The organism is Pseudovibrio sp. WM33, from assembly GCF_001623165.1.
Classification (GTDB): domain Bacteria; phylum Pseudomonadota; class Alphaproteobacteria; order Rhizobiales; family Stappiaceae; genus Pseudovibrio.
On sequence record NZ_LMCK01000139.1, the window covers coordinates 8,154 to 123,496 of the forward strand.

Annotated in this window: 99 protein-coding genes and 1 pseudogene (1 of these 100 only partly in view); 38 read left to right on the top strand and 62 right to left on the bottom strand. The window is 51.8% G+C overall.

Features of this window, described 5'->3' with window-relative positions:
- Positions 1-779 (bottom strand): calcium-binding protein (locus tag PsWM33_RS23760; protein WP_275078575.1); only part of this gene is annotated, 779 nt, incomplete at its 3' end.
- Positions 780-1,194: 415 nt separating this feature from the next.
- Here PsWM33_RS23760 and PsWM33_RS23765 point away from each other — a divergent pair.
- Positions 1,195-1,440 (top strand): hypothetical protein, encoded by a 246-nt coding sequence (locus PsWM33_RS23765; protein ID WP_063296341.1) that lies wholly within the window; start codon positions 1,195-1,197, stop codon positions 1,438-1,440.
- A 101-nt stretch (positions 1,441-1,541) separates the two neighbouring features.
- Here the strand turns inward: PsWM33_RS23765 and PsWM33_RS23770 are convergent, their stop codons facing one another.
- Positions 1,542-1,898 carry a winged helix-turn-helix transcriptional regulator gene (locus PsWM33_RS23770; RefSeq protein ID WP_063296340.1) on the bottom strand — a complete coding sequence of 119 codons (357 nt, stop codon included), beginning with the start codon at positions 1,896-1,898 and terminating at the stop codon, positions 1,542-1,544.
- 213 nt (positions 1,899-2,111) lie between these two features.
- On the opposite strand from PsWM33_RS23770, the gene PsWM33_RS23775 reads away from it, so the two are divergent.
- From PsWM33_RS23775 to PsWM33_RS23795, 5 genes are all read left to right on the top strand, one after another.
- Positions 2,112-2,396 (top strand): putative quinol monooxygenase, encoded by a 285-nt coding sequence (locus tag PsWM33_RS23775; protein WP_057465947.1) that lies wholly within the window; start codon positions 2,112-2,114, stop codon positions 2,394-2,396.
- A gap of 427 nt (positions 2,397-2,823) precedes the next feature.
- Positions 2,824-3,294, top strand: a complete 471-nt coding sequence (locus PsWM33_RS23780) for a cupin domain-containing protein (protein ID WP_082827131.1) — start codon at positions 2,824-2,826, stop codon at positions 3,292-3,294.
- Positions 3,295-3,305: 11 nt separating this feature from the next.
- Positions 3,306-4,793, top strand: a complete 1,488-nt coding sequence (locus tag PsWM33_RS23785) for a flavin-containing monooxygenase (RefSeq protein ID WP_063301946.1) — start codon at positions 3,306-3,308, stop codon at positions 4,791-4,793.
- A gap of 302 nt (positions 4,794-5,095) precedes the next feature.
- Entirely contained in the window at positions 5,096-6,586 is a 1,491-nt protein-coding gene (locus PsWM33_RS23790) for a hypothetical protein (RefSeq protein WP_063301864.1), read from the top strand.
- Positions 6,587-6,783: 197 nt separating this feature from the next.
- Positions 6,784-7,020, top strand: a complete 237-nt coding sequence (locus tag PsWM33_RS23795) for a hypothetical protein (RefSeq protein ID WP_057465945.1) — start codon at positions 6,784-6,786, stop codon at positions 7,018-7,020.
- Between the two features lie 68 nt (positions 7,021-7,088).
- Here PsWM33_RS23795 and PsWM33_RS23800 read toward each other — a convergent pair whose 3' ends face one another.
- Complete coding sequence (locus PsWM33_RS23800) at positions 7,089-7,967, bottom strand: DMT family transporter (protein WP_063301865.1); 879 nt, start codon at positions 7,965-7,967, stop codon at positions 7,089-7,091.
- A 146-nt stretch (positions 7,968-8,113) separates the two neighbouring features.
- On the opposite strand from PsWM33_RS23800, the gene PsWM33_RS23805 reads away from it, so the two are divergent.
- A complete protein-coding gene (locus tag PsWM33_RS23805; RefSeq protein WP_063301866.1) occupies positions 8,114-8,614 on the top strand; it encodes a MarR family winged helix-turn-helix transcriptional regulator in 501 nt (166 codons plus the stop codon).
- A gap of 221 nt (positions 8,615-8,835) precedes the next feature.
- Here PsWM33_RS23805 and PsWM33_RS23810 read toward each other — a convergent pair whose 3' ends face one another.
- A complete protein-coding gene (locus tag PsWM33_RS23810) occupies positions 8,836-9,939 on the bottom strand; it encodes a zinc ABC transporter substrate-binding protein (protein WP_063301867.1) in 1,104 nt (367 codons plus the stop codon).
- Between the two features lie 249 nt (positions 9,940-10,188).
- Here PsWM33_RS23810 and PsWM33_RS23815 point away from each other — a divergent pair, with 249 nt between their 5' ends.
- Positions 10,189-10,668, top strand: coding sequence for an Lrp/AsnC family transcriptional regulator (locus PsWM33_RS23815; protein WP_057465942.1), 480 nt, complete (start codon positions 10,189-10,191; stop codon positions 10,666-10,668).
- A gap of 243 nt (positions 10,669-10,911) precedes the next feature.
- A complete protein-coding gene (locus PsWM33_RS23820; RefSeq protein ID WP_063301868.1) occupies positions 10,912-12,033 on the top strand; it encodes a saccharopine dehydrogenase family protein in 1,122 nt (373 codons plus the stop codon).
- 97 nt (positions 12,034-12,130) lie between these two features.
- Here the strand turns inward: PsWM33_RS23820 and cydC are convergent, their stop codons facing one another.
- Both cydC and cydD read right to left on the bottom strand, forming a co-directional pair.
- Positions 12,131-13,870 carry a thiol reductant ABC exporter subunit CydC gene (gene cydC / locus PsWM33_RS23825; RefSeq protein WP_063301869.1) on the bottom strand — a complete coding sequence of 580 codons (1,740 nt, stop codon included), beginning with the start codon at positions 13,868-13,870 and terminating at the stop codon, positions 12,131-12,133.
- Positions 13,867-15,672, bottom strand: a complete 1,806-nt coding sequence (cydD, locus tag PsWM33_RS23830; RefSeq protein ID WP_063301870.1) for a thiol reductant ABC exporter subunit CydD — start codon at positions 15,670-15,672, stop codon at positions 13,867-13,869. The genes cydC and cydD overlap by 4 nt, the downstream gene beginning before the upstream one ends.
- A 451-nt stretch (positions 15,673-16,123) precedes the next feature.
- On the opposite strand from cydD, the gene PsWM33_RS23835 reads away from it, so the two are divergent.
- Positions 16,124-16,624: a hypothetical protein gene (locus tag PsWM33_RS23835; RefSeq protein ID WP_208980737.1), complete on the top strand. Its 501-nt coding sequence runs from the start codon at positions 16,124-16,126 to the stop codon at positions 16,622-16,624.
- A gap of 45 nt (positions 16,625-16,669) precedes the next feature.
- On the opposite strand, the gene PsWM33_RS23840 is transcribed toward PsWM33_RS23835, so the two are convergent.
- A complete protein-coding gene (locus PsWM33_RS23840) occupies positions 16,670-18,169 on the bottom strand; it encodes a CoA-acylating methylmalonate-semialdehyde dehydrogenase (RefSeq protein ID WP_057465938.1) in 1,500 nt (499 codons plus the stop codon).
- A gap of 190 nt (positions 18,170-18,359) precedes the next feature.
- Here PsWM33_RS23840 and PsWM33_RS23845 point away from each other — a divergent pair, with 190 nt between their 5' ends.
- Both PsWM33_RS23845 and PsWM33_RS23850 read left to right on the top strand, forming a co-directional pair.
- On the top strand, positions 18,360-19,250 hold the full coding sequence (locus PsWM33_RS23845; RefSeq protein WP_063301871.1) for a LysR family transcriptional regulator: 891 nt from the start codon (positions 18,360-18,362) through the stop codon (positions 19,248-19,250).
- A gap of 112 nt (positions 19,251-19,362) precedes the next feature.
- Complete coding sequence (locus tag PsWM33_RS23850; RefSeq protein ID WP_063301872.1) at positions 19,363-20,202, top strand: hypothetical protein; 840 nt, start codon at positions 19,363-19,365, stop codon at positions 20,200-20,202.
- 86 nt (positions 20,203-20,288) lie between these two features.
- Here the strand turns inward: PsWM33_RS23850 and PsWM33_RS23855 are convergent, their stop codons facing one another.
- Complete coding sequence (locus PsWM33_RS23855; protein ID WP_063301873.1) at positions 20,289-21,800, bottom strand: phosphomannomutase/phosphoglucomutase; 1,512 nt, start codon at positions 21,798-21,800, stop codon at positions 20,289-20,291.
- A 109-nt stretch (positions 21,801-21,909) separates the two neighbouring features.
- Positions 21,910-23,313, bottom strand: coding sequence for a mannose-1-phosphate guanylyltransferase/mannose-6-phosphate isomerase (locus PsWM33_RS23860; protein WP_063301874.1), 1,404 nt, complete (start codon positions 23,311-23,313; stop codon positions 21,910-21,912).
- A gap of 236 nt (positions 23,314-23,549) precedes the next feature.
- Between PsWM33_RS23860 and PsWM33_RS23865 the strand changes: the two genes are divergently transcribed.
- The 13 genes from PsWM33_RS23865 to PsWM33_RS23925 all read left to right on the top strand — a co-directional run bounded on the left by PsWM33_RS23865 (position 23,550) and on the right by PsWM33_RS23925 (position 40,041).
- Complete coding sequence (locus PsWM33_RS23865) at positions 23,550-24,863, top strand: acetylornithine deacetylase/succinyl-diaminopimelate desuccinylase family protein (protein ID WP_063301875.1); 1,314 nt, start codon at positions 23,550-23,552, stop codon at positions 24,861-24,863.
- A gap of 20 nt (positions 24,864-24,883) precedes the next feature.
- Positions 24,884-26,395, top strand: coding sequence for an ABC transporter substrate-binding protein (locus tag PsWM33_RS23870; protein ID WP_063301876.1), 1,512 nt, complete (start codon positions 24,884-24,886; stop codon positions 26,393-26,395).
- 197 nt (positions 26,396-26,592) lie between these two features.
- Positions 26,593-27,540: an ABC transporter permease gene (locus tag PsWM33_RS23875; RefSeq protein WP_063301877.1), complete on the top strand. Its 948-nt coding sequence runs from the start codon at positions 26,593-26,595 to the stop codon at positions 27,538-27,540.
- On the top strand, positions 27,537-28,421 hold the full coding sequence (locus PsWM33_RS23880; protein ID WP_063301878.1) for an ABC transporter permease: 885 nt from the start codon (positions 27,537-27,539) through the stop codon (positions 28,419-28,421). Before PsWM33_RS23875 ends, PsWM33_RS23880 begins: the two co-directional genes overlap by 4 nt.
- On the top strand, positions 28,418-30,055 hold the full coding sequence (locus PsWM33_RS23885) for an ABC transporter ATP-binding protein (RefSeq protein ID WP_063301879.1): 1,638 nt from the start codon (positions 28,418-28,420) through the stop codon (positions 30,053-30,055). Before PsWM33_RS23880 ends, PsWM33_RS23885 begins: the two co-directional genes overlap by 4 nt.
- 72 nt (positions 30,056-30,127) lie before the next feature.
- The gene (locus tag PsWM33_RS23890) at positions 30,128-30,826 is read left to right on the top strand and encodes a class II aldolase/adducin family protein (protein ID WP_063301880.1); all 699 of its coding nucleotides are present in this window, start codon (positions 30,128-30,130) and stop codon (positions 30,824-30,826) included.
- Between the two features lie 67 nt (positions 30,827-30,893).
- Positions 30,894-31,826 carry an ROK family protein gene (locus PsWM33_RS23895; RefSeq protein ID WP_063301881.1) on the top strand — a complete coding sequence of 311 codons (933 nt, stop codon included), beginning with the start codon at positions 30,894-30,896 and terminating at the stop codon, positions 31,824-31,826.
- Positions 31,827-31,898: 72 nt separating this feature from the next.
- Positions 31,899-33,053: an acetylornithine deacetylase gene (gene argE / locus PsWM33_RS23900; protein WP_063301882.1), complete on the top strand. Its 1,155-nt coding sequence runs from the start codon at positions 31,899-31,901 to the stop codon at positions 33,051-33,053.
- Positions 33,054-33,435: 382 nt separating this feature from the next.
- Positions 33,436-34,503: a glycosyltransferase family 87 protein gene (locus PsWM33_RS23905; RefSeq protein ID WP_193778463.1), complete on the top strand. Its 1,068-nt coding sequence runs from the start codon at positions 33,436-33,438 to the stop codon at positions 34,501-34,503.
- A gap of 327 nt (positions 34,504-34,830) precedes the next feature.
- Positions 34,831-36,993 carry an anthranilate synthase gene (locus tag PsWM33_RS23910; RefSeq protein WP_063301884.1) on the top strand — a complete coding sequence of 721 codons (2,163 nt, stop codon included), beginning with the start codon at positions 34,831-34,833 and terminating at the stop codon, positions 36,991-36,993.
- 404 nt (positions 36,994-37,397) lie between these two features.
- Complete coding sequence (locus PsWM33_RS23915; protein ID WP_063301885.1) at positions 37,398-38,417, top strand: ABC transporter substrate-binding protein; 1,020 nt, start codon at positions 37,398-37,400, stop codon at positions 38,415-38,417.
- Positions 38,418-38,480: 63 nt separating this feature from the next.
- A complete protein-coding gene (locus PsWM33_RS23920; protein ID WP_063301947.1) occupies positions 38,481-39,248 on the top strand; it encodes an ABC transporter ATP-binding protein in 768 nt (255 codons plus the stop codon).
- Entirely contained in the window at positions 39,241-40,041 is an 801-nt protein-coding gene (locus PsWM33_RS23925) for an ABC transporter permease (protein WP_063301886.1), read from the top strand. Before PsWM33_RS23920 ends, PsWM33_RS23925 begins: the two co-directional genes overlap by 8 nt.
- A 42-nt stretch (positions 40,042-40,083) precedes the next feature.
- On the opposite strand, the gene PsWM33_RS23930 is transcribed toward PsWM33_RS23925, so the two are convergent.
- Together PsWM33_RS23930 and PsWM33_RS23935 are read right to left on the bottom strand one after the other, a co-directional pair.
- Entirely contained in the window at positions 40,084-40,545 is a 462-nt protein-coding gene (locus PsWM33_RS23930) for an SRPBCC family protein (protein WP_063296316.1), read from the bottom strand.
- A complete protein-coding gene (locus tag PsWM33_RS23935; protein WP_063296315.1) occupies positions 40,517-40,855 on the bottom strand; it encodes an ArsR/SmtB family transcription factor in 339 nt (112 codons plus the stop codon). Before PsWM33_RS23935 ends, PsWM33_RS23930 begins: the two co-directional genes overlap by 29 nt.
- A 238-nt stretch (positions 40,856-41,093) precedes the next feature.
- On the opposite strand from PsWM33_RS23935, the gene PsWM33_RS23940 reads away from it, so the two are divergent.
- On the top strand, positions 41,094-41,744 hold the full coding sequence (locus PsWM33_RS23940; protein ID WP_063296314.1) for a peroxiredoxin: 651 nt from the start codon (positions 41,094-41,096) through the stop codon (positions 41,742-41,744).
- A gap of 83 nt (positions 41,745-41,827) precedes the next feature.
- Here PsWM33_RS23940 and ilvD read toward each other — a convergent pair whose 3' ends face one another.
- The 8 genes from ilvD to PsWM33_RS23980 form a co-directional block, all read right to left on the bottom strand.
- Positions 41,828-43,675, bottom strand: a complete 1,848-nt coding sequence (gene ilvD / locus PsWM33_RS23945) for a dihydroxy-acid dehydratase (protein ID WP_063301887.1) — start codon at positions 43,673-43,675, stop codon at positions 41,828-41,830.
- Positions 43,676-43,866: 191 nt separating this feature from the next.
- Entirely contained in the window at positions 43,867-45,168 is a 1,302-nt protein-coding gene (locus PsWM33_RS23950; protein ID WP_063301888.1) for an NAD(P)/FAD-dependent oxidoreductase, read from the bottom strand.
- Between the two features lie 18 nt (positions 45,169-45,186).
- Entirely contained in the window at positions 45,187-46,527 is a 1,341-nt protein-coding gene (locus tag PsWM33_RS23955) for an NAD(P)/FAD-dependent oxidoreductase (protein WP_063301889.1), read from the bottom strand.
- Positions 46,528-46,711: 184 nt separating this feature from the next.
- Positions 46,712-47,479 (bottom strand): SDR family NAD(P)-dependent oxidoreductase, encoded by a 768-nt coding sequence (locus PsWM33_RS23960; RefSeq protein WP_063301890.1) that lies wholly within the window; start codon positions 47,477-47,479, stop codon positions 46,712-46,714.
- Positions 47,480-47,590: 111 nt separating this feature from the next.
- The gene (locus PsWM33_RS23965; protein ID WP_063301891.1) at positions 47,591-49,060 is read right to left on the bottom strand and encodes an adenylate/guanylate cyclase domain-containing protein; all 1,470 of its coding nucleotides are present in this window, start codon (positions 49,058-49,060) and stop codon (positions 47,591-47,593) included.
- A gap of 86 nt (positions 49,061-49,146) precedes the next feature.
- Entirely contained in the window at positions 49,147-49,968 is an 822-nt protein-coding gene (locus tag PsWM33_RS23970) for an MBL fold metallo-hydrolase (RefSeq protein WP_063301892.1), read from the bottom strand.
- 13 nt (positions 49,969-49,981) lie between these two features.
- Entirely contained in the window at positions 49,982-50,422 is a 441-nt protein-coding gene (locus PsWM33_RS23975; RefSeq protein ID WP_193757786.1) for a cyclic nucleotide-binding domain-containing protein, read from the bottom strand.
- A gap of 100 nt (positions 50,423-50,522) precedes the next feature.
- Positions 50,523-53,114, bottom strand: coding sequence for an ABC transporter ATP-binding protein/permease (locus PsWM33_RS23980; protein ID WP_063301893.1), 2,592 nt, complete (start codon positions 53,112-53,114; stop codon positions 50,523-50,525).
- A 252-nt stretch (positions 53,115-53,366) separates the two neighbouring features.
- Between PsWM33_RS23980 and PsWM33_RS23985 the strand changes: the two genes are divergently transcribed.
- Genes PsWM33_RS23985 through PsWM33_RS24005 form a run of 5 tightly spaced genes read left to right on the top strand, consistent with a single transcriptional unit; the run spans position 53,367 to position 59,019 of the window.
- Positions 53,367-54,608 carry a glycosyltransferase family protein gene (locus PsWM33_RS23985; protein ID WP_063296309.1) on the top strand — a complete coding sequence of 414 codons (1,242 nt, stop codon included), beginning with the start codon at positions 53,367-53,369 and terminating at the stop codon, positions 54,606-54,608.
- Positions 54,609-54,610: 2 nt separating this feature from the next.
- Positions 54,611-55,849: a glycosyltransferase family 4 protein gene (locus PsWM33_RS23990; RefSeq protein WP_063296308.1), complete on the top strand. Its 1,239-nt coding sequence runs from the start codon at positions 54,611-54,613 to the stop codon at positions 55,847-55,849.
- A complete protein-coding gene (locus PsWM33_RS23995; protein ID WP_063301894.1) occupies positions 55,849-56,979 on the top strand; it encodes a glycosyltransferase family 4 protein in 1,131 nt (376 codons plus the stop codon). Before PsWM33_RS23990 ends, PsWM33_RS23995 begins: the two co-directional genes overlap by 1 nt.
- On the top strand, positions 56,979-58,178 hold the full coding sequence (locus PsWM33_RS24000; RefSeq protein WP_063296351.1) for a glycosyltransferase family protein: 1,200 nt from the start codon (positions 56,979-56,981) through the stop codon (positions 58,176-58,178). Before PsWM33_RS23995 ends, PsWM33_RS24000 begins: the two co-directional genes overlap by 1 nt.
- Positions 58,108-59,019, top strand: coding sequence for a polysaccharide deacetylase family protein (locus tag PsWM33_RS24005; protein WP_208994725.1), 912 nt, complete (start codon positions 58,108-58,110; stop codon positions 59,017-59,019). The genes PsWM33_RS24000 and PsWM33_RS24005 overlap by 71 nt, the downstream gene beginning before the upstream one ends.
- Here PsWM33_RS24005 and PsWM33_RS24010 read toward each other — a convergent pair.
- The 7 genes from PsWM33_RS24010 to PsWM33_RS24040 all read right to left on the bottom strand — a co-directional run bounded on the left by PsWM33_RS24010 (position 59,003) and on the right by PsWM33_RS24040 (position 69,020).
- Positions 59,003-59,587: a class I SAM-dependent methyltransferase gene (locus tag PsWM33_RS24010; RefSeq protein ID WP_063296306.1), complete on the bottom strand. Its 585-nt coding sequence runs from the start codon at positions 59,585-59,587 to the stop codon at positions 59,003-59,005. The two genes, PsWM33_RS24005 and PsWM33_RS24010, sit on opposite strands and share 17 nt — an antisense overlap.
- 16 nt (positions 59,588-59,603) lie before the next feature.
- Positions 59,604-60,776: an ABC transporter permease gene (locus PsWM33_RS24015; protein WP_063296305.1), complete on the bottom strand. Its 1,173-nt coding sequence runs from the start codon at positions 60,774-60,776 to the stop codon at positions 59,604-59,606.
- A complete protein-coding gene (locus tag PsWM33_RS24020) occupies positions 60,773-61,801 on the bottom strand; it encodes an ABC transporter permease (protein ID WP_063301895.1) in 1,029 nt (342 codons plus the stop codon). Before PsWM33_RS24020 ends, PsWM33_RS24015 begins: the two co-directional genes overlap by 4 nt.
- Positions 61,802-61,927: 126 nt before the next feature.
- Complete coding sequence (locus PsWM33_RS24025) at positions 61,928-63,844, bottom strand: ABC transporter substrate-binding protein (protein ID WP_063301896.1); 1,917 nt, start codon at positions 63,842-63,844, stop codon at positions 61,928-61,930.
- Positions 63,841-65,742 (bottom strand): ABC transporter ATP-binding protein, encoded by a 1,902-nt coding sequence (locus PsWM33_RS24030; RefSeq protein ID WP_063301897.1) that lies wholly within the window; start codon positions 65,740-65,742, stop codon positions 63,841-63,843. Before PsWM33_RS24030 ends, PsWM33_RS24025 begins: the two co-directional genes overlap by 4 nt.
- A gap of 140 nt (positions 65,743-65,882) precedes the next feature.
- Positions 65,883-67,619, bottom strand: a complete 1,737-nt coding sequence (locus tag PsWM33_RS24035) for an adenylate/guanylate cyclase domain-containing protein (RefSeq protein ID WP_208994726.1) — start codon at positions 67,617-67,619, stop codon at positions 65,883-65,885.
- A gap of 237 nt (positions 67,620-67,856) precedes the next feature.
- Positions 67,857-69,020: a CaiB/BaiF CoA transferase family protein gene (locus PsWM33_RS24040; RefSeq protein WP_063301899.1), complete on the bottom strand. Its 1,164-nt coding sequence runs from the start codon at positions 69,018-69,020 to the stop codon at positions 67,857-67,859.
- A gap of 270 nt (positions 69,021-69,290) precedes the next feature.
- Between PsWM33_RS24040 and pepN the strand changes: the two genes are divergently transcribed.
- Together pepN and PsWM33_RS24050 are read left to right on the top strand one after the other, a co-directional pair.
- Positions 69,291-71,927, top strand: coding sequence for an aminopeptidase N (gene pepN, locus PsWM33_RS24045; protein WP_063301900.1), 2,637 nt, complete (start codon positions 69,291-69,293; stop codon positions 71,925-71,927).
- A gap of 192 nt (positions 71,928-72,119) precedes the next feature.
- On the top strand, positions 72,120-74,495 hold the full coding sequence (locus tag PsWM33_RS24050; RefSeq protein WP_063301901.1) for a PAS domain-containing sensor histidine kinase: 2,376 nt from the start codon (positions 72,120-72,122) through the stop codon (positions 74,493-74,495).
- A gap of 74 nt (positions 74,496-74,569) precedes the next feature.
- Here PsWM33_RS24050 and PsWM33_RS24055 read toward each other — a convergent pair whose 3' ends face one another.
- The 33 genes and pseudogenes from PsWM33_RS24055 to PsWM33_RS24210 all read right to left on the bottom strand — a co-directional run bounded on the left by PsWM33_RS24055 (position 74,570) and on the right by PsWM33_RS24210 (position 107,614).
- Positions 74,570-77,599, bottom strand: a complete 3,030-nt coding sequence (locus PsWM33_RS24055) for a bifunctional [glutamine synthetase] adenylyltransferase/[glutamine synthetase]-adenylyl-L-tyrosine phosphorylase (protein WP_063301902.1) — start codon at positions 77,597-77,599, stop codon at positions 74,570-74,572.
- Positions 77,563-79,059 carry a sensor histidine kinase gene (locus tag PsWM33_RS24060; protein ID WP_063301903.1) on the bottom strand — a complete coding sequence of 499 codons (1,497 nt, stop codon included), beginning with the start codon at positions 79,057-79,059 and terminating at the stop codon, positions 77,563-77,565. The genes PsWM33_RS24055 and PsWM33_RS24060 overlap by 37 nt, the downstream gene beginning before the upstream one ends.
- On the bottom strand, positions 79,043-79,723 hold the full coding sequence (locus PsWM33_RS24065) for a response regulator transcription factor (protein ID WP_063301904.1): 681 nt from the start codon (positions 79,721-79,723) through the stop codon (positions 79,043-79,045). The genes PsWM33_RS24060 and PsWM33_RS24065 overlap by 17 nt, the downstream gene beginning before the upstream one ends.
- A gap of 296 nt (positions 79,724-80,019) precedes the next feature.
- Positions 80,020-81,570, bottom strand: a complete 1,551-nt coding sequence (locus tag PsWM33_RS24070) for a Do family serine endopeptidase (protein ID WP_063301949.1) — start codon at positions 81,568-81,570, stop codon at positions 80,020-80,022.
- Between the two features lie 175 nt (positions 81,571-81,745).
- Positions 81,746-82,501 (bottom strand): annotated as a pseudogene (locus tag PsWM33_RS24075) (alpha/beta hydrolase family protein); the annotation flags it as partial.
- Positions 82,502-82,668: 167 nt separating this feature from the next.
- Positions 82,669-83,151 carry a cytochrome c-type biogenesis protein gene (locus PsWM33_RS24080; protein ID WP_206599030.1) on the bottom strand — a complete coding sequence of 161 codons (483 nt, stop codon included), beginning with the start codon at positions 83,149-83,151 and terminating at the stop codon, positions 82,669-82,671.
- A gap of 5 nt (positions 83,152-83,156) precedes the next feature.
- A complete protein-coding gene (locus tag PsWM33_RS24085) occupies positions 83,157-85,172 on the bottom strand; it encodes a heme lyase CcmF/NrfE family subunit (protein WP_063296292.1) in 2,016 nt (671 codons plus the stop codon).
- Positions 85,173-85,242: 70 nt separating this feature from the next.
- Complete coding sequence (ccmE, locus tag PsWM33_RS24090; RefSeq protein ID WP_082827132.1) at positions 85,243-85,716, bottom strand: cytochrome c maturation protein CcmE; 474 nt, start codon at positions 85,714-85,716, stop codon at positions 85,243-85,245.
- A gap of 155 nt (positions 85,717-85,871) precedes the next feature.
- The gene (ccmI, locus tag PsWM33_RS24095; RefSeq protein WP_063301906.1) at positions 85,872-87,032 is read right to left on the bottom strand and encodes a c-type cytochrome biogenesis protein CcmI; all 1,161 of its coding nucleotides are present in this window, start codon (positions 87,030-87,032) and stop codon (positions 85,872-85,874) included.
- Positions 87,033-87,170: 138 nt separating this feature from the next.
- The gene (locus tag PsWM33_RS24100) at positions 87,171-88,637 is read right to left on the bottom strand and encodes a hypothetical protein (protein ID WP_063301907.1); all 1,467 of its coding nucleotides are present in this window, start codon (positions 88,635-88,637) and stop codon (positions 87,171-87,173) included.
- 208 nt (positions 88,638-88,845) lie between these two features.
- Complete coding sequence (locus tag PsWM33_RS24105; protein ID WP_208986598.1) at positions 88,846-89,277, bottom strand: RT0821/Lpp0805 family surface protein; 432 nt, start codon at positions 89,275-89,277, stop codon at positions 88,846-88,848.
- A 224-nt stretch (positions 89,278-89,501) separates the two neighbouring features.
- Complete coding sequence (locus PsWM33_RS24110; RefSeq protein ID WP_063301908.1) at positions 89,502-90,923, bottom strand: ATP-binding protein; 1,422 nt, start codon at positions 90,921-90,923, stop codon at positions 89,502-89,504.
- Positions 90,916-91,581: a response regulator transcription factor gene (locus PsWM33_RS24115; protein WP_063296288.1), complete on the bottom strand. Its 666-nt coding sequence runs from the start codon at positions 91,579-91,581 to the stop codon at positions 90,916-90,918. Before PsWM33_RS24115 ends, PsWM33_RS24110 begins: the two co-directional genes overlap by 8 nt.
- Before the next feature lie 191 nt (positions 91,582-91,772).
- Positions 91,773-92,066, bottom strand: a complete 294-nt coding sequence (locus tag PsWM33_RS26995; RefSeq protein WP_208991837.1) for a PepSY domain-containing protein — start codon at positions 92,064-92,066, stop codon at positions 91,773-91,775.
- Between the two features lie 137 nt (positions 92,067-92,203).
- Entirely contained in the window at positions 92,204-96,082 is a 3,879-nt protein-coding gene (locus tag PsWM33_RS24120; protein ID WP_063301909.1) for a baseplate multidomain protein megatron, read from the bottom strand.
- An 18-nt stretch (positions 96,083-96,100) separates the two neighbouring features.
- Positions 96,101-96,541 carry a peptidase P60 gene (locus PsWM33_RS24125; RefSeq protein ID WP_063301910.1) on the bottom strand — a complete coding sequence of 147 codons (441 nt, stop codon included), beginning with the start codon at positions 96,539-96,541 and terminating at the stop codon, positions 96,101-96,103.
- Between the two features lie 2 nt (positions 96,542-96,543).
- Positions 96,544-97,431, bottom strand: a complete 888-nt coding sequence (locus tag PsWM33_RS24130) for a DUF2163 domain-containing protein (RefSeq protein WP_063301911.1) — start codon at positions 97,429-97,431, stop codon at positions 96,544-96,546.
- A gap of 22 nt (positions 97,432-97,453) precedes the next feature.
- Positions 97,454-98,098 (bottom strand): DUF2460 domain-containing protein, encoded by a 645-nt coding sequence (locus PsWM33_RS24135; RefSeq protein WP_193778464.1) that lies wholly within the window; start codon positions 98,096-98,098, stop codon positions 97,454-97,456.
- Between the two features lie 210 nt (positions 98,099-98,308).
- Entirely contained in the window at positions 98,309-98,854 is a 546-nt protein-coding gene (locus tag PsWM33_RS24140) for a phage tail tape measure protein (RefSeq protein WP_063301912.1), read from the bottom strand.
- Positions 98,851-99,078: a phage tail assembly chaperone gene (locus PsWM33_RS24145; RefSeq protein WP_063301913.1), complete on the bottom strand. Its 228-nt coding sequence runs from the start codon at positions 99,076-99,078 to the stop codon at positions 98,851-98,853. Before PsWM33_RS24145 ends, PsWM33_RS24140 begins: the two co-directional genes overlap by 4 nt.
- A complete protein-coding gene (locus tag PsWM33_RS24150; RefSeq protein ID WP_063301914.1) occupies positions 99,075-99,425 on the bottom strand; it encodes a gene transfer agent family protein in 351 nt (116 codons plus the stop codon). Before PsWM33_RS24150 ends, PsWM33_RS24145 begins: the two co-directional genes overlap by 4 nt.
- 10 nt (positions 99,426-99,435) lie before the next feature.
- Complete coding sequence (locus tag PsWM33_RS24155) at positions 99,436-99,852, bottom strand: phage major tail protein, TP901-1 family (RefSeq protein ID WP_063301915.1); 417 nt, start codon at positions 99,850-99,852, stop codon at positions 99,436-99,438.
- Between the two features lie 24 nt (positions 99,853-99,876).
- Positions 99,877-100,284, bottom strand: a complete 408-nt coding sequence (locus PsWM33_RS24160; RefSeq protein ID WP_208994727.1) for a DUF3168 domain-containing protein — start codon at positions 100,282-100,284, stop codon at positions 99,877-99,879.
- The gene (locus PsWM33_RS24165) at positions 100,271-100,609 is read right to left on the bottom strand and encodes a phage head closure protein (RefSeq protein ID WP_063301917.1); all 339 of its coding nucleotides are present in this window, start codon (positions 100,607-100,609) and stop codon (positions 100,271-100,273) included. Before PsWM33_RS24165 ends, PsWM33_RS24160 begins: the two co-directional genes overlap by 14 nt.
- Complete coding sequence (locus PsWM33_RS24170) at positions 100,606-101,178, bottom strand: head-tail connector protein (protein ID WP_082827135.1); 573 nt, start codon at positions 101,176-101,178, stop codon at positions 100,606-100,608. The genes PsWM33_RS24165 and PsWM33_RS24170 overlap by 4 nt, the downstream gene beginning before the upstream one ends.
- Before the next feature lie 32 nt (positions 101,179-101,210).
- Positions 101,211-102,542: a phage major capsid protein gene (locus PsWM33_RS24175; protein WP_082827136.1), complete on the bottom strand. Its 1,332-nt coding sequence runs from the start codon at positions 102,540-102,542 to the stop codon at positions 101,211-101,213.
- Between the two features lie 83 nt (positions 102,543-102,625).
- Positions 102,626-103,051 carry an HK97 family phage prohead protease gene (locus PsWM33_RS24180; protein ID WP_063301919.1) on the bottom strand — a complete coding sequence of 142 codons (426 nt, stop codon included), beginning with the start codon at positions 103,049-103,051 and terminating at the stop codon, positions 102,626-102,628.
- A 25-nt stretch (positions 103,052-103,076) separates the two neighbouring features.
- The gene (locus PsWM33_RS24185; protein WP_063301920.1) at positions 103,077-103,256 is read right to left on the bottom strand and encodes a hypothetical protein; all 180 of its coding nucleotides are present in this window, start codon (positions 103,254-103,256) and stop codon (positions 103,077-103,079) included.
- A 51-nt stretch (positions 103,257-103,307) separates the two neighbouring features.
- Positions 103,308-103,496 (bottom strand): hypothetical protein, encoded by a 189-nt coding sequence (locus tag PsWM33_RS24190; RefSeq protein WP_063301921.1) that lies wholly within the window; start codon positions 103,494-103,496, stop codon positions 103,308-103,310.
- Positions 103,489-104,667 carry a phage portal protein gene (locus PsWM33_RS24195; protein WP_063301922.1) on the bottom strand — a complete coding sequence of 393 codons (1,179 nt, stop codon included), beginning with the start codon at positions 104,665-104,667 and terminating at the stop codon, positions 103,489-103,491. The genes PsWM33_RS24190 and PsWM33_RS24195 overlap by 8 nt, the downstream gene beginning before the upstream one ends.
- 218 nt (positions 104,668-104,885) lie before the next feature.
- Positions 104,886-106,217, bottom strand: coding sequence for a DNA-packaging protein (locus tag PsWM33_RS24200; RefSeq protein WP_082827137.1), 1,332 nt, complete (start codon positions 106,215-106,217; stop codon positions 104,886-104,888).
- Positions 106,150-106,662: a hypothetical protein gene (locus tag PsWM33_RS24205; protein ID WP_063301924.1), complete on the bottom strand. Its 513-nt coding sequence runs from the start codon at positions 106,660-106,662 to the stop codon at positions 106,150-106,152. The genes PsWM33_RS24200 and PsWM33_RS24205 overlap by 68 nt, the downstream gene beginning before the upstream one ends.
- Before the next feature lie 457 nt (positions 106,663-107,119).
- Positions 107,120-107,614, bottom strand: a complete 495-nt coding sequence (locus tag PsWM33_RS24210) for a YcgN family cysteine cluster protein (RefSeq protein ID WP_208980731.1) — start codon at positions 107,612-107,614, stop codon at positions 107,120-107,122.
- 112 nt (positions 107,615-107,726) lie between these two features.
- On the opposite strand from PsWM33_RS24210, the gene PsWM33_RS24215 reads away from it, so the two are divergent.
- Genes PsWM33_RS24215 through PsWM33_RS24225 form a run of 3 tightly spaced genes read left to right on the top strand, consistent with a single transcriptional unit; the run spans position 107,727 to position 111,249 of the window.
- Positions 107,727-109,964 (top strand): transglycosylase domain-containing protein, encoded by a 2,238-nt coding sequence (locus tag PsWM33_RS24215; protein WP_063301925.1) that lies wholly within the window; start codon positions 107,727-107,729, stop codon positions 109,962-109,964.
- Complete coding sequence (locus PsWM33_RS24220; protein WP_063297276.1) at positions 109,961-110,662, top strand: DUF1214 domain-containing protein; 702 nt, start codon at positions 109,961-109,963, stop codon at positions 110,660-110,662. The genes PsWM33_RS24215 and PsWM33_RS24220 overlap by 4 nt, the downstream gene beginning before the upstream one ends.
- On the top strand, positions 110,659-111,249 hold the full coding sequence (locus PsWM33_RS24225; RefSeq protein WP_063301926.1) for a DUF1254 domain-containing protein: 591 nt from the start codon (positions 110,659-110,661) through the stop codon (positions 111,247-111,249). Before PsWM33_RS24220 ends, PsWM33_RS24225 begins: the two co-directional genes overlap by 4 nt.
- Before the next feature lie 13 nt (positions 111,250-111,262).
- On the opposite strand, the gene PsWM33_RS24230 is transcribed toward PsWM33_RS24225, so the two are convergent.
- The gene (locus PsWM33_RS24230) at positions 111,263-112,105 is read right to left on the bottom strand and encodes a hypothetical protein (RefSeq protein ID WP_063297274.1); all 843 of its coding nucleotides are present in this window, start codon (positions 112,103-112,105) and stop codon (positions 111,263-111,265) included.
- A gap of 644 nt (positions 112,106-112,749) precedes the next feature.
- On the opposite strand from PsWM33_RS24230, the gene PsWM33_RS24235 reads away from it, so the two are divergent.
- Positions 112,750-113,406: a hypothetical protein gene (locus tag PsWM33_RS24235; protein ID WP_208994728.1), complete on the top strand. Its 657-nt coding sequence runs from the start codon at positions 112,750-112,752 to the stop codon at positions 113,404-113,406.
- Here PsWM33_RS24235 and PsWM33_RS24240 read toward each other — a convergent pair.
- On the bottom strand, positions 113,380-113,766 hold the full coding sequence (locus PsWM33_RS24240; protein ID WP_063293245.1) for a DUF1491 family protein: 387 nt from the start codon (positions 113,764-113,766) through the stop codon (positions 113,380-113,382). The two genes, PsWM33_RS24235 and PsWM33_RS24240, sit on opposite strands and share 27 nt — an antisense overlap.
- A gap of 33 nt (positions 113,767-113,799) precedes the next feature.
- Positions 113,800-114,678 carry a peptidoglycan-binding domain-containing protein gene (locus tag PsWM33_RS24245; protein WP_063301927.1) on the bottom strand — a complete coding sequence of 293 codons (879 nt, stop codon included), beginning with the start codon at positions 114,676-114,678 and terminating at the stop codon, positions 113,800-113,802.
- A 528-nt stretch (positions 114,679-115,206) separates the two neighbouring features.
- Between PsWM33_RS24245 and PsWM33_RS24250 the strand changes: the two genes are divergently transcribed.
- Positions 115,207-115,343: the start of a DUF5330 domain-containing protein gene (locus PsWM33_RS24250; RefSeq protein WP_063296272.1), read on the top strand. The gene runs 448 nt beyond the window's last position; only the first 137 of its 585 coding nucleotides appear in the window; its start codon is at positions 115,207-115,209; its stop codon lies beyond the right edge, outside the window.

Sequence of the window (115,343 nt, forward strand, 5' to 3'; positions counted from 1 at the left end):
TCATTGCGGAACGTCAGAAGAAGGTCATCACTGTCCGTGCCAGACGGACGGCTGAACTCCACTTCATATGGGTGGTAATCACTAATAACCAACTCGTTGATCTCGGAACTATCCGCATGCACGTCGATGATCGTGTCATGGCCGCTGCCATATTCATATTTATAGGTGTCGTTGCCGGTCCCACCGACCAAAGTGTCATCGCCATGCTCACCGTTCAAAGTATCGTTGCCAGATCCTCCGAACAACGTGTCGTCGTCATACCCACCGATCAGTGTGTCATCACCTTCATGACCATGGAGAGTGTCGTTGCCGCCAAGGCCGTAAAGCGTGTCGCCCTGATTGTTGCCGTGCACCACGTCATCACCCTCTGTGGTGTGAAACGTGGCTTCCATGATCTGGTAGCCGGACAGGACAAAATAGTCAGCCTCAACAAAGCGGATGGTCTGGAGGCCCTGACCATCGGCAAACTGGTTCTTGATCAGCAGCGTGCCACCATTGCGGAACGTCAGAAGAAGATCGTCATTGTCCGTTCCGGACGGGCGGCTGAACTGTACTTCATGTGGGTAGTAGCCGGACCCGATAACCAGCTCGTTGATCTCGGAACTGTCTGCTTGCACGTCGATGATCGTGTCATGGCTGCTGCCATATTCGTAGACGTAAGTGTTCTCCCGCTCATCCGAAAATGTCGGTTCCGGAGCAGTTTGTGTTGAGAGCACCGTCTCAACAAGGCCGAAATCAAGCGTATTGCTGGGAGGAGTTGAAGAAACAGAATCAGACATGACAACCTCTGAAAATAAAAATCACGCCATGACGTTGTCGCTAAAAATATTTGATTTCAAATATGATTTTACTCTCAATTGATTCAAAAAATCCCAACTACGTTCAATCGATGAAACTAGCTAACCCTCATAAATCAACCACAGATTTAATTATATGCACTATGCAATTATAGATTTAAAAACTAGTTTTTACTCCTATTGAGTGAGTTGTTTTCATCTTATTTTTTTCCAGATTTCTGGTTGATATTATTTTTTGCATGAGAACCGCGATGAGAGGTCTTATGAGCACCAGTTAGTGTGTACGAACTAGCGGCATTCGGACTGCATCCCTCCCCACACACAACATTGTGGGGTGTGAATGATTGTGGGATCTGGTAGGGTTTTGGGTGTGTTTTGGATAGAGAGAGGCTGAGATATGGGTGGTGGTGTGACACAACCGGAGGCTTCGCGGTCTTTTCAGGAGTTGGTGATCCTGGGCGTGCAGGTGCTGCTTGGGGTTGGGTTTATGGTGTTTAGTGCCTACGTGTTTTATGAGGCGGCGCTGGCGCTTTATAAACTGGATCTGGTGCGCATGATTGGTGCTTACTTCCTGTTTTTCTGCACGGTTGGGCTTGGGCCGTTTTTCTGGCCATTTTCATGGCCGTTTGGTGAGGGCCATTAAAGAAGCCAGATTACCCCTACGCCATATTATGTCTTATCTTTTGAGCGTATCCCGGCTTGAACGCTATGTTCATTCTGGTTGATACGCTCTTTCTTCGTCGTTCAGGCCTCTTCCTTTTCCCGTACAGCATGATAGATGCCCCAATCGCGCAGTGCGGTGATAATGGGGCGGAGAGTTTCGCCCTTTGGTGTGAGTGAGTATTCTACGTGAGGCGGAACCACAGCGAAGACTTTGCGGGAGACCAGACCGTCGGTTTCCAGCTCTCTCAATTGTTTGGTCAACATGCGCTGAGTGACTGTTCCGACTTGTTTTTTCAACTCGCCAAAGCGCTGTGTCCCTTCCATCAGATGGTAGAGAATAACGCCCTTCCATTTGCCGCCAATCAGTTCCAGAGCAGCTTCTACCGGACATCCCTGACTGCAATTGTACTGCTCGAAGCGTTGGTTTTTATCACTCATATTATCTCCTGAGAGCAGGTTGCTTTCATATGCATTCAAACAACTGGCTCTAAGCCTTTTTTGCACGTACTCTTATCCGAAAACCGGAACCACTTTTCGGGAGCACGTCTTAGTATACTTTCTGTACCTATAGGCCCAAATTGTGCGTACTTGTTATTGATATAGCGTCTATATAGGTTCTCTGCCAGCAAAACAAAAGAGAGGATTGCTCCTATGACCTTGACCATCGTCGCCAACATCCATGCCGCTAAGGGCAAAGAAGATCTTGTGAAGGCAGAACTGGAGAAGCTAATTGCAGTAACGCGCGCTGAAGCTGGTTGCCTGCAATATGACCTGCACGTGGACAATGAAAATTCTGGTCACTTCATGTTCTATGAGAACTGGGAGACCCGTGAGCTGTGGCAGGAGCACATGAATGCCCCGCATCTGGCTGCTTACATGGTGGCAACAGAGGGCGCTGTTGACGCGTTTACAGTGAACGAGATGACACGCATCTAACAGCTGCTACGAGTATTTTGCAGAGTCTTTCCAATGTTGTGAGGGCTCTGCATAATTTTATTTTACATTGTAAAAACCGAAACCTTCTCAGACGAACCCCAGCAAATCCCGCTGGTTACGTCCTTCCCTATGCGTTCTACATTTTTGATTTCACCCTCCAAAATCGATAGTTTGTAGAGCCCCATAACATTTTAAGCTTGAACTATCTCTCCTCGCAGATATCATTGTTTTAAGTTTAAAAAAGAATCTATCCAGACTAGATAACTATTTATCTCGCAGATGTGAGATAAACCTGACCAAGACCGCCTGAATGCCTAGTATTTCTATGTATTCATGACGGAGGCATTGCGGAGATAGATTGATAAATTTTCAAAATAAATAATCAGAGCTAAACAGCCACTTTATTCTATTGATGAGGAGGGAAATTATGTCTGATCAAATCTTGATGCCGGAAGGTGCTTTGCAAGGTGTAACGCTTGTGGGGGAAGGCCTTAATGACAACACCAGCTGGAATGTTGTTGGCCATACATACACACCTAAAGTGCTGACCGAGAACGTGTTTATCTGGCATGCAACTATTCCGGACGGGACCTTTGTGCCACCGCACATTCATCCAACACAGGATGAGTGGATCACAGTTTTGACTGGTGCCCTTGAGGTGGAGTTTGGGGAAGCTTGCCACAAAGCGGGACCGGGAGACACAATCAGAATGCCTCGCGGAATTGCGCATGGGATCTTCAACCGCTCCGGCGATGAAGCAACCTGTGTGTTTGGCGTGGCCCCTTCCCGTAAGCTCTATGATCTATTTGAGGCCCTAGACTGCGTGACAGATCCAGAAGAGCTTGTGCGCATCTCTGCCTTGCATGAAGTCGACTTCTTACCGCCGCCAGCGGAATAAAGGTGGCTGACATGGTGAAGAAGAAGAAAGTTGCTGTCATTGGCGGCGGCGTGAGCGGTCTTGCGGCTGCCAAAGCCTTTGACGAACGTGGGCACCGGGTGTTTGGCTATGAGCGCACCCACGATTTTGGCGGGGTCTGGGAGCTTTCCAGATCCTATCCGGGGGTGCAGACCCAGTCTCCAAAAGATCTGTATTGTTATACGGATCATCCTATGCCCAAGGAATATCCGGAATGGCCCAAGGGGCCGCAAGTGCATGCTTATCTGCATTCCTATGCTCGCAAGCACAAGCTGCATCGGTTGTTTCAGCTGAGTACGTCGGTCCTCTCTATGGACCGCCGGGAGGACGGCCAGCCGGGATGGACACTGACGCTCGATGCGGCAGGGCAGGTTCGCAAAGAAGACTTCGATTTTGTCGTCATCTCAACGGGACAGTTTTCTGAAAAGAACATTATCAGCCATCCGGGACAGGACAGCTTTGAGGCGCAGGGCGGACATGTCATGCACTCATCCGACTATACCGACCCTTCCCTTGCTAAGGGCAAACGGGTGGTGGTGCTGGGCGGGTCCAAGTCAGCAACAGATGTGGCGGTGAACGCGGCGAAAAACGGGGCCTCTCAGGTGACATTGGTGTATCGTGAGCCAGTGTGGCGGGTGCCGTATTTTGTGGGTGGCATCAACTTCAAACGGCTGCTTTACATGCGGGCACAGGAGTTGCAGTTCAACAGCTGGGGCAGAAATCCGCTGCAAAAGGCAATGGCTGCGATTGCGAAACCGTTGATTTGGGCGAATTTCCGCGGTCTTGAAATGTTGCTGAAGCTTCAGTTGGGGCTGAAGAAGTGGGATATGGTGCCGAAAGTGCCGATCGAGAAGGACATTTCCTGCTCTATTCCCATTGTCACCCCTGGGCTCTTTGAAGGGTTCAAGAGCGGCATCATCAAGCCGATGCAAGGCACAATTGATCATTATGAAGATGGTCAGGCAGTGCTAACGAGCGGCGATAAAGTGGGCTGTGATGTTTCGGTGCTTGCGGTGGGGTGGAAGCTGGGCATTCCGTATCTGGCAAAAGAGTATCGTGACAAGCTGATTGAAGAAGACGGGCAGTATCGGACCTACCGTCTTTCTGTAAACCCTGACCTGCCAGAAATGGGGTTTGTGGGCTTCAATTCCAGCTTCTGCACGGTGCTTTCTGCAGAGATGATTGCCAACTGGCTGGTGCGCTATGCGGATGGGCAGCTGGAGAAGCAACCAACGGATGGACAGATGCGCCAGAACATTAATGAGATGCTGGATTGGCGACGTGATGACCGACCAGCAGCTCAGGTTTATGGCGGATTGTGCTCAGCTCCATTCCACTTCAAGCATTTTGATGAACTGCTGGAAGATATTGGAGCGGCCAAACGCAAGCGCAGTAATCCTGTTGCAGAGCAGTTCTCCTATCCCAATGCGCAGGCCTATGGGAGTTACCTCAAGTCGGCTCCGCAGTATCTTGCACAATAACAACATCGTGAGACACCGTCATCTGTTAAGCCTGTAGCGCTAAATGGTTGTTTCTCGCGTATAATTTCTAAAAGTCTCTCCAGTGCCTTCGGTTTTGCTGAAGGTGCTGGAGAACCACCTTTAAACGGTGATCAGCGGTGTTTTAATCAAACCACTTGCAACATAACAATGCCGATATAACCATTGTGATCTTTGTGAACGCTCCTCTCAATATTTTATCGATTATTTTAAACCCCATGCAACACGGCCCAGACATTGTCGTGAGATGAGAATAAATGGTCATCTGTCTGAGGAGTGTGTCGATGCTTGGTGGTGCACAACAACAACCTGAGAGTTCAGGAAATCAAGACGAGCTGAGCTGGGCGAAACGCGTATGTCAGCATCTTGGTATCGATTTTCCTGATAGTGTGCAGCAGGCTGAGCAAATAGAAGCCAGCATGCCCAAAGCTGATGTGCTGAGCGTTGCTGACAACAAAGCCGTTGAAGCATCGATGGCGCAGATTGCTTCTGATAGTCCGGCCGCACACAAGACAGCTGACAGTCTGATCAAGAGCATAGTGACCGTATTCACGCGGCTTGAAGGTGACGACGAGCTCAAGGGCATGTTGGATGCTATGCAGGCTTATACAGGCGACAATCCGAAATACGGTGTTGTCGGTCAGCTGGGTGCTGGTGGTTTTACCAAGATTGTCGACGGTGCCAAGAAGGGCAAAGAAGATAGCGATGTGACAATCCGCGAAAAAGGCACGGCCTATTTCGATTTGTCCAACTCCCCTGCTTTCCGAAAGGCTATGGAGAAGATCTATCACTCCCCTGAACTTCAGGAGAAGATGAAAGACATCATCGACATCGATTACTTGCACAGCTTCAAGTTTGGCCGCCCTCGTGGCGCGGGACCGGACAGCACGGCTCCAGATGAGTTGAAGCTTTACACTTATCGGAATGAGAACAAGCAAAACGCCTCGGAGAACCCAGAGCTCTACGGCGAAGTGCCGGGCAGTGAACAAGTTGACGGACCCGTTCCGCAGAATGATGCACTAGCAGGTCAGAGCCTGACAGCGAACCAGCGGAAGTATCGTGAGCGCAGCAAGAAAGGCGGCGATGGTGCGTGGGCAACGGCTGCTGATCTGGAAGCGAACAAACGTCTGACAGAACGCGAGATTAATTTTGCGAAGACCAATCCGCGTAACCGGCACGACAGAGAAGACTACCAGTTCAAAGAAAACAAACCTGTCAAAGCCGGTGAGATGCCGAAGGACAAGGTTATTGTTGAACACCAGCCCGGTTTTTCTGTTTGGGATGTTAAAGACGGCACAGGCTTTGCCAAGGATGCGGACCTGCACAACAAACCAACCGTTGCTGGTCCGTCCGGTACCACAGACCGCTTCCTCACCGGCATTCGCTTGCTAGGTAAAGGGGTGATGAAGGAACTGGGGCTGGAAGGTGACAATGCCGAGAACCAGGTGAAGGAACTGGGCAGATGGCTGGCGACCGGATATCTGGTTGGCGATGAGCACCACTCTGCTGTTGAGGTGAATCTGGGTGCTGCCAACCACGGTTTGAAGCCTCAATGGGGGTCTGATCTTTGTACCGAACCGTTCTCCGAGCCGATCAAGGGCAAGGGTTTTGAGATCTCCAGTGAGGCAGTTGTTGATCAGCTTGAGACTAAGCTGGAAACAGCCGAAGAGGATGCCGTGAACAGAGATGCCTACCGCTTCGATCTGGAAGGCGGTTCCAAAGGTACGGTCTCGCCAGACGGTAAGGTCAAGGCACCACCAAAACCGAGCAGATAATCTGGTTTTCCATGCTAGACATCGCTTAAGACGTGGTGTTTGGGAACAGAAAATTTCATCAAAAAATGAGCGGCGCAACCCCGTGTTTGGGCTGTTTTCATGCCCTCTCAGATTTAATCCTTAACATCCGTTAGGAGAATTTTAATGGAATCATTTCACAATGAGAACATAGGAAGAACATCGGGTGTTAGATAACTATGTCCAAGAAGTTTCAGTGGCGACAGCTTTGGAGAAATGTTCCGGATCACACTGTAGGGACAGGCGTTCTCAATACCGAGATGAGCATGCGGGTTCATCGCGAAGGTGATGATGAAGCCCGTAAGCCATGGCGGTGGGAGCTGCATCACAATGGTGTTGTGTGCAAAGGTGACGTCAACGACAAGGTTGAGGCCATGCAAAAAGCGCAGGATGCCTATATCGCTTACCTGCGCTAATCCATAGTTTTTCAATTTGGAGCGCTTATTCCTATCTGAAAATCAGTGTCCCCTTTCGGGAATGCGCTCTAACTGGTTGCAGCCGCATCTTTGGTTTGTGCCGCGACCTTTGCAGCGCTCGGTCTCTTCAGCGCAAACACGATACTTCCTAATACGATGAGAATGCCGACCCACTGGCGTAAGCCAAACTGCTCCCCAACCAACAGCTGACCGCACAAAACCGCGGATACCGGATTGACCAGAGACAGGAAGCCAATGGTTGTTGGGTTGAGCTGCACGATCCCCTTCAGCCAGTTGACCGAAGCCAGACCCATTCCCAAAATGCCTATCCAGAAGAATGCCAGCACCATGTTCAGGTCCGGCACAGGAGCTGCGCCTTCCAAAACAAGTGCGATTGGTACGGCGTAGAGGCCGCCTAATGTGACGTGCCAGCCTGTGTACGTTACCATGCTGACATCTGGTCTGCCCCATTTGCCGCTGAGGTAAACGCCGGTGAAGGTGCTCAGGCAGGCGGCCATTGCGGCGCCGATACCAATCCAGTCCAGTTCAACAGCGCCGAGCAGCAGCATGCCGACACCGAACAGACCGATGAGAGATGCAATGAGCTGGCGGGCAACAGGCGCCTTGCCGTCCAAAATCCAGATGTAAAAGATGATTTGCAAGGGCAGTGTTGCCATAAGAGTTCCGGCCATTCCGCTTGGAAGGCGAAAAGCGGCGATGAACACAAAGAAGATCATGGAGAGATTGGTCAGGCCGATGGTCATCGCTCTCTTGACCCATGGGCCTTTGAGCAAGCCCGGAGCAAACGCCAATAACAACAAGCCTGCAGGCAACAGCCGGTAAACCACCATCCAGACAGGGTCTTCTGCTGGCAAGAGCAACGTTGTAACGGCGTAGGTGGTGCCCCAAATTGCGGGCGTAAGCGCCGTGCGCAGCTGAACAAGCATGTACTTCGACCTCAATTATCTTGATCTCAAATTAATTCGATCTGATGCTTAGGATATATACGCAGATCCGTCAAGTATCTTGATCTCAAGTAATTCCTCTGCAATATACCTCTGTATTGCTGCAAGCCAGATTATTGAGAGTGTCCATGAGTGATCACGTTGCACGCGTCGTGCGCCAGTGGAAGAGCGAATATCCTGAAGTAGATGCCAGCCCAATGTATGTGCTGGCCCGGATGATGCGCCTCAACATGCAGATCAACAAAGATCTTTCCGCAAACTTTGCGAAGTTTGGTCTGGCAACGGGGGATTTTGATGTTCTGGCAACGCTGCGGCGAAGTGGTGAGCCTTACGCACTGCGCCCGACCGAGCTGACCAAATCCAGCATGTTGACTTCTGGCACCATGACCAGTCGCCTCGACAAGCTGGAAAAGCTGGGGTTGGTGTGCCGTAATCCCAATCCGGAAGATCGCCGGGCTCTGATGATCCATTTAACGGACAAAGGCCGCGCACTTGTGGAGGAAGCAGCTGCCGCGCACTTTGAGATGGAAGCTGAGATGCTCAAGATTCTGGATCCAGAAGATCGGGACGCGCTTGAGGGTATTTTGGAAAGATGGAGCCACAGGCTGGAAGAAAACGGCACTATGTAATCTGCCTTAAGCTTGGGGCAGGCAAACTGCCTTCGCACGTTTCTTTCTAGCACATTCACTTGCGAAAACTGGCACTTGCGAAAACTGGCACTTGCTAAAACTGGTGAGGTCTTTGCAGTTGCGCTGGCCGCCTGTGGCTGAGTTGGGGGTATACAAAACAGACAGTGCTCGTTCACATTGCACTGCCTGTTCTGACCTATTGTTCTTGTTATCTCTTAGACCTAAGAGTTGCCGGAGAGGCAAGTGTTGAAGGCACCGCCCATTTCCTTGAGCAACTCGGTGTAAAGCTGCGGGCCTGAGTCTAGCGTTGATCCGAGTGGATCAAGTTCTGCAGAGTTGACGCCTGTCCCCTCTTTCAGCACCGCAACCATGCGCGGATTGAACTGTACTTCAGAGAAGACGCAGCTGACGCCCAAACCTTCCAGTTTCTGACGCACTTCAGACAGACGCTTTGCCCCCGGCAGCACTTCCGGGCTGACTGTGACTGAGCCGACTGCATTGAGGTTGTAAGCCTCTTCAAAATAGCGGTAAGCATCGTGGAACACCACGAACGGCTTGGTCTGGAGATTCTTCAGGTCTGCTTTCAGTGCTTCAGAGACCTCAGTAATCTCAGCGGCTTCGGCTTTTGCATTGGCAGCATACTTGGCCGCGTTTGCAGGATCAGCTTTTGAGAGGGTTTCTTCAATCTCATGCAGCATGGCGATCGCATTTTGCGGATCCAGCCAGATGTGCATGTCTACGGCTTCATCACCACGCTCATCGTGCGCCTCATGGTCAGCATGTTCCTCATGCTTTTCATGATCAGCGTGTTCTTCGTGCTTCTCATGGTCATGATCGGCATGCTCTTCATGCCCTTCGTCGGCGTGTTCTGCATGTTCTTCTGCAGTTTCACCGGCGTGTGCTGCATGCTCTTCAGCGGTTTCGACAGCATGATCACCGTGGTCGTGACCTTCAAAGTTGCCACCTTCACGGAAGTTCAGGAGCGTGAGACCATGGGCATCTTTCAATGTCATGATGGTTGCGCCGTCTGCAAGGTTCTCAAGCGGGGTTTCAAGAAAACTTTCCAACTGAGGACCGACCCAGAACACCACATCTGCATTGGCGATCTTGCGGGCTGTTGACGGACGCAGGCTGTAGGTGTGTGGAGAGCCTGCCCCTTCCACCACCAGACCGGGCGTGCCTACGCCTTCCATCACGCTTGCCACAAGAGAGTGAATTGGCTTGATGGATGCCACCACGTTGACCTCGGCCTGAGCCAGAGCAGGAAAGGATACGCTTCCGGCAAGAATACCGAGAATGCTTAGTGAACCTAAGAGATGCTTCATACGTTCCACAACTACTTTGTTATAATATTACATTCGATTTGTTACTTTATAACGTCACATATTTTGGAGTGCAACGACCTTTTTGTGAATTATGCAAGACTGGGCAAAACTCAAAATGACGGGGTAAATACCCTATTGATCTCAGCAGGTTCGCTCAGCCCACAGCCAGTAAACTGTTAGTTTTGCCTGATCCTACTGCCAAATTAACGAGATGCCTGTTATATTGCCGCAAAATTTAAAGGACTTTCTATGGCCGAGATTAAGGATGAGCTGGACCGCAAGCTAATTGCCATCTTGCAGGGAAACGCTCGGGAACCGGTGTCTTCCATTGCACGGCGGCTGGACGTTGCCCGCTCAACAGTTCAAGAGCGCATTGCCCGGCTTGAACGCAAAGGCATCATTATCGGCTATACAGCTATTTTGGGAGACCAAGAGGATCAGAAGCGGGTTCAGGCTCTTGTCATGCTCTCCGTTGCCCAGCAACGCTCTCGCGAACTGATTGCTCAGTTGGAGTCCTACCCTGAAATCCGCAGCTGTCTGACCATCTCCGGTGAATTTGATCTCTGCCTGATTGTTGAGCCTGACCGTCTGGAAGAGCTGGATGCTGTGCTGGACGAGATTGCTGCTATTCCAGGTGTTGAGCGCACGCGGTCCTCTATCGTGCTGACGAAGAAGTTTGAGCGACAACGACCATTCATGCCTCAAAATACCTATAGCCTTGAGAAGTAACAGATCCTGAGCATTCGTTTATTTTGCCCATTCGATTTAAGTGGCACTTTTTGCCTGCTTTCCTTGTCTCGAATCGTGTGAGCAATACACGTAAAATTCGTCATATTTACAATTTTAATGTCAATATAACATAGTTACCGTCATTTACACGAAATAAAACGTCATTTCGGCAAGTTGCCCCGTAAACTCCGGCAGTGTTTTCACGTAGACTCTTAGTCAATAGAAACAAGCTTGGAGGGGCTTATGAGCCGACATCATGTTGCTGTTGTGGGTGCAGGTAAGATCGGTGGGATGATCGCTGCACTGCTACAAGGTTCAGGTGATTATCAGATCAAGGTACTGGACCAGAGTGTGGAAGCGCTGAGTGCGCTGGACGTGCCGCATGTGACAACAGAAGCACTGGATGTGAGTGACCTGGGAAAACTCACAGGAGCTCTTAAAGGATGCGACGCTGTCATTTCAGCTGCACCGTTTTTCCTGACGCCAGTGATCGCGCAGGCCGCAAAAGATGCAGACTGTCACTATCTTGACCTGACCGAAGATGTGGCCAGTACTGCTGAAGTGGAGAAGATTGCAGAAGGCGCCAACAAGGCCTTTGCTCCACAATGCGGCCTCGCACCTGGTTTTGTGTCCATCGCAGGTTATGATCTTGCAAAGCAGTTTGACAGTCTTGAAGACCTGCATCTGCGTGTGGGCGCCCTGCCCCGCTACCCGACCAACAAGCTGAAGTACAATCTGACTTGGTCCACTGACGGCCTGATCAACGAGTACTGCAACCCATGTCTTGCCATTGAGAACGGCGAGCTGACCAAGGTGCCAGCTTTGGCCGGTCTGCAGCATTTCTCTCTGGATGGCGTTGATTATGAAGCATTCAACACGTCCGGTGGTCTGGGTTCTCTTTCTGAGACGCTGAAGGACAAGGTGCAGAGCCTGCGTTATCTCTCCATCCGTTATCCGGGTCACCGGGACATCATGGAGCTGCTGCTGAAGGATCTGGGCTTCATCAACAAGCGTGACTTGCTGAAAGAAGTGATGGAAGATTCCATTCCGGTCACCATGCAGGACCGCGTGCTCATCTTCATCACCGCCACAGGCATGAAAGATGGTCGGTTCCAGCAGAAGTCCTACTCTCACGTGGTCAATGACCGTGAGATCATGGGCAAGCACTGGAGCGGTATTCAGATCACAACGGCAGCCAGCATCTGCGCCACGCTGGATCTGCTCATGGATGGTAGTTTGAACGCCAAAGGCTTTGTGAAGCAGGAAAGCATCAATCTGGATGACTTCCTCTCCAATCGCTTCGGCGGCCTTTACAACAACGGTGGGTCTGATCACGAAACACCGGGGCGTCAGATCGCAGCTTGATGCTGTTTATCTGATCCGGTTTGCGATCATTGAGAGAACAAAAAAGCGCAGCTTCATTTCTGAGGCTGCGCTTTTCTTTTAAACTCGGTTTCCCGGATCAATCGTCGCGGAGACGGCCTTTGATCTCGTCGGATAGTGGCAGGGTGACTTCGCCCAACTTGCCATCTTCAAGGACCAGAACGCGGTCTGCACCTTCCAACTCACTGGCGCGGTGAGAGACCATGAGGACGGTTTTGCCTCTGGTCATGGCGCGGAAAGATGCGAGCACCTTGTCTGCAGTGGCATGGTCGAGACCTTCTGTCAGCTCATCCGCCACCCAGATTTCCGGATTACGCAGGTACGCACGAGCCAATGCCAGACGGCGACCTTCACCGCCGGACAGACCCAGACCACCTTCACCCAGATGGGTTTCCAGCTTTTCCTGTCTGCCTTCAACAAGCTCCTTCAGGCCAGCATGAGACAGCGCTTCCCAAAGCTCGGCATCGGTTGCGTCTTCACGGGCAACGCGCAGGTTCTCTGCGATAGTACTGTGGAAGATCTGCGTACGCTGACCGACAACAGTCAGAGCAGCCCGCAGTTTGTCTTCTGCCATACCGCCAAGCTCGACACCGCCAATCTGGATTGCACCAGATTGCGGCGTTTGCAGACGTGCCACGATAGCTGCGAGCGTGGATTTACCGGCACCACTTGGGCCGATCACAACGGTGCGACTGCCAGTTGGCAGCGCGAGGTCTACACCATCCAGAATGGCAGCTGCCTTTGGTGTGTAGGCGAAGTGGATATCCTTCAGGTTCAAAGCATCTTTGCCAACTTCAAATAAAGGTGTTTCAGAATTGCTACGGGCGTTCTGAAGTGCTTCGCTGTCTTGCCCTACTGTGAGCAGGGACCGGACGCGGTCAGCTGCGCCTGACATCTTGCTCCAGCTGCCTGCGCTGTTGGCAAGGGAGATGAGCAGCTCTGGCAGAGCCAAAGCAACGAAGGCGAACAAAGCAATGTGCTTTAGCTCCATCTGACCTTGCTGATAGGAATAGGCCGCAAACAGGAAGGTGACAGCCACCATCACCTGGCTCATGGTGCTCACCACAGCCTGATTGCGCATGTCTGTCAGTTCGTTCTGCTCTTGCACATCGTCCAGTTGGTTGACTGCTTTGAGTGCGGCAACACGCTGTTGCTCCAGACCGCCGAAGACGGAGAGGTCGCGGCGACCACGCACCAGATCAGACACGCGAACGCGCAAAGCATCACGCGCTGCATTGAGTTTGCGCGCCTGCGCCTTTTGGCGATGACCGCCTGATTTTGCCAAAATAGTAAGGCCTGCTGCCTGAACTGCCCCCAGAGCGATCGACGCCATTGGTGAGTACTGCCACAGGATAACCAGTGTCAGACCAGTGATGATAGTTGCAGAGGCGAGAGGCACCACAAGACGCAGGAACAGGCCATCAAGCTGATCCACATCACTCACCACGCGGGAGAGCGCCGTCGCGGAGCGTTGGCTCAGTGTGCCGTTGCTTTCCCGGGCAACAAGGCCGCGAAAAACGCCGGAACGCAGGTTCGCGAGAAAACGGAAGGTCGCGTCATGCGTGATCACCCGCTCAATATAGCGACCGAAGATGCGCATGGAGGCGTACAGGCGGATACTGCTTGCCGCAGATGAGGTATTGAAAGCAACTGCACCTGCGGAGAGGCCAGCAAGGGCCGTTGCGGTGATGAAGTAACCAGAGACTGCCAGCAATGCGATGCCTGCTGCGGCTGGGAGGAATGCTAGGAACAGACCACCCCAGAATGCGAGCGGTTCTTCTTTTTGCAAAAGCCAGATGATGCGAAGGGACGATCTCATTGTTCTTCTCCTTCACGTTCATTCAGATCAACCAGCACACCTTCTTTCAGCGTCAACACGCGGTCGGCTGAGCCGACAACGCGCGGATCGTGAGTTGCGACCAGAACTGGCTTGTTGTGTGCCAGCTTTTTAAGAGCCGCAACAACCTTTTGTGCGGTTGCACCATCGAGATCTGCAGTTGGTTCATCTGCAATAATCAGTCTTGCGTCCTCACGCAGGGCAGCACGTGCCAACGCAAAGCGGCGACGCTCCCCTAATGACAAGCCCTTGCCGTCTTCACCAATCTGGCCTGAGAGGCCTCCCGGGATTTTGGCGAGCAACTCATCAACAGCAGCAAGCTTCAAAGCTTGTGTGAGTGTTGCATCGTCTGCTGACTGATCAGCGCGGCGCAGGTTTGCCCGCAACGTGCCGTGGAACAGCTCAGGATTTTGCGAAAGGACGGAGATAGACTGTTGCCAGTTGGTCAAGCCGTATGAGGTGAGCGGCAGTCCGCCATAAGCAATCTGGCCCTGATCAGCTGGTAAGAAGCCGAGAATGCAATCCATCAGGGTTGATTTACCGGTCCCACTCGGGCCTTTGACAACGACTAGCTCCGGTTCGCCCAACGACAAGTTGACGTCAGCGAGGATCTTGCGGTGACCGCGGGAAACACTCAGGTTTCGGATCGTCAGCGCACCGGTTGCAGGCAGTGGCACAACATCAAGCCCGGTCCCGATGATATCTGCCTGACCATCGTCCTCCAGCTGCTTTTGCAATTCAACGATATGATCTGCTGCCGCAATGCCTGCGGCGCGATCATGATAGGCTGCCGCGAAGGCGCGAAGTGGTGCGAAGTATTCAGGAACGATCATCAGAACGAACAGGCCACCGGCCAGTGTGAGCGGTGAGCCATATGTGCCGAAACTCCAGTCTCCAAGGAGAGAGAAGCCGACATAGATTGCGGTGATGGCGATTGCAGCGGCACTGAACAGTTCCAGCGCAGTGCTGGAGAGGAAGGCAATACGCAGAACACGCATGGTGGATGTGCGGAAGTCACCACCCAGTTTGCGGATATCGTCCTCAGAGCGTTTCACCGCACCAAACAGACGCAGGGTTTCCATGCCTCTGAGGCGGTCCAGCAGCAGCCCACCCATATCGGCAAGAACACCGAGCTGACGGTCGCTGGCTTTCTTGGCGCGGATACCAACGATTGCCATGAAGACCGGCACCAGCGGACCAAAGATCAGCAGACACAGAGCTGCAAACCAGCTGACATAGGCGACAGACGCAATCAACACGAGAGGGACGAGTGAAAGGCGCGCCTGAATTGGTAGAAAACGACCAAGATAAGGGCCGATTGCCTGAATGTGCTCCACCGCGATGGACGCGATTTTACCACTTGCAGGCAGTTCGGTAGCCGGTGACAGGTTGGTCAGATTGCTCAGCAGACTGGTTTCCAGTCTGTGGCGCGCCTTAGAGGCTGCGCGAACTGCTATCTCACCGCCCCTGATGCGCAGAAAATGGCGGATCACGGCTAAGATAAGTATAGAGGCTGTTGCATAGAATGGATCCAGGCCCGGTCCGTGTGGATCGATCAGGCCAGCGATTGCCAATGCCAATAATGCTGCCTGCGGAATCCAGAGGAGTTCCGAGAGGCCTTGTAACATTGCACCGCGTTTCACCAGTTTCATTTCCGGGCGAACGGCATCCTGCAGCCAAACCTGACCCGCGGACTTTTTGCGTCCACGTTTTTTGGCGGGGGCATTTGCCTCCACAACATCTGCATCGGATAGCTCTGTTACGTTTGCTAGATTTTCAGTCATTCCGCTTGTCCGGTTCCCTCTTCGCCGGGGCATCTGCCTGTAATTCATTTAGGTAATTTCCGAAAAAGCTCTTCAATTGCCTAGACTTGCTTGCGCAATGGAATCGACCCGTCCGGTCCATGATTGCAACACGCTCGTTAGAATTACTCCAGTTTTTTAATAAATCGCAACAAACTCAGAGGCGAAGACCCCCCAATTTGTATGGGACATAAGCGCACAGGTGCGCATATTGAGAGATCATAGGTGCCCCGCAGAGCGTTGCTTTGCCGAGGTTTACGGGGTTTTACCGAAGAGCTGCCACGATAAAAATCAAAATGGCTCATGGATCCCCGAGTTTTCGGGAATATTAACTGCTTTCCGCTAGGGTCCCCGAGTTCTCTTATAGCTCTCAGCCTACATCGAACTAACGAGTTGATATTGCTGAATAACAACAAAAAGGAGAGAACCTGCCATGTTTTGCTCTTTTCGCCGCCTGTGTCTGGCGGCAATTTGGGGCCTGGGCCTTGCCTCCTCATCCTTTGCCTCTGAAAAAGCCGGGTTTACTGCAGAACGGGATGATGTGATTCCGCCATTGGACATTTTCAAGACGATGGCTAGTGACCTAGAGCCTGAAGGCTGGATCACCTTCCAGACTCTGGACAACAAGCAGATCATCAACTTTGCCCCCATCATGTCACTGCGCTGCAGGCTGAAAGAAATTAAGTATTCGATTGACTCCAAGGATCTGGATAAGAGCTTTCCTATTCCTGATTGCGATCCTGAATACCCCTTCCGCGTAGAAGCACAGAGCATTCATAAGCCGTACGTCATGGAGTTCCCTGGTGGGACAGTGCAGGCCCTTGCAGTGCAATTGACGTGGGATGACGGAAGCACCAGCAACACTGTCTATTATGAGCCCTGCCGCGCGGTTGGTGCCGCACCTTGCGCCTATCCTCTTGGTAGCAACGAATAAAAAAGGCGCTCCGAAGAGCGCCTTTCAAACTGTCAATCCGAAGGTTTAGCCCATTGTTGGGATAGAGAATTCTGCACCTTCCTTCACACCTGAAGGCCAACGGGATGTCACTGTCTTGGTGCGGGTGTAGAACTTGAAGCCATCTGGGCCGTGCTGGTTCAGATCGCCGAAGCCAGAACGCTTCCAGCCACCAAAGGTGTGGTATGCGAGCGGCACAGGGATTGGAACGTTGATGCCGACCATGCCGATGTTAATGCGGCTTGCAAAGTCACGTGCAGTGTCACCATCACGGGTGTAGATTGCAGTGCCGTTGCCGTACTCATGATCCATTGGCAGGCTCAGAGCTTCTTCATAGGTTTCTGCACGTACAACAGTCAGAACCGGACCAAAGATTTCTTCTTTGTAGATGTCCATGTCTTTGGTTGCGTTGTCGAACAGGCAAGGACCAACGAAGTTACCGTTTTCATAGCCCTGCAGTTTGAAGTCACGTCCGTCAACAACAAGCTTTGCACCCTGCTCAACACCGGAGTTCACCAGACCGAGGATACGCTCACGTGCCTGTGGGGTGATGACTGGACCGAAGTCAACGTCGTCGCCCGCAGTGTAAGGGCCAACTTTGAGAGCTTCAACGCGTGGGATGAGTTTCTCGATGAGGCGGTCTGCAGTTTCCTGACCAACAGGAACAGCAACGGAGATCGCCATGCAGCGTTCGCCAGCAGCACCGAAGCCTGCGCCAACCAGAGCGTCAGCAGCCTGATCCAGATCAGCATCTGGCATGATGAGCATGTGGTTTTTCGCGCCGCCGAAGCACTGAACGCGCTTACCGGAAGCTGTACCGCGGGTGTAAACGTATTCAGCAATCGCGGTGGAACCAACGAAGCCAACAGCCTGAATGATTGGATCATCAAGGATCGCGTCTACGGATTCTTTATCGCCGTTCACAACGTTCAGAACGCCGTCTGGCAGGCCAGCTTCCTGCATCAGCTCAGCGAGCATCATAGGCACGGACGGGTTGCGCTCGGATGGTTTGAGGATGAAGGAGTTACCAGCTGCGATCGCAACACAGAACTTCCACATCGGGATCATTGCAGGGAAGTTGAATGGCGTGATGCCAGCAACAACGCCCAGTGGCTGACGCATGGAGTACATGTCGATGCCAGGACCTGCGCCCTCAGTGAACTCACCCTTCATCATGTGTGGTGCGCCGATGCAGAATTCGGCAACTTCCAGACCACGGATCACGTCGCCTTTAGCGTCCGGGTGTGTTTTACCGTGCTCAGCAGACAGCTTGGATGCCAGCTTGTCCATGTCGCGGTGAAGCAAAGTTACGAACTTCATCATTACGCGAGCGCGGCGCTGTGGGTTGGTTGCGGCCCATGCTGGCTGCGCTTTTTCAGCGACGGCGACAGCTTCCTGCATTTCTGCTGCAGTTGCCAAAGCAACCTTTGCAGTTACTTCACCGGTTGCAGGGTTGAAAACGTCTGCAGTGCGGCCGGACTTGCCAGCAACGCGCTTACCATTGATAAAATGACCGATCTCTTCCATGAGGTCCTCCCTCTCCAAGTCTATTCTTGCGGCCCGCAAACACATGCGTTTTACAGGTCTGCGAGCGAATTTCTTTATGCCCCTAGCATGAACTATATTTTTCGCATATCAATGAGATAATATCCGAAACCGTTGTGCAAAAATTAAAGTACGATCCGTGCAGCATGTAGACTGGGAGCTATCAAAAATCATGAACTGGGATGATGCAAGAGTGTTTCTTGCTGTGGCGCGCTCCGGACAGATTTTGGGCGCTGCACAGCGGCTTGGCCTCAACCATGCAACGGTTGCCCGCCGCCTTTCTGCTCTTGAAACTGCTCTGCAGGCGAAGCTCATTGATCGGCGCACCACGGGGTGTGCGCTGACCAGCGAAGGTGAGCGGTTCTTTGAGTTTGCTGAATCGATGGAAACAGAGATGCTTTCCGCCCGCGCGGAGATCGGTGGGACGGATGTGGAGCTTTCCGGTGCTGTGCGCATTGGTGCACCCGATGGCTTTGGGGTGGCTTTTCTGGCACCACGTCTGGGGGCGCTGAATGAACGCTATCCTGACCTTACGCTCCAGCTGGTGCCGCTGCACCGGGCTTTCTCTCTTTCCAAGCGCGAAGCTGATCTGGCAGTTACGGTTGGTCAGCCTGAACACGGGCGTCTGGTGAGCCGCAAGTTGACTGACTACTCATTGGGTCTTTATGCTTCTCGCGCTTATGCTGAACGCTACGGGCTGCCGGAGAACGAAGAAGAGCTGAAAGAACATCGCCTGATTGGCTATGTGGACGATCTGATCTTTGCCTCTTCGCTCAACTACTCCGCAGAATTTTCCAAGGACTGGCAGTCTCGCCTGGAATGTGCCAGCGCACTCGGCCAGACCGAAGCTGTGCGGGCAGGCAGCGGGATCGGAATCCTTCACGGGTTCATTGCAGATGGTAATGACGATTTTGTTCCAGTGCTTCCCAAACGTCGTATTTCGCGCAGCTACTACCTTGTTACCCATGAAAGCGCACGACACCTGCGCCGCATTCAAGCGGTTTCTGATTTCATTGGTGATTTGGTAAAACAGGAGAAAGATCTCTTTAGAAATCATCTGTAACGCTTTGAATTAGAATCCGAATTAAGCCTTCAAATTTATAAATTGTCATTTTTGATAATTTATAATATACAGTGCGCACCACTTCCCGACTGTAACTTGAAGGCAAAATGAGATGATTGGTAAGCTTGCGGAGTTCGTTGGCGTTCCTATGATTGTTGTCGCGATTGTCGCGACCCTGCTTTACTTTGATTTTGGCGGATCCCTCACACAGGAAAGCCATGCAGCTGATGGCAAAGGTCAGCAGGCTCTCCTGGACACTCTTGCACCGGATATCCCTTCCCTGCCTTTGATCAAGATTGAATTTCCGAATCTTTACAAGGACCTGCAGAGCCAGATTGAGAAAGAGATTCAATCAGGGGCAGATGAGCGCGTGCTGGCTAAGCGTCTGCATGACTTGCTTTACCGCGCACTTCAGGTTTATCGCCCACTGCTAAAATATGCTGATGACGATAAGATCATCACGGCCCTCAAGGCCAAACGTGCTCTCACCTTAAAACTGAAGAAAAGCAAAGGTGAGCTGGTTTGTGCTCAGGTTTTTTCCGGTTCCACTGGTGCGTTTCTGGACAGCTACACCGTGGTAGAGAGTGAAAGCACGCAGGAAGGGCTCGCGCTGTTCCAGTTGCTCGCGGATGCTCAGGTTAAAGCCAAGGACGACGGGCTCGTGATCCATTACACCGCTGAGCCTGCGCAGAAGAAAGTACGTGTGATTGGCAAGCCTGCGGATAAGCCGACTGATGCAGATTTGTATCTGCCTGCGAACCCGGCATTTGATGCGCTGATGAAGGTGTATCCAATGGATTCCCTAAGCCGTATTTTCGCTGCAGATCCAACCGACAAGCAACTGTGTGACAGTGAGGTCCGCCTTTATGATGCTCTTGTTGGCCTGCCCGCGCCACATGGCCCTGCAATGCGCAAATACATCGTGGACCTGCTCTACTTCGCTGGCTACTAACCTGCCCAAGGTAAGCAGAGCGCCTAAAGCAAAAAACGCCGCCCCATACAGGTCGGCGTTTTTTGGTATGTTTTGCAAGCGGTGTCTTAAGCGAGTTCTGCCAGTGTCTGGTTGTAGTCACCAACCTCTGGGTTCTCGCGAAGAACTGCATCCATTGCTTTGAACATCTCGTGCAAGCGCACTTCTGAGACCGGGCTTTCAACAACAACAACCAGTTCTGGTTTGTTGGAGGATGCACGGACAAGCCCCCATGTTCCATCTTCACACACAACACGGACACCGTTCACGGTGATCAGATCAGCGATATCCTGACCAGATACCTTCGCGCCGTCAGCATGCATGGATTTGAAGCGCGCAACCACACGATCAACCACATCGTACTTGATCTCATCCGCGCATTTGGCGGCCATGGTTGGGGAGCCCCAGGTCTTTGGCAGATCACGGCGCAGGTCAGCCATGCTCTTATCCGGATTGCGGTCCATCATATCCAGAATGGCAATCGCAGAGACAACACCGTCATCATATCCACGACCGATTGGCGGGTTGAAGAAGTAGTGGCCGGATTTTTCAAAACCAGCAACAGCACCAAGCTCAGTTACGCGGCGCTTGATGTAGGAGTGGCCTGTTTTGAAGTAATCAGTCTTTGCACCATTGGCCTTGAGGACAGGATCGGTGTGGTACAGACCAGTTGATTTTACATCAACCACAAACTGGCTTTCCGGATGAAGAGCGGAGATATCGCGAGCCAGCATGACGCCGACTTTATCAGCGAAGATCTCTTCGCCTTCGTTGTCGACCACACCACAGCGGTCACCATCACCATCAAAACCCAAACCGACTTCAGCACCGGTTTCCAGCACTTTGTCACGGATCGCATGAAGCATCTTCATGTCTTCCGGGTTCGGGTTGTAGTTCGGGAAAGTGTGATCCAGCTCGCAGTCCAGCGGAATGACGTCAACACCTAGCGCTTCGAGAATACGCGGTGCGAACGCACCTGCGGTGCCATTGCCACATGCGACGACAGCTTTGATTGGACGCTTGAACTTTTCACGCTCTGTGAGGTCTGCGATATAGCGATCGGTCAAATCAGGATGGTATTCGTAAGCTCCGCCACCGCGTAGGTCACTGGCCCCTTCCAGCACGATCTCTTTCAGACGGCCCATTTCTTCCGGGCCAAACATCAGTGGACGGTTTGCGCCCATCTTCACACCAGTCCAGCCGTTGTCGTTGTGGGAGGCGGTGACCATGGCAACGCATGGGACATCCAGATCAAACTGCGCGTAATAAGCCATTGGAGACATGGCGAGGCCGATGTCATGCACTTTGATGCCTGCCGACATCAGGCCGGTGACCAGTGCCATCTTGATGGATGCGGAGTAGCCGCGGAAGTCGTGACCGGTGACGATCTCAGGACGTACGCCAAGTTCATGAATGAGGGTTCCAAGTCCCTCGCCCAGCGCCTGAATGCCCTTCAGGTTGATCTCTTTTTCAAAGAGCCAGCGTGCATCGTACTCGCGAAAACCGGTCGGCTTGACCAACGGTGTCGTTTCATAGGCCAAGGTGTTTGGCGTTAGCTGTGAAACCGGCTTAACTGACATAATTTCTCCTAGACAAGCTTCAGGTCACTGGTAATGCAGAGACGTGACGCTTTTATCAAACTCCGTTTGGTTGTGAGACGTTTCTCACCCAACGGTTTTCAAATTCACGTTATACTCGCAGGATATCATCCTCGGCGATGTATGCGCCGGACTGGACTTCGATCATGCGAACCGGGATTTTTCCCGGGTTTTGTAGTTTGTGCCTTGCGCCAAGCGGGACAAACACGGACTGATTTTCTGAAATCAGCTCATCTTTTCCATCAATGGTCACTTCCAGCGTGCCACTTACAACAACCCAGTGCTCTGCACGGTGGATGTGGCGCTGCAAGGTCAGCCCCTTGCCGGGCTCAATCATCATGGACTGGACGCGGAAGCGCTCACCTTCAGAGATGCGCTCGCTCCAGCCCCATGGACGGTATACACGGCGATGCTGTACGGTTTCCGGCCTATTGGCCTTGTCCAGCTGCTCCACCACCTTCTTCACGTCCTGTGCCTTATCTTTTGCGGCAACCAGAAGCGCGTCCTTGGTGTTGACGACCACTACGTCTTCAAGCCCTACAACACTGACGAGGGCATCTTCAGAATAAACGAGGCAATTTTTGGACTGTTCGAAGATCGCTTCGCCCAAAGCCGAGTTACCCTCATCATTCTTCGCCATAGACTCCCAAATCGCAGGCCATGATCCAAGATCACTCCAACCCGGATCAGTTGGAACACAGGCGACGTTCTCTTCATTTTCCATAATCGCATAGTCGAAGGAGATGTTGCGCACCTGAGCGAAGGCTTCTTCTTCAAGCCGCAGGAAGTCCAGATCGCGTCGTGCGTTTTTGGAGGCCCTAGCAACTTGCTCCCAGATGTCAGGTGCATGTTTTAAGAAGGCGTCGCGCATGGCAGCTGCGGAGTACATGAAGATGCCAGCATTCCAAAGGTAGTTGCCGTCTTTGAGGAACTCTTCAGCCGTTGCCAGATTCGGTTTCTCGACAAAGGCATCAACTTTGCGGACAGATGCACCACCCTCGCAGAGTTTGATATAGCCATAACCTGTGTTGGGTTCACTTGGCTCAATACCAAATGTGACGATCTGGCCAGCTTCAGCAGCTGCATGAGCAGCATCGACAGCACACAAGAACTCCTTATCATCAGCGACCAGATGGTCCGATGGTAACAGGAGGACAATTGCGTTTTTATCTGTTTCAAGCGCCATGAGTGCAGCAAGAGCAGCGGGAGCAGCCGTGTTTCGTCCGCATGGCTCCAACACGATAGCTTGTGGCTCTATCCCAAGTTCGGCCATTTGCTCACCGATCAGGAAGCGGTGGTCTTGATTTGAGATAACCAGCGGTGCACGGAACTGCTGAGAGCTGACACGCTCACATGTCTTTTGAAAGAGACTTTGACCTGAAAAGATTGGCAAGAATTGTTTTGGCCTTTCTCTACGGGACAGAGGCCAGAGGCGAGATCCAAACCCACCCGACAGAATCACAGGTGTGATTTTGCTTATGCTATTGCCAGTCATATTTTCAGGATCACTTTCAAACAAACGAATAGACTATTCGTAAACTTAGATGCTGTAGCCCAAAACCCTCAAAACACGTGGAGTTTCAGTGTTCCACACATTCTCTCGAAAATAATTAAGGCTTTTTACCAGTCTGCGTGCTCCGAGATACTCCATTATTTTTCAGGGGTATTCAGTCGATTTGGGAACGGTCACGATATCACTTAATTCATTTAAGCATTTGTTCTGGGGGGAAGATGCGGGAGGAATTAAGCCAATCCGTTGAGCGGAAAGTGGATGAGCTTGTTGCGCTCACTCGTGACCTGATAGCTTTTCCGACAATCAACCCTCCCGGAGAAGCTTATCGTCCCTGTGCAGAGTTCATCGGCGAGCGCTTGAAGCGTAAAGGCTTTGCTGTCGAGTATGTCAGAGGAGAGAGCACCCCTGGAGACTCTGACCGCTACCCGCGTATCAATGTCATTTGTCGCTATGAAGGTCGCGGTCCCGGTCCTTGTGTCCACTTCAACTCCCATATTGATGTTGTCGAGGTGGGGTATGGCTGGACGGTTGATCCCTTTGCTGGCGTGGTAAAGGACGGAAAGGTCTTTGGGCGCGGTGCCTGTGATATGAAAGGTGGGATGGCTTCTTCCATAATCGCGGCAGAGAGTCTGATTGAATGTTTCCCAGAGTTTTGTGGTGCCATCGAGATATCAGGAACGGTTGATGAGGAATCCGGCGGCCTTGGCGGTGTGGCTTATCTTGCCAGACATGGCTACTTTTCCAAACCACGTGTCGACCATGTGATCATCCCCGAACCTTTGCACAAGGATCAGGTTTGTCTTGGGCACCGAGGGGTGTGGTGGAGTGAAATTGAGACGCGTGGTTCGATTGCTCACGGCTCAATGCCGTTTTTGGGTGACAGCGCAATTCGTCACATGAGTGCTTTCCTGAATGTGCTGGAAAACGAGCTTTACCCTGCGCTCAGCAAAAAACAAACACAAATGCCGGTTATTCCTAGAGGCGCCCGATCATCCACGTTAAATATCAATTCCTTACATGGCGGGCAGGATGAAGGATACGATGGTCTTCCCTCCCCTTGCGTTGCAGATAGTTGCCGCATCATACTGGATCGTCGATTCCTGATTGAGGAGCCTCTGGAGGATGTAAAACAAGAGATAGTTGAAATATTAGAAAATCTGCGTAAAACACGTAGAAATTTCGAATATGAACTTAAGGATCTCCTTGAAGTTCTCCCCGTGATGGCAGAGAAGGACTCCCCAGTCGCTCGCGCTGTTGCAGGCGGAATTAAAGACGTGCTTCAAAAGGATGCATCATATGTTGTCTCTCCGGGGACTTATGATCAGAAGCACATAACACGATTGGGCCACTTGCACGATTGTATTGCGTATGGTCCAGGCAAACTTGAGATGGCGCATAGGCCGGACGAATTTGTTGGAATTGAGGATCTCGTTGACAGCACCAAAGTGATGGCGCTGGCCGCGTACTCTCTTTTGACGGAGCCTGATGCAAGACCAATAACAAGAACACTGTCTGATCACGTGCACTCTTAAAGTATAAGGGACGGAATGGAATGCATGCAAAGTCATTAAAAAGCCGGCTGCTTTGCCTTGCCGGAGGCGCGGCCCTCGTCCTTGCTGCACTAACAGGTGCGCACGGTTCTGCTGAAGCCAAATCTTCCCTGTCTTTGGGAATGGTACTCGAACCACCGCATCTTGATGCAACTGCAGGGGCTGCAGCTGCTATCGATGAAGTGGTCTATCAAAACGTTTTTCAAGGCCTGACACGTATCGGGCCAGACGGAAGTGTTCTGCCCTCTCTCGCCAAATCGTGGGATGTGAGCGAAGACGGCATGACCTATCGCTTCCATTTGCAGACGGGTGTCCTCTTTCATGATGGAACGCCGTTTTCTGCTGATGACGTAAAGTTTTCCTTGGATCGTGCACGCGCTGAAGGCAGCGTAAATGCACAGAAGCCGCTCTTTGCAGCGATCTCTGATGTGGTTGTCGTAGATCCGCAAACCGTTGACATCAAGCTCACTACGCCAAGCGGAAATCTTGCTTACAATCTGGCTTGGGGCGATGCGGTAATTGTATCTCCTAAAACGGCTGAGACAAACAAGACGCAGCCTGTAGGCACTGGACCGTTCAAGTTTGACCGTTGGATGAAGGGGCAGGAAATTCGGATTTCCCGTTTCGACCAGTATTGGGGTGAACAACCGAAGCTGGAAAAAGCCTCCTTCCGTTTCATCTCTGATCCTAATGCCGCCTTTGCTGCAATGATCTCTGGCGATCTGGATGCGTTCCCGACATTTTCCGCTCCAGAAACCATTATTCAGTTTCAAGCGGACCCACGCTTTGAAGTTGCTATTGGCACGACTGAGGGTGAAACCATCCTTGCGATGAACAACACTCGCGGCCCGCTCAAGAACAAGCTCGTGCGTCAGGCAATCTCGCATGCGGTCAATAAGCAAGCCCTGATTGACGGGGCTATGTTTGGACTTGGTACGCCAATTGGAACGCACTTTGCTCCGCACCATCCCGCTTATAATGATCTGACGGGGCTTTACCCTTACGATCCGGCAAAAGCGAAAGAACTTCTTGCCAAAGCTGGGTATCCAGATGGCTTCAGCGCAACGCTGAAACTGCCACCACCGACCTATGCCCGTCGTGGTGGTGAGCTGATTGCCTCTGATCTGAAGAAGATCGGCATTGATTTGAAGATCGTGCCTGTTGAATGGGCGCAGTGGCTTTCCGAGGTCTTCAAGGAAACCAATTACGATTTCACGATCGTTTCTCATGTTGAGCCGATGGATATTGGTATCTATGCGCGCGATAAGTACTACTTCAACTACAACAGTGATGCTTTCAAACAACTGATTGAAGAGCTGAATGTGACTGTTGACGAAGAGAAGCGGTATGAGCTTTTGAAGCAGGCACAGCAAGTCATCTCCGAGGATGCTGTGAACGTCTACCTGTTCCAGTTGGCGAAGTCTGCTGTGTGGAATGCCAATGTGAAGGGGCTTTGGCGGAACTCCCCGACACCGGGTAACGATCTATCACAGGTCTATTGGGCGAATAACTAAAAACACCTAGCAAATACACGTAGATATTTGCACAGGACTGCGGTTGCAACCGCAATCGCAGTCCTTCTCAATTGCTATTCCAAATTATATGGTTTAAGCGGTTGCCAAACTGACAGTTACTTTAGGGGTAACCCTTTTCTCTCATTGTGCAATTTGCTTGTGCAACGCAAGTTTGATTGGTTTAGCGGATTTGTCCGATGCTCTGGTTTGCGTTCCTTCGTCTCATAGGCTTACTGACAACTCTCCTGGCCGCAAGCCTCGTCATCTTCGTTGTGCTTGAGGTTATTCCCGGTGATCCGGCTGAAGTGATGCTTGGGCTGAATGCGCAGCCTGACACACTCGCAGCTCTGCGCGCTGAACTTGGCCTCAACGCTCCTTTATCCACCCGCTATATGAACTGGTTGCTGGGCATGTTGCGGGGTGAATTTGGTGTGAGTTACACATATTCAGTTCCGGTCTCTGAACTGATCGACGAACGCATTCAGGTCAGCCTTCCACTTGCGACTGGCGCACTGATCCTCTCGACAGTCATCGCTATACCAATCGGCGTTTACTCTGCCCGCTATCACGGCAAGGTCATCGACACGGGTATTATGTCCATTGCCCAGATCGGCATTGCTATCCCGAACTTCTGGATTGCCATTTTGCTGGTTTACGTGTTTGCGATTGTACTGAGGGTTTTGCCATCTGGTGGTTTCCCGGGCTGGGATGTAAGCTTCTTTGGCTCATTGCAGGCGCTCTTATTGCCTGTTATCGCGCTGGCTCTCCCCCAAGCGAGTATTCTGGCCCGCGTGATGCGCTCAGCCTTGCTGGATGTTTTGCATGAAGACTATATCCGTACAGCGCGCGCCAAAGGGCTCTCCAACAAAGCCACGCTTTGGAGACACGGCGTACGCAATGCTCTTATTCCGGTCCTGACTATTCTAGGTCTTCAGTTCTCTTTCCTGATCGCAGGTACGGTGATTATTGAAAACCTCTTTTACCTACCAGGCCTAGGGCGTCTGATTTTCCAAGGCATTACTCAGCGCGATCTGATCGTAGTGAAGAGCAGTGTCATGTTGCTCGTTGCTCTTACAATCTTTGTGACATTCCTTGTCGACATCGCCTACGCAGCCATTGATCCGAGACTGAGGCGACGTGCATGAATCAAGAACTCCCAAGTTATCCGCCGCTTGCCAGTTTTGACGAAATCTCCATCTGGAAGAAAGCCTTTCACAGTCGTTCTTTCGTGATCGGGGCAGTGCTTGCTCTCGTTATTCTCATTGCCGGGGTTACTTCCGTCTTCTGGACACCCTATGCCATCGATGTTCTGGATGTTTCCAAGCGCCTTAAGCCGATGAGTTCTGAATTCTGGTTTGGGACGGATCAGTATGGTCGCGATATCTTCTCCATGCTGATGGTTGGCGCCCGCACCTCCATTATTGTAGCGCTGATTGCTGTTGGCATCGGCATGCTGATTGGCGTGCCATTGGGACTACTGGCAGCGGCCCAAAAGGGCTTTCTGGAAGAACTGGTGATGCGCACCAATGATCTGATTTTCGCATTTCCTTCTCTGCTTTCTGCTGTGCTCATCACATCCATTTTTGGACCAGGAACAATCAACGCTGTAATTGCGATTGGCATCTTCAATATTCCGGTTTTTGCCCGCGTTGCTCGTGGTGGCGCCTTGTCTCTTTCAGGACGCGAGTTTTTGCTTGCCGCCCGTCTTTCCGGCAAGAGCTCGTTTTTGATCACTCTGGAACACGTTATTCCGAACATTGCCAACCTGCTGATTGTACAGGCGACCATTCAACTTTCTCTTGCGATCCTTTCAGAGGCAGGCCTCTCCTATCTTGGTTTGGGGACGCAACCACCGATGGCGAGTTGGGGCCGCATGTTGTATGAGGCCCAGACCATGGTTGCCTTTGCACCACAACTGGCGCTTTATCCGGGATTTGCGATTATCTTTTCCGTTCTTGGTTTTAACCTGCTTGGCGATGGGCTTAGGGATTTGCTGGATCCTAAGATGCGGAGGAGAGTTGCGTGACCTCTGTTTTTTCCGCCACTGACCTTTGCGTTTCCATTTCTGGCAAGCCGATCCTGCGCAATGTGAGTTTTGACCTTGAGCAGGGCAAAATTCTCGGTCTCGTCGGCGAAAGTGGCTCTGGTAAATCCATGAGTGCGCTCTCAGCAATGCAGCTTTTACCAGAGGGTGCTCATCAGATTGGCGATCTGATGTTTGAGGGCAAGAGCCTCACGCGCGCTACAGATACAGAGATGACCCACGTACGTGGCAAAGACATCTCTATGGTCTTTCAGGAACCGCTGACCGCTCTCAACCCAACCCGCACTATTGGCGAGCAAGTTGCTGAAGGCCTTCGCTGGCATCAAGGTCTTACGCGCAAGGAAGCTATGGACCAGACCATCGATGTTCTGGAACGGGTTGGTCTTGGTCTTGCATATGGTTTGATTGATCGTTTCCCTCACCAGCTTTCCGGCGGACAGAGGCAGCGCGTTGTCATCGCCATTGCTATCGCCTGTAATCCCAAGGTGTTGATTGCTGATGAGCCGACCACCGCACTTGATGTGACGGTTCAAGCGCAGATCCTGACATTGCTGAAAGACATCGTGCGCAAAGAACAGATGGCCATGCTGCTCATTTCGCATGATCTGGCAGTTGTTGCTGACATGGCGGACACTGTTGCGATTATGAAGGACGGGGTGATTGTTGAGCGCGGCCCGACTTGCGAGCTGTTCGACAACCTTTCTCACCCCTATTCCAAAAAGCTGTTTGAAGCCTCCAACCACGTACCTGTTCCACGGCAAGAGCCAGTTGACGAGGTCACACAGCCACTCTTGCAGGTAAGCAATGTGCTGCGGGAATATCCTCTCCCTCGCGCCAGCATCTTCACACGCAGACAGTGGCACCGGGCCGTGCAGCATGTCTCCTTCCACGTCGCCCCTCGTCAGAGCATGGGACTGGTGGGTGAAAGTGGATGCGGTAAATCCACCCTTGCGCGCACTATTTTGGGACTGACGCCTCCGAACGCTGGCCATATCCAGTTTCTTGGCAAAGACCCCTACTCGGTTTCACGAAAAGACCGTCAGGATTTGCAGCTGGGTATTCAGGCCGTGTTCCAGGATCCTTATGGAAGCTTTGATCCGCGACATACGGTTGAACGTACAGTGGGTGAGCCATTGCACCTCATGCGTAACGAACTGTCTCGTTTTCAACGTAAAAAACGCGTTCATGAGGTTTTGGAAAGCGTGGGGCTTTCTTCTGCAGATGCCAACAAATATCCGCACGAATTTTCTGGCGGACAACGGCAGCGTATTGCGATTGCGCGTGCGCTGGTCACCAATCCAAGCCTGATCGTCGCGGATGAACCCGTTTCTGCGCTTGATGTTTCCATCAGAGCACAAATTCTGGATCTCTTTGCAGATTTGCGTGATCGGCTGGGTATGGCTTATCTGTTCATTTCACACGATCTTTCTGTTGTGCAGGCTATCACCGACCGGGTGATTGTGATGAACGCTGGCCGGATTGTTGAAGAAGGTCCAACCGAAGAAGTCTTTTCCAATCCCAAACATCCTTACACACGTATCCTTGTTTCTGCGGCACCAGACCTCAACGAAGCCTTGCGCAGGCGCAGAGAAAAAGAGAACAAAGATACGCATTGAGCGCTATTGCCTGAAGTAAGCCAGTGCAGCTAGCCTTGCATTTGCTCAGGCTACAGCTATCGGAGACATGTTATGACAACAGCTGAGAACCAGCTTCGCCGGGAAGTTATAAGAACGGCGCGTGCTTTACAAAGCACTGGTTTGACACATGGAACCTCCGGCAACGTGAGCGCCCGATATGAAAACGGTATGCTCATCACCCCTTCTGGCATTCCTTACGAAGACCTGGAGATCAAGAAGATTGTCTTCATGGATCTTGAAGGCGGATACTTTGGGGATTACTTGCCTTCCTCCGAGTGGCGCATGCATATGGACATCTACCGGAACTACAAAGATGCCGAGGCGGTTGTTCACTGCCATTCAGCCAGAGCGACCGCGCTTTCAACCCATAACAAAGGCATTCCGGCCTTTCATTACATGGTGGCTGTTGCTGGCGGTGATCAGATCAAATGCGCAGACTACGCAACGTTCGGGACCAAAGCCCTTTCTCATGCAATGATCAATGCGCTAGAAGACCGGAAGGCTTGCCTTTTGGCACATCATGGACAGATCGCTTTTGGTCCATCACTGTACAAAGCGTTTGGCCTTGCCGGTGAAGTGGAAGCATTGGCTGATCAGTACTTGTCTGCGCTGGTTCTGGGAGAACCTGCACCTCTTTCTCCAACTGAGATGAAAGAGATTTTGAGAAAATTTAAAAGCTACGGCAAACAGCTGGATGCATTGGATGGGAACGACGCAGGCGCTTTTGAAATGCCCCAGCGACGTGACTAATCCAGAAAAGAACAAAGAATACAGAGGCCAATGCCTTTTATGATTGTAATGGGGGAATGACTGGAACATGCGAATTGGACTTGACTGGGGTGGTACTAAAATTGAAGCGCTGGCACTTTCTAACGAAGGTGAAGAACTGTTTCGCAAACGCGTTCCAACTCCCAAGAACGATTATCAGGGTTGCGTAGAAGCTGTTATCGGACTGGTTGCTGCAACGGAGGCAGCCACTGGCGAAGTCGGCACAGTGGGCATTGGCATTCCGGGCTCTATCTCACCAAGCACAGGGCTGGTTAAGAACGCAAACTCCACTTGGATGAACGGCAAACCTCTCGATAAAGATCTTACAGATGCACTTGGCCGTGAAGTGCGCATTCAAAACGATGCCAATTGCATGGCGGTTTCTGAAGCCATTGATGGAGCGGGTGCAGGATGCGGAGTTGTTCACGGCATCATCATTGGCACTGGCTGTGGCTCAGGCATTGCGATTAATGGACGCCCCCATAAAGGCGCTAACGGCATTGGCGGCGAATGGGGCAACGTTACTGTGCCTTGGATGCAGGAAGGCGAGTTCCCAGGTCCGCTCAATTGGACCGGACACCACAGCACGATTGACCTTTTGTGCTCTGGCACAGGTTTCCAGTGGGATTATGAGAATGCTACTGGAAAACCGCTGAAGGGCAGCGAGATCATTGAGTTGATGCGCTCTGGCGACGAAGCTGCCATGGGCACCTATCAGCGTTATGTAAGCCGCTTGGGCCGCGCCTTGGCGATGGCAGCCAACATTTTAGATCCGGACTGTTTTGTACTCGCTGGTGGCATGTCTAACGTGGAAGAGATTTACAAGGATCTTCCTGCTGCGATGCGTCCTTACATTTTCTCTGATGGTTATGATTTTGATATCCGTAAGGCCAAACACGGCGACAGCTCTGGTGTGCGCGGAGCGGCATGGCTGTGGGGTAAAGGCGAAACAACGCTGCGGCATGTCAACGAAAGCTCGTAAACGTACTTTTCCTTATGGATTTCTCTTTCTATAGTCAGAACTCACGATTCCGATTTCCTGAAAGAAATTTCCATGACAATGACAAGCCAAGAAGTCCTTGCAAAGCTGGTTAGCTTTGACACGGTCAGCGCAAAAACCAATCTCCCCCTGATCAAGTGGATCGAAGAGTATCTTAATGATCTGGGGGTCTCTTCTTCCATACTGCCAGACGAGACAGGTGAGAAGGCGAGCCTATTTGCGACGATCGGTGGAGATGGGACCGATGGTTACATTCTTTCAGGCCACACAGATGTGGTGCCGGTTGAAGGACAAGACTGGAGCAGTAACCCGTTCTCCCTTCGCGAAGAAGACGGTCTGCTATACGGTCGCGGTTCCTGTGACATGAAAGGCTTTGTTGCGTGCTCTCTTGCCAAAGTGCCAGAGATGCTCAAGGCATCGCTGAACAAGCCGTTCCACCTCATGTTCTCTTATGACGAAGAAACTGGCTGCACCGGTGTTCAGCCTGTGCTTCATAAGTTGGCTGGCGAAGGGTTTCAGGCGGAAGCATGTTTCGTTGGTGAGCCGACTGAAATGCAGGTTGTGGTGGCACATAAATCCAAAGCCTCATACCGTGCTGTGTTTACCGGCCTTTCCTGCCACTCGTCTCTCGCACCACAGGGCGTAAACGCCGTGCATTATGGTGCTCGCCTTGTTGCAAAACTGGAAGAGATGGCACGGGAACTGGCAGCAGGTCCTAGTGATGATCTGTTTGATTTACCGTACTCCACCGCTCACACAGGTGTCATGAAAGGTGGAACTGCACTCAACATTGTACCGGAACACTGCGAAGTGATTTTTGAGTTCCGCGTGCTGCCAACTGAAAGCCTTCAGGCTTGCATGGATGAGATCAGGCGTTATGCCACGGAGGAGCTTCTTCCTGAAATGCGCAAAGTTTCTGAAAAGGCAGATATCGAGCTCATTCCTTACTCTGAGATCCCAGGACTGGATACGGAAGTGGAAGCGGATGTGACTGTTCTGGCGAAGAAACTGGCTGGTCGCAACGACCACGCAAAAGTTGCTTATGGCACAGAAGCTGGCCTGATCCAGACCATCTTGAAAGTCCCAACCGTGGTGTGTGGCCCGGGCAGCATTGAGCAGGCCCACAAACCAGACGAGTACATCAAGCAATCCGAACTCGACAAATGCGACGGTTTCCTTGACCGCCTGATCCAGCACGCGTGTGCTTGAGAAAAGCCTTTAGAACATCGAAAGCCCGTTTCTGACGGGCTTTTTATTGCTTTTGAACATGATTCAAAGCGCTCTATCTCTTCGGCCTAAACAAGTCTCAACAAAATGGTAACGCTTTTCTGAAAATTAATAGGTAGTTATCGCATAACTTGATCAGGGAGCACTTCGTGGCATGTCCAGCAACAATAACGCCAGTGTAAAACTCAGCAAGAAGAGTTCCTCCGTAAAAAAAATTTAGCTCCGCTTTGTAAGGGATGGTGAGTGGTTTACATGGGATAGAGTAAGCTTCGCTAGCGGTTTTACTGCATTCATGCTATTCATCGCACTTATTTACTTGTTTGTGTTACCTAATCCTTTCACATCACCCAATGGTACACTCCTCATGGATTACCTGAGCTTTTGGCTCGCCGGACGCCAAGCCCTTACCGGAACTCCTGAGATTGTCTACCACCTTGATAGTTTTTCAGAACTCCAGTTTCGAACTACCGCATCAGATACAGTTTTTGCCTTTTTTTATCCTCCCACTTTCCAACTTCTCCAAATCCCATACTCATTTTTATCTGCAAAGATTGCTCACATCACATTCGTTGCCACAACATCTATCTTCCTATGGTACATTCTTCGGGCGATCTTAAGAAACGCGCTATGGGCAACCTGTCTCGTTGTGATACCTGCAAGTCTAAACAACGCCTTTCATGGTCAAAACGCAGCTTTAACAGCAGCCCTTTACGCACTATTTCTCATAAACATTGAACGGAAGCAGCCTGTTCTTGCAGGGATCGCTCTTGGTATCCTGACGATAAAACCTCAACTCGGCTTGCTCGCGCCCATTGCTCTCATTGCTAGCTATAATTGGCGTTGTTTCGCAAGCGCATCTATAACAAGCATTTTATTAGCTGGTGCAAGTCTTCTTGTACTTGGCAGCGAAGTTTGGATTAGTTTTGTTGGTCAAGTTCCCATTGCATCTAACGTAATGCAGAATGGCTTTGTAGATTGGGAAAAAATGATTTCCCTCTATTCCAGCCTACGTCAGTTCGACATCAATCACATTTATTCTTCAACCCTTCAAGCTTGCCTTGGATTGGTTTGTCTTGTTTGTGTTGCCTTTGCCTGGCACCAAACAACAGACATGACGATTAGAGCACCTGTTTTGATTGCGGGAACGCTATTAACCACGCCGTTTGCTTTGTCATACGATTTAACTCTGCTTATTGTGCCGTGCGCATTCGTCATCAGAAATGGGTTGGAGCAAGGCTTCCTTCCTTATGAAAAATTTATGTTGACTGCATTTATTGTTCTTTCAAGTTCAACCTCTTCTATTGCGATACAACTAGGGATCCCATTAGCCCCACTACTACCCTTTATTGTTTTTGTTTTAGGACTGCAGAGGTATTTTTATTACTCAAGTTTTTCAACTCAGATGAAGGCTACCAACACAATTAAACCGTAGAGCATTCCTAGACCGCCTTATCCAGCACGCGTGTGCTTAAGTTGAAAAGTGAGAGCTCTTCACGATGGGTTGAAGGGTTCTTCTTTTCATTGCTGGGTGCAATTTTGTTTCAGGAGTTGCACCTATGAGCTCCTTAGGTTATGAAAATCGCATGATGACTATGCAAGCACAAAACATGCTGTGGTGGTGGCGCCGGTGACGGTGGCTGAACACGCATGTCTTGTTGACCTGTAATTTCCAAGCCGCCGCATTTTCTGCAGGCGGCTTTGTTGTATCTACCGCCTCGCAAACATCGAAAACAGGTGTGCACGACCCGGAGGATTGACCATGCCGATTACGGCAGAACGGACTTATAAGAGCAAAGGCGGCGTTATCATCCGCCGTAAAAGCCGAAATGCTGATTATGCCGCTGGTACAAGCGAATGGATGGACAGGCTGGACCGTCAACGCGGTGCTGTGCTTTCCTCTTCCTACGAATATCCGGGCCGCTACACGCGCTGGGATATGGCGCTGGCCAACCCACCGCTGCTGATTGAATCCAACGATCGCAAGATTACAATTCAGGCGTTGAACGAGCGTGGACGCGTGTTGATGCCTGCCGTTCACTGCGCATTGGACGGTCACGAGGATATCGCAGATTTCAATGCAGACGAGTATCGCATTGATCTGACTATCAAGACGCCAGACAGAGCCTTTTCAGAGGAGGAGCGGTCGCGCCAGCCTTCAACCTTCTCCGTGGTGCGTACACTGGTCGATCTGTTCTCCTGTGACGACGATCAACTCGGGCTGTATGGCGCATTCGGATATGATCTGACGTTCCAGTTTGAGCCGATTAATCAGAAGCTGCAACGTCCTGACGACCAGCGGGACATGGTGTTGTTTCTGCCCGATGAAATCCTGATTGTTGACCACTATGGCCGTAAAGCCCATGTGCTGGAATACGATTTCGAGTTCAATGCCAAAACGACAGACGGTTTGCCGCGTGATGGTGAAGAAACACCCTACAAAGCAGCGACTGAAACTCCAGCACGGGGTGACCATGAGCCGGGTGAGTACGCTGATCTGGTGCGCTCTGCAGTCGATTATTTCAAGCGCGGTGATCTGTTTGAGACCGTACCTGGTCAAGTGTTCTATGAGCCTTGTAAAAACCCACCATCCGCCGTTTCCCGACGTTTGCAGCAGATCAACCCTTCGCCTTATTCCTTTTTCATCAACCTAGGCAACGCCGAATATCTGGTTGGTGCTTCTCCTGAGATGTATGTACGGGTGACTGGTGGTCGCCGTGTGGAGACATGCCCTATTTCCGGCACGATCCGCCGTGGCAAAAACGCGATTGAAGATGAAGCGCAAATCCGCAAGCTGCTGAACTCTGCCAAGGATGAAGCGGAACTGACCATGTGTTCTGACGTGGACCGGAACGATAAGAGCCGAATCTGTGTTCCAGAGTCTGTGCGTGTGATTGGTCGTCGTCAGATCGAGATGTATTCCCGTCTGATCCATACCGTGGATCACATTGAAGGCACTCTGCTTGATGGTAAGGATGCGTTGGATGCGTTCCTTTCTCATACATGGGCTGTAACTGTTACTGGTGCGCCGAAACGTTGGGCCATGCAGTTTATCGAGGATCACGAAAAGAGCTCTCGTGCATGGTATGGCGGCGCGATCGGTGCTGTGCTCTTTAATGGCGATATGAACACAGGTCTGACGCTGCGCACGGTGCGCATCAAGGATGGTGTGGCTCAGATCCGTGCCGGCGCAACGCTGCTTTATGACAGCATCCCAGAGGATGAAGAAGCTGAGACTGAGCTGAAAGCATCTGCGATGATTGCTGCGGTTCGCGAAGCTGGACTTGCGCTTACTTCTGAAGAGGAAGTGGTTAAGGCTAAACCGGGCAAAGGCAAGAAGATTCTACTCGTCGACCACGAAGACAGTTTCGTGCACACACTGGCAAATTACTTCCGTCAGACAGGCGCTGAGGTTGTGACTTACCGTAGTCCAGTGCTGGATGATGTCTTTGATCAGGTTCGTCCGGATCTGATCGTGTTGTCTCCTGGCCCAGGCTCTCCAAAGGACTTTGACTGCCGGGCTACCATCGAACGGGCCCGTGCACGCAAGCTGCCAATTTTTGGTGTGTGTCTTGGTCTGCAGGCGCTGACTGAAGCGTTTGGCGGTGAACTTGACCAGCTTGATGTGCCTGTGCATGGCAAGCCATCTCTTGTTTCCTTCAGTCACGGTTCCAAGCTGTTTGATGGGCTGAGTTCACCTGTCAGTGTTGGCCGTTATCACTCCTTGTTTGCTAAACGGGATGTGTTGCCAGATTGCTTTGAGGTAACCTCAGAGACCAAAGACGGTGTGATCATGGCAATTGAACACAAGAATGAGCCTATTGGCGCTGTTCAGTTCCATCCAGAGTCTATCATGTCCCTCGATCAAGACGGTGGTCACAAGATTATTGAAAATGTGATGGCCAAACTTCTTACCGGTGGCTAGATCGACTCTCTGACCAAATTGAATTCATCAATTGGACTAAATTAAAGGCCGGGATTGAGCGATCACTTCCGGCCTTTCTCCTAGAATTTTGTATAGATGGTTTATCTGCACGAAACCTAGAAGCATCTTTGGTCGCATTGTTGTGGAATTGCAGCATATAAATGCGCTGGATAGTGAAAGCGAACCTATTCAGATTGAGAATATTGCAAGTCTCATGTGCGCCGGGTTGCGTTATATGACTAATCTATGCACGATTGAAGTGATTGACGCAGTCATTTTCCATAGGGATCTATAGACTGCAAAAGATTTTTACTGCGTATCCTACCGGAGAACAGTTGCCACTTTTCGGGAATACGCTTTGATTGACGAGAGTTTGCTCTCAAGGTTCACTTAAGAGGATAAAGATGAAGGTACGCGGTATTTTAAGCGGCGTTTTGATGGGCGCAGCGGTTCTAACAGGAACGTTTGCGACTACAGCAACTGCAGCAGAGAAGATCACTGTCGGCGCCTTGCGCTTCACTTCTCATGCGGCGAATTTTGTTGCGTTTGAAAAGGGTTATTTCGACGAGGCTGGTCTGGAAGTTGAGTTCAAGTTCTTTCAGGCAGCACAACCAATGGCGCTTGCTATCGCCTCCGGCGATGTGGACTTCGGCCTTACCGCGATTTCCGGTGGCTTGATTAGTCTTGCAGACAAGGGCGCAGTGAAAATTGTTGGCGGCGCATTGCAGGAAGAAGCTGGCATTGACGGCCAGATGATCCTTGCTTCCAAAGCTGCGTTTGATGCAGGCCTGAAGGCACCGGCTGACCTGAAGGGCAAGAGCTTTGGTGTGACGACAGCAGGCTCGTCTTTCCATTACATGGCACATAAGATTGCGGATAAAGAGGGCTTTGACCGCAAAGACATCAAGATCCGTCCTCTTCAGAAGGTTGGTGCAGTGATTGGGGCACTGAAGAGTGGTCAAATTGATGCATGGTCAATTGTTCCGCACATCGCAAAGGGTTTGGCCAAGTCACCTCAGGTGGAGATGATCGGTAAAGTTTCTGATTACGTGCCAAATTATCAGGTAACCACTGTCTTCACTTCTACGAAGAACATTAATGACAATCCTGAGCTGGTTAAAACCTTCCTCGGTGCCTACTCCAAAGGCGCGGCTGACTTTAACGCGGCTCTGGTAGACAAATCCGCAGGTGATGCAGCCGCGGAAGACATGGTGAAGCTCATTCATAAGTACGTCTATGCTGATCGTCCTTATGAGAAAGCTGCTCCATCCATTCGCAATGGTGCGATGCGTCTTAACGAAGGTGCTGCGCTAAACATGGCGAGTGTGGAAGATCAGCTTAACTGGTTCAAGAGCGAGAAGCTGGTACCAGCAGGCGTAACACTCGATAAGCTGGTTGATGTGAAGTTCGTCGAAACCTTCTAATCCAACATACGCATTGCCCGCTGCGAGTGGGCAATGCCTTTTCCCATAATCCGGTTGGATTACATGCAAATTTCCATTGAAAAACTCTCGCATGCCTACGGCTCTGTCGAGGTCCTGAATGATATCAACCTGACCTTTGAACCCGGTGAAATTGCCGTGATCATCGGACCATCCGGTTGCGGAAAGTCTACGCTGCTGCGTCTGATGGGCGGTCTCGAAGAGCCGAGCAAGGGCGCTGCCTACATTGCAGGCCAGGCACCAGAAGGGTCTCTCAACCCTCTCACCTATATTTTTCAGGACTTCGCGCTGTTGCCTTGGCGCTCTGTGGCCGGCAACATCTCTTTGGTGCTTGAGGACCACACGCTCTCTAAACAGCAGAGCAAAGCGATCATTGATGATGTGCTTGCACGCACCAACCTCTCAGAGTTTCATGATGCACTTCCACGCCAGCTTTCCGGTGGGATGAAGCAGCGTGTAGCAATTGCGCGAGCGTTGGCAGTTAGCCCTGCCTTTCTTCTTATGGATGAACCTCTGTCAGCTTTGGACAGCCAGACACGAGAACTTCTGATGGATGATCTGGTGGCTCTTTGGGCCCGTGAGGCATTTTCTGCCTGTTATGTGACGCATAATCTTGCGGAAGCTGTTCGCCTTGGCCACAAGGTCATTGTGTTGTCTCGCCGCCCGGGCAAGGTTCGCGATGTTGTTGAGATCTCTATCCCTCTTGAAGAGCGCCGGGAGCGTGCTGTGGAGCTTGAGGAGGTGCAGCAGCAGTTATGGCATATGATGCGCGAAGAAGCTCTTGCTGCGGACAGGGAGATTACCGATGTCTGATCAGGTAAACCGCAAGAAAGTTCCTTTTCGTGGAGGCGGTTTCAAGCCACGTCCAATCCGTTTCGTTGCTCCATTTGTATTTCTGGCATTGGTGCTGTTCTGGGAGTTTGGTTCCCGTACAGGCATCATCAGCAATCTGGTTTTACCAGCGCCATCTGAAGCGTTTCAGGCCTTCTTAGATCTCTATAATTCGGGTTTATTCTGGAAGCACGTGAGCACAAGTCTTTATCGGCTTGTCTTTGGCTGGAGCATTGGAACAGCACTCGGCATTTTGGTGGGATTGCTGATTGGGCTGTTCTCATTGGCGCGATCCAGCCTATTGCCGCTCACCTCAGCGTTCTTCCCCATTCCGAAGATTGCCCTGCTGCCACTCTTCATCATCTGGTTTGGAATCGGGGAAGGTTCCAAAGTTGCGACAATCCTGTTTGGTACGTTTTTTCCTACAGTCATCGCCACATATGGCGGCGTTGATAATGTGGAGCGTGGGTTGATCCGCATGGGGCAATCCTTCGGTATGAGCTGGCTTTCCATTGTGCGGAAGATCATTTTGCCTGGTGCTCTACCAGCGATCCTTTCGGGTGCTCGGATCTCTGCTAGCATCGCTATTATTCTGCTTGTCGCCGCAGAGATGATTGGCGCAGAATATGGCATCGGCGCTTATGTGTTGATGGCTGGTTCCTTGTTCGCAACAGATCAGCTGATCGTCGGCGTTGCGATGCTTTCCATTTTGGGACTGTGCGTCAGTTGGTTAATCGGGAAGGCGGAAAAAGCCCTGCTGAACTGGCGCGGATAACAAACAGGCCTCGCTGGAGAAAAAACAGCGAGGCTTTGCTTCCTAAGCAGGACTGGAATTACACGCGTTTTTGAAATGCACCTCAAAAACGCTGACCCAGCCATTATTGTAGCTTTCGCGCATTGTGGAGCCGATTTCGCCCATCTTCTCCCAATCATGATGACTTAGAACCACTTTGGTACCCTCGCCGTCCTTCTCAAACGTCACATCCACACAGGTTGCCATGCTCTCCGGGTTGTTAATGTGCCAGAGAAACGAGAGGGCTTTTGAGGGCTGATAGATTTTGAGCGTTCCCCAGTCATGCCGCGTGCCATCCTTTGCGACTTCATATAGCTTGCCGCCTTCCTGCCGCTCACAAAAGACCTCAGGTAGTTCGCTGCCATTCATTGCTGTTACAGAATGAGTTTGAATTGGCCACCATTTACTGAAATCACCTGTAAAAACCTCGAAGGCTCTTTCTGGGCTACAGTCCACCCTAATCGTTTTCACCACTGGTGTGATCATGCCCCATCTCCTGTTGTTCGGTGACTTCAGTTGCAAAAGCGTTCAGGACGTCCTCCCAGAACTGATCAAGGTAGTCACGCAAAGGTGAGATGCCCTCACGCCTTACTGCGTAGAATCTCGACGTTCCGCGTTGATCGGCCTCCACCAGCCCAGCCCGTTCCAGCACTTTCAGATGCTGAGAGACAGCTGGCCGAGTGACGCCTTTTGCCTGTGAGAGTGCTTTGACATTCTTAGGCCCTGCCCGAAGATCTTCAAATATCTTGCGACGAGTATCATCTGCCAGCGCATGAAGGATATCTTGGTAAGTCATAACTTACGGTAAGCTTTGGCTAACGCAAAGTCAATTGATTAATATGTTTGATTGCATTAACAAATTCTATTGAGAGATCAGGTTGAAACTCTCCACGCTAATACTTCACAAAATTGTATCAAGAACTGAAAGCCGCTCCCATTGAATGCAGAAATTCGGTACTTAAATGTTATTGGTGCTGTGGGAGGTCCAAGGCCTTTTGAGCGATGCGCAGTACTGGATAAGAAGAGGATTACTCATGGTTTTACGCATTAACGATACTATCCCTAACCTTTCTGTAGAAACTGATCAGGGCGAAATCACCCTGCACGATTGGATTGGCGATAGCTGGGCAATTATCTTCTCGCATCCGAAAGACTTTACTCCGGTTTGCACTACCGAATTTGGAGCTGTGGCAAAGCTCAGTGAAGAATGGGCAAAGCGTAACACCAAAGTCCTTGGCGTTTCAGTTGATGGTGTAGAAGACCACAAGAAGTGGAAAGTCGACATTGAATCTGTTGGCGGAGCAAAGCCAGACTTTGCGATTGTAGCCGATGCTGGTCTTGAAATGGCCAAAGCCTTCGACATGCTGCCTGCTGAATATGTGCTTCCTGACGGCCGCACGCCTGCTGACTCAGCAACAGTTCGTTCCGTCTTCATCATTGGGCCGGACAAGCAAGTAAAACTGATGATGACCTACCCTATGACCGTTGGGCGAAATTTTGCAGAAATCTTGCGCGCTTTGGATGGACTACAGATGTCTGCCAAGGGCGTTGCAACGCCTGCTGACTGGACTGTTGGAGAGGATGTGATCGTGCCCCCAGCTGTCAGTACCGAAGACGCGGAAGTCAAGTTTGGCTCTGTGAAAACGGTCCTACCCTATCTGCGATATGTGAGTGCGCCAAGCTAAAAGCTCAAAACACGCTCCTGCAATAGAAAGCCCCGCAGAGATGATCTCCACGGGGCTTTTAAATGTCTTATTGAACCTAAGGCTTAGTCAACTTTGCGAACTGCGCCTTTGGATGCGCTAGTGGTCATGGCAGCATAGGCTTTCAGCGCGGTGGTAACCTTGCGCTTACGCACCTCAACAGGCTTCCATGCAGCATTCCCTTTTGCTTCCATCGCAGCGCGGCGGGAGGCAAGCTCTTCATCAGAAACACGCATCTCGATTTTGCGGTTTGGAATGTCGATATCAATCATATCGCCTTCTTCCAATAGACCGATATTGCCGCCTTCAGCTGCTTCCGGGGAGACATGACCAATGGACAAGCCGGAAGACCCACCAGAGAAGCGGCCATCTGTGATGAGTGCGCAGGCTTTGCCGAAGCCTTTGGACTTGAGGTAGCTGGTTGGATACAGCATTTCCTGCATGCCCGGACCGCCACGAGGGCCTTCGTAACGGATAAGAACGATGTCGCCCTCTTTCACCTTTCCAGTCAGGATCGCACTAACGGCTGTGTCCTGAGATTCAAAGATGCGTGCAGGGCCAGAGAATGTGAGAATGCTCTCATCTACACCAGCTGTCTTAACGATACAGCCGTCTTCTGCCAGATTGCCGTAGAGAACTGCCAGTCCGCCATCCTGTGAGAAGGCATGTTCTTTGGAGCGGATAACGCCGTTTTCACGATCCTCATCAACACCTTCGGCATAGCGGGAGCTCTGAGAGAACGCGACCTGTGTCGGCACACCACCAGGTGCTGCTGAGAAGAACTCGCGCACGCTTGTACTGTCTGTGCGTTTGATGTCCCAGCGCTCAAGAGCGTCGGCTAAGTCTTTGGCATGCACTGATTTTACTGAGGTATCGATGAGGCCTGCACGGTCCAGTTCACCCAGAATACCGAGGATACCACCTGCGCGGTGAATGTCTTCCATGTGGACGTTGGCGATCGATGGAGCCACCTTACACAGCACTGGTACGATACGAGACAGGCGGTCAATGTCTTCCATGGTGAAGTCCACTTCACCTTCCTGCGCTGCGGCCAGCAAATGCAGAACGGTGTTGGTGGAGCCACCCATCGCGATGTCCATAATCATTGCGTTTTCAAAGGCTTTGAAGTTTGCAATGTTACGCGGCAGTGCGCTCTCATCTTCCTGTTCGTAATAGCGTTTTGCCAGATCGACGATCAGGTGACCAGCTTCGATGAACAGGCGTTTACGGTCAGAATGCGTTGCCAGAGTGGAGCCATTGCCCGGAAGGGAAAGGCCCAGAGCTTCTGTCAGACAGTTCATGGAGTTTGCGGTGAACATGCCAGAACAGGACCCACATGTCGGGCATGCGCTGCGCTCGATGCTTTCAACGTCGCTGTCAGAAACGTTGTCATCAGCTGCTGCGATCATTGCGTCGACAAGGTCAACTTTGCGTTTTTCACCGTTTGCGAGCGTTACTTTGCCAGCTTCCATCGGTCCACCAGACACGAATACGGTTGGGATGTTCAGACGCAAAGACGCCATCAACATGCCTGGAGTGATCTTGTCACAGTTGGAGATACAGACCATGGCATCTGCGCAATGTGCGTTGACCATGTACTCTACAGAGTCGGCGATCAACTCACGAGATGGCAAGGAGTAGAGCATGCCGTCGTGGCCCATTGCGATGCCGTCATCGACTGCGATGGTGTTGAACTCTTTTGCGATACCGCCGGCCTGCTCAATTTCGCGAGCGACGAGCTGACCGAGGTCTTTCAAATGCACGTGGCCAGGCACGAACTGCGTGAAGGAGTTGACGACAGCAATAATTGGCTTGCCGAAGTCATTTTCTTTAACACCGGTTGCCCGCCACAGGCCTCTGGCGCCTGCCATGTTGCGGCCGTGTGTGGAAGTGCGCGAACGATAGTTTGGCATCGAAAACCCCAGTCTGGCGAATATGTTTTTTACGCGTTGCGGTATAGTTAGTTTTATCGGACTAATTTGGCAACTTTTCTTCAGCTTACACCACTAATGAGAAAAAGAGTACCCGCGGGTACGCCTCTCCCCTTCTGATCGCTTGAGCATTTCTCGGGTGTCGTCTGCTCGTGCCTCAAGTCTTGCAGCTTTTAGAAGCGGTTAAAGGCAAAACTGGAGAGATCGTGACCAGCTGGTTTCCCTGTGAGCACATCTGCCATAACACGTCCGATAGGTGGACCTATTCCAAACCCATGGCCTGAGAAACCCGTCACGATATGCAGGTTATCCAGATTTGGAGCTCTATCGATCACCGGCAAAAAGTCTGGCATGGCATCAATGAGGCCGCCCCAGGCGGATTGCAGTTTTGTTCCTTTGAGCTGCGGGAAACGATCAGCGAGTGCTTGTGTTAGAGCACCCAGCTCTTTCTGATCAGGTTTAGAGTTGAGGACGCGCATGACTTCAAATGGTGTTATGTCCGCTCCGGTCCAGCGTCTTTTTTGCATCCAGTGATCAGGGTAGTTTTTTGGAGACCATGGTTTGATGCTGGTGCCCTTGAGGTTTTCGGCCATATTGGGCAGCCATTCTTTCAGGAACCGAAATGAATCCAGACCGATATGATGGGTCTGGTTGTTCTTGAGTGCCAGTGTGTAGCCACCATCTTGACGGCGGCGCATAGCAAAGGTGTTGTCTGAGGCATTTGCCGGGAAGACATCCGGTACGGCTTGCGTTGCTGCAACGGTCAACTCTACAGAAAGCTGAGGCAGTTTAATGCCTGCATTGGCGGCGAACAGAGAAGACCATGCCCCACCTGCCAGCATTACTTGCCCCGCTTTGATCTCGCCTTGTTCTGTGACGGCGCCCACAACCTCGCCACCGGATTTTACCAATGTACGAACAGCGTTGTTTTCGCAAATGACAGCTCCAAGTCGCTCTGCAGCTTTTGCGATGCCGAGCGTCGCCTGCCCGGGTTCAGCACGACCATCACTGGCAGTATGCATTCCGCCGATCCAGCGGCCTTCTTTACCTTTGATATCTTCATGAACCTGCGCTCTTGAGATCATGCAGGTATCAAGATCATATTTCCGGCCAAGTTCGACGAATTTCTCAAAATTTTCCATGTCCTCATGCTTTTCAGCAAGGTAGTAGACGCCGCTCGCGCTGTAACCGAGGTCTTCCCCTGTCTCTTCGCTGAGCTCAGCCCACAAACGGCGAGCTTCGATAGAGAGCGGAATTTCCGGCTCATCACGTCCTTGCTGGCGAATCCAACCCCAATTGCGGCTGGACTGTTCTCCTGCAACTCTCCCCTTTTCGCAAAGAGTGACGCTTACGCCCTTCTTGGCGAGGTAATAGGCGGTACACACACCAATGATGCCCCCGCCGATTATGAGCACATCTGTTTCCTGCGGCTGTTCTCCATGGAACTGCTGCGGTGTATTTTCTGAATAAATCACGTCACTTACTCAAGGAGGTTAGATAAAGGGTCCGAGCTTGATTTTGGAGCCATCGGAAAAACGCGAATAACGGAAGCGCGTCAGGTCGTAGCCTGCTGGTTTGTCCATGAGCAAATCTGCCATGACGCGCCCTGCTGCAGGACCAATGCCAAACCCGTGCCCAGAAAAACCTGTTGCGATAAACACGCCCTTTTGCGTTGGAACTTCATCCATGATCGGAACAAAATCCGGCATTGCATCAATCATTCCAGCCCAGCTTTCTTCCATTTGCAGCCCTTTGAGCTGTGGGAAGCGGTCAACCAGACGAGCCTGAATGCGTTTGAGAGCTTTCGGGCTTGGGTCAGGGTTTAGCACACGACATGTTTCAAACGGTGTGATCTCATCTCCAGACCAATGGCGTTTATGTGCCCATGAATCTGGATAGTTTTTGGGTGGATTCATGCCAAAGGAAATGCCTTTGAAGGATGCTTTCACAGCAGGAAGCCACTTGAAGAGATGACGAAATGAATCCTTACCGATGTAGTGATCATGAATATCACTGACCGCAAGCGTATAGCCGCCATCTACTCTTTTACGGAATGCAAATGTGCCATCTGCTGCGTTGCCATTGAAAAGATCAGGCACAGCCTTGGTCGCAGCTACAGTTGCCCGTACGCATAGCTGAGGCATGGACACGCCGAGATTTTGCGCAAAAAGTGAGGACCACGCACCAGCAGCGATCAAGACGCGGTTTGCTTTGATCGCGCCTTTCTCGGTCACGGCACCAGTGAGCTTGCCACCTTCGAACTCCAGCGTGCGTACTGCACAGTCTTCAACAATGACAGCACCGTTCCGTTCAGCCGCCCGGCCAATCGCAGATACAGCTATCCATGGTTCCGCCCGGCCATCGCTTGGTGTGACCATGCCGCCAATCCATTTGCCGTCACGCCCCGGAATTTTGGCGTAGATTTCGTCTTTGCTGAGGAGTTTGGTGTCAAGTTGATGCTGTTTGGCAAGTTCAAGAAAGTCCTCGTAGTTTTTGAGGTCCTTTTCTTTTTCCGCCAGATAATAAACACCCTCCTGGCGAAACCCGAGATCCTCACCGGTCTCCTTCATCAACTGCTGCCAGAGCCGGTTACTTTCCATGGATATGGGGAGTTCTGCGGCATCCCTGCCTTGCTGGCGGACCCAGCCCCAGTTGCGGCTCGACTGTTCTCCGGCAACGCGGCCCTTTTCGCAGAGTGTCACGTTCACACCCTTTTGTGCCAGCCAGTAGGCTGTGCAGATGCCAATCACGCCACCGCCAATTATCAGAACATCAGTCTGTTCTGGAAGGTCGCCGAAGAACTGTTGGGGAGTGGAGCTGGTATAGGTCGCCATGAAGGCCTCTAGGAATCGGAACTATAATTTACAATCCGATGAACTTAGCAGGACTAAGATACCACTGCACGAGGGTGTGCCTAAGCACTTAGTCGACCTTTGGATTAGACCATATTGGTAAGTCTGGTTGTTTCGCAACCAGAAGCTGGCCTGAGAACTCAACGCTCTCAGACCAGAGAATTGCTTAGCGCGGTGCCATACGGATTGCGCCATCCAAGCGGATGGTTTCACCGTTCAGCATTGGGTTGGTGCAGATTGCTTCCACCAGCTGAGCGTATTCGTCGCCGCGGCCCAAACGGGACGGGAACGGCACCTGCTGACCGAGTGAGTCCTGCACTTCCTGAGAGAGGCCACGTAGCATTGGAGTTTCGAAGATACCCGGTGCAACAGTCATCACGCGGATGCCGGACTTGGACAAGTCTCGTGCAACAGGCAATGTCAGAGCGGCAATGCCACCTTTAGACGCTGCATAAGCTGCTTGGCCGATCTGACCGTCAAATGCTGCTACAGATGCAGTGGAGATGATCACGCCGCGCTCACCATCTTCTGTCAGCGGCTCAAGATTTGCCATGCGTGTTCCAGCAAACGACGTACAGCGGAATGTGCCGACAAGGTTTACGTTGATCACCGTCTGGAACATATCCATTGGGTGTGGCTCACCACGAGAGGTGGTTTTTGCAACAGGCGCGATACCTGCACAGTTGACGAGAATACGTGTTGGGCCGTGCGCTGCTTCAGCTGCATCCAGACCTGCTTTCACGCTGTCATCGCTGGTGACGTCAACTTTTACGAACTGACCAGCAATCTCTTGTGCCAGTGCTTTACCAGCTTCTTCATTCACGTCGAAAAGAGTTACTTTAACGCCATGGCCAGCCAATTTCCGTGCGGTTGCCGCGCCAAGACCTGATGAGCCGCCGGTTACAACGGCTGCAATTTCTTTATTAAGTTGCATGGAATCCCATCCCGATTCATTTTGTTTGCCCCGCCGTCTTTCAAAGCTCCCGCCAAAATTCTTTGAAAGCAGCAAAATGCTGGATTGCGGGTCGGCATGAGAAAATCATTCTCACGCCAAAGCCACAAGGTCTACTTTTCCATTGATTCCCGCAACACACTCGGACTTTAAATCTATCATGTTTCCCTTATACCCTTGTCGTAGAGCCATGGAATAACTTGCACCATCTGTCAGGAACCGCGTGCCCTGGACCTTGTTGGCAGCTTCCAGCTTTGCAGCGCGGTTGACAGCATCTCCAATCACGGTGAACTCCAACCGGTCCCGCACACCAACAACACCAACACTGACCGGACCTGCTGCGACCCCTACACCAACTTCAAATTTCATGGGCCAACCTGCAGCTTCCAGATCGGCGCACTCTTCCTCCAGAATGTGAGTCAGTTCGACACCTGCTCGCAACGCATCAGCTGCATACGTTTCGCTGTCTGATACAGCCCCGAAGGTTGCAAGAATTCCATCACCAAGGAACTTATCAATCTTGCCCCCTTCTCCCAAAATCACCTTTGCAGCTTTCTTTTGGTAGAGGCTCAGAACACGCATGGTGGTTTCTGGCGGCAGTTTGGCAGCAGTTTTTGTAAAGGACCGAATGTCGACAAGAAGGATGGCAACATCCCGGATTTCACCGGTTCCAGCCATGAGCCTGCTTTCAGATTCCACAATGGAATTTGCAACTTCCGGCGTAAAAAAGCGGCTCAAGTCTTTTACTGCATTCTTCTGGCGAATGGCTGAGAAGAAGGTGCGGCGGGCTCTGAAGATAGAAAGGGCAAGAAGCGCTGTCACTGACAGGATGATTATCAACTTATCCAGCTCTGCCCCGATGAGAACCGCCTCGCCGGTCAGATACTCGATGTAGTTTCGAGTGATGAGTGTTGAGCCACCTTGATAGGTCAAAGCGTAGAACACCAGACCCAACCAACCCAGGGCTCCGAAAACGCCAGTGAGGATCACGTATCTTGGATCAAAGCGGAGTGCTCTCAGGGCTATGAACAGGAACAGGTACATCAAGGTCGGGGCCTTGAGGTAAAAAGTGGGATGTTGGGCATACTGGATGTGGAAGGAGAAAATCAATCCGACCAGAAGCGCCACGTCTGCCATGATAGACAGGACCAGATACCAGACCGGCAGGGTGGTTCTGAAAGAGACGTAAATACGAATAAGCGTAAAGACAAGATAAAAGGAAAAGGCGATGGGAACGAAGTTGAAGCCCATAGTGCCTTCGGCCCTCGGAGCAAGGGCGTACAGAACAGCAAAAAAGATAATGACTCCGAGCTGGACGATACCGATCAGACGTTCGGAGGCCGCTTCCTGACGCGCTACTTCACTACGCACACGTAAAGGCAAGTCCCCTTCCGGAGCTTTTGGCCCTAAAACACCGCGCTTCAGCTGCTGGTAGAAGTTAGGTTCAGCTTTCTTCTGGTAAGAGATGCCATGGAACTTTTCACTCAAGTCCACATCCGGCTTTTTCTCAGATCCACGTTTTTTTGAAGGATCGGAATTTTCTGGACCACTTCCAACTGCCACACTTGTCTCCCGTCACACCATTCAACAGGCGTTGCTGGTTTGCTCGCAGTTTCATCCGATCAGTTGCGAGCGACGGGTGAATGAACTTAAGGTTTGAAGACCATCCCTTCAGAGGCCACGATTGCTCGTGGATGCATCTGCTGGGCAGCCAGACCTATCTCGTCCAATTCATCATCCGTGCGACGCGGATCGTGATGAAAGATCACGGGCGTTTTCACGTTGGCGCGCTGGCATATTCCGACCACATGCTCCCATGTGGAATGTCCCCAACCCTTATACTTAGGGTATTCGGCACAGGTGTACATCCCATCCTGGATCACAACATCTGCATCACGGATAAACTCTAGGACAGCAGCATCGTGAGATGCGCTCCCCATTTCGTGATCTGTGATGATGCACATGGACCTACCATTGTACTCCATCCGGTAGCCACAGGCACCGCCAGGATGGTTTAGCGCAACGGTTTTGATTATCAACCCATTGTCTTTCTTCAGGGTGTCCCCTGCCTTGAAACTTTTAAAGGAAACAGCACTTAGCGTGTTCGCTCCTACCGGGAAAATAGGGGGCGACATGATCCGACAGATGATATCCTTCAAATCACACGGGTCATTAAAATGGCCTGCGGTTAGGCGAATACTGAAATTGGGATCGTACGCCGGCTCAAAGAAGGGCAAACCACAAATGTGGTCGAGATGTGTATGCGTGAAGAGAAGATCGATGTCGCGGTGTGGGCCTTTCATCAACTCTTTACCCAGATTGCGTGCACCAGACCCACAGTCGACCATCAACAGAACGTCCCCCGCCCGGATTTCAAAGCAGGTTGTTTCTCCGCCGTATCTAAGTGTTTCGGGACCAGCAGCAGCTGTTGAACCGCGAACACCCCAAATTTTAAGAGAAAACTCGTTCAAGTAATCTGGCCTTTCAAGTGGACGCAGGGCGTGCCTGCGCAAGTTCTCTGGTCGTTTTTTCCAATCGCAACGCCAATACACGCATTATCTCGAGCGAAACTTTCGGAAACTCCGCGATGAGCTTCAAAAAATCGTCTTTTGATATTGCCAAAATGTGAGTTGTACCCACGGACTGTAAGGTCGCTGTTCTTGGCACATCACACAGGATCGCAATCTCACCAATGATGGCATATTGTCCAACCTTCGCAACCTCATTTTCATCAACAAACACAGCAACTTCACCGGAAAGGACAACAAATGCACTGTCACCATCATCTCCCTGATGGCACAAGTGCTCCCCATCCTGAAACTCCATGCGGTCACTGATGAACGCAAGAAGACGCAGTTTGCTTGGTTCCAATCCCTGAAAGAGAGGGACACGGCTTAAAGCTTGGACTTCTGCATCAATAGTCACATTTCACTCCCAATAACTTGATGAGCATAGCTGAAGTTCTCCCAGCAAACTGTGTTCCAGCTCACATCATCTCGCCTTTGTTTCACCATAGTTCCCAAGACTATCTTTCGATAACCCTCCCATTTTCTAGGTGGACCGTCGTAGAAAACTCCTCAGCAACACTCTCATTACTTACTCCGAACATGAGAATTTTATCAGCCATGAGCTTCCTAAGGTCTTCGCGCAGGGTCTTATCTGTTGCATTCACACTGTTTGCCGTTTCATCCAGAATGTAGATGTGCGCATTCTTCAACAAAGCACGCACCAGACAAATCAACCTACGTTGATGGGAGGATAACTTCGCACCAGCAATACCCACCTGATAATCGAAGGCAGCGCGGCGAATTGGGGCGATCAGTTCTCTTTCACGCACGAGCTCTTGCAGAACTTGCTGTATTTTCTGTCGGGCATCGCGGCGGTCCAGTCTTGCGTGGCCGAAGACCAGATTATCCTCAATGCTCAAAGTGGTGAGATAAGTGTCTGGATCAAAGAACTCGAAACGCTGATTGTCTTTGCCCACTGTTTCCATAAACTGTTTTCGAGCTGCTAGGATCTTCTCCCGCACATCATCATCCAGAACACCAAGGCGGTGCTTTGCTGGAATGAGCTTGAGCGCCAGCGCAATCAAACGGGCCCGATCTACATCTTTGAGCCGCTTGCGCCGCTGTTCACCCTTTTGCTCATTCACAATACGAGCAAACTCCGGAAGATCCTCACGACTGATGAAAGAGTACCTGTTCAACAAATCACTGTCTGCGCTCACATCAGCAAACAGTTCGACCATGGTCTTTGCGATTTTCAGTCCGATATCCGCCAGGAGCACATCAAACCCGGTCTCTTTGAGGAAAGCTGAAATTTGCGGGTCTGTCGGAACATGTTCAATGGTCATGAAGTGTTCTTTAGGACTTGCAAAAAACAGGTTCTGCGCCAGATTGGCAGACATATTGAATTTTTCAGGGTCCCAGAACTCGACGAGATTTTGAAGTTTCGTGTCATTCTGGATTTTCTCGCGCAAGGCTTTCCGCGCCTCAACCAATTTGGGCATGAGGCCGCCATTGAGCTCTTCAGTCTCGTTTGGATTGATGACTGTCTCAACGCCCAGTAAGTACAGATCACGCGAGAAACCTGCTACTTTACATAGCTCGAGGGCTTTATCTTCCAACTCCTGCATGGAACCAGCATCGGCCAGTTCGTAATCTTCCCAGCGCGCTTTCAAATCAAAGTATGGGTTAAGCGTCATGGCAGCTTCCTTCAACTGACGCTGCCGCTTTCTCAGATCACTGCCTTCGTACTCGACTTTTTCCTGAGGCCTATGACGCAGCCCGTAGAAGAGATTATCGCGAATTGTCCCCGTCCAGACATGTAAGTGTCCTCCGACATAGGCAATCTGCCGCCCCAAGGTCGCTTCTGGCATGCTTTCAAAATTGGTGTTGTTGATGGTGACTGATCCTGACGTGGGGCTCAGCAATCCGGCTGCCATCTGCAACAGTTCAGCGCGGCCAGAACCATCCACACCAGAAACAGCTAGTGGTTTACCCGGCTCGACATTAAGTGAAACATTATGCACTTCCTGCCCGGTCCCTACTCCTGATAGCCCTAGTTTATCTAGGATGAGTGGGCCTGTGAACACCAGAGATTCATCATCCAGCAGGCGTTGTTTGTCGTAGAGATCAGGTGGATCAAAGTTCTCAACCACCGTCTGATATTTAACTGAGACGTCTGCTGTCATCTGGTAGTAGGCCAGCAACTCTTTCCATGGACCAGCCAGATCCTTGTAGGCTGCAATCACCGCAATCAACGCACCGATGCTGAGCTGCCCTTTAATGACCAGATAGCCGCCGATAAAGTAGAAGAAAAACGGCGTCAGCTGGTTCATGAAATTATTGACGAACTTAATGAAGTACTTGCGATTATAAATATCGAAACGAATGCGGAAATTTCGATATAGTCTGTCTGAAAGGTCTGCAGAATGCCACGCTGACGTGTCGTTGCTATGAATCTCGGAGATACCTGAGATGCTCTCCCCCACCTTATCGGCGATCACGCGCACATTCTTCACACGTTGACGAGACAGGCGCACGACCTTCTGCTGGAGCTTGGGAATGATATATCCCTGCACCGGATAAAGTGAGATGGCGGCCAGCCCGAGCAATGGGTCCTGCATGAAAATAAAGCCGACCTGAACGACCAGCATTCCGCCTTGATAGGCTGGCAAAGCGAAGGCCTCTCCAACAAAACCACCAACATCCTCGACCTCGGCGGTAATCATTGGTATGATCTCGCCGGAGCTGACCTTCTTAAAGTGAGGCAGGCGGAAGCGGAGTACGCGCTGAAACAGCTCAAACCGCAACTGGCGTAGCATCCTCTCACCCAGCCTACCCTTGTAGACGTTGAGGTAGAGCTTGATGCAGTTGCTAACAACAACAAGAACCAAAAACAAAATACACAGCACCGCCAGATACTGAATCTGACCGAGCTGCATTCCGAAAAGTTCTACTGGGAAATTGCTACCCTGAATTGCTTCATTGGTAATTGTCTTAGGTAGATCCAGCAGGATGTAACTCACCGGATAGGACAATATGGTGACTAGAAGAATCGCCACTTGATAGCGGGATGAGTTCTTCCAGATGAATTGGAAAAGCGATTTTTCCATGTCCACTCCGATTAAGCTCAGATCAGGCTAACCCAAACTGAGGCGATGCGATTTACGCTCTAACTGACGCAAGGGAACTTTACGCTTCAAGATCTTAAAAAACGGCATAAACCCGCCAGATACCTTGGATTTATGGGGTATTGCTTTCGCGTTTAAACGCGACAAAGCAGGTTTGACCGTTGATTGGCGACCCTCCCCCGCCAAACTGATCTGATGCTGAGGTTTATGCGCAGAAGATGGAATAAGAAGCGCATGACGGTAATGACGCCAAAAATTCTGATTTATAGCCATGACACCTTTGGATTGGGCCATCTGCGGCGATGCCGCACAATCGCACAATCTTTGGTTGGCTCCTTCCAGGAAATGTCCGTTCTCATCCTTTCCGGATCTCCCATCATCGGTAGTTTCGAGTTTCGTTCCCGGGTCGATTTTGTCCGCATTCCTGGCGTGATCAAACTGCGCAGTGGTGAATATACTTCGCTCTCCTTACAGCTTGATATCAACGAGACGATCGCCATCCGATCTTCGATCATTGAGCACACAGCCAAGGTGTTTAAGCCTGACATCTTCATCGTCGATAAGGAGCCGCTTGGGTTGCGCGGTGAAGTTTTGCCTTCGCTTCAGTACCTCAAAGGGCAAAAAACACGGTTGGTGCTGGGTCTTCGTGACGTGATGGATGACCCGCACGTTCTGAAGGAGGAGTGGCTTCGCAAACGCGCCTACCCTGCCCTTAATGACCTTTATGATGAGATCTGGGTTTACGGCCCCTCAGTGATGAACAATCCATTGAATGGGCTTGGCTTTGACCAGTCGGTGATGGAAAAGACGCTCTTTACTGGCTACCTGCGCCGGTCAATGCCAAGTTCAGCTCAGGATTTCACAGCACCCTTTGATGGAGCCCCCTATGTGTTGGTGACCCCAGGTGGCGGCGGTGACGGTGTTGAGCTTGTCGATTGGGTCATACGGGCCTATGAGGCACGTTTGCGCCCCTTGTTCCCTGCTCTCATTGTCCTTGGCCCCTTCATGAGCAAGGCAGATGTGGAAGCGTTTACAACGCGTGCATCTCATTTGCGCGATGTTGAGATCCTTCGATTTACCCCCGAAATTGAGCCCTACATGGCCAATGCGACTGCAGTGATCGGCATGGGGGGATACAACACGTTCTGCGAGATCCTCTCCTTTGATAATCCAGCCCTTCTGGTTCCACGTGTGGTGCCACGCAGAGAGCAGGCTATTCGAGCAGAGCAAGCCCAGCGACTGGGTCTTGCGCAGATGCTTCCGATTGACTCATATCCAAGTGTTGAATTAATGGTGAAAGCATTGGCAAACCTACCATTTATTGCGCCGCCGTCTCATGCTCATTCAGAAAACTATCTGGGCGGTTTGGATATTATCAATCTGCGGACTGCCGAAATTCTTGGCATGCGTGAACAGCATTTATCACAACGTCTTGGTCCACGAGACGATGTCAAACTGACATATAATGCGGGGTAGTGATGGAAGCTGGACGCATTGCTGTGGTTGTGAAAGGGTATCCGCGTCTTTCTGAGACCTTTATTGCCCAAGAGATTTATGGCCTACAGGAGCGTGGGATAGGTCAGCTCATCGTTGCGCTGCGTCACCCCTATGATCCCTATGTGCATGACGTACACGAAAAGATCACTTCCGATGTGCTTTACCTTACCGAGTATCTCAGGGATGATCCTCCTCGTGTCCAGAAAGCTATGGCATGGGCGAAAAAACAACCAACATACGCAACTGCCAGAGCATGCTTTGAGAACGATCTGAAACACAAGAAAAATGCTGAACGCTTCCGCCGATGGGGGCAAGCTTGTGTGATGGCTCATGAGTTGCCTGAGGATGTGATCTGGATACACACGCACTACCTCCACAGTCCTTGCACTGTTGCACGCTATGCAGCTTTGCTTTCTGGTCGTCACTGGTCGTTTTCCGCCCATGCCAAAGACATATGGACCACGGAGCGATGGGAGCTTGAGACAAAACTTACTGATGCTGCCTGGGGAGTGACCTGTACCAAAGCAAACCTTGTTTATCTGCGTTCACTTTGCAAGGAACCTAACAAAATCAGTCTTGTTTATCATGGTCTCGATTTTTGCGGATTTCCTGAGGCTCCCCGTCCTGCCACGTTACGGGATGGAACAGGAGCAGACGACGTTCGGATTATCTCCGTCGGGCGACTGGTAGACAAGAAGGGTTATGACAACTTGCTGCGCGCTTTCAGCAACCTCCCAAAGGACCTGAACTGGCACTTCACCCACATTGGTGGAGGTGAGCTGTCATGTTCACTCAAGGACCTTGGTGTGCAACTTGGTCTGGATGACCGTATATCGTGGCTGGGAGCCCAACCGAGGAAACATGTGTTGGAAGAGATGGAAAACGCTGATATTTTCGCTCTTGCCTGCCGTGTCTCAAAGTCAGGTGACCGGGACGGTCTACCGAACGTGGTGATGGAAGCACAAGCTATGGCGTTGCCGTGTGTTTCAACAGAGGTATCCGCTCTTCCTGAAATCATTGAAAGTAATGAAACTGGCCTGCTCTGCCCTGCTGAAGACATCTCAGCCTTATCAGAGGCACTGCAGCTTCTGATCACACACCCTTCTGAGCGAGAGCGCATTGGAACCAATGCGTTTGAAAGCGTTCATCGCCGGTTCAGTGCCTCGCCCGGTTTGGATTTTCTGGAGGAGAAATTCTCGAGAAGTTTGGAGCCCTGCTGATGAAAGTCGCCTTTACAGCGCCCATGAAGCCTATTGACCACCCTGTGCCTTCGGGAGACCGAACCATGGGGCGATTGATCGTACGAGCATTGCATTTGGCGGGGCACGAGGTTGAGATTGCCTCCACTTTTCGCAGCTGGCGCGCTGAGGGTGGTGAGGACGTGACACGCGACGTGAAAGAGCTGGCGCTTACAGAGGCAAAAGCTATCGCAGAGCGTTGGATTGAACACAGTGCAGTGCCTGATGTGTTTCTCACGTATCATCTCTATCACAAGGCACCTGACTGGATTGGGCCCTACCTTTGCGCCAAGTTCAACATTCCTTATGTGGTCGTGGAAGCCAGCCGTGCGCCCAAACGACAGGCAGGCAATTGGGCTCTCGGGTTTAATGCAGCGGACGCAGCTCTTGCTCAGGCCAGCCAAGTCGTCGCTCTGACGAAATCTGATGCTCAATGCCTGAAGGAAGTCTTGAATGAAGACGTTCTGACGGTTTTGCCTCCGTTTTTGGAGACGGCAAAATTTGAAGTTAGTCACAGTGTCACCAAAGGCTCGGCTGATGGAAAAATCCGACTGCTTTGCGCAGGCATGATGCGTGAAGGAGACAAGCAGTTTTCGTACATGGTGCTTGCTGCTGCTCTCAAGCAAATTGCTGATCTGCCATGGCGACTGACCATTGCCGGAGACGGACCGGCACGAGGCGAAATTGAACCGCTGTTTGATCGGGAACGCACCGAGTTTGTCGGGCTTATTCCCTGGCAGGAAATGCCGCGTCTCTATCGATCTCACGACATTTTTGTTTGGCCTGCCATTCGTGAAGCCTTTGGCTTTGTGTTTCTGGAGGCTCAATCCTGTGGTTTGCCCGTGGTTGGTGGGCGGGTGTTTGGTGTTCCAGACATCGTGGAGGAAGGTACCAGTGGTTTGCTTTCAGATGAAGGTGACGCCTCTGCTTTGGCTCAGAATCTGATGTCTCTCATAAAAAACACACACAAGCGGGAGAATATGGGGCTCGCAGCTATAGAAAACATTCACAAAAACCATAGTCTTGAAGCTGGGGCGAGAGGGCTGGACAAGGTGCTCAATGCTGCTCTTGAACATCACCAGTTTAAGCGGAGAGTTCACGGAGGCCGATGATGAAAGCCTTCATTCATGTTCAGCACTTGCTTGGCTCGGGCCATATCGTCCGGGCGGTGGCGCTTGCCAAGGCGTTGGTTCGTCAAGGCATTGCAGTGACCCTTGCAACTGGGAACCGTATTCCTGACACGTTGAACTGCGATGGGCTATCTGTTGTCCGGTTGCCTGCTGTGCGTGCTGCCAGCGCAAAATTTGATGTTCTGCTGGATGAACATAACGTCCCGATTGATGAGGCGTGGTGGGAGAAGCGCATCACAGCAACGCTTTCTGCCTTTTCCTCTGAGCATTTTGACTTGCTGATCACGGAAACTTACCCCTTTGGGCGCAGAATGTTTGCAGCTGAGATGACGCGTCTTCTTGAATGTGCCGGCAGCAAGCTCTCCCCACCGTGGGTCGTTTGCTCCGTGCGTGATATTCTGGTGCGCAAGGACGAGTTATGGAAAGAAGAATGGATGGCCTCACAAGCCTCTGCCTTTTATAATCGGATCCTTGTCCATTCAGACCCGCAACTCATTACGTTTGACGAGAGTTTTCCATTCTCAAACAAGGTGAACTCACATATCCGCTACACGGGTTACATCAGTGACGACCGTACAACATCTGCAACGTCAACTGACGGGGTGGACGAGATTATCGTTTCTTGTGGAGGTGGGGCTGTCGGCTCTGCTTTGTTGCGGGCCGCGCTTTCTGCTCCCAACCATATGTCGCCCAACATCAGTCACCGGTGGCGCGTGCTCGTTGGACAGGACGTTCCCGACGCTGAATTCCGACAGCTTTCCAAACACTCCTCATCACAGCTCATTATTGAGCGGGCTCGCAAAGACTTCCCCGCGCTTTTGAAGAACGCCAAACTTTCTATTTCTCAAGCTGGTTACAACACAGTTGTCGATATACTGCGTGCAGGCATTCCATCCGTTCTGGTTCCTTTTGCGCAAGAAGCTGAAACTGAGCAAACTCAACGCGCACTCAGCCTTATGAAACATCATCGAGCAGTGGCAGTTCCCGAAAAAGTACTCAGCGCTAATACGCTTGCACAAGCAGCACAAAAAGCACTCTCCCTTCCAGCACCAGACTTACACGTGGCGCTCAATGGAGCGGAGATTTCAGCTCAAGTGCTTGCCGCAGATCTTGGCATGGAAACGCCGATGGATCACGCGCTCGGAATTATCTGGGAAAGGAACGTTTCTCGTGATCTCTAGTTCTGCCCCTGTCATTGAACCCGTTCCGGAGGCTGGATATTTTGTCGGCAACGACCAAGGGGCGTTTGAACAGCACCTCAACCAGCACTTCAATTGGTTCGAAGAGCGCGGCCTTACTGTTAAGTTCTGGTGGCGGGATGATGATGCTGTTTCGCCAACACCTGCACTTGAAGAGCTACTTGCGTTCTCTGGCCGGTTCGGCATTCCGCTTTCGCTTGCAGTTATTCCAAAATTTGCGACAGAAGCGCTCGCCCAGCGTCTTGTCACGGCACAAGAGGTTCATATCGTTCATCATGGTTGGCAACATAAGAATTATCAGATGAAATCGTACGGCGAGAAGGCCAGTGAGTTTGGGTGGCGACGAACATCAAAAGAGATGGCAAAAGAATTAGCAGAAGGTCGGGTGATCCTACAAAGTTTATTTGGAAAGGACTTTGTGCCTTTATTTGTGCCTCCGTGGAACCGGATTGCACCGCGCGCAGTGCAACTTCTCAAGCAACAGGGAGACTACGGATTATCCGCATTCACCTGGATCAATCATTTTCGCCTTCCACGTCTCCAAAGCCATATCGACATCATTAAATGGAAGAAAAATATGCGCTTTATCGGTTGGGATGCAGCTCGTAGACGGCTAGACCTGCAGCTTTGCCGACGGCGAACCAATACAAGTGAGCCGATTGGATTATTGACACATCACCTTGACCATGGTGAAGGATGCTCCGAATTTTTGGAGGTATTTTTCAAGCTCACCTCTGCTCACCCTGCAGTTAAGTGGCTTAGTTCTCAAGACCTTCTGGATGAAGCAAAACGCGATTTTACTTTGGCTACCGGGCAGGTCTGACGAGCCGGAGTTTCCAACCAACATTCTTTGAATATGACTTCAGCTCCAGATCATCGAGTACCTTCCAGTGGTTAGATTTGTCTGTTTCACCCCAAACCTTCTGGATAGATCTGTTTGCTCCCGATTTTTCTCGTGCAGGTGTGTACATGGAAATTGCGATAACGCCATCGTCATCAAGAAATTTTGCGTAACGGTTGAGCTGTAACTCTGGTTCCTCGCAAAAATAGAGCACTTCATTGAAGACAATTGCTGAAAATGTATCCTCCGACTTGGCGTTGAAACTTTCAAGATCTGACTGCACAAGCTGGACACATTCCTCGGCGACGTTAGCATTGCCTAGAGCAATTTCTGAGAGGTCTACACCACAGTATCGTTGCAGGCCTGATGACTTGAGATAGTGATACAGAATTGCTTCACCACAGCCTACATCAAGTACTGCCCGCGTGGTTCCAGTCTGCCCTAGCCATGCGGAGAGAATTCCGTAGCGCGCAGCCTCTTTGATATCATTAAGAAAATGCCAGCGACCTGCTTCGTACTGGCGATCCCAATCACCTGAGAGATCTTCCATTATATTGAGGCTCCAGCTACTTATACGGATCAGCTGCATCGCGCAGCCCGTCGCCCATGAAGTTGAAGGCAAGCACGACAATGATGATCGGAATAACCGGCGCCATCAACCACGGATAAATGGTAACGACAGAAATATTCTGAGCTTCATTGAGAAGAACACCCCATGAGACAGCAGGCCTCCTCAGTCCAAGATTCAAGAAAGAAAGTGCCGTTTCACCAAGTATCATCGCTGGTACGGAAAGAGTTGCGGAAGCGACCAGATGGCTTGTAAAACCGGGGAGCAGGTGTTTAACAATAATGCGACTAGGGCTTGCACCCATGAGCGCCGCGGCCTTGGCATATTCTTCTTCTCGCAGCGAGAGCAATTTTGATCTGACGGCACGCGCCAAACCCGGCCAGTCCAGCAGACCCAGAATGACGGTCAGGCCAAAGTAAATCCAGACCGGCGACCATGTTATCGGCAAGGCTGCAGACAGAGCCATCCAGAGCGGGAGTTCTGGCAGCGAGCGCATAATTTCTATAACGCGTTGAATTGAGCTATCGATCCACCCACCGAAGAAGCCAGCAAGTCCGCCCAGCAAGACGCCAAGCACCATGGATATGCTTACTCCAACGAGGCCAATTGTAAGAGACAGCCGTGCTCCATAGACAAGCCCAGAGTACTGATCTCGCCCCAATCTGTCCGTTCCTGCGATGAAAAGCGTGCCGTCTTTCGCGGGGCAAATGACGTGAAAGCTCGCGGGAAACAGCCCCCAGAACTTGTAGGGTTCTCCTTTACAGAAGAACCGAATTTTTTGGACTTTTGTAGTATCTGTCTCGTAGACCCACTTCAGATTTTCCAGATCAACTGAAGGATTTAGGCCATACACAAAGGGTCCTACCAGTTTGCCTTCATGGAACAGGTGGATGGCTTGTGGTGGGGCAAAGAGGAAGTCTACGTTTCGTTTTGCCACCGGATACGGAGCAATGATTTCGGCAAAAGGGACGCACAAGTAGAAAAAGAAGAGGATGATCGCGGAGAGAACTGCCAGTTTGTGCTTGCGGAATTTCCACCAGATGATCTTCCATTGAGGAGCCTGATAATACCTCTCCTGCTCTCGGGTTAGAATCTCAACATCTTTAGGATCAAAGCCCTTAGGGTTGACGTAGTGCTCTGCTTTGTCCTCTCCACGTTCGCCCGGGCTCATTGTCTCGCCCCTTCTTTTCCAAGGCGAATTCGTGGATCCAGATAACCAAGCAAGACATCAGAGACCAACATGCCAATCAATGTGAGGATGGAGACGAAGAGGAGAATAAACCCTGCAAGGAACTGGTCCTGCGATTGAAGCGCTCCAAGAAGGACGGGACCGACAGTAGGCAGGTTGAGAACAACAGAGACAATAACTGAGCCTGATACAAGCGAAGGAATTAGGTTGCCGATATCTGCGATGAATGGGTTGAGAGCAACACGAAGAGGATACTTGACGAGGAGTTTGCTTTCTCGCATTCCCTTTGAACGGGCGGTTGTGACGTATTGCTTATAGATTTCATCCAGCAGATTAGCACGTAATCGGCGGATCATGGCAGCTGTGCCGGATGTTCCGATGACAATCACCGGAACAATCAGATGTGCCACAATAGACAGGGCTTTACCGCCGCTCATGGGTTCGCCAATATAATGCTCCTCCATAATGCCCCCTACCGTCAGTCCGAACAAGCTGTTGGCCAAATACATTAAAACCAATGCCAACAAGAAGTTAGGGGTCGCGAGACCGAGATATCCAATAAGTGTGAAGGTGTAATCCCCCACCGAATACTGATGTGTCGCAGAGTAAATGCCGATGGGAAAAGCAACGCAGTAAATAAAGAGGATCGTGGCAAGGTTGAGCGCAACTGTAAGCGGCAATGTTGGGCCAACCACTTCACCGACTGGCTGGTCATACTCAAAGGACCAGCCCCAATTACCCTGAATTAATCCATCAAACCCATTGGGTCCGGGCCAGAGCCCCACCCATATGCCGTAACGCTCCACAAACGGCCTATCGAGAGCGAACTCTTTGCGCAAAAATTCCAGTCTGCCAATAGATGCGCTTTCTCCAGTTGAGCGGAGCATGGAGATCTGGTTGGAGATGTAGTCCCCTTCTGGCAATTCAATGATGAAGAAAATCAGGAAACTGATGGCAGCAAGCGTTGGTATCATCACCAACAGCCGCCGCAGGATGTAATTGAGCACCCGCTTCCCTTTCTTTTCTCACACCACTCGTGGGAGAAGTCTAAAGGAGCTCTCTTGGCTTTCTCTGAGAAAATCTAATCAGGTTTGAGAAGCCCTATTAGCCCGCGCTTAAGGCAAGTGAAAAAATCAATGAGGAAGATCGTCTTCATCCGGTAAGAGGTCTTCAAAAAAGAAGAGATCCATGCGATGAATGCCGAACTGAGCTCCTGGATCCCACCCATAAATACCCATTTCAGGTACATTCAAAAGCCCTATAACAACCACCGGCTGCCGGACGGCATTGACCAAACCAATATGGATTGTTTCATCCGCGTGGATCTGCAGGATTTGCTCCCAGATCATGTCCCGTTCTTCGAAACTGCTGCTCACCAGCCATTGATCAAAGAGCTCAATCAAACGGATTGCTGGGGGCCAGTCAGGTTTAACACCTGCGTGTCCATCACTCTCATAGTAGTTGCCCCATGGAGCCCATGAGAGAAAATCTTCGCGCGTGGGAGCATAGTCTATCGGCGGCATATCTGCTGTTGGTACGCCGTTTTCAAAACCGGACCAGACAGACATCATCAAAGCGCCAGAGAGCGCACGGGCCCGGATCGTGTCGCGCTGGCTTGGGCGGATGAAAGCAGAAACGCCGATCTCCTTCCACGTTTCTGCAACAAGCTCCAGCGCATCATCCTGTTCAGCACTCTCGCCTGTGGTCTCAATAATGAGTTGCAGCGGGCGTCCGTCTTCCAGCAAGCGTACGCCGTCTCCTCGCCTATCTGTCAGTCCAATATCATCCAGCAACTGGTTGGCAAGCTCTGGATTAAACTCTGCCCAAGCCGTTTGAAAATCTGGCTGATACAGCGGAGAAATGTTCAGAACCGTATCGTTGCCAGCTCTACCTAAACCAAAATAGAGCACTTTGTTTATGAGTTCACGATCAATGCCCAACGAGAGCGCATGGCGAAATCTACGATCTTGCATGAGTTTACGCCACACCGCGTCTTTAACGCTGAGGTTAGGCAGGATCGAAATCTCAGAGCCTTTTGAGTTGAGCCAAAGGCGCGTGTCATAATCCTGTGTTTGCTCACCACGTTTAAGCACGGAAATGTCAGAGAACCCTAGTCCACGCGCTTGCAGATCACTCTCGCCTGCCAGCGTTTTTGCTGGAATGAGTTTTCCATCGACCACATCCATAATGATGCGGTCGATGTAAGGAAGTTGCTGGCCTGCACTGTCCACCCGGTGAAAGAACGGATTACGCTCCATGACTGCCCGGCGGTCACCCGAGGTGTTACGTGGCACCCATGGCTGCAATGTAGGGATATGTGGATTGGATGCGCCGTACATGTCATCCATGCGATTGAACAGAGGTGCCCACCCACGTACTTTCTCAATACGGGCAATCTGCCGGATAAATTCCGGATTTCCATATTCTTCATGGAATTGCTTCATATAAGCAGCTGGCCGGTAAATGAACGGCGGGCGTGCTTTTGCAAGCTCCTGCAGGAACAGGGGATTTGGCTCATGCCACTCAAAACGGACCGTCGTCTCATCAATAACTGAAAACTCGGGACCTTCACCATCCACCAACATGAACCCCGGCAGACCGATGGGGTTCAGCTCCTCGTTTAGGGCAACATCTTCAAACCAAAACCGAAAATCTTCTGCATTAAAGGAACTACCATCAGACCATTTATGACCTTCACGCAGATTTAGAGTGAAGACCTTGTCATAATGATTATCTACGCTCTCCAAAATGTCTGGATTTAACTCGAGGTTTTCATTGTACCCAACCAGCCTTGCATAACCCCACACATTGATCAGGCGCACGTCTTTAGGCCGCGAAATAAGCGTATGTAGTGCACCACCCTGCACTCCGATTACACGGCCAATATCATCGGGGTAGGTCACTAGCGGTTCTTTGGGAACACGATCTACGACAGATGGCAGGCCCGGTGGAATCCCCGGAGTTTCCTTCAGGACCAGAGCCCCTGAGACCGTAGGCACTGTGAGGCTGATAAACATAACAACCATCGTGAGGAGGCCAAGTTTTCTCATATATGGCTGCCTCCCAATCCGACAATATCGCGCATGCTTTCCATTCCTGGAGCACATACCCAATGGTCTGTCTCAATCTCAACCAGATATGGGACGGTCGTGTAGCGCATCCGGTAGGGCGAAGGCCATTGTGTCGGGTCCGAGCTTGAGGTTCCTGCCAGAGATGAAAAATCCAGTTTGTGTTCCAAAGAAGGTTCTGGCACCGCTTTGAGGAGTGCGCGCGTATAGGGATGGATCGGATTATCTATGATCTGCCGCGTTGGCCCGACTTCCACAACCTTGCCCTTGCACATGACCGCCACACGATCGGAAATGTAGTCAACCACAGCAAGGTTGTGGCTGACGAAAACATAGGTCAGGCCCAACTCATCTTTGAGGTCTTTGAGCAGGTTCAAGATCTGTGCCTGAACGGAGACATCAAGCGCTGATGTTGGCTCATCGCAAATCAAGAACTCCGGGTTTAGCGCCAGGGCTCTCGCGATTCCAATACGTTGCCTTTGGCCTCCGGAGAAGGAATGCGGGTAACGACGCAGATACCTTGGCGACAAGCCAACAAGATCAATCAGTTCCCGGATACGCGCTCCTTGACTGAGACTGTCACCTATGCGGTGTATGACGAGCGGTTCCTGTAGGATCTCGTTGAGTGTTCGGCGTGGGTTTAACGAAGAAAACGGATCCTGAAAGATAATCTGAGCACGCTTTCGGTATTGGAAGAGCTCTTTTTCAGAGAAGCCCTGAATATCGCGTGGACCGTCCTCAGTGGTGTAGGAGATTTTGCCTCGCGTCAAAGGAAAAGCACGCAGCATAGCAAGGGCGGCTGTGGTTTTTCCAGAACCAGACTCTCCAACGATACCAAGGCATTCGCCTCTACGGACCGTCAAAGATACATTGTCGAGGGCAGTTGTCATGCCTCTGCGTTTTTTGCCGCGCAGGTTCTTGAATGTAAAGCTCTTACAAACGCCCTCTAGTTCGATGAGCGGCGTTCCACGAAATGCGTGAGCTTTACCAACCGGGCTTGGCTGCAAATCAGAATGATGCGCGCGAGGTTTGATTGGGCGGATTGGAACAAGGCGCTCATCCGGCTCCATAGAAAGCGATGGAACCGCATGGAGCAGAGCTTTCAGATAAGGGTGTTGCGGGGTCAGGAACAGGTCTTCAACACTGCCTTTTTCCATGATCTCACCGTTGTAGACCACGACAACCTCATCAGCCATGTTTGTGACTACACCAAAATCATGCGTAATCATGAGTAGTGTCATGTTCAGTTCAGCTTGTACTTCCTTAATCAACTTCAGAATTTCGGCCTGAATGGTGACATCCAGCGCGGTTGTCGGCTCATCTGCAATAAGAAGCGTGGGGCGGCAGATCATCGCCATAGCTATGAGTGCGCGTTGCCGTAAGCCGCCAGAGAGCTCAAATGGATAGGCACGGATTGCACGCTCAGGCTCAGGGAAATGAACCAGACGCAGCATATCCTTGGTCAATTCCTGGGCTTCTTTAGTGCCAACAAAGCGGTGCAGCTTTGCTGCTTCGCTGATCTGATCTCCAATGGTGTGCAGTGGTGAGAGCGAGACCATGGGTTCTTGAAAAATCATTGCAATCTGATCGCCGCGAATGGCGCGCATGGCAGGACCAGCCGGAGGCAGTTTTGCAATGTCTACTTTCTCACCGGTTTTGCGATTGTCCCGAAATAAAATTTGTCCTGATGTGATACGAGATTTTGCAGGAAGGATCCCCATAATCGCTCTGGAGATCACGGTCTTGCCAGACCCTGACTCACCAACCAAAGCGACGCATTTGTTTTCTGGGACACTAAAAGACACATCGCGGACAACTTGGTGATGCCCTTCGTCTCCATGAAACTCTACCGACAACCCTTTGACGTCAAGCAGGTTCACGTGCGTCCCTTCCTCACTGGTCTGTTGCTAGCGCACGCGAGAAAACCTTTCGCGGCTTTCACACTAGAACAGGGCTTTCTTTCAATGAGGTTGGGTTGGGTGGCACACTTAAATTAAACTAGAAGACAATGCCGGGATTATTAGTCGTCGCATATGGTCGAGTTGAGCTGCCAAACCTCGACTTTGCCCTTCCGGCCACGAATGTCATGGCTACCGCGATGGGTTACATTATCGGGTCGGCCCGCTTTCTCAACAGTTTCACCGCTCAACACCACACATGCTCCTTTAACGGAGGAGATGGTGCCACCCAGGCTTTGCAGGCGACTGCACACATTCACGGCATCGCCGACAATGGTGTAATTCCAACGTTCGACCGCCCCCACATTGCCAACAATTACCGGGCCTGTGTGAATGGCAATCCGTACATTCAAAGCATTTTCGGGTGTAACTGCATTGGCTTGCTGGATAGCGCTGACCATATCTTCTGCAGCGGCGATTGCGCGGCGGGCATGGTCTTCCATCTCGTTTGGCGCACCCCAGAATGCGAGCATGCCATCACCGACGAACTTATCGACTGTACCCTGATGAGCTTCGACAGCAGACACAAGCAGTTTAAAGTGATCATTGAGCAGACCAGCCACTTCGCCAGCGCTTCTGTGTTCGGAGATCGACGTGAAGCCTTCGATGTCCGTAAACAGGATCGTCAGTTCAGCTTCTTTCGCTTTGGCCGCCCGGTCGATCCCCATAGCCATCAACTTGGAATAGAGTGACTTTGGAATGTACTTGCTCATGGCCAGAAGGCCACTGGTACTTGCATTCATAGCAGACGTGATCTGATCTACTTCGCGGATGTGGCTACGTGGCAATGGCTCAAGGTGTTCAAACTCTAATGCACCGAACTTTTGTGCACGTGCAGCGATATCTTTAAGTGGAGACGCCAAGCGGCGAGCAAAGAAAATTGCAACAAGTGCGGACAGAAACACAACAGCTACACCTGCAAAGACCGAGTTGATTAAGCGGGTGAATTCGTCGTAGCGCGAGTTGGCAAGTTGGTATTCACCTACGTAATACACTTCACCATCCGGGGAGATGAGTTTTTGTAAAACGAGGACGTACATGTCTTCTCCATCAAAAATCAGATGAAGCTCCACGCCCTTCTTCCTCGCTCGCTGACTAAAAGGTTGTGCTTTACTTCCCTCGAACTTTGCAAGGACAGGGTCACCAAAATCTGTCACTCGTTCCAAGAGATTGTGCTGTTGCAAATCACTTGTTGGCGAAGAATAGGCAAGCACCCGATTTTCGCTGGTCAATATGAAACGTGTAACATCTTCTTCATCTTCGATCTGATTGCCAACACCATCTTCATGCGTTGGGACTAGGATCGAGCCGACCCCTTTCATCGTGATGATTGCAGAGACATAGCCAATCGTCTTGCCGTCAAACTCAATAGCACTTGTGACTGTCGCAAAAGGATTTTCACCAGAGGCGTAAAAATCTCCCCAAAAAGGATCTTGATTAGTTTGCGCGTCGATGCTTTGCATACGGGAGAAGTTGAAAAGGGCTTGATCAGGGTGAAAAGAGACCAGATCCTCACGATCTGCTCCATGGCGCAATCCCCAGGACGTTTCGTTAGGAAGGGAGAGTACCAATCCGTCAATGCTCTTTACACCAAACAATACGCCACGAAAGGTTTGGCGCGCCCGAAATATAGCACTTTGTGTATTCGGTTGCTCTTCTGCATATATCTTAATTGCATAGACAGAAGAAAACGCTGGCGTCATATAAGCCCCCAGCGCGTTGTTGATTGCTTCCGTGGACTTGATCGAGGCTTTTTCGATCAAGCTTCGGGTGTTTTTCAGGTTAGTATGAACAGACATGTACAGCACAATGCCGCCGCACAAGGTCACCACAGTCACAAAAGTAAGACTTACCAGCCACGTGAGTGACAGTTTGTAATAGCATCGCCGTATACCGATTGCTTTACGCCTGATCCTATTCCAAAACTTCAAACCGTGACCCACCTGTGTGAGGAATGCCAGCCCGTTAAACCACTCTCCGGACAGAGGGTCAAACTGCCTTCCTGCACATGGCGTCGCTAGTCTTTATTCTACTGCTTATTTGCCTAATTCTCTCAATATCTCATTTCTATGCTCATCGAGAGCTGGTGCACCCTTCTCCAGTTTCAGCTTAGAATTAGTAAACCGAATTGGCGTACGGACATAGGTTTGCTCGCCTTGATGCTTAGAAGTTGTTGGCAATTTGACCTTCATTTGCCGGTGTTCAATTTGCGGATCCTGCAAAACATCAGCAACTGTATTGATCGGACCTGCCGGAACGCCGCGTTCTTCCATTTTTGACAGGAGTTCATCCCGATTGAAGTTCAGCACGAGAGCCTGAAGTTTTTCTGTTAATTCTTCGCGGTGCTTCACACGAGACGGGTTGGTGGCATAGCGCCCGTCCTCAGATAGTTCTTCCTGCCCAACAATCTTGCAGAAGTTCGCAAACTGGGTGTCGTTGCCAACCGCCACAATGAGATGACCATCTTTCACTTCAAAAACCTGATATGGAACGATGTTTGGATGAGCATTGCCCATACGGCTAGGGACATTGCCGCTGCTAAGGTAATTCATCGCCTGATTGGCCAAAACACCGACCTGAGCATCTAACAAAGCCATATCGATCCATTCGCCTTCACCGGTCAGATCACGGCGGCGCAGAGCTGCCTGAATCCCTATGACACCGTATAGGCCCGTGAAGATGTCAGCAAAAGCAACACCCACCTTTTGTGGCTCGCCGCCTTGCGAACCAGTCAGATCCATAATGCCACCCATCCCCTGGATCATGAAATCGTACCCGGCGCGGTGGGCATAAGGACCATTCTGACCAAAACCAGTCACGGAACAATAGATCAGCTTTGGATTGATCTTTTTGAGACTGTCATAGTCGAGGCCAAACTTGGCCAGTCCGCCAACCTTGAAGTTTTCGATCAGCACGTCACTTTGGCGTACCAGATCATAAATCAGCTCAAGGTCTTCCCGCTTCGAAAAATCGGCTGCGATGGATCGTTTACCACGGTTACAAGCGTGGAAGTAGGCCGCACTTTTGCTGCCACCTTCCTCCTCAATAAACGGAGGGCCCCAGGTTCGGGTATCGTCACCGCGCGGGCTTTCTACCTTGATGACATCCGCCCCCAAATCTGCGAGGGTTTGTCCAATCCATGGGCCTGCCAGAATGCGCGCCAGTTCCAATACTTTTATGTTTTCCAGGGGAGCTGTCACGGAAGCAACCTCAGCCTTTTTGTATAGATCTGTTTCAGGAGCTCAGTGCTACCTGTTTTTTCGGGATAGTGCTTACGAGGATCTGTCATGATCTCCTTCCAGTCCTTCCCTTGCTTGATAATTTGATTTTTGGGTGCAAAAGTGATGAGGTTTTCATTCCCTGCATTTGACCGGAACCGTTTTCAACGGTACCGCCGATCTACATAAAAATTTGGAAGCGCTGCGCCAAGGGGTGATCAAGCTGCTTTAACACTTCTTGGGAGAACAGGTATGCGATCTGAAACAGCTCAGCTCATTAAACTGCAAGACTACACAGAGACACCCTACGTCATTGAGAGTGTTTCTCTTGTCTTCAAACTTCAACCAGAAGCAACCGAAGTTATCTCCACCCTCACCATTTCCAAGCGTGATGGCACCGAAAACGGCGCTCCACTTGAGCTCGCTGGTGACGAGCTTACACTAATTTCAGCCGCTATTGATGGCGCACCATTAGCAGCAGACGCTTTCGAAGCCTCTGCAGACAAGCTGACAGTTCATGCACCACCTGCTGAGCGTTTCCAGTTGGAAGTTATCACCAAGGTGAACCCAACCACGAACACCAAGCTGGAAGGACTTTACCTTTCTCAGGGCATCTACTGCACTCAGTGTGAGGCAGAGGGCTTCCGCCGGATCACTTATTACTATGACCGCCCGGATGTGCTCTCCGTATTCACCACACGTATTGAAGCTGACAAAGCATCTAGTCCGATCTTGCTGGGTAATGGTAACCCGCAGGACACAGGTGACATTGAAGGCACTGACCGTCATTTTGCAGTATGGCATGACCCGCACCCGAAGCCAGCTTATTTGTTTGCGCTCGTTGCCGGCGACCTTGCCTGGATTTCAGAGAAGTACACCACAGCTTCCGGTACACCAGTCGATCTGAACATCTTTGTCGAAAAGGGCAATGAGGAACGCGCAGACTGGTCCATGGACAGCTTGATCCGTTCAATGCGTTGGGACGAGAAGGTGTTTGGCCGTGAGTACGATTTGGATGTGTTCAACATTGTTGCTGTTTCTGCGTTTAACATGGGCGCGATGGAGAACAAGGGCCTCAACATCTTCAACGACAAATACATTCTGGCAGATAGCGACACAGCTACGGACTCAGATTACGAAGGTATTGAGACCGTTGTTGCCCACGAATACTTCCACAACTGGACTGGCAACCGCATCACATGCCGCGAATGGTTCCAGCTCTGCCTGAAGGAAGGCCTCACAGTATTCCGCGATCAGGAATTCTCTTCTGATGAACGTTCCCGCCCAGTGAAGCGCATTGCAGATGTGATCCGCTTGAAGTCCCGCCAGTTTCCTGAGGATCAGGGGCCACTTTCACATCCAGTCCGCCCAACAGAATACAAAGAGATCAACAACTTCTATACAGCGACTGTCTATGACAAAGGCGCTGAACTTGTTCGTATGATCAAGACTATTCTTGGTGCGGACAACTTCAGAAAAGGGATGGACCTTTATTTCGAGCGACATGACGGAGATGCCTCAACCATTGAGGACTTCATCAAATGCTTTGAAGATGCCACCCAGATCGATTTATCTCATTTCAGCCTGTGGTACCACCAGTCCGGTACACCAGTCGTGAAAGCAAAGGGCTCTTACGACGAGGCCGCAAAGACTTTCACTTTGGATCTTGAGCAGATTAATGTTCCAACACCTGGACAAGACCAAAAGAAGCCATTCTTCATTCCAATTCGCTTTGGCCTGGTTGGCCCGAATGGCGACGATCTCACCTATTCCAGTGCCGAAGGTGCTCAAGTCGATGGCGACTTGCTGTGCCTAAGCGACAACAAACAAACCGTTGTCTTCCATGGTATTGGCAGTAGACCAGTTCCTTCCCTGCTGCGCGAGTTCTCTGCTCCAGTTAAATTGGAAACAGGCTTGCCCCGTGAAGATCAGATCTTCCTGATGCGCCACGACATCGACCCGTTCAATCGCTGGCAGGCTGCTCAGACGTTGATGACTGAGCTGCTTATTGAGCTGACCAATGGTTCAGAGCCGACAGGCAAGGACGCCTTTATTGAAGCGCTCGGTCACATGGCAGCGGATGAGAACCTTGATCATGCATTCCGTGGTTTTGGCCTGATGTTGCCTAGCGAGCAGGCAATCGCGCTTGAAATCGGCAAAGATGTCGACACAGATGCGATCGGCAATGCACGTGATGCGTTTTCCAAAGAGATCGGCGTTGCACTCTATGATACTTTCAAACGTATCTATGATGCATTGGAGATGCCTGCAACGTTTAACCCGGATGCTCTATCTGCTGGGAAGCGTGCACTGAAGCTGCGTTGTTTGACTTACATAGCAGCAAGTGCAGGTGAAGGCAGCGCTGCTCTGGCTAAAGCGCATTTTGACGCTGCTGATAACATGACTGACCGGATCAGCGCCCTGAACTGTCTGGTTAAGTTCGAGCTGGCAGGAGCACAAGAAGCGATGGCTTCCTTTGAGGAACGCCACAACGGTACTGCTCTTGCCATGGATAAATGGCTGGGTGTTGCAGCTAGCGCACCAAGCAAAGACACCATTGGCGCCCTACGTACTCTTACAGAACACTCTGCATTTTCTTGGGATAATCCAAACCGTATCTATGCGCTTATTGGTGGCTTCCTGGGTGGCAATACAAGAAGTTTCCATGCAGCTGATGGCTCAGGATATGATTATCTTGCTGAAATCACGTTGCAATTGGACAAGACTAACCCTCAGGTTGCTTCCAGAATGGTCAAAAGCTTTGGCACCTGGAAGAATATGAATGCAGAACGCAGAGTAAAGGCAGAAGCCGCTTTAAAGCGAATTCTTGAAGCAGACCAGCAACTCTCTACTGACGTCAAAGAAATAGTTGAACTTTGCCTAGACTAAGACAGTCTACTTTGCATCCTACGAAGTCTCTGAGAGTCCTATGAAAATTAACGGCAGCAAAAAGTGCTGCCGTTAACCATTTTTTTGTGTCGAGACTCTGGACAAGTTGATTCGGATAGATTCAAATGAATGTGATTCGGGTGAATTGCAACCCGAGTTATTTGCGGCGGAATCTGACACATGGGGGCATTCATGGCACGAGCCTTTGCGGGGGGCGCGACCGCTCGACGACTCTTGAGTTCGACCAAACGGACAGGCAAAAAAGACGCTCTGACCGGACATATCAAGTTGCTCGCTCAACCAGCCTACCAACGTCTCTTAACCACGGAACCAATGATGCGCAGAATTATTCCTGCTCTTTGCATCGTGTTCATTGCGTGTACCGCTATTTTCCGCGGACTTGAGATTGCTTACAATTATGAGAATGTCAGCCAAAAGGCTCAAGACGACCTTACACTTATTGCAACTGCCCTGACCGCCAGCATTGAAATTTCTGAGCAAGAAAAAGGCTCCGCCGGCCTGACTTCTGCTTTGCAGCGTGCACTTTCTGAGGCCCTTCCCCCGCGGGCCACCAGCCAAAGCCGCCAGATTCTTTTGACTGATCCGAACGGCACCATTGTTGCCAGCGCTCCAACCCGTCCCAATATGGAAGGGCTGAAGATCACCAGTTTCCTCGGTGACACTCAGCCGATGACATTCTTTGGAAAGCGCGCTGGCGTTTTAACGCTCAATGAGGGCACCAAGGACGCAACCCGCGCAACGGTTCATCATTTACCTAACAAACTTGGCATGGTTGCTATCATGCAGCCAGAAGACGCGATCTTCTCCTCTTGGCGCGCTGAACTTTCCGCCAATGTCACGATCTTTGTTGCAACCTCCATGGTGCTGCTGGTCATTATCTACGCCTATTTTGCGCAGGCAACCCGAGCGCAACAGGCAGATGGCATTTACTCGGCGACGCGCTCTCGCATTGACGCTGCCCTCAACCGTGGTCGTTGTGGTCTGTTTGACTGGGACCTTTCCCGTGGCCGCGTGTTCTGGTCCGCTTCGCTCTATGAGATGCTGGGCATGGATCCGCGTAATGATATTATGGGCTTTGCTGAGATCCAATCCCTGACCCATGCCGATGACGTTGATCTTTATGATCTTGCAAAGAGCCTGCTGGATACCGGCAAGAGCAACGTGGATCGTCAATGGCGCATGCGTCACAGTGATGGTTCCTGGGTCTGGCTTCGGGTTCGTGCTGAAGTTCAAACTGATGCGGGCACCAATGAGCCTCACCTGATCGGCATCTGTATGGATGTGACCGAGCAAAAGCGCTTGGCAGAGCAGAGCCGTACTGCTGATCTACGCCTGCGTGATGCGATTGAGAACATCTCCGAGGCCTTTGTCTTGTGGGATGCTGACAACCATCTGGTGATGTGTAACTCCAACTACCGCAAGCTGCATCAGCTGCCAGACCATGTTGTGCAGTCGGGCACGCCTTATGCGACTGTCATGTCCTCGGCAAGCCAACCGATTATTTCTGAGCCTGAGGAAGGCGACCACATCGACAGCGATATGGGCAGTTCCTACAAGGTTGAGATGGAAGGTGGCCGCTGGTTACAGGTATCGGAGCGCCGGACCAAAGATGGTGGTTTCGTTTCCGTTGGCACCGACATTACAGAACTGAAACGTAAAGAAGAGAAATTGCTTGAGTCTGAGCGCGGTCACATGGCAACCATTGCTGACTTACGCCAGTCACGCCAGAAACTTGAACTACAAGCTCAACAGCTGGTGGAACTGACCGAGAAATATGCGGATGAGAAGACCCGTGCGGAAGATGCAAACCAAGCGAAATCCGAATTCCTTGCCAACATTTCCCACGAGCTGAGAACACCACTGAACGCGATCATCGGCTTCTCTGAGATCATGGATCAAGGCATGTTTGGTGATCTTGGTTCTGACAAGTACAAAGAATATTGCAAGGACATTCATTCCTCCGGGAATTACCTGCTGAACGTGATCAACGACATTCTGGATATGTCTAAGATTGAAGCAGGTCGGATTGAATTGTCTGTTGAAGATGTTCAGATCCAGCAGATTGTTCAGGATGCAGCCCGGATTATCTCTGCGACAGCAGCTGAGAAAAACATCAAGGTTGTCAGCGAAAACCTTCCTCATATGCACCTGCAGGCTGATCGCCGCGCTGTTAAACAGATCTTGCTCAACCTGCTTGCAAATTCCATCAAGTTTACACCAGACAATGGTGAGGTTCGGGTCTCTGCTCGTAAGGTTGGTGCCTTTGCAGAACTCAAGATCTCTGACAACGGTATCGGCATCTCCAAGAAAGATATCGACCGTCTCGCCAAGCCGTTTGTTCAGGTCGAAAACCAGTTCACCAAGACACACAAAGGTTCTGGCCTTGGGCTGGCGATTGCACGGTCTCTCAGCGAGCTGCACGGCGGTTACATGGAAATCGCTTCTGAAGTTGGTACAGGCACCGAGGTTACGATCAAGCTGCCCTTGAAGGCTAAAAGACGCGAAAAAGGCCGCCTGACGGGCATCAGCAACCTGAACGCTGCTTAAGCGTAAGAAGACATTCTTCAAAGAAAAGGCCGCTTCATCAGCGGCCTTTTCTGTTATCTTCGATGGGTATTGTCTTAACTGGCCTTTTCAGCTTCTTCCACTTTGCCAATGAGATGCTCAAAGGTTCTGCGGACCATGATCTGTTGTTCCTGCATGTAGATGGTCAGACGTTCAAAGTCTGGCTCACCTCCTGCATTTACAAGAAGATCAAGCAAGCCACCCGGAGCCGTTTTGGGATCGAAGTGACCAGTCTGAGCGAGTTTCAGGATCTGTGTCAGATCCTCATAGTTTCGAAGCGCCGGAATGAGCGTGTCAGCATCCTCTTCGCTCAGAACTCCAAAATCACGCGCCTTAAGCAATGCATCTTCTGTCCGCGCCTGCAGGACTTCGGGGTGCTCAACACCATGCGCCAACTGCAAGAACTGGGCGATAAACTCAATGTCGATCAAACCACCCGGAATGCCTTTGATCTGCCATGGGCTCTTTGCCGGCTTTTCTTTCTGGATGCGCGCACGCATATCGCTGACATCACGGGCCAGTTTTTCAATATCTCGCTTATCCTGCAACAACTGAGAGACTGCACAGTCGATCTGCTGAGCGAACTCAGGACTTGAGCTGGTAATGACACGAGCGCGTGTCAGGGCCATATGCTCCCACGTCCAGGCATCGTTGGACTGATAGTCCTTGAAGGACACAAAACGCGTTGCAAGCGGTCCAGAGTTTCCTGAGGGCCGCAAACGGAAGTCGACCTCATAGAGGACGCCTTCTGCCGTCGGCGCGGTCAGCGCGGATACAAGGCGCTGTGTGAGGCGACTATAATACTGGCTTGGGGCCAACGGGCGCTTGCCATCACTCTGCACCACATCCTCAGGGAAGTCATAGAGCAGGATCAGGTCCAGATCCGAAGCACAGGTGATTTCCTGTCCACCCAGTTTGCCCATGGCGACAAGTGCAAGTTCAGCACCCGGAATTTTGCCGTGGGCGTCTTCCAACTCTTGCTGAACACGTGGCAGCAGTTGACAGAGCACTGCGTCTGCAAGTGTTGAAAGCCCCTGCCCTAATTCTGCTGCTGTGATCGTTCCTGTGATCAAGCGCAGGCCGAGCAAGAATTGTTGCTCCTGTACAAAGATACGTGCCCGGTCGAGCGCTTCTTCATAGTATCCTGCCTGATCGAGCGTGACAGCAAGGGCGGTCTCAATCTGCTCTGCAGAAGGTGCCCCACCAAAGAATGCCGGGTCGAGAAGCGCATCCAGAACGTGGACGCGCTTGGAGACGATTTCGGCCATACGCGGTGCGTTGCCCATAACCATCGTCAGCAAGTTGAACAGATGCGGGTTGGACTTGAGCAACCCGAAGAGTTGCACTCCCATAGGCAGTTTGGAGAGGAAGGAGTCAAATGTGAGCAGTGCTTTGTCTGCATTCTCAGTACGCGCCAATGCATCCAGCAGGATTGGTGTGAACTCAGTCAACCGTTCACGAGATTTTGGCGCACGAACTGCCGGATATCTGCCGTAATGCCATTGACGGATGGTGCGGATTGCATCGACAGGCCTTTGGAAGCCAAGCTGGCTGAGAGTTTCGAGCGTATTGGGGTCCTCATCATCTCCTGTGAAGACCAGATTGCCAAGGTTGGTTGCCAGATCTGGCTCATGTTCAAACAAGCCAGAGTAGTGCTTTTGCACCAACTCAAACTTAGAGCGGATCATGTCAGCAAATTCAGAGCGGTCTCGAATACCCATAAGGTGATAGACACGTGCCAATGCTTCTTCATCCTTAGGCAGGATGTGGGTCTGCTCATCATTGATCATCTGAATGCGGTGCTCAACCTCACGCAGATAGCGATAGGCTTCTTCCATATCTTCTGCAGCAGATTGGTCGATCCAGCCACAATCGGCCAGTCTTTCCAGTGTGATCAGTGTTCGCCGATCACGTAGTTGCGGATTGCGGCCACCTGCGATCAGCTGTTGGGTCTGCGCGAAAAACTCAACTTCACGAATACCCCCTCGTCCCAGCTTCACGTTATGACCAGCAACCGTGATTTTGCTGAAGCCTTTGTGAGCATGGATCTGGCGTTTGATGGAGTGCACATCTGAGATGGCTGCATAGTCCAGATATTTGCGCCAAACGAATGGCCGGATCTCTTCAAGGAAGATCTCACCCGCTTCAATATCACCTGCACATGGACGTGCTTTGATAAGTGCGGCACGCTCCCAATTCTGGCCCAAACTTTCATAGTAGACCAGCGCTGCAGGAACAGAAATTGCCAGTGGCGTTGCTCCTGGATCGGGTCGCAAACGCAAGTCAGTTCTGAACACATATCCGTCCCCAGTGCGTTCGTTCATGAGCTTCACCAGACGGCGAGTGATGCGGACGAACTCAACTGGCGCTTCTGCACCACCAATCAGGCGACTGCGCTCAGGATCGTAGAGAACTATCAGGTCGATATCAGAGGAGTAATTGAGCTCACCAGCACCATGCTTGCCCATGGCCAGAATGAAGAAGCCAGCCTCTTTCTCTGGCTCTTCATGATCAACCGGAATAAATTTACCTCTGACTTCAAGCTCGCGAAGGCAGAAACGTAGGCAGGCGGTCAATGATGCATCTGCGAACTTGGTGAGAGCACCCGTTACATTTTCCAGCTGCCATGCGCCTGCAATATCCGCCAGCGCAACCGTGAGAGCCATTTCCTGTTTTGCCAGACGTAGCGACTGCATAAGCGCTGCTTCGCTTTCAGGGCGAGCATTCAGGCAGTCCTGCAGAAGGATCGCAATGGTCTCTTCCGGCGGCGTGTTCAGAATACGCAGGAAGCGTTGAACATCGCGCAGCATGGTCTCGCGTAGGAACGGCGCATTGACCATAAAACCTTTGATAAAGCTGCGCAGATGAGGCGCGCCCTGACAGAGTTGCTCAAACTCAGAAATCAGATCCTTACGTTCCAGCTTCTCAATAAGATCTTTCAGGTGCCGATCACCCAGATCTTCATCTTCACAGATGGGCTGGCGTTCCAAGCGCTCAAATAAAGGAGCAAGAGCTCCTTCACGATGTTCGCGCTTCAGAATGCTGCTTTTTAGCTGGTGGCGTTCTTCTTCCGAGCCTTGTCCCATGCTTCGTTGCCCTCTCCCTCACCTCTTTGCCCTTTGTTTAAGGGCAGAACAATCCGGGCACGCAGGCCAGATTGCTTATCGCTTTCAGAATCATCTGCTGTCCCAGCCGATGTTAGCTGCAATTCTCCATGATGGAGAGTTACCACCGCCTTGATAAGTGACAATCCAAGTCCAGAACCCGGTGCATGGCGAGAGCTATCAAGCCGAACAAACCGATTACACACCCGCTCACGATCAGCAGCAGCAATACCAGCACCATTATCTTCTATACTGAGTATAGCCTGCTCATCATTTCCAGACAGTACGACTTTGATTGTGGGTTTGACATTCTCTTCGGTTGGGCGACCGTATTTGAGAGCATTTTCTATCAAGTTTGCGAGAGCTTGGGCCAATAATTCCCGATCACCTTCGATGACAGGCTCATCTTCCAGTGAGACAGAGAACTCGACACCATCATCTTCGGCAACGGGCTCATAGAGTTCGCACACGTCCTTGACGATGTTGCCCAGCTTGATTGATTGCAGCTCAGCTCCAGTGGAACCAGCTTCTACACGTGCAATGCGCAGCAGTGCGTTAAAGGTGTTGATCAACTCATCGGTCTCAACCAGTGTCTCTTCAAGACATTCCCTGCCTTCACCTTCACTCAAGTTTTGCCGCAGTGCAGCTTCTACACGCCCACGCATGCGTGTGAGTGGTGTTTTGAGGTCATGAGCAATATTGTCGGAGACTTCCTTGAGGCCCTTCATCAGCTCTTCAATACGATCCAGCATCACATTTAGGTTGCTGGCCAAACGGTCGAACTCATCTCCGTTACCAGTCACATCGAGACGACCGGCAAGATCACCTTCCATAATCAGGCGTGAGCTCATGGAAAGGTTATCGATGCGTTTCAGGATACGGCGATTGAGGAAGAACCATGTGATGCCAGCAAGAACGACCATTCCTACCAGCCAGAGGGTCAAAGCGTCACCCAGCAAGCTTTTCAGATGGACCTGATCTTCCAGATCACGTCCGACCAGCAGCTTGAAGTTGCCGGGCAGTTCGAAGATGCGGACGATCGCATTGGCTTTGTTCTGGTCCGTCTCAGCAAACCCTAGAGGTGTGTAGGAGACAAACTGAATCCGGCCATCGGACACTGAGAGAACTTTCTCAGGCAGGTAGGCGATGTTGCCTGTAATGACGTTTCCGGAATAATCCAGAATGAGGTAGAGATTTGAGTTCGGGCTTCGGACCCGACGCTCCACACCAACTACGAGTCCGTTGATGCCGTTTTGTGCATATTGTTCGGCAAGGCCCTGAATTTCTGCATCAACCGTCTGCACCACCTGTTTGTTCATCAGGTCATCAGTGTTCTGCGAGATGAAGATGAACAGAAACACAGAAAGCGCCGTAAACGACGTTAGGTAGATTGCTGCCAGCTTGAAGGCTGTGGTTGAGAGGATCCTAGTTAGAGCTGTCACGGATGGAATACCCTGCACCACGAACAGTATGAAGCAACGGGAAGTCGAACCCTTTGTCGATCTTTGACCGAAGCCTTGAGATGTGAACGTCAATCACGTTGGTCTGCGGATCAAAGTGATAATCCCAGACGTTTTCCAGCAACATGGTGCGTGTCACTACCTGTCCGGCATGCTTCATGAGGTATTCAAGAAGGCGGAACTCGCGGGGCTGCAGCACTATCTCCTGTCCAGCACGGTTAACAGAGTGCGCGAGGCGATCCAGAACAAGATCAGCAACTTGCAACTTGGTTTCCACTTGTGGACCAGCTTTACGGCGGCTCAGCACTTCAACGCGGGCGAGCAACTCAGAAAAGGCGTAGGGTTTTGAGAGGTAGTCATCTCCACCTGCACGCAGACCGGTAACGCGATCATCTACTTGCGAGAGCGCTGAGAGGATCAATACGGGTGTCTCATCACCTGAGGCGCGCAAAGTTTCGATGATGGAGAGGCCATCGCGTTTTGGCAGCATGCGATCAACGACGAGCACATCCCACGTGTTGGAGATTGCCAGCTCAAGTCCGTCTTCGCCATTGTCTGCGTGATCAGGAGAGTGCCCTGCTTCTTTCAGTGCTTTGAGCAGATAGTCTGCCGCTTCCCGATCATCTTCAATAATCAAGATTCTCATTTTTTCATTTCCCAGAGCAAGGCATTGTTCGTTTCCTCACATTGACGGGAAACGAAAAAAAGCAAATGCTGTTGGGGGTAACCGTCAGCATTTGCATAAGTTTTATAGGTGAAGTTGGCAGATGATAAGGTCCCTGCCTTTTCTTCCAGCATTGGTTTTTAGGACTGACATCAAGTAGAGGGCTACCCTTGCTATCAGCCCCTCAAACAACCGAAACACCTGTGAGGGTATTCTTGGTGTTTCGACGAGGGATCACGAGAGGGGCGTTTCTCGTGATCCGCATTCTTGTAAGTGGCTTATTCCTCGCCCTTTTCCAGCGGGATCGCTACAAAGAGCGTGTTCTCACCACGGGTGACACGCAGCAGAACTGCCTTGCGTCCTTGTTCACGTGCTGTTTCAACCTGTTCTGCAACATCGGTTGGTGTTTCAACTTTAACACCAGCAACTTCGGTGATGATCGCACCAGGTGCGAGGCCTTTGTCAGCAGCAGGTCCATCTGGATCTACTTTGGTGACAACAACGCCTTCTTCATCAACACCAGCCTGTTCAGCAGTTGCCAGTTCCAGCCCTAGGCTGTCTACCAATGCGGTATTCGCATCCTTGCTTTTGCTGGATGAGGCTTGTTTTTTCTCTTCAGGAATGGTGCCGAGCTTCACAGTCGCGGTGTCGATTTCGCCATTGCGCCAGTATTCGATCTTCACTTCGGTATTTGGTGAGTATCCAGCGATGACTTTTGCCAGTTCACGCGGGCCATTCACTTCTTCACCATCCACTTTGAGGATGATGTCACCAGCCTGGAAGCCAGCAGCTTTTGCAGGAGTATCGCCCTGAACTTCCGCAACCAGCGTGCCGTTTTCGTTTTCCAGACCGAGGGATTCAGCTATGTCCTTGGTCACAGGCTGGATCTGAACGCCAAGCCAACCGCGGGTTACTGCGCCGTCTTCTTTCAGGTCAGAGATGATCTTTTTTGCAGTCTGCGCCGGGATCGCAAATGCGATGCCCACGTTGCCACCACTTGGAGACACAATCGCGGAGTTTACGCCTACTACTTCACCCTTCACGTTGAATGCAGGACCACCGGAGTTGCCACGGTTCACAGAAGCATCAATCTGGAGGAAATCATCATAGATGCCTGCGCCGATGTCACGACCACGGGCGGAGACGATGCCAGCCGTTACAGTGCCACCCAAACCGAATGGGTTGCCAACTGCGACGACCCATTCACCAACCAGTGGAGCATCATCTGTAAAGGCGACGTATTCAAACTTTTCTTCGCTTTCCACCTTCAGAAGAGCCAGATCAGAACGCTTGTCGGAACCAACCAGCGAGGCTTCCAGTTCTTCGCCTTCACTGGTTACGATTGTGAACTCAGTTCCACCTTCAACCACGTGTTCGTTGGTCACCACATAGCCATCATCAGAGATGAAGAAGCCGGACCCTTGAGATTGATCGAAACGCTTACGTGGTGGGGCTTTCTTTTTTTGCTCACCACCTGGACCACCAAACTCGCGGAAGAATTTCTGCAGTGGATGATCATCCGGCATATCACGGAACATTGGAGGAATGCCCGCCAGACGATCATTCTCTTTAACCTCAGAGCGAACACGAACGGAAACAACTGTTGGCTGAACGGCTTCGACCAAACCAACAAAGCTTGGCATTGCCGGCGCATTTACGCGAACAGGCTCGGCTTGAGCAGTTGCTGGAACAAGTGTCAGCGGAGCAACCATTGCACCTGCAATTGCCAGCGCCATGGTGCCATTAAGAAGACGGGAACGACGTTTGGAAGTGGGTTTTGCAGCAGACAGGGAAACAACGTTGGAACTTGCGTTCTTGGTCAACTTCATTTGGCTCAACTCCATTTAGTCAATCTCAGCCCAACTGGGGAAACGGGGCTTTTGCATTTCGTTGAGAATGACTATGCCAGAGCGAACCTTACAAACACCTATCTGCCACATTAATCTTCTGTAATGATGGGAAAACTTCGTAGTTGCTCCCACCTCGCTTTTGTTAGCCCTGCGTGTAGCGGCTTGCCCATGCTGCAATCACACGTGCTGCATAATCTGCATCTTTGTATTTAAACAGCAGATGATCGGCATCATCCAAAGACACAAATGATTTCGGATGCTTCGCTGCTTCAAAGATTTGAGCAGCATTCTCGATGCCAACCGTGGCATCAATCGGAGAATGAAGAACCAGCACCGCCTTTTTCAGCACAGCAACGCGCGACCGAACGTCCTGCGCTTCAAGATCTTCGATAAACTGACGTTTAATCTTAAACGGTCGTTCACCTAGCTGGACGGTTGCTTCGCCCTTTTCTTTTATCTCATCGAGGGAAGCCCCGAAGTTATGAATCACATGATCTGCTGAGGCTGGTGCACCAATTGTGGCAACTGCTTTTACCTCGGGGACCTCTGAGGCTGCTGCAAGGACGGCTGCGCCACCCAAAGAATGCCCTACAAGCAGCTTTGGTGCTTCATAATGCTCACGCAGGTAATCAGCGGCGCGAACAAGGTCCTGAAGGTTGGATGAAAAGTTGGTGGATGCAAAATCACCACCGCTGTTGCCGAGACCAGTAAAATCAAAGCGCAGAACAGCAATCCCGTCTTTGGTTAGAGCAGATGCAATGCGTCGTGCTGCAGAAAGATCCTTGGAACAAGTGAAACAATGAGCGAACAGGGCATAGGCCTTTGGTTCACCATCTGGTGTGTCCAGACGCGCTGCAAGATGCGCTCCCTGAGAGCCTTCAAATTCCAACTTAATGGGATCGTTTGCCATTTGAACTGTTCCTGTCATTTCCTGCGCAGCTGGCACATTCGGAATATATATTAAGAGACAGGTATCTAGTGCGCGCTTACAGGCGCCTTTACAATTCAATTGGTTGCAAGAAGATGTGATTAAACGTGAGCCCCGCAAACCATGTCTGCGAGGCTCTACAATCAGTCTTATTTAGAAGACATGAGCTTGTCGAGTTCGGCTTGCTCTTCATCCGAGAGCGGTTTGACACCCGCTGTACTGCTCTTCAGCGGCGCATGCTTTTTCTTTCGCGATGTACGCCACAGGAAAAAGCCGCCCAGCAGCAATGCAAGAGGTCCCCCGCCCCATAAAAACAGGGTGTGGAACGCAAAGCGCGGTTTGAGAAGGACAAACTCACCATAGCGGTCAACAAGATAGTCCATGACTTCCTTGTTACTGTCCCCTTCTACCAGTCGCTCCCGTACCAACAGGCGTAGATCCTTCGCCAGTTTAGCGTTGGAGTCGTCGATGGACTGGTTTTGACAGACCACGCAGCGCACTTCCTTGGAAATTTCGCGTGCACGTTCTTCCAGAACAGGATCTTTCAAAACTTCATCCGGGTTAACTGCATAGGCAGCTGGAGCTCCCAGAAGAATAGAAGAGATCAATACCAGTACGAACTTCATCTTCATGGTCATTACTCCGCCGGAGTTGGGGTTGCTGTTGCAACACTGCCTGCTACGCCTTTGCGCTTGCGGGCTGAAACAGGAGCACCAACACGCAGGCGACGATCAAAGAGTGCAATACAGCCACCCAAAGACATAAGCAGAGTACCAATCCAGATCAGTGTGATCAGCGGTTTGAAGTAGATGCGGGTAACAATACCACCATTCTCGTCAGAATCACCCGTTGCAAAGTACACCTGCGAGAAGCCAAAGGTCGCAATGGATGTTTCACTCATTGGCATTCCGCTGGCATTATAAGCGCGCTTAGATGGCTCCATGATACCGACAACATTGCCACCTTTGCGAAGAGTATACTGGGAGACCATCTCCTGATAGTTCGGACCATTTTGAGTCCAGCTCTTCTCATAGGTCACATTGTAACCGTTCTGTTCGAGGGTATCGCCTGGACGCATCACTTCAACGCGTTCAGATTCAAACGCCATTGTCGTCACAATACCCAGGACGGTAATCCCAAGACCAGCATGGCCCAGCACAGTAGACCAGACGGTTGGTGCAAAGCCTTTGATACGGGCCATGGAACGACCAAAGCCAATTTTGAACAGCTGGGAACGTTCAATGATTTCCCAAAGGGAGCCAAAGATTGCCCAGAATGCCAAGCCGAAGCCGAGCGCTGTCATAATGCTTGTTGTGCTAACGCCCATGAACCAGATCAGACCGACAGTCGCGAGCATTGCGATCACAAAAGCAGAGGTCAATCGTTGGGCGACACCCCACGCATCACCACGCTTCCATGCCAAAAGCTGGCCAAATGGCATCAGGATCAACACTGGCACCATGATTGGGCCGAATGTCAGGTTGAAGAATGGCGCACCCACGGAGATCTTGTCGCCAGAGAAGGCTTCCAGAACGAGTGGGTAAAGCGTACCAACGAACACTGCAGCACAAGCTGTTGTCAGGAACAGGTTGTTCAGTACCAGTGAACCTTCGCGGCTGATTGGTGCAAACAGGCCACCTTGACGAAGCAATGGTGCGCGCCAAGCAAACAGTGTGAGTGATCCACCAACAAAGATCAGCAGGATCGCAAGGATAAAGAGACCACGTGCTGGATCAACTGCGAATGCGTGCACGGAGGTGAGAACACCAGAACGGACGAGGAAGGTACCCAGCAGCGACAAGGAGAATGTCAGCAGTGCGAGGAAGACAGTCCAAACCTTCAGAGCATCCCGACGTTCCATAACGATTGCAGAGTGCAGCAGAGCCGTACCAGTGAGCCATGGCATAAAAGATGCGTTTTCGACCGGATCCCAGAACCACCAGCCACCCCAGCCGAGCTCGTAGTAAGCCCAGTAAGAGCCCATTGCGATGCCGAGGGTCAGGAAGATCCAGCTTACGAGGATCCAAGGACGTACCCAACGCGCCCAGGCGGCATCCAGTTTACCAAGAATGAGCGCAGCTGCAGCAAACGCGAACACGATGGAGAAGCCAACGTAGCCAATGTAAAGAATTGGCGGATGGATCGCCAAGCCGACATCCTGCAGCATTGGGTTGAGGCCCGAGCCTTGCAATGGTGCAGGGCTGATACGGGTAAACGGGTTTGATGCAACAATGACGAAGAGCAGGAATGCAAAAGAAACCCAGCCCTGAGCGCCAAGAGTAGCAGCCCGGAGGCGCTGCGGAATGTTGCGTGAAAACACTGCAACCAATGCACCGAACAGCACCAGAATAAGCACCCAGAGAAGGATAGAGCCTTCGTGATTGCCCCACACACCGGAGATCTTATAGACCAGCGGTTTGTCACTATGGGAGTTCTGATAGGTATTCAGAAGCGAGAAGTCTGAGTTCAAGTATGCCCAGGTCAATGCGGCGAAGGCAACGCAAGTCAAAAGGAACATAAGTACGGCAAGGCCAGGTGCCATCCCCATCAGACGGTGATCTGAATTCACTGCACCCCACACTGGAAAGACCGACTGAACAGCCGCGACTACCAATGCCAGAATGAGTGCATAGTGGCCAAGTTCAATTATCATTACGATATCCTAGTATCCATTTGGCGCTGGATAACCGGCCCTTTTGGGCAGAGCCGATTGATTTTACTTTTTAGTTTACTTTGATGCTTTGCTCTGCGGAGGCGGCCTGGTCCTCTTCCATCCAATGGCCATCTTCCTTCAAGGTCTCGTAGACCTCTTTTGGCATATAGCTTTCATCATGCTTGGCCAGAACTGTGTCTGCAATAAAGACACCCTTCTCGTTCATGTGGCCTTCAGCGATGATGCCCTGCCCCTCACGGAACAGGTCTGGCAAAATACCCTTGTAAGAAACCGGGATAGCTTCTGCCTGATCGGTCACGCGGAAGAGGATCACTGAGCCTCGGCTCTTATCGAGAGAGTCATCTTCAACCAGACCGCCAAGACGGATGCGTTGTCCAACTTCAACTTGCTGTTCAGCGATGTCGCTTGGGCTCTGGAAATAGGTCACGCTGCTGGAGAGTCCATAAAGAACCAAGCCGACAGCTGACCCCAGCACCAATCCCGCAAGACCAATAAGCCCGAGTCTTTTTTGTTTACGTGTCATACTCGCAGTTCCGTAGATACGTTGCCAACTAATGCCTTACGGCGTTTGTATTCTGCAGCTCAATAGAACATCAAAGGAAGCTCTATCTCTTTGTTCTAGACATATCTTATTTCCGAAAATCGCTTGGCATTCATCAAAGATATGCAACCCCTGCCTTATTCGGCAGGGCGCAAATTCAGGCTCGCGGTCAGTTGGTTGATCTGTTCCAGTGCTGCCGCATCGTCCTTCAGGTTTTGCTTGGCGCGGGCGACTGCTTGTGCGGCCTCCACTTGCTCCCCGAGAATAATGCGGGCCTGTATCAGGCGGCCCCACTCAGAAACAGAACCACCTTGTTCATTAAGGCGTTCATCCAACTGCACAACCATCTGGTTGATCATTTCATTGCGATCTTCTGCACTCATCTCAGCTGCTGCTTCAACTTCTTCAGCAGAAGGTCCAGCTGGCTGTCCAAGTGCCGGGATCGCCTCAGCCTCACCAGATACAACAGCGCCTCGTGCGATCAGTTCGTCACGCTGTGCTTTTGCTGCGTCCACCCAAGGAGCATTTTGATCTGCAGTCTTCAGCAGAGCATTCCAGGCAGCCAGCGCTTCGTTTATCTGGCCCTTCTGGCCCATAGCCATTGCCAGATAGTAGTAGGGTTGCAGCATTTCAGGCTTAGCGAGATTGATCCGGCGCAAAACTTTTTCAACTTCTTCGGACACTTGTCCGTTGTTTGCGAAAATGCTTGCTTCAGCCCAACCAACCATAAAATCGAGGTTTTCAGGGAACTGGCTCAACGCCTGCGCATAGGCGCGGCGGGCCTTTTCAAATTGGCTGGTACGCATGTAAACAGGCGCGATTACAGCCCAACCCTGTCCGTCGTTCGGGTTTTCTTTGAGGTGATCCTCAGTCCTGGCAATCAGCACTTCAAGATCAGCCTGCCCTGCGGTTTCAGCCAAACGCTCAGCACGTGGCTGGTCAGGGATTTCCGGAGAACCATATTGTAAATACATACCTAGCGCTGCCAGAGGTACCAAAACAACCGCTGTTAGCTGCACAATGCGCATGCGCATTTTAGAGGGAGCTGACTGGTGGTCTCCCTGGTTTTGCTTGTGCGCGGCTAACAAGCGACGCGACACTTCAATTTTGGCGGCTTCTGCCATGTCCGGCGCGATTACACCGCGCTCAAGATCTTTTTGTATTTCTTCGAGCTGGGCACGAAACACAGCTTCATCATTGCGCTCATCAGGGTGAACCTTGGGAGAGCGAGCCAATGGAACGAGTACGGCCAATGCGACCGCCGCCGTCAAAATTGCGAGAACTAACCAGAATGTCATAGTGGCTTAAATAGACAGGTTCTAAATGTGAAAGGCAACAGTTCCCCCCCTGCGACGGGCAGTCGCACAAGCCATATACCCACAAAATACCTATGAAGTTGCACTTATTTTCTAAAAGACGCAGGCACTACTAGGGGGTTAGGCGGCATCTTTCAGGTAAGTCTTCTGTCTGCGAATGAGGTTCGCGGTGTCTTCCGGCTCCAGAGAGATCTCACTCATCGAGATTAAACGGCTCAATTTTCTCGAAATTTCGCCATAATTCGGAAGGTTTTCGGTCTCGTTTTGCTCGTCTTTGGGAGCTGTCAAAAGCTTCTCGGAGTTGCGATCGATGAAACGTTCGACATGATCTCTGGTTGAGATTTGCAGCTCGTTCAAGCCAAGCACACCTGCATATTGCGACGCTAACTTGGCGAGTTTTAATCCCCTCAAACATTTGTGATAGGCGCGCTGAATCTGCTCCAGCCGATAACCACCCTGCAAATCTGCAAGGTCAGGTTTTTCTTCTGAAGCAATTGCCTCCTCCAGTTGTGCCGGAAGGTTGCGCAGTTCATCGCGTAGCAGAATACACAAGCGGTTTTTGAGCTGAACAGCGCGCTGGTTCCATTGACCGCAAGCGCTGAAGCCTTCGAGTTCTTCCAGTTCCTCAAAATGTAGCAGGCAGGCATTGGCTGCTTCCGGAAGCCCAACAATGGCCTCCTCTTCCATGCGCCAGCCTTCAACGACAGACACACTTTGCTCCAAAGAAGACAAAGCAAACTCTATAAAGGCTGCATAAGGGGTGCCCGTAACATCTTTAAGAGCAGGAACAGCTGCGAGGGTTTGAGCCAGTTTAATGAGGTCAACAGGCGCTTCGTCCAGACGAAGGAATGAAAGCGCTGCAAGATAATTGGCCTCAGCTCTGTGCTGTTCCATATGGGCACGCATGTTTTGCAAACTGTTACCGGAGGACATGGACAGGATGTCTTCTGCAAAAGGTGGAGTGTCTGCCATCACCTTTTCCCATGCAGGCGCTCTTGCCAAGATCACCAGAACATCACAGAGGAAATCAAAATTGACGTGGCCTCCAACCTTGCGGCGAAGCTTTGTCTTTATCTGAATGTCTTGATCTGCTGCTTCCAGCTCTTTTTTTGCAGCAGCAACCAAACGCAGACGGAGACCTTCAGCGCATGTATGGAGTGCTTTCTGGATGGTTTCGTGGGTCGTGGGCAAATCTTGTTGCTGACACAGCTCTTCCAAGGCTTCTACCGCTTCGGTAAACTCATTAGAAAGAAGCACCTGGCGCATGTAGGTCCAGAGCGGCTCCATTACTGTGGCATCGATCCGACCTTGCTGCGGCGTGCTCAGCGGTATTTGAGTGAGGAATGGTTGAAGGGGGCTTAGAATTGCGCGCTTAAGTGGCGTATCCAGAGATAGCTTATTCTCAGGAATGTAAGAGGCTTCACCAAGGAGCCTGCGAATAGTGAGCAGCATGAGTTCGGCATTTGGCACAGATGTTCCGCTTTGCACCGTATCATCGACAGACCGTTCCAACATCCGCAAAGCAGATTGAGACAAGGCTCCTAACACCTTCTCCATTTGCAATGCTTTATGGTTGACCTCGTGCATCCAAATCTCTCTGGTACTCAGCTTTACACTGGTTGAGCTTATACACGCTCAACCCTCACAACATGCAGCAGACGACAACTGCTAAAATTGTATTTGTTGATCAAAATTATCGGCGGAATTGCTTAATCAAATCTTGATAAGCAGCCTTTTCCGCATGCGAAAGGTGTGTTTCCTTCCGCAAAAACTGCTTATAGCGAGGGATTTTGGGCTAGTTCAGCGCTGCCCAGCGCTCACCGTCCTTACAGGCCGCACCTTTGATCAGCTGCGTTTTCTCATCATACGCGATGGTATGTTGGAAATCGCGGCAGCGGCGGTCATTCACGTAATAGACAGGACCAGACTTAACTGTGCCTTGTGCGCCAGAGAATCGGTTGCGCCAGACAACTTTGTTGCCTGCATCAGAGGCATTCAACGCTTTGCTCTGTGCTTTATAGACGGTATCGAGGTCACCGCTTCTGAGCAGTTGCTTCAACTCACCTTCTGTGGCGCTGTCGATTGCAGCCTGAGCTGCTGCGTTTTGCTCACTGTCAGAAGACCAGAAACCGAAAATAGACGAGGATTCGGCATCGGTTTGAGCACTGGTGACATGATCGGATGTCGCACAGCTGGCTAAACCGCCAACAACGACAGGTAAGACCATCAGTTTTTTCCAGTTTCGCACCAACATGCATCCTCTTTGTCGCTTCTGCGACTTATCCGTTTTCCGGAAAGGCACTTTCGTCCCTTCCAAGGTCTTCCAGTAAGGCCTCAAACCAAAGCAGCGTCATTAGCTTGAAAACACTTTCGTGGAGCAACCCCTTAAAACACAGTTACACTTACTATCAGTACTGTTTGAAACAGATGCAACCCCTGCCCCAAAACAGATCAGATTGTCAGAGACGGCAAGATCACCGTTGCCTTCAATCCACCTAACTCGCTATCGCCAAGTTCAAATGAACCACCGTAAATACCTGCAATGTCAACAATTATGGATAAACCTAAACCCGTTCCGGGGACAGTTTCATCCAATCTTTGCCCTCTGCGCAGTGCACGTTTTTTCTCTTCAGCACCCAGTCCAGGACCATCGTCTTCTACGATCAGAGCAATGAGTGACGCAGAGGAATTGTTGTTTTTCAGCGTCACTGATACTTTTTTATCACACCATTTGCAGGCGTTATCCAACAAGTTCCCAAGGATTTCTTCCAGATCTTGTTGTTCCCCGCGGAACAACAGAGTCTCATCCATATCAACCGTGATCTCCGGCTCTTTGTCGCGATGGATTTTTTCCATAGCGCGCGCCATGCGCGACACGACAGGAGCAGCCTCACATGACACTCCGATCACCCGGCGCTGAGCCGCCATTCGTGCTTTTTCCAGATAGTGCTGAACTTGCCCTCTCATAAGATCCGCTTGCTCCGAAACCTTCAGGGCGAGCGGTTCATCTGAACTTCTAGCCTCGTTGGTAATGACAGAGAGAGGCGTTTTCAGGGCATGGGCAAGATTTCCCACCTGAGTTCTGGAGTGTTCCACTACTTCTCTATTTGAGTGGATGAGAGCATTGAGTTCAACAGCAAGCGGTTTCAGCTCTTTGGGCAAATCTTCCTGAACTTCTTCCTCTTTTCCCTGACGAACGCGACCAAGACTCTCCTGAAGTTCAGTTAGCGGACGTAAACCAAAGCGCACCTGCAAGAAGATGGCCGCGACAAGGCCAAGCCCAAGAACACCAAGTGTGATCGCCGCTTGCCATGCAAAGGATGCCGTACTCTCGCCCAGCTCGCGGGTGCTTCCTGCGACTGCTATTGTCACCGGCTGAAGTCCACCGAACTGGATGCGTTTTTGCAGCAGACGCAGATCCCGACCAGCTGGACCAGTGACGTTTTGCTTGAGTTCCAGTTCGCCCTTCATGTTTTGCAGGCGTAGCGTGTCGCCAAAAAGAGATTCGCTTTCAAACAGAACTTTGCCACCGCGTTGCACGGTCCAATACCAACCCGACAGCGGCATGTTGAACCGTGGATCACCGATACGTCGTAATGCAGGGTTTTGCTGGTCGCCTTCCGCAGCAAGCGCACTGACAATTGCTGTCATGTGGACTTCAAGGCGTTCATCCAGTGCTTTCTCACCCGCTTCACGAAACAGAGCGACAAGAATAGCACCCGCAACCACAAGACTGACAACAGCCCATAGGCCCGCAACAAAAATCAGACGCCATGCCAATGACGCCTGTTGCTTCTTGCGAATGAACCTGATGGGATTCCAGTTGAGCGGCCCCTGCAAGTCGTTGGTGTCTGCGCTGTTCTTATCAGGCATTTTCTTCCTGTAGCCTGTAGCCCAATCCACGTACGGTCTCGATCAGTGAACTACCAAACTTCTTGCGCAATCGGCCTACGAACACCTCAATGGTGTTGGAGTCGCGGTCAAAGTCCTGATCGTACAAATGTTCAACCAATTCGGTTCTGGAAATCACACGGCCTTTGTGGTGCATGAGATAAGACAGCAGGCGGAACTCGTGAGAGGTGAGTTTTACGGACATGCCGTTTTTCGTCACTTTGCTTGCTTTGGTATCCAGAACAATGTCGCCAATGGAAATCTCGTTGGAGGCCAGACCAGCGGCGCGGCGCACCAGTGCCCGCACCCGTGCCAGCACTTCTTCCATGTGAAAGGGCTTTGCAACGTAATCATCTGCGCCTGCATCAATGCCGGCGACTTTATCGCTCCAACGATCACGAGCCGTCAGGATAAGGACTGGCATGGAATGGCCGTCTCTGCGCCAGCGTTCCAGCACACTGAGACCATCCATCTGCGGCAAACCAAGATCCAGAATGACAGCGTCATAGGGTTCAGTATCGCCGAGGAAATGACCTTCTTCGCCATCATATGCTTTGTCGACAACGTAACCGGCGTCTTCCAACGCTTCAGACAGTTGTCTGTTCAAATCCCGATCATCTTCAACGATCAACATTCGCATAAGATCTACCCCACACAAGCGCTCAGGCTCATAAAGCAGTTCAGACTGCTCTAATTTTTCAGTTGCACATTCCTATCTGAAAAGTGGATACCGGTTTTCAGATAGGAATGTGCAGTATCGCCTAATATCGCTTTCAAAATTCGTTCAAATTCAGGCAAAAAAATCTCTATCCAGAGTTCTTCTCAGCTCGGTTACAACCGGCGCCCTGTTCGTGCATCCAGCGTCACTTGCGAGACGTTGCCGTTGTTGAGTACGGACAGCACATAGACCAATCCCCCTCCTCGCTCACAGAGTTTGGCTGAAAGTATCTGCCCATTGACCCGCAGCGAACCCAGAGGCCGCGCCTGACCGCTGGCGACAGCCTGCCTTGTCTGACTGGAGGACAAACACGCGGCCTGCGCAGGTGCAGACCATGTAAAAACCGTTACCGCCAAAGCCAGTGCCATCAATGAGCGAAAAAAGAGGTTGTGGAATTGGTGTCTCATAGGGCGTCTTCTAACCGGCACTGGCTGAACCTCACATGAACGAGGTGTTATATATTTCAAAACAAAGACCTAGCAGATTCTCTGGGGTCTGTGATGTTTCTTGGCTTGGTTTGCAAATAATCCGGTAAAAGCAATTGTTAAAGTGTTACGCTCGCCAAGCAATCTGAAGTTGTCCCCAAACCGAATTTCGATGAGTTTTGAGCAACTTCACAGGCTAAGAGATGCTGACCTGCTCCAAATAACGATTGCAGCTCGGTTTGTGGGATTGTCAGGCTTTCCTGTGTCACCTCATATTCACGCAGAACAGTTCGTTCATTTTCGCCCCCATCCTGACGATAAAGCGTGACCGAAAACTGAAGTTTATCCTCTTGGAGCGGAATATCTGGCGTTGCCCAGCTATCCGCCTCCCATCTGGCTCTGCGAATCCATTTAAGTTCCAAATCACCATTATCTGTTTGGCTTGCACTCAGATGAACAGGTGCGAATGGTTTAAGTGAGCTTTGTTTTCCAGCATGGCTTGTGTTCACTGCCCATTTAAAGCCCAGAGGCTTGCCAGCTGGAACGACACGATATGAGAGGGCAACATCGGCTTTGTCACTGGTCCATGGCAGTTTCAGCAGGGATTGATCTAACAGGATGAAATCAGCGTTCTCAGCGCTCGACGAAGCAACCAGATGCTCCGTACCCAATTGTCCTCTGAGCAACTGCGTGAGTTTGTAGGTCATGGGGGCGATCAGTTCTGCTTTACAGAACTGTATCACTTCCCACTCCTCATTTTTGCGAATGGCACAGGCATTTGCGCCTGACAGCACATCAAGCAGCTTTCGGCTTTGTAATTGTCCGCCATAGAGTTTTACGGTGATATGGGAGACCAAATCCCATCGCCAAAGTGGGCCAGAGGTGAGAGGTTCTTGCAATATGCCCGTGGTGGCTGGTTCTGTCACCTGTACTAGCGGTGTGAATTCTTCACCTGAGCTGGAACTGTACAGCTGATAGGCGCTCGGCCAATTCGCATTGTAGATAGCGACCACCGGGCTTCCATCATCCGCTCTCTCACCGTGGAACCTTGGCAAATCCAAGATGCTGACAATTGGCGGACCTGAGGTGGTGTCGTTGAAAGATCGTTGTGATGATCCATCCGAGATTACTGCAGCTGTATTAGGATATCCGTTGAACCGTATTGCCTGAACGTCTAGATGAGCACCAGATGAGATCTGATCAATCCGGCACTGAAAGGACGTCATGTCATCCCCCAAAAGCTCACCGGGAAGTTCCAATACATCCCCCGGTCGCAGATCAATTTTACTCAGAGCAAGTTTAAACTGAAGGGTCTCCCGATCCAGCCACACGCTCTGGTGCATTTTTTGAACCAGCTTTTTGGCAGAGGGGAGCGAAGCTGTGATGGGGAGCTGGATGTTGGAGGTGCGCCTGTCCATGCCTTCCAGACGGCGGGAGGAGACGACGAGAGGCTCATAATTGTTATTGGGGTCCATTCCCCGCAGTCGAAGTTCAGCTGGCAGGTCGCTGCCATCATTGCGGCTGATGGAGATGTAGCCCTCCTCCTCTTCAGCTTCCAAAAGGTCAGCAAGGCTCAGTTTTCCATAATCTGTGGCCTTGGCGTATTTGGGGAGGATGGCCAGATGGGTTCCGCGATCAACGGCGATGCCTCCGGCCAGTTGCAGGATGGGAGAGAGCGCAGAGCGTAAGGACGTTGGGCCTGTCACGATCAGACCTTCGAGGGTTTCGCCCAGTTCAGCGATCTCTGTCAGCTCTTGTGTGTGTCCAAAATCATCACGCATGGCACGGATGAGGCCTGAGAGAGAGGTTGCGCCGAGACGACCTGTCAGCCAATGGCCGAGCTGCCAGTTCTGACCATCTGCCCAGACATCGGAATATGTCGGGAACTCAGGGAACGGGCGGGCGTCCCATGTCCAGAGGAAGGCGTTGTCCGCATCGACCATCGTACCTGCGTAGGCACTTGAGGCTGGATTGTCGCCTTGCGGCCAGTCCGGATGGTCTGTTCCCCAATAACTGAGGCTTGCTTCCAATGCACGACGCTGGACAAGGTCATCCTGTTGCCCGCTGGAGAAGTGCGGCAATGCGCTTTCGGCAGATTTAGGATCCACGAAGACATTGGGCTGGTTCGTTCCTTTATCGACAGCAGGAAAGCCGAGTTCGGTGAACCAGATGGGTTTGGATTGCGGCACCCAGGGGGTTGGCGTGTTTTGTTCAGCATTTGCGGTGCGTTCAAAATGTTGGTTCTGCCACCAGTTCTTAAGGTCTTTTTGCCGGAACACCCATGGCTTGTTGTAGGCTCCGTCTGTAATCGGGCTGCGGGTTTTCTCAGCTCGGTCTGTGTCATTGACATAATACCAGTCGTAATATTCGCCGGATGCTACTCCCTCCCGAAGCTCCTTGAGGTTGTAGGCTGTTTGCGGGTCATCGTTCTGACGCAAGTCCGATAGTGGCAGGTAGTTATCGATGCCGACAAAATTGATGTCAGCATGCGCCCAGAGTGGGTCTAGGGGAAAACGCAGGTCTCCAGATTGGGGACTGTGGCCTGCATATTCGCTCCAATCGGCTGCGTAGGACAGTTTGGTCTGGTTGCCGACAATCTGGCGAACCTCTGAGACCAGCGTTTGCAAGTGATCAGCGAAAGGAAACGCGTTGCCGCCTGCCCAACATTGGGTGAGACCGCGCATTTCTGAGCCGATGAGAAACGCTTCCACACCACCGGCCTCTTTTACCAAATTGGCATAGTGCAGGATGAAACGGCGGAACCGCCAGTCACTGCCTAAGCCGACAAAAGCGTCTATCTGCGGCGTGACTGCGCTGGTTCCCTGCTGTGTTCCGGGTTGTCCTGCTGCGATGTCAGAGGTGATGCGTCCGCGCCAGGGGAAGCTGGACTGCTTGGTTGCGCCATACGGGTCGGGCAACTGATTGTCATCGGGGATGTCCATCATCACGAACGGGTAGAACATGACAGCAAGGCCAAGGCGCTTCAGTTCCTTGATGGCTTCTGTGACGGAAGCATCTGAGGGTGTGCCACCATAGGCAGGTCTGTCATTGATGCGGGAGACCTCTTGTGCTTCAGCGCGGGTCAGGCCTGCAACGCTCCAGTTCTCAGGCAAGTGCTTTGTGGTCTGGTAGGTCACTTTGGGCTGAATGGTGCACTGGGAAGCGCGTAGGTCATCGCCAAACCAGGCGACAACGAGCGCGACGCTTTTCAGGTTTGGGCAGAGGGCCTGAAGTTCATCCAAAGAGCGGACCAGATCGGTTTCCTCGCCCTTGCCATGGCGGTTGACGCTCCGGGTGTTGCCGGGGGTCAGCTCCTCAATGACTTCCTGCGGGTGGTAGGCGAATTCGCCTGCTCCGGGGATGAGTGTGACTGCCTTGATCTGCTCTTCCAGTAGTTCAATGGAGCGGAGCACTTCGAAGGCGAGTTGAGGGATGCGGTTGCCGAACTCTGCCAGAGAGAGGCGTTCGAACACCACATACGCGGTGCCTTTATAGGCTGGCGCGGTGCCTTGCTTGGCTTCGATCAAGGGGTCGGGTTGTTGATCTTCTGCCCCCAGATACACCCTCATGTTAATTGCGCTGGTGTCCAGCTCCGTACCGTTGGCCCAAACACGGCGCACTGCGGTGATGGGGCCTTCACAGAGGGCCACGGCAAAGTTGGCGAAGTAGCTGTGGCTGGTGATATTGGTCGATGAGCCGGTGGATTTTCCGCCCTGCTTTTCTTCGGAGACCACCTCTTCCAGCCGCGTTGCCCAGATGATGTTGCCAGTTACTCGGACACGGCCATAGACAAAGGGAAGAGATGCGCCTTCAGATGCGGTTTGTAATTGCAGGTCGCCTAGCTTGCCGACAGAGAGTTCCCGGTTTTCGCCGAAGATCTGTTGATCGATCCACGCCCCACCAAGAGCCCCCAGTGTTTGTCCTATGATGGCGCCGAAAGGGCCACCGACTGCGCCGCCAACGGCTGCACCAACACTTGATAGCACCATTGTTGCCATGGTCCTGTCCTTTCCGGATCACTGACTTGAGAAGAATGAAAAACGCCCTGCAATCTTGTTGCGCCACATGGGTACCAGTGGGCTTTCAACCACTCCCACCGCCTCGTAGGCATGGATGAAGCGGTCTTTGCTGGTCATGAAACCGAGATGTTTGCAGGGAGACTGCGGTGCCCAGCGAAACAGAATGACCTCCGCCGGTTTTGGCTTTTGCAAAGACCCTTGCACCTCGTTCAGATACTGGTGCGCAGCATTGAGCAACTGGTCCTCGCCTTTCAGCTCCGCCCATTCAGGTGCGTAACTGGCGGGAACGGATGGTTCGGTGTGATGCAAAAAGCGATAGAGGCCGCGGATAAAGCCAAGACAATCGCAGCCGGCACCTTTGGTTGTTGCCTGATGCTGATAAGGTGTTCCGACCCAGCTCCGCGCTTCTCTCAGGAGGGTTTGGGAAGACTGCTGCATGATCACCCCACCAGCTTTTCGCCGTTGTTGGCGGCAGATTGGCTTTCAGGTCCGGCAAGGATGAAGTCATTGCCCGGCATATGAGGAAAGCCTCGGAAGTTCTCGGTGTTTTGGAACTTCGTCTGGCAGCTGCCCCAGCCTTTATCGCAGCCTGCGGAAACGGACGCGAATAACGGATAAGTTTGCTCCAGTAACAAGGGTGCCCAGAGCGTGAGTTTGTGATTGCCTTGTTCTATGAGTTGACTGGCAATGCGCAAAGGTTGATTGGCGTAGGGGCCGGATTGAAAGATGAGCTTGCCGAAGGCCCACCAACCTGTGCCGATATCGGTGTTGCCTTCGATGACCAACCGATTGCTGTCCTCTTTGCCTGTGATACTCACCTGTCTTGTGTAGGCAGCGGCGTCCAGACTGATCCCGCAGTTGGTATCTCCCAGATCTGCATGACATTGGTGGGAGAGTTGCCGGCCTTTGGGCTCAGAGAGTTTGGTGGCCAATGAGCGGAACTCGGCGCGGAATACATCGGCATCTCTTGTGACTTCGCCAAGGGAGCCGCGCCGGAGTAACTCGTGCTCCTCCAGGTTTTGCCAGTTGACCAGATAGACCTCAACTTCGGCATTGTCCCAGAGGCCCGCACTCAACTCCTTTTCGCTCAAGCTGTCGGAAGAAAGGAAGCCCAGAGCTTCTTCCTGTCCGGCTTGAAAGTCAGATTGAGCCATGGCCTGCGTGCCATCCAGTCCGATGCCGGGCTCATAGGATTTGCCAAGCAATGTAATGGAGTGGTCGTGGGTGGTGAAACCAAGGCTGAGGCCAGATGGGGCGGTTAAGCGCCAGCAGTAGGCCACGGTTGTGCCTTCACCGGTCAGGTGTTCTTTCAAAGCAGCATTGAACATGGGTTTGCTCGCAGAGTTGGTTTCAGATGAGAAGTTCGACGAGTGGGATGGACGGTACCTGCCCTGCCTCAAAGTGCAGCAGGTTGATTTCCAGCTGATCGCTTTCAAAGCGTGTGGGCGTGTCGAACAGGAAACCCGCCGTGATCACCTGATCGTTTGAGGGAATGTGGCCTGCTTGAAATTCCAGGATGCCTGTTAACGGATCGAGCAGCACATCGCTGCCGACGGTTTTCAGTTGACCGGCGACCGCAACCGAGACAGTTCCTGCCACTGGTTTCGTAATTTTGCGTTGCCAGGCAACGCTTGCCGCTCCCAATTGCTTGATGAGCTGGAAAGTCGGTGTTGTCCCGTCGCCAGTTCCGATCGTCACATCGGTTGCAGATGGAGTTGCATCAAAGGCGCAGGATTTATGATCCATGGGGTCACGAAACCGGAATCCGCAGAGGCGACCACCCACTTTTTCGAAGAAGGAGAGTACCCGTTGCAGATCTGCCGAGCTGCGCAATCCGGTCCCCACATCAAAATGCCGTCGCGTTCCCTTCCAGATGGCGTTTCGGGTTTCTGCACCATTGAGTAACCTTGTGACCTGACTGCGTTTTTCTACTCTGACAGAAGCCCCTAGGGAAATTCCAAGTGGGAATGTTTCATCAACAAAACATGGTTGCATTTCACCCTCCTGTTTGACTTGGCTCAAGGCTGGGTGCCCGCGAAGCATCTAATAGGTTTGACATGGGAAAGTTATCTGCGTGATTTGCGTAGACCCGTTGTCGATGCTCCTCCCTCTTTGCAAAGCAACGGATTTTTCCAAAAAGTTTGCTACCACCGTCCGGTAGCAAAGCCACGTCGGTCCTTGAGTCCCTCCTCTTCAATGCCGACGTCATAGCCCGCGTCGCCCCCGTCCGGTGGCGCGGGCCATTATCATCGCAATCTGCCCCTGAGATCTTTCAAAGCTGCGCACATCCTGTGTCGCCACATTTATTGTGACGTTGGGCTGCGTGCTGCCCGCGTTCATGGCAACGCCGAGACGGCCATCACTACTGCGCTGCAAGGGTAGGATTGCCTCTGCTCCGGCCTCCCCCATCACCCCCAAACCCGTGTTGCCTGCCGCAAACATGGTTGGGCTGGAAACGACACCACCTTTTGCAAAGGGCGTTACGCCTGCCACATTGCCGATGGCTGATGAAATTCCGGCAGAAAGCAAGTTTTCAAGTGGCTTTAAGGCACTGTTGAGTGCAGAGCTGGACATGTTGAGCGCGACTTGTGAGAGGATCGATTGCAGGTCTTTGCCAGAGGTGACTGCGCTTTGCAGGCCTTTGCCAAGCTCTGAAGAGAACTCTTTGGCAAGGGCGTTGACCTCTTGCATGGTTGTTTCCAACTCGCGCGCATCTTCTACGTTCAGCGGTTCATTAAAACTATCGGTCATGGTGTTTGTTGATCCTCTTTGTCTGGGAACTGGGCCAGCAGCCCTTCCAGTACACCTCGTGTGATCGTGCGGGCATTACGGGTTCCCGGTGGCGTGAAAGCCATTTCCAGCTCAACCAGTGTTGATTGCCAGAAGGTGTGCGGTGACCAGCCAAGCTCCCGGCAGGCTTTGTGCACCAGGTCATGCCAGGGCACAGCTTGGTTTTTAGATTGCCCGCGCTTCATGATTTTGACTGCTGAGGTGGAGAGAACGTGGCGACCAGCAGTTCACCTGCCAGCTTGGCAAGGGCTGCAACGCCGCCTTCATAGGAGAGCTCTGCAACCTCTTCGTTCTCAATGACAAGTCCACCCCCGCGAAGACCTGCACCGAGCACTTTGATGATATCAGCAGCACTCAGCTGCCCAGAGGAAAACCGCTCTGTCAGCTGCTGTAATGTGCTGCAGCTGAGCGCGTCTTCCAGCTCTGCCAGTGCCCCGAGAGTGAGCACAAGAATGTGCTTTTGACCGCCAAGGTCTGCGAGGACTTCACCGCGCCTGCGATTAACGCCTCTGCCATAGGTTTTAGGTGGCATCCTGTACTCCTCAGGTTAGCGGGGTGAACGTGAGAGCACCGGCGGATTCCAGCGAGATCTCGAAGGTGACTTCAGATCGGTAGTCGCCGGAGTATTCCAATGCAGACAGGTGAAACGGGCCTTCCAGTGTTCCAAAGCCGGGCAGGATGATCTGCCATGGACGCAGCTCTCCAGCAAAGAAAGCGGTGCGGACTTTTTCTGCGGAGGCTTTGTCGCGAAACAGACCACTGCCAGAAAGTGAGGCGTGGCGGGTGGAGGCTCCCGCCAGCAGCTCGCGCCAGCGGCCTGTGCTTTCTGCATCGGTGATATCGATGGGCGTGGCGTTGAGGGCGAGGCGTCTTGAGCGCAGGCCTGCAACGCTTTCAAAGGTTCCATCTCCCACTGTGTCCAGTTTCAACAACAGGTCTTTTCCGGCCTGAGCGACCATCTGTTTTCCTCTCAAAGGTTGGTATTAATGCGTCTTTTGCAGCAGGACGGAGAATTTGATGCGTCCGTACCATGTGCGACCATCGCCCAGACGGCGGCAGCTGGTTTCAGTCATGGTCAGGCCTGAGGTTTCAAGTCCGGCAGGTGACGTGACACCCGTCTCCAGCAGTTCGTTGAAGATCTGGAGGATCTCCTGGGTTTGAGCCCGGTCTGCATGGCGGGAGTAGATGCCGATTGAGCCTGTGAGCCTGCCGCCGTCGTCCAGATGGCCTGTCAGCAATTGTGTGGTGACAGCCTCCAGCGTTGCATAGGGCAAGGTTGCTCCCCTTGGCACGCCGTCAAACACCCGCATTGGATCTCCCAGATAGGGTTTTAGCGATGCCTTGGCGTGGATTGCCTGAAACAGGGCTTTGCGGAACTCAAGCTCCCCCATCATCGCCCTCCTCTTGCTCACAAAGGATTTGCATGAAGGGCGCCTGCTCTGAGTGCGGGAGAACCGCTTTTACCCTGAGGCTCTGTCCACCCCGCTCCACCCGCCAGCCCTCTGCCACATCTGTGCGGCGGCGAAGGGTGAGCGTGAGCGGGTAAGTGCTGGCGATACGGCCTGCCACGGTACTCTGTGAGCCAGTGGATGCCTCTACCAGCCCCCAGACCATGGCGATTTGCTGGTAACTCCTTGTGACAGAGCCATCCGTGCCATTGGTGATCTCTGGACTGAGTAACAGCAGGGGTTCGTTGAGTGTGCCTGCTGCTCTCATATCCTGAGCACCTTGTAAGGCGAGAGTGCTGCCTCGAAGCCGTGGGGCATGAGGCCTGTGAGGCGGCCTTCTTCCAGCATGGTGCGGCGCTCATACCAGAAGCCGACCAGCATCAGGATGGCTGATTGCAGACCTGCGGGAACCGAGGTTGCTGCTGAGCCGTAGCCAGCTTTGAAGTCAACCTCGATGCCGTTGAGGTCACGCAGAGACCCGATGGCGCCTGCTTTGAAGCGCAGGCGGGCGGGATTTCCGGCCAAATCCACCTGATAGTTCGACGCTGGCACCAGCTGTTGGTTGCCTTCCCTGTCATAGGTGTAGACCTGCAGGACTTGGGCGACCGGCGCGACAGGCAGGCGGATCAGGCGGTCTGGTGAAAGATCATCCAGAAGCAGCCGCCACTCTTGATCAATAAGAGCCCGCCGTGTGAGGGTCTCCACTTGCTCCCGCGCGGCTTTGATCAGACGCTCGATCAGATCATCCTCGTGGGTGTGGGAGACCCTGAGCTGCGCATGCGCCTGGGCGAGCGAAACCGGCTCCAGAGCTGGTGGCACTGTGAGTATAGCCGTCACGGCGGCTCCTCCTCGATTGTTGTTGAAGATGATTAGGCGCTGAAGTTCAGCAGTTTGTAGGCGTCGAAATCCATGATGCCACCACCGACGCGTTTGGTGATGTAAAACAGCACGTTTGGTTTGCTGGTGTACGGATCACGCAGAACAGAGATGCCGACGCGGTCCACCACCATGTAGCCACGGTGGAAGTCACCAAACGCGATGGCGTAGGGATCAGAACCTGCGGTCATGTCCGGCATGTGTTCAGCTTCAGTGACCGGGAAGCCCATGAGGCTTGGGTCAGCGCCTGCAGCTGCAGGTGGTTGCCAGATGTAGTTGCCCTGCCCGTCCTTCAGCTTGCGGATGGCAGCTTGCGTTCTGCGATTGAAGAGGAAGCGGGCATTGCGGCGGATGGCGGTTTTGACCCCGTATATCAGCGAGATCAGCAGATCGCTTCCGTTGGAAGAGGGAAACGCCCCTGCCTGTCCTGTCTTGATGGACCCGATGGAGAGGCCTGTATCATTCAGCGTGCCGTGAATTGTGCCTTTGAGCAGCCCTTGCGGCTGACTGGTGCCGTTGCCATTGAGGAAGGCGGCGGATTCTTTTTCTGCAAAGACGGTTTCCACCTCTTCTGCCAGAATTTCCCCGATGTTGACCGCTGCGTCATCCAGCAGGGTTTGGGTGACGGCTGGCAGAGCAGAAAGCTCGAAGATCTTCACCTCCCGCATCTCAAATTTCATTGCGTTTGTGGGGGTGCTGCGGGCGTCGGTTTCGCCTTCCCAGTCCGCATCCGGGTTCACCGTCACAACAGGACGGCGGTAAGACGCGCCGGAGATCTTGCGGTTGGACGCGATAGAGCGGATGGGGGACAGGGCCGTGATGCGGCGCAGGATGTCCGTTTCCAGCTGCTCCGGCACCAGATATCCGCCATCGCCGGCAGTGCCGGAGGACATGGCCTTTTGCTCCAGCGTTTTAAGGCGGGTCTCCTGCCCGTCACGCATGTAGGTCTCAAACGCAGATTTGTGCTCTACCTCAGCTGATGGGCCGCCGGTGGTTTCTGGCGTTGAGCGCGGCAAGCGCTGGGATTTGAGTTGAAGCTCATTCAGGTGGCGCAGCTGACCGTCGATAATCTCGTCCAGACGGGCCAGTTTTTCGTCCAAAAGCGCATCCGAGCCGGATTTTTGCTCCAGCTCAGCCAGACGCATGTCGTTGGTCTGGGTGTACTCAGAATAAGCGTGGTTCAGCTGGTTGAAGCTGCCAGAGGCCTCTATGCCAGACACAAACTGCCCTGTTGCCGGCCCAGAAAGTGCGGGATGAGCTGATTTTCCTGCAGCTTCCCTTGCGAAGTCTTTGGTCTCTAATGCTGGATTACATGTATTTCTCATAGGATTATTTTCCTCGTAAAGCATATAAAAAAACTGCGGCGCCGATTGGAACCACAGATCGTACTTTCAAATAATCGGGAGCTTCAGGAGACCACAATCAGCCGTGCTGATGGCAGCAACGGGAACGTGACCAGCGAGATCTCCCAGAGATCTACCGCCAGCACATCCCGCCTGCCGGTTTTGCTGTTGCGCTGGGCGCGGCGGGTTTTGAAGCCGATGGACAGTCCGTCCAGAATACCCGTTTGCACCATGGCGATAGCTTGCCGGCCCTGCGTGATACCCGGATAGAGCAAGCCCTTTACAAAGAGGCCGATGCTGTCCTCCTGAATGTGCAGCCACTTGCCAATGGGGTGGGATGGATCGTGCTGCCAGAGCATTTTAACATCCGTGAGTTTTTGCTTTTGCAGCGTGTTTTGAAATGCACCTTTGCGCATCACGTCGCCGCCCTGATCGCTCAGTTCAAACCGGCTGGCGTAGCCCTCAATGGCGATGGGGTGATCTGTGTTCAAATTGATTGCCTCCCTTAGCGAGCTTTCAATTGTTTTTTCTGCCCGAGTTTGCTCCCTCCGACTTTGCCGCGCGTCGCTCCACCAATGCTCCGGCGAGGGCCTTGGTAAAGTTGGCGAAGGTCTGTGCAGGGGCTTCATTGCCGCGCTGCGTTGGCTGCTGTTTTTGCTCAACGGGCACGGCTTGTGCTTTGTGATTTTGGATCAAGGCTTCACCTTCAACCTTTCAAATAATCTCAATAGTCAGAGGGTGCGATTTTCATGGATCCATGCGGAGCAGCTGGTTGAGTTTTTCCAGTTCACTCATGAACTCCTCGAACCTGCGATTGAACCGGATGACTTGCTTTAATGCCCATAGGAGCAGCGATGTGGAGGTGCCTGCCCAGGCGCTAAGCGCCACATGGGCAAGGTCCCCTTTTGCAGCGAGCGCTGCCAGCAGATCATTCATCTTTGCCCTCCGCCCCATATCCAACGGCGATGCGCTTTTCATCGCGGGAGAGGAAGTCCGCTGCAGTGATGCGATCCCACAGTGCTTTGCGTTCCAGCGCCAGCGCTTCGACAGCATCAAGGTCCAGCTCCAGCGTGACCTGTTCGTCATAGGCTGCAGAGAGCCAATTGGAGAGCTCGGAGAGAACCCGCGCGGCGAGCGGCACAACCGTCAGGCGCCAGAAGGCGCGGTTGGCTTCCTGATAGTTGGCATAGGTGTTGTCTCCTGGAATACCGAGCAACATAGGCGGCACGCCGAAGGCCAATGCGATTTCGCGGGCAGCGACATTCTTCAGCTCAATAAAGTCCATATCCTTGGGCGACATACCCATCTGCTTCCAGTCCAGCCCACCTTCCAGCAACATGGGGCGGCCAGCATTCTTTGCCCCCTGATAGGAGCTTTCCAGCTCCTCCTTGAGGCGGTGAAACTGGTCGTCCGTCATGTTCATGGCATCGCCTGCACCATAGACCAGCGCACCGGTTGGGCAGGCAGCATTATCGAGCAGAGACTTGTTCCAGTCTCCGGCGGCGTTATGAATGTCGAGGGCAATTTGCGCGGCCTCGATGGGCGCGAAGCCGTAGTGGTCGTTGAGCGGGTTGAAGAGCTTGATGTGCAGAACGGGCTGGACCTTGTCACCGGGCGCTTTGCGCAGTTCCACTTTTCTACCTGCCACCTGATACTCGTAGGCCTCCACCCAACCAGCCTCATCCACCAGCACCTTCATGCGGTCGGGCCTGAGAGCGTGGAGCTCGCGCGGTGCGCTTTCCAGCGAGACGGCCTCTACATACGCATTGCCGGAGACCAGCAGGAAGCCGTAGACCTCCTCCAGAAACGAGCGCCGTGTTTGCATGGGGGTGGGCTGGTTCAGAAGTTCCATCAGGGGATGGGCTTCCAGCTCTTCATCGCCCACCTTTACAGTGAGGGACACGTTTGCGGCGGCTTCGGAGATGAGACGCACGCATCTGTAGGCGATAGGATTTCGTAAATACCCTTGGTTTATAAGTGATTCATAGTTGCGCGGGGTCCAGACGGCCCCTTCACCAAACCGCATGAAGGCGACTGATTTTGCCCGCGATGCCTTTTGCTCAGTTACTGGTGAAAAAACTGAATCAAGAAGTCTGCGTAACCCCATGAGATCAGAGTCCTTTTCGCTCTAACTTAATGTTTTGATTCATGTATTTGAGTGCACAAAAGCTGTTTGCTTTTGGTCTGCCTTGATAAACAGCTTTAACTCATTTTCTCGCGTATCCTTATCCGAAAACCGGTTCCCACTCTTCGGCGATACACGGAGGGCTAATCCTCACAAACAGAATCAAGTTTGCGAGCTAACCCTTCAAATTATTGATGTTTTTAAAGTTTGCGCAGGCGTGGTTTGCCTGCCGGGCGGCGGTTGAGTTCTGTTATGGCCCAGACCAGTGCATCCAGCCGATCTGGTGACCTTCCGTTGCTCAGGCCACCAACCCCAAAGTCGGAGAGTTCATCTTCCAGCTCAGGAAAGACACCGCAATGATGAACACGCCCTTGCTCGTACAGCAGGGCGACTGGCTCTGCTCTGCGGCGCTTGCTTTTGGTTGCGTGGACGGACCTTACCGGCACGCTGGCATCGACACTTTCAATGACCTCACGCACCATCTCACCGCCTTGATTGACCTCTGCCAATAAGCAATCCGCCTCCAGCTCATGATAGAGTTTGATGGCTTGCTCAGCCCATGCAGCGGGGCGCAGGCCCTGGGCGGTTCTGTCTCGCAAGACATGCAGGTCACCTGCCTCTGTGATACCTGCTGCAACGATGCCACAGGAATCTGCAGTCCGGCCCGATGTGGCCGGCGGGTCCACGGCAACAACAATGCGCTTCAGTTCGGGAGCATCCCGCACCCGGCCCATCTCGAACCATTTGCGGGCGAACAAAGCGTCGTCCCGGTCTTCAATCAGTTCGCCGTCCAGCTCCTGCCTACCGAGCCGTGTGCCGCCATAACGCTCTGTCATTTGTTGCAGAAAAACCTCTGCCAGAAAGGCGGCATTCGCTTTCGTGCCAGCCTTGGTCACTACGGTGCCTTTGTCTTGCAGCAGCAGCTTTAACAGCGGCGTGGATTTGGGCGTTGTGGTCACCAGCTGCTGTGGTTGCACACCAAGACGCAGACCAAACTGTAGCATGTCGAAGGTATCTGTTGCGTTGCTCCACTTACCTGCCTCATCACACCAGGCGGCATCAAACTGGGGGCCGCGCAGAGCCTCAGGGTCTTCTGAAGAAAAGGCCCGAGCGACCGCTCCGTTCGCCCATTCCAAACGGCGGCGTGATGGGTTCCACTGAGGCTTGTGACCTGCCGGGTGGACGGTGAGCAGACCAGAAATGCCCTCGATCATGACCTCCCGCACATCCGCATAGGTTTGCCCGACGAGCGCAATATTGCCAGCCGCCGGACCAGCCCATGCTTCTCCTGCAACCTTGCCCCTGACCCATTCTGCCCCTGCTCTGGTTTTGCCTGCACCGCGTCCGCCCATAAGCAGCCATGTGGTCCAACTGCCCTCAGGTGGGCGTTGATGGGCGTGTGCGAACACCTGCCAGTTATATTGAAGATAACTCAGTTCATGTGCATTCAAGGAGGCGACAAAGTCATGAAGTTTGCCCTGCGCTACACAAGCTTTCAATGCGCTGCGAAAGCTGTTGTCGCATCTGGTCATCACTCACCTCTTCTGTGTTGTCCTCACCGTGTGCTTGCTGCAGGTCGATCAACATATCCAGCGTCTTGGCGAGGCTGGTGATGGCTTTTGCCGTGGCATCCATCTCACCCGCTGCTGATTGCGGATCACCGCTTAGCTTTTTCAGTTTGGCTTCCAGTGTGCTGACCTGCTTTTCGAAGGCAGCATAGAGACGAGCGATCAGGCGCTTGCGCTCCTCTGGCTGAGAGCTGGCAAGCTCCTGCGCCAGTTCCCACTTCCGCAGCCATCCTTCCCGTTTGATCTTGGTGGTGATAGTGCTGCTCGGCAGGCCTGTTTTGCGGGCAATATCCGCAATTGAGATGGCTTCTTCTTCCACCATGCGGCGAACAACCTGCCAGACCTCTAATGGCACACGCAGTCGTATCGCCTGGTCGCCCTCCAGTTGAGGCTCCTGTTCCTCTGCCATATCCCCTCCCGTCGCTAAAATTGATTGCGTATCTTGATCCGAAAACCGGTGCCTACTTTTCGGCGATACGCTTTAGGCACAAAAAAAGCCGCCCATTGAAACAAGGAGCAGCTGGTAAATTCTCTAAAATGTAGTGCAGATAGAAAGAGCTGAATTGCCTCTGCAGGCACCGTCACACTTTCTCTAGCATGCCCAAACCCTATCAAAACAGCGGTGCGCTGTCAAGATTATATTCCTAGGTCAAGTCACCCAAAGAGGCATGGACACTTATCCCCGTTTCACGTTAGGATTGAAACTCGTTCAACTTTAAATAAAGAAAGCTGTAAGGCTTTGATGAGACATTCAAAAAAGCGCAGGCCCTGAGGCACTGCACTGGCTTTACAATTGCTTTGAATTTTGACTTATACCCGCTTCTCACCTGTGGAGAAGTAATTGAAAATAAACATATTTTGCAGGATCAGTCTTTGGTGTATTCCTCATCCGGCCAGTCGACGAGATAGTTTTCGAACTCTTCTGGCTCCATTCCATCTTCGCTGATGGTTTTGTCTTGGACTGAGATTCCGGCGTCATGCACGCTCTGCGGATCTTTTGAAACAAGCGGATGCCACCAGTACAGATCCCTGCCCTCACGGATTAGACGATACGCACATGTTGGCGGTAACCATTTCAAAGTTCTTACAGTTTCCGGCGAAAGCTGTACGCAATCGGGCACTGTGTCGAAGCGCTGTTCATAGTTTTTGCACCTACATGTGGTTCCATCCAGCAGAGTGCACGCGACGTTTGTCCAGTAGATTGCGCCTGTGTCCCAATCTTCAAGTTTGTTCAGGCAGCAGCGTCCACATCCATCACAGAGTGACTCCCATTCTTCATGGGTCATCTCATCTAGGGTTTTGGTCTGCCAGAAAGGGCGGTGACTCTCAGAGTTTACGGATACCATTTTTGTCGTTCTCATTGCAAAATTCCGATGGGAATATCGCGAGGATGTCGCTTAGCTAGTTCTTCGGTTTGGTTCATTGTCCCCCTTTGCGCATTCAGGGGTGTGACCGGTACTACGGGTAATCAGTTTGGAAGAGAACTCTGATAACAGCGAAAAGCAGAATGTCACGAAAAATTCTGCTGATAATGAGAGAAAAAAGGGTAAGGAGCGATCTTTTACCCTTCATGATCTATCTCAGCGGATGCTTGCAACCGATGCATGGCTGGATTCTGCGCTTTGGCATACCTCCCAGTTTCTTGGGGTCTTCTTTCGTGAGTACTCGGCCTTCATGCGTCGCTTCTCGCTGCGCGGCCCCTCCAGGTTCATTGCAGGGCTTGCTTCTGAAGGGCTGACCTATTGCGCGTTCGGCTTCCTGATTGTGCTGACCTTCGCGCAGCCGGCCTTTAAAGCAACGGAACGCTCTGACTGGAAAACCACCTCTGACTTTTCTGTCAGCTTTTTTGACCGGTTCGGGAACCCGATCGGCAAACGCGGCATTTTGCTGAACGACAAAATTCCATTGGATGAAATTCCTGATCACGTGATTCAGGCCACCCTTGCTACCGAAGACAGACGGTTTTTTGATCACTTGGGAATTGACTTTGTTGGTACCTTCCGCGCCATGGTTGCCAACATAAAAGCACGTTCTGTTGTGCAGGGTGGCTCGTCGATTACACAGCAGCTCGCAAAAAACCTGTTCCTTTCAAACGAACGCACATTACAACGCAAAATCAAAGAGGCCTATCTCGCCTTATGGCTCGAGATGAACCTGACGAAGCGAGAAATTCTCAAATTATACCTCGATCGCGCCTATATGGGCGGCGGGACATTTGGCGTCGCCGCCGCTTCAGAATTTTACTTCGGCAAAGACGTACGCGAAATTTCACTGGCAGAAGCTGCAATGTTAGCAGGGCTTTATAAGGCCCCTTCCAAGTATGCCCCGCATAAAAACCTGCCCTCGGCCCGTGCCCGCGCCAATGAGGTGCTGACGAATATCGTGCAAGCTGGCTTCATGACTGAGGGACAAGTTATTGGCGCCCGGCGTAATCCGGCCGAGGCGATTGACCGGAGCAAAAGCCAGGCTCCAGATCACTTCCTCGACTGGGCGTTTGAACAGGTGAAAGACCTTGCTGAACAGTACCCAGAGCTCAGTAATGACAGGGTTATCTCCGTTCGCACCACGCTTGATCCGGGCCTGCAACGGGAAGCTACCAACCAAATCGAAAGCACACTACGCCAATACGGCAAACGTTACGGCGTTGAAGAAGCGGCTATGACAGTTATCACCACAGAGGGCGCGGTGCGCTCTATGGTTGGTGGGCGCGATTATGATGAAAGCCAGTTCAACAGAGCAACGGATGCACTTCGCCAGCCGGGTTCCTCGTTCAAACCGTTTGTATATATGACAGCCTTCTTGAATGGATATGAAAGCGAGAGTGTTGTCCCCGATCGTCCGATCAACATCGGCGGCTGGAGCCCACGCAATTATACCCGCCGCTATGCAGGTGCCGTGACGCTTAAGACGGCTTTGACCAAGTCGATCAATACGATTCCCGTTCGTCTGGCACAGGCCATCGGACGCGATAAGATTGCAACCACAGCCTATATGATGGGCATCAACAGCGAGCTGCGTATTACGCGTGCTATGCCGCTTGGCGTCTCTGAAGTTACGGTTCTTGATATGACAAGTTCCTACGCGGCCTTCGCAGCTGGCGGGAAGAAGGTTGACCCCTACGCCATACTAGAGCTGCGTAATTCAAAAGGTGAGTTGCTTTACAACCATGATCGTGACGCTGGCCCTTCTCTGCGGATTCTACCGTTTGATAAGGTCTCGATGATGAATGATATCCTGGTGAACGTGGTGGAACGTGGCACTGGCCGACGTGCTCGGTTGGAGGGGATTACTGCGGCCGGTAAGACTGGCACGACACAGGCTTATCGCGATGCCTGGTTCATTGGCTACACGGGCAACCTTGCAGCTGCGGTCTGGTACGGAAACGACGACTTCTCCTCTTCGCGCCGCATGACCGGGGGTAGTTTACCTGCGATGACCTGGGGCAACTTTATGAAATATGCGCACCAGGGGTTGGAGCTGAAAGCTATGCCCGGTGTGGAGCCGCCTGAAGGTAAGGATGTTATTGCCGCGAATGGTCTCAGTGATGTTGAGGTGACTGGTCCACCTGAACTGCTCAACAGAACATCGCAGCAAGTTTTGGAAGCGCTTGGGAAGCGGCTGCGTGCGCTTCCATTCAACAGTACTTCTCAGTCAAACGTGCAGGCCCAACTGGGCTCTGACGCACAGGCGGATGTGACGTATACCCGATGACCCACACCCCTCACATGCCTTTGGTGGCGGTTCGCGAACCAGAAACCACTCAGATTTTTGATGGAGAAACCTCCTGGCAAAAGCCTTGGCCTCATATTTCGCCATTGCTTTTCAAAGCGCCGTTTTTCTCGTTCGGACCGTTCTTATTCTCCATCATGATTGCTTTGATCGTGGGGATAGGCAGTGCTTATCTGTCGCTGAACAGAGGCTCTCCGTTCAGCGCATTGGAAAGCGGTGTGTGGGTTGCGCACCCGCATGCAGGGACGATCGACAGTGACCCTTACAGTACAGCGATCTTTGCACGAACCGGGCGCGTGCCGCTTGGAAGCGGTGAAGGCATTGCGTTTTACGCTGCCTTTGATGACAGCGGACGGGCGCTAGACCCCCAGTGCAATTACCGAATTGCCGGTAAGGTGCCATCTACCCGGCTTTGGACCATTACGGCTTTGAACAACGCCCTGGAGCTGCTTGCGACTGATGCTGGACGCGCCTCCTTGCATAGCCATGGGCTTTTGACGGATCACACAGGCGCGTTTGCAATTCAGGTTTCTCCTGAAGCCCGGCCCGGGAACTGGTTGCCAACCGGGGGGAGTAACGGGCTGGTGTTTGCCATGCGTCTTTACGATATCCCCTACACCACGGGTGCCGGTTTGAGTGCCCCTGTGATGCCTGCTGTTGAATTGGTGAGCTGCAAATGAATGATCTCCTCAAAAAACTGCAGGACATTTACATTTCCCCCCGCTGGATTTTATGGGGCGTCGGCGGATTGCTCGTCGCGGGGATAATTCATGTGGCCATTGTTTTGAGCATTCCCGCTTATGTTCCACATTCCCCCTATGAACGCGTTGGCGGCTTTGGTGCGGATCGCAGTTTTCAGATGTTGCCACCGATCCTGCCACGCAGTGAGCCTCTGCCGGATCTCGACCCATCTATGCGCCATGCGATCTGCCGTTATTCCCTAGAGAACGGCCCATTGATTGTAAGCGCTTTTGCTCCATCTCCGTTCTGGTCGCTTGGCCTGTTCAATGAAAAGGGACAGGTGACTTACAGTCTCAATGATAAGACGTCTGAGGGCGAAACTGTGCGCATGCTGGTACTGACACCGCAGCAGCTTTCGATCCTGCGCGAGAACCCGCCAGAAGACCTGGAAGAAATGATTGTGGTTGAGACGAATGAGCTGAGGGGGTTTGCGCTGTTCCGTGCCTTTGCGCCGTCTAACGCGTATCTGCCACAGATCTCCGCAGCGCTGCGATCCGCAACTTGCTCTGATCTACCAAAGATTTAGAGCACCTCCCCGGCTATTTTTGCGGGACAGCGCTCTCCAAACCCCATCCGGTAAAGATGCGGGACGGTTTTTCGACCTGTTCTGCCTGACGCTTGACCTCGGCATAGCATTGGGAGGGCAATTCTTCGTAGGTGCGGCGCAGCTGCTCATAACCTTTGCTCGCGTCCCAGATTTGCTGGGCAGACGGAGTTTCCACTTCGAGCGCATTGATGGCGATCTGATAGGCCTGCAGGCGGCGACCTGTGGCGCGGAGCACCCAGTCTACGAAGGACTTATTCTCGCGCACTCTCGCCTTTACTCCCGTTGCGAACTGAGGGCTCACCTGAGTTTGGCGGCTCAGTGCCTCCAGACGCTCATGATCACTCACCAGAACCTGACGGGCAATTTTACAAAACGGCAGGAGGAGCTTTTGATCGGACCTCATGTCATCAATCAGACGGGTATAACGCGTTTCGCTGGAGCGGTACTTATCCGAGCGCAGATAAACGTAATAGTTTGATGGATTGATCGCAGCGTATGGATCTTTCAAAAAACCCTGACGTTCCAACTGAGCCTTGTTGGCTCCGATCCAATCCTCAGAGGCCGGAGGAACAACCAGCGTCCATCCGCGATCACGCAGTTCATTTTCCTGATCTGTCAAATTGAGGTTGGAAACGTCTTGCTTCTGGGAATAGCGGTAGAGCATACCCAGATCTTCTGCGACGCGGTCATGAAGGAAATTTGGCTTTGCTCGGCCAAAATCTCCAGTAGGTTTGGCGCAGGCAGACAACAGCAGGCTGGTTGAAGACACAAGTAGGAGACAAGTTGCAAAGGCCCGACCTTTGCTGATCAACTCTGTTTTCCCGAACTCGCCCATGACTCACAATCCCACTGCTTGCAGCAATGGAGATACAGGCAAAGAACGTAGGAAGCTAGTCCCTCTCGTATTCCGAGTGCTCTTCTACAACGCGAATAACACCAATTCTACAGCGGCAGGCTAATCCCGACGGCATTTTGTAGACACCCGGGAATATATGGATCTGGGCTGATGAAACCTGGCGGTCAAAGCCTCTGCGTATCTGTAAAGGTTGCCTGCGCGAACGCTCAGTCACGAGATCATGAAGTGTACCCATCGTTTATCCTCTGGCACATTTACCGGTCAATTTCGTGGTTCTTCCAAGTCTCAGTTAAGCGGAGTTTCAGTTAATGAGCTGTAAAGCATTTGCTCCTAAATTTAGCTAGTAATTCTATTCGATGTCATATGTGTCGCTGTGTATTTCTAGCGATTGCGAAAAACATCGAGAAATCATTGTTTTTCGTATACAGGTTCATTCACTCATGGAAGACAGGTCTCAACTCTTAATCGCAGCAACAGAGGCTTTTGCTCAAACCAGCCATTCTCATGCAAGCTCTCATATGTATGAGGAGTTAGCGCTGCAGCACCTGTCATCAGCCACTGCGGCAAGTCGACTGAAGGTAGCACATCTGTTGTGCCCGATCTCTCATGCTCCGGAGGCCGTGATGAAAGCTCTTGCAATTGACCATGACCAGATGATTGGAGAATACGTTGCTCTCAATTCCAGGAGTACCGTTGCCCCTTCACATCCAGCTATTTACTCTGATGAGCTTGTTGAAGATCTGCTTAGTCTCTTCCTGGAGAGCGCACCGATATCATCATACAAAGACCTTTCGGCAAGCTTGAAAGATGCTTCTGCTTCAGATGACGCGGTTGACACACTGACGGAGAATGAGGCGCAGGAACTAACACTTAGGGGGCTAAAATTTGGCCACACCAGTATGGTTGGCCAGCTGGCGCACGCCTGCCGCATGACTCCAGACCAGATCCATCAATGCTGTACGCATTCTTCCCCAGACGGGTTCATTGTCATACTCGTTGGTCTTGGGTTCTCTTCCCGTCTTGTCGATCAGCTGCTCGTACGATTTTGGGGCACACTCATTGAGACGGATCGCATGAGAGACCTGCAAAAGTCTGCTGCTGGCGTTAGCAAGAAGATTGCGCGACAGTTGCTCTGCAGCTGGAGTGGAGAGCCTTCCCAGCCTCGCTATCACACGATTTTTGAGGCAACCGAGACAGTTGCGCGGGAATTTAAAGCCCAGAGCACGTCTTTAACGCGGCCCTCGCACTACCATTCAGAACTTGCGACCCTTAAAGCCTGAGAATAAATCTTCAGGCCCCGGCTCTTTTGGCAGTGACAGGAAGCTTCTGGCCTCCTTATCTTCAACTTCGACAACCCAGAAGTCAGGGTCCATGCGTTCTTCGCGTGTGAGTTTGGCTTCAATTTCCTCTCGTGAAGTCTTTTCCATCAAACATTCAAACTCGCGATCAAGTGGCTTTTCCTCTTCAAAGAAAGACTGTGGCGCAGGACCGTAAAAGTCGTAGGTCGTGTCCAACCGATCAACAATGATGAAGATGGCCCCTGCTTCCAGCGCGCCTTTGCGGCGTATGCCTGCGAAAGCACCTTCCCCGAAGCACCGGCGTGTGTAAGCAGCGACCCAAAATTCAGAGGTTACTCGCATCAAGTTGTCTTTCTTATAGAATTGGTCGCGCTATCAGATCCGTGTGCCACTGACTGTAGCAAGCTTAGAGAAGAGAGCTTCGCTCATTTGCCCGTCTATCTGCAAAGCATTATCGCGTTGGAATGCGGCAATTGCAGAAGCGGTCTGTCCGCCCGGAATACCATCAATTGTAAGCGGGCCGTACCCCAGATCCGCTAGTGTTTTTTGCAGGCGCTTGATGCGCTCAGTCATTGCATCCGTTTGACCGGAGACTTGTGTCAGATTGGAGCCACTTTGCATCAATGCTTCAATTTCCTCAGGACTTGCCCGAGGAATAGGAATCTCAGCTCCTTCAGCAGACGCAGTGTTTGGAGACGGCGTAAACGCGGCAAAGTCCATTGTAAGCCGTGCAAGCAGCGCTTCGGTCACCTGCCCGTTTTCATTCATTGCGCGTTGTCTTTGATAAGCGCGGACTGCCCGTTCTGTCGCGGGACCGAACTGGCCATCCAGGCTGCCTGGATACACCCCTAAACGGCGCAGTTCCTTTTGCACTTCAGAGACTAACTCTTGCTGCCTCAATCTCTGAGTTGCTCTTACAAGTTCTGAGCTATCTAACTGGCTTTGAGAAACCCGAGTGGCGATCATTGGAGAGGGATGCTTGGCATCTTGCAAAAAGGCAGCGTTCACCGCGATCAGCGATGCCATGCCAACGAATCCTAACAGCACCAGTGTGGAGAGCTTATTCATGCCTGGAGACTTTTTGGAGGCAGCGTTAGCAACAGCAGCATGATCGACTTCGCCATTTTCATAGAAAACACCGTCTTCGTCATAGTCCACATGCATTTGGTAATCACCATCAGGCTGCGTTTGTGCAGACCCCCTACGGGCTCCACCTTTGCTCGCTTTTTTGCCGTTTGGCTTTCGCCCCACCATCAAGTACTACCTCTTTCAACGCAATTTGTGTGTTACCCGAGTACTAAGTCACTACCAGTTTTAACTGATGTCTTCCTGAGAGGTTAGAGATATCGCCCTCACCTCAGCAAGTCCACTTTGAATAGCTCTCTGCCCACTGAGAACCACCATAAAACCTTGGGTTAAATTGGGCTATACTCCGGTTTTCCAGTCCTCCTGTTTCTATCAAGTTTTGCTTAAAAAAACTCTTATGTGCACTTCTGAGTTTTAATTGTGAGCCCCATCTGGTGGTTTTTCAGTTCAATAAGATACCGCTGGGATACTTTTTCTACACCTTTTATTAATCATAGATACGCTTCGCCAGATTTTCGAAAGACGAAAAATAACCATAAATTTCAGTAGTTTACAAATTTACATAAAGTTTGATTCAATTTTATTGAGAACAATATATGATATATTTGAGAGTAAACCCTATAGTTTCAACAAGTTAAACGACTATCTAAAAGTTGTCGGCCTATTCGGCACACTTGAAACCCACGGGCGAAGCCAATGTTCTTTTTGCTTAGAACCACATTTTGGATCGGACTTGTACTGCTTCTGCTTCCAATTGGAACTGGCAGCGATGAGGACGCACCATCTATTGGCATCGTTCAGGTTTACCTTGCAGCACAATCCACCGTGAAGGA

What these genes read in the sequence shown, in the direction of transcription:
- PsWM33_RS23920 (WP_063301947.1), top strand. Translation starts at nt 38,481, where the DNA reads ATGCAAATTTCCATTGAAAAACTCTCGCATGCCTACGGCTCTGTCGAG.
- PsWM33_RS24165 (WP_063301917.1), bottom strand. Translation starts at nt 100,609, where the DNA reads ATGAGAGCAGCAGGCACACTCAACGAACCCCTGCTGTTACTCAGTCCA.
- PsWM33_RS23880 (WP_063301878.1), top strand. Translation starts at nt 27,537, where the DNA reads ATGAATCAAGAACTCCCAAGTTATCCGCCGCTTGCCAGTTTTGACGAA.
- PsWM33_RS24110 (WP_063301908.1), bottom strand. Translation starts at nt 90,923, where the DNA reads ATGCCTGATAAGAACAGCGCAGACACCAACGACTTGCAGGGGCCGCTC.
- PsWM33_RS23770 (WP_063296340.1), bottom strand. Translation starts at nt 1,898, where the DNA reads ATGAGTGATAAAAACCAACGCTTCGAGCAGTACAATTGCAGTCAGGGA.
- PsWM33_RS24000 (WP_063296351.1), top strand. Translation starts at nt 56,979, where the DNA reads ATGAAAGCCTTCATTCATGTTCAGCACTTGCTTGGCTCGGGCCATATC.
- PsWM33_RS24055 (WP_063301902.1), bottom strand. Translation starts at nt 77,599, where the DNA reads ATGGGACAAGGCTCGGAAGAAGAACGCCACCAGCTAAAAAGCAGCATT.
- PsWM33_RS26995 (WP_208991837.1), bottom strand. Translation starts at nt 92,066, where the DNA reads ATGAGACACCAATTCCACAACCTCTTTTTTCGCTCATTGATGGCACTG.
- PsWM33_RS24140 (WP_063301912.1), bottom strand. Translation starts at nt 98,854, where the DNA reads ATGACCGATAGTTTTAATGAACCGCTGAACGTAGAAGATGCGCGCGAG.
- PsWM33_RS24160 (WP_208994727.1), bottom strand. Translation starts at nt 100,284, where the DNA reads ATGGGGGAGCTTGAGTTCCGCAAAGCCCTGTTTCAGGCAATCCACGCC.
- PsWM33_RS24135 (WP_193778464.1), bottom strand. Translation starts at nt 98,098, where the DNA reads ATGCAACCATGTTTTGTTGATGAAACATTCCCACTTGGAATTTCCCTA.
- PsWM33_RS23875 (WP_063301877.1), top strand. Translation starts at nt 26,593, where the DNA reads ATGCTCTGGTTTGCGTTCCTTCGTCTCATAGGCTTACTGACAACTCTC.
- PsWM33_RS23940 (WP_063296314.1), top strand. Translation starts at nt 41,094, where the DNA reads ATGGTTTTACGCATTAACGATACTATCCCTAACCTTTCTGTAGAAACT.
- PsWM33_RS24200 (WP_082827137.1), bottom strand. Translation starts at nt 106,217, where the DNA reads ATGACCAGATGCGACAACAGCTTTCGCAGCGCATTGAAAGCTTGTGTA.
- PsWM33_RS23990 (WP_063296308.1), top strand. Translation starts at nt 54,611, where the DNA reads ATGGAAGCTGGACGCATTGCTGTGGTTGTGAAAGGGTATCCGCGTCTT.
- ilvD (WP_063301887.1), bottom strand. Translation starts at nt 43,675, where the DNA reads ATGCCAAACTATCGTTCGCGCACTTCCACACACGGCCGCAACATGGCA.
- PsWM33_RS23820 (WP_063301868.1), top strand. Translation starts at nt 10,912, where the DNA reads ATGAGCCGACATCATGTTGCTGTTGTGGGTGCAGGTAAGATCGGTGGG.
- PsWM33_RS24150 (WP_063301914.1), bottom strand. Translation starts at nt 99,425, where the DNA reads ATGCCACCTAAAACCTATGGCAGAGGCGTTAATCGCAGGCGCGGTGAA.
- PsWM33_RS24230 (WP_063297274.1), bottom strand. Translation starts at nt 112,105, where the DNA reads ATGGGCGAGTTCGGGAAAACAGAGTTGATCAGCAAAGGTCGGGCCTTT.
- PsWM33_RS23960 (WP_063301890.1), bottom strand. Translation starts at nt 47,479, where the DNA reads ATGCAACTTAATAAAGAAATTGCAGCCGTTGTAACCGGCGGCTCATCA.
- PsWM33_RS23895 (WP_063301881.1), top strand. Translation starts at nt 30,894, where the DNA reads ATGCGAATTGGACTTGACTGGGGTGGTACTAAAATTGAAGCGCTGGCA.
- PsWM33_RS23995 (WP_063301894.1), top strand. Translation starts at nt 55,849, where the DNA reads ATGAAAGTCGCCTTTACAGCGCCCATGAAGCCTATTGACCACCCTGTG.
- ccmE (WP_082827132.1), bottom strand. Translation starts at nt 85,716, where the DNA reads ATGACACGTAAACAAAAAAGACTCGGGCTTATTGGTCTTGCGGGATTG.
- PsWM33_RS24130 (WP_063301911.1), bottom strand. Translation starts at nt 97,431, where the DNA reads ATGTTCAATGCTGCTTTGAAAGAACACCTGACCGGTGAAGGCACAACC.
- PsWM33_RS24205 (WP_063301924.1), bottom strand. Translation starts at nt 106,662, where the DNA reads ATGGCAGAGGAACAGGAGCCTCAACTGGAGGGCGACCAGGCGATACGA.
- PsWM33_RS23800 (WP_063301865.1), bottom strand. Translation starts at nt 7,967, where the DNA reads ATGCTTGTTCAGCTGCGCACGGCGCTTACGCCCGCAATTTGGGGCACC.
- PsWM33_RS24080 (WP_206599030.1), bottom strand. Translation starts at nt 83,151, where the DNA reads ATGAAGATGAAGTTCGTACTGGTATTGATCTCTTCTATTCTTCTGGGA.
- PsWM33_RS24105 (WP_208986598.1), bottom strand. Translation starts at nt 89,277, where the DNA reads ATGGTCTTACCTGTCGTTGTTGGCGGTTTAGCCAGCTGTGCGACATCC.
- PsWM33_RS24210 (WP_208980731.1), bottom strand. Translation starts at nt 107,614, where the DNA reads ATGAGAACGACAAAAATGGTATCCGTAAACTCTGAGAGTCACCGCCCT.
- PsWM33_RS23955 (WP_063301889.1), bottom strand. Translation starts at nt 46,527, where the DNA reads ATGGCGACCTATACCAGCTCCACTCCCCAACAGTTCTTCGGCGACCTT.
- PsWM33_RS24065 (WP_063301904.1), bottom strand. Translation starts at nt 79,723, where the DNA reads ATGAGAATCTTGATTATTGAAGATGATCGGGAAGCGGCAGACTATCTG.
- ccmI (WP_063301906.1), bottom strand. Translation starts at nt 87,032, where the DNA reads ATGACATTCTGGTTAGTTCTCGCAATTTTGACGGCGGCGGTCGCATTG.
- PsWM33_RS23775 (WP_057465947.1), top strand. Translation starts at nt 2,112, where the DNA reads ATGACCTTGACCATCGTCGCCAACATCCATGCCGCTAAGGGCAAAGAA.
- PsWM33_RS23805 (WP_063301866.1), top strand. Translation starts at nt 8,114, where the DNA reads ATGAGTGATCACGTTGCACGCGTCGTGCGCCAGTGGAAGAGCGAATAT.
- PsWM33_RS23785 (WP_063301946.1), top strand. Translation starts at nt 3,306, where the DNA reads ATGGTGAAGAAGAAGAAAGTTGCTGTCATTGGCGGCGGCGTGAGCGGT.
- PsWM33_RS23905 (WP_193778463.1), top strand. Translation starts at nt 33,436, where the DNA reads ATGGATTACCTGAGCTTTTGGCTCGCCGGACGCCAAGCCCTTACCGGA.
- PsWM33_RS23985 (WP_063296309.1), top strand. Translation starts at nt 53,367, where the DNA reads ATGACGGTAATGACGCCAAAAATTCTGATTTATAGCCATGACACCTTT.
- PsWM33_RS23910 (WP_063301884.1), top strand. Translation starts at nt 34,831, where the DNA reads ATGCCGATTACGGCAGAACGGACTTATAAGAGCAAAGGCGGCGTTATC.
- PsWM33_RS24145 (WP_063301913.1), bottom strand. Translation starts at nt 99,078, where the DNA reads ATGAAGCGCGGGCAATCTAAAAACCAAGCTGTGCCCTGGCATGACCTG.
- PsWM33_RS23935 (WP_063296315.1), bottom strand. Translation starts at nt 40,855, where the DNA reads ATGACTTACCAAGATATCCTTCATGCGCTGGCAGATGATACTCGTCGC.
- PsWM33_RS23765 (WP_063296341.1), top strand. Translation starts at nt 1,195, where the DNA reads ATGGGTGGTGGTGTGACACAACCGGAGGCTTCGCGGTCTTTTCAGGAG.
- PsWM33_RS23865 (WP_063301875.1), top strand. Translation starts at nt 23,550, where the DNA reads ATGCGGGAGGAATTAAGCCAATCCGTTGAGCGGAAAGTGGATGAGCTT.
- PsWM33_RS24225 (WP_063301926.1), top strand. Translation starts at nt 110,659, where the DNA reads ATGAATGATCTCCTCAAAAAACTGCAGGACATTTACATTTCCCCCCGC.
- argE (WP_063301882.1), top strand. Translation starts at nt 31,899, where the DNA reads ATGACAATGACAAGCCAAGAAGTCCTTGCAAAGCTGGTTAGCTTTGAC.
- PsWM33_RS23915 (WP_063301885.1), top strand. Translation starts at nt 37,398, where the DNA reads ATGAAGGTACGCGGTATTTTAAGCGGCGTTTTGATGGGCGCAGCGGTT.
- PsWM33_RS23860 (WP_063301874.1), bottom strand. Translation starts at nt 23,313, where the DNA reads ATGACTGGCAATAGCATAAGCAAAATCACACCTGTGATTCTGTCGGGT.
- PsWM33_RS24015 (WP_063296305.1), bottom strand. Translation starts at nt 60,776, where the DNA reads ATGAGCCCGGGCGAACGTGGAGAGGACAAAGCAGAGCACTACGTCAAC.
- cydD (WP_063301870.1), bottom strand. Translation starts at nt 15,672, where the DNA reads ATGACTGAAAATCTAGCAAACGTAACAGAGCTATCCGATGCAGATGTT.
- PsWM33_RS24175 (WP_082827136.1), bottom strand. Translation starts at nt 102,542, where the DNA reads ATGAGAAATACATGTAATCCAGCATTAGAGACCAAAGACTTCGCAAGG.
- PsWM33_RS24155 (WP_063301915.1), bottom strand. Translation starts at nt 99,852, where the DNA reads ATGGTCGCTCAGGCCGGAAAAGACCTGTTGTTGAAACTGGACACAGTG.
- PsWM33_RS24245 (WP_063301927.1), bottom strand. Translation starts at nt 114,678, where the DNA reads ATGGTGGGGCGAAAGCCAAACGGCAAAAAAGCGAGCAAAGGTGGAGCC.
- PsWM33_RS24235 (WP_208994728.1), top strand. Translation starts at nt 112,750, where the DNA reads ATGAAAGCTCTTGCAATTGACCATGACCAGATGATTGGAGAATACGTT.
- PsWM33_RS24240 (WP_063293245.1), bottom strand. Translation starts at nt 113,766, where the DNA reads ATGCGAGTAACCTCTGAATTTTGGGTCGCTGCTTACACACGCCGGTGC.
- PsWM33_RS24100 (WP_063301907.1), bottom strand. Translation starts at nt 88,637, where the DNA reads ATGCACGAGGTCAACCATAAAGCATTGCAAATGGAGAAGGTGTTAGGA.
- PsWM33_RS23795 (WP_057465945.1), top strand. Translation starts at nt 6,784, where the DNA reads ATGTCCAAGAAGTTTCAGTGGCGACAGCTTTGGAGAAATGTTCCGGAT.
- PsWM33_RS23810 (WP_063301867.1), bottom strand. Translation starts at nt 9,939, where the DNA reads ATGAAGCATCTCTTAGGTTCACTAAGCATTCTCGGTATTCTTGCCGGA.
- PsWM33_RS23850 (WP_063301872.1), top strand. Translation starts at nt 19,363, where the DNA reads ATGATTGGTAAGCTTGCGGAGTTCGTTGGCGTTCCTATGATTGTTGTC.
- PsWM33_RS23780 (WP_082827131.1), top strand. Translation starts at nt 2,824, where the DNA reads ATGTCTGATCAAATCTTGATGCCGGAAGGTGCTTTGCAAGGTGTAACG.
- PsWM33_RS23790 (WP_063301864.1), top strand. Translation starts at nt 5,096, where the DNA reads ATGCTTGGTGGTGCACAACAACAACCTGAGAGTTCAGGAAATCAAGAC.
- PsWM33_RS24035 (WP_208994726.1), bottom strand. Translation starts at nt 67,619, where the DNA reads ATGTCTGTTCATACTAACCTGAAAAACACCCGAAGCTTGATCGAAAAA.
- PsWM33_RS23835 (WP_208980737.1), top strand. Translation starts at nt 16,124, where the DNA reads ATGTTTTGCTCTTTTCGCCGCCTGTGTCTGGCGGCAATTTGGGGCCTG.
- PsWM33_RS23890 (WP_063301880.1), top strand. Translation starts at nt 30,128, where the DNA reads ATGACAACAGCTGAGAACCAGCTTCGCCGGGAAGTTATAAGAACGGCG.
- PsWM33_RS24070 (WP_063301949.1), bottom strand. Translation starts at nt 81,570, where the DNA reads ATGAAGTTGACCAAGAACGCAAGTTCCAACGTTGTTTCCCTGTCTGCT.
- cydC (WP_063301869.1), bottom strand. Translation starts at nt 13,870, where the DNA reads ATGAGATCGTCCCTTCGCATCATCTGGCTTTTGCAAAAAGAAGAACCG.
- PsWM33_RS24115 (WP_063296288.1), bottom strand. Translation starts at nt 91,581, where the DNA reads ATGCGAATGTTGATCGTTGAAGATGATCGGGATTTGAACAGACAACTG.
- PsWM33_RS23840 (WP_057465938.1), bottom strand. Translation starts at nt 18,169, where the DNA reads ATGGAAGAGATCGGTCATTTTATCAATGGTAAGCGCGTTGCTGGCAAG.
- PsWM33_RS24190 (WP_063301921.1), bottom strand. Translation starts at nt 103,496, where the DNA reads ATGAATGATCTGCTGGCAGCGCTCGCTGCAAAAGGGGACCTTGCCCAT.
- PsWM33_RS24120 (WP_063301909.1), bottom strand. Translation starts at nt 96,082, where the DNA reads ATGGCAACAATGGTGCTATCAAGTGTTGGTGCAGCCGTTGGCGGCGCA.
- PsWM33_RS24025 (WP_063301896.1), bottom strand. Translation starts at nt 63,844, where the DNA reads ATGAGAAAACTTGGCCTCCTCACGATGGTTGTTATGTTTATCAGCCTC.
- PsWM33_RS24195 (WP_063301922.1), bottom strand. Translation starts at nt 104,667, where the DNA reads ATGGGGTTACGCAGACTTCTTGATTCAGTTTTTTCACCAGTAACTGAG.
- PsWM33_RS24050 (WP_063301901.1), top strand. Translation starts at nt 72,120, where the DNA reads ATGGCACGAGCCTTTGCGGGGGGCGCGACCGCTCGACGACTCTTGAGT.
- PsWM33_RS24220 (WP_063297276.1), top strand. Translation starts at nt 109,961, where the DNA reads ATGACCCACACCCCTCACATGCCTTTGGTGGCGGTTCGCGAACCAGAA.
- PsWM33_RS23925 (WP_063301886.1), top strand. Translation starts at nt 39,241, where the DNA reads ATGTCTGATCAGGTAAACCGCAAGAAAGTTCCTTTTCGTGGAGGCGGT.
- PsWM33_RS24125 (WP_063301910.1), bottom strand. Translation starts at nt 96,541, where the DNA reads ATGCAGCAGTCTTCCCAAACCCTCCTGAGAGAAGCGCGGAGCTGGGTC.
- PsWM33_RS23845 (WP_063301871.1), top strand. Translation starts at nt 18,360, where the DNA reads ATGAACTGGGATGATGCAAGAGTGTTTCTTGCTGTGGCGCGCTCCGGA.
- pepN (WP_063301900.1), top strand. Translation starts at nt 69,291, where the DNA reads ATGCGATCTGAAACAGCTCAGCTCATTAAACTGCAAGACTACACAGAG.
- PsWM33_RS23815 (WP_057465942.1), top strand. Translation starts at nt 10,189, where the DNA reads ATGGCCGAGATTAAGGATGAGCTGGACCGCAAGCTAATTGCCATCTTG.
- PsWM33_RS23870 (WP_063301876.1), top strand. Translation starts at nt 24,884, where the DNA reads ATGCATGCAAAGTCATTAAAAAGCCGGCTGCTTTGCCTTGCCGGAGGC.
- PsWM33_RS24010 (WP_063296306.1), bottom strand. Translation starts at nt 59,587, where the DNA reads ATGGAAGATCTCTCAGGTGATTGGGATCGCCAGTACGAAGCAGGTCGC.
- PsWM33_RS24085 (WP_063296292.1), bottom strand. Translation starts at nt 85,172, where the DNA reads ATGATAATTGAACTTGGCCACTATGCACTCATTCTGGCATTGGTAGTC.
- PsWM33_RS23980 (WP_063301893.1), bottom strand. Translation starts at nt 53,114, where the DNA reads ATGGAAAAATCGCTTTTCCAATTCATCTGGAAGAACTCATCCCGCTAT.
- PsWM33_RS23930 (WP_063296316.1), bottom strand. Translation starts at nt 40,545, where the DNA reads ATGATCACACCAGTGGTGAAAACGATTAGGGTGGACTGTAGCCCAGAA.
- PsWM33_RS23855 (WP_063301873.1), bottom strand. Translation starts at nt 21,800, where the DNA reads ATGTCAGTTAAGCCGGTTTCACAGCTAACGCCAAACACCTTGGCCTAT.